The organism is Nonomuraea marmarensis (assembly GCF_043197025.1).
GTDB classification, from domain to species: domain Bacteria; phylum Actinomycetota; class Actinomycetes; order Streptosporangiales; family Streptosporangiaceae; genus Nonomuraea; species Nonomuraea marmarensis.
Genome location: NZ_JBICRM010000024.1, coordinates 57358 through 152245, shown reverse-complemented (window position 1 = coordinate 152245; position 94888 = coordinate 57358). Strand labels below are relative to the sequence as shown.

The following is a 94888-nucleotide window of genomic DNA, read 5'->3' as shown; positions in this document are numbered from 1 at the left end:
TCGGACCACCAGCGCCGCGAGCTCGTCATATGACGGGCGGCGATCCGGGGTCTTCGACACACGAAGATCATCCCATTGCAGGGACACCACTCACGCCATCATGATCTTGATCTGCTGAATGCTTACCAATCGCTTGACGTGAGTGGCAGCAAAGCTCATTTGGGTAATTTATGGCATTTTGTCATCTGTGTGCGGTGTGATGACTAGTGAGGCTCACCCCAATCAGAACTACCACCATGCGGCGACCGCGAGACATGCGCGGGATGATCAAGCGGATGCCGTGACCCATACAGGGTCTTTACGCAGGTCAGCCCGGGCAAGCAATCGACTTCGCCCACGCTCTCCTACAGCGGATACCTCACTGGGCTGATAGACACCGTTCCTCGCGTCAGAGTCGGTACGAGAGTCGCCGCCCACCGCCTTCTTCCCTGTACAGACCTCGGCCGTGCGCGTTGAAAGGCTTCCGAAGCACCCGCAGTCTGGTGCGCTCCGAGCCCAGTGTCGATTGACATCCAGTAGCTCGTGACGGCGAGGAGCCGCCAGCGATCATCTCGAGCAATGCTCCACGCCGCCCGAACCTCGCTCTCCAACGAGCTCAAACTAACCGCAATCGCCCTGAGTGTCGCTGGTTGAAGGAGGCGGTCCAGGCCACGATCGTGGAGACTCATATCCTTGGCTGGGCTAGTCGCGAGTCGAGATCCGGGTCATCTTCATTGAGTGAGGCTCCTCTCCATCGCGGTAGTCGTGATCAGCGTGGCGCTGGCTGCGGTAATTGTCTGGATTTTGGGCCCGGGTGCTACGTGGGTGTTGGAACACATCGACGGCGCGACCGGGCTACGGGGCAAAGATCTGGCGGCGGCACTCGATGCGATTCGTGGTCGCGTGCTGGCCGTCGGCACCGGCTTGGCCGCGCTGATCGCGGTTTTCTACACTGCACGAAACGCTGACACTGCCCGGCGCACCTTCCAGCTTGGCGAACGGGGCCAGATCACCGACCGATACGGAGAGGCCGCCGAGCAGCTCGGCCACGCTCAGGCCCCGGTCCGGCTAGCTGGTCTGTACGCGTTGGCCCAGCTCGGCGAGAACACGGTCTCTTTGCGACAGACGATCGTGGACGTGATCTGTGCCTACCTGCGTATGCCCTACTCGCCACCCCGAGAGCAGGACCGGCAGGAGGAGGTTGATCCTGAACAGGACGTACCCTCGACCAGCGCGCTGGTCGGATCCGGCAACCTCGGCGTCGCTAAGGATCCGCAGGAGGAGCGCGAAGTCCGGCTCACAGCCCAGCGCATCCTTGCTGATCACTTGCGCTACCGCGCGCCTGAGAAACGTCGCTGGTGGCAGCACAGCACACCTGACGATCGTCATTGGTGTGAGATTCGGCTCGATCTGACCGGCGCTCTCCTCCTCGACTTCGACTTCCGCCACTGCCATGTCATGAGCGCCACCTTCAACAAAGCCACCTTCTACGGCGACGCGCGGTTCGGCGAGGCGACCTTCGCCGGCGACGCCTGGTTCAACCAGGCCACCTTCTACGGCGACGCGCGGTTCGGCGAGGCCACCTTCGCCCACCACGTCTGGTTTAACCAGGTCACCTTCACTCGCATTGCCCAGTTCGACCAGGTCACCATCACCGGCGACGCTTGGTTCGAAGAAGCCGTCTTCGCCGCCAACGCCTGGTTCAAGGAGGCAACATTCAGCAGCCACGCCTGGTTCGCCAACACCACCTTTACTGGAGATGCCCAATTCGACAAGGCCGCCTTCACTAAGGACGTCCAGTTCGACGGAGCGACCTTCACTGGCAACGCCTCGTTCAACCAGGCCGCCTTCACCCGCAACGCCTGGTTCGAGGCAACCTTCACCGGCAACGCCCATTTCGAGCTGGCTCGCGGAGCGGAGCATATTGACTTGGAGGAGGCGCATGTCGCTCGGCCGTCTGCGCTGCATGTGTGGCCGCCGGGATGGCGAGGGGCAGAAGATCAGGACGGGGCGGCAGTCCTGCGCCGGGAGCCTTCCACACAGAAAATGAAAGATGCAGGCGAGACAAATGAGTGACAAAGAGGGGGACTTGCGCTGCCGCTAGGAGGCTATCCGATTGGAATCGGGACACCGACTACGTGAGCACGGCCCGCTCCCGAGGTGATCGACCTCGCCGCGGAGGCCGGGCTGGTGCTCGACCCGTGGCAGAAGTTCATGCTCACGCACGGGCTCGGGGGATAGGCGGACGGGCCGCTGGTCGTCGTCGGAAGTCAGCGTCTGGGCGGGTGGCGTCGGAGGCATGGCCTGATCACTCTCTGTGGGCTGTACAGCACCACAGCCGCCAGCCTGGGGTGAACATCTCTACGAAGCTCCTGGTTGGCCAGGGCCTTGGCATCTGCCCACTATGGCCGGCGGCCGAAGGGAGGGTAGTCGGGCCAGTAAAGCGCCACAGGGCCGACAGCTCAGGTAAGGCGGCTTTGCCGGCCCCGCGCGCAGGCGCGCGGGTTGGAGCGAACCGTGAGACGTACAGCATGATCTTGCTAACGCCCATGTTAACAACACGCATGGACGATTTCGGGTACTCGCGGAAGTGGAAGCTTCCCGGAGCGAGAGACGAGCCAGCATGACGAAGGTCGTGGGCGGATGTGGACGGTCCTGATCTCACTACGTATCACAAGGTTGAGGTATGGACATCAAGCTCGCGCGGCAGCTACCGGGGAATCAGCTCGACGGTGCCGTCGGCCGCCTGCACGGTGAACCACCAGCGGGCTCCGTTAGCGACGAGCAGCAGTTCGATGGGGTGATGCGCGGTCAGCCGCACCAGTTCGCGCCATTTGGGGAGATGGCCCTTATGCAAGGGCAGGTGGGTTGGATCAACGGCCAGCGATTGCAGAGAACGTAGCAAGGCGGTCAGTCCGTCGCCGCCATCCTGGCGGGCCTTTGCCTCGGCGGCGAATACGACATCCCCAGCCTGCGGATCACGAGCGCCCGGTGGCCCGTCATACCCCCAAAGGTCCAGAGCGGCGCCGCTGAAGAACGGGTCGAAAATGAGTCTCTCGGGCGCCCAGCCGTGGTCCAGAACGAGTTCAGCATAGGCGCCAACGTGGATCAGAACCTCAGTGTGTAACTTGACATGATCGCCGTTGCGGCCGACCAGGTGCAAGTTCGGCGAGCAGGCGCGCGCACCGGTGACGAAGAACCGTCCATCCGGTCCCACCTCGACCAGGCCGGCTTGCATGGTGCGCAGGAAGGCGCGGGATTCGTCCTCCCCCAGGCCCACGCCGTAAAGCAACGCAGGCCGACGCACAGGGTCGCTATGGCGATACTTGCGATCCGGCTCGGCACGGCAACCAGCGGCGAATGCCTCCGCACAACCCATCAGCAGGGCATGTAACCGACGCTGCTCATCGGTCTGCCACACAGGGTCGGCGCCATTGGGCTCGGCCATGACCCTTGTCATCCGAGGGGGAACCATGGCGCGAGGATACTGGAGGTCACCGACACATCCCCCGCCCCGGTTCAAGGCGTACGGTTCCGGTTGTCAGGGCGTGGCCCATCGGCCCTGCCTACCATCGTCACCTTTTGCAAGCAGACGTCTGCCTGCGTTCCGTGTAGTTCGTGGCGCATAGAGGCACGAATGTGTCGCTGACCTGGCGATACATCTCCAGACGGGCGTCCTTGGCGTGTCTCTAGGCGTCGGCATTCGGCCAGGTCAACGGGTACTTGGGCATCCCGACAGGACGGTGAATCCCAGCCGAAGAAACCAGACAGTCGATGACGATCGGGCAGGTAGCTCAACCTTTTCACTCCCAAAGATCTACTTTTGGAGCCGTAGGCCGAGTCGCTACGATCATGAGAGTGCGGATGCGCCACGGGCGCAAGTCAACAGCATCAAGCCTCTGACCAGCGAAAACACCGAAGCCTAGAGACACGCTCGATCTCTAGCCAGGCAGCCGTTTGCCCAGGTCAACCTCATGGTTGTGACTCTATGTCACCGGATATCTGCGGAACCCAGGGTCTGCCCTCGCTCTCCTACTGCGGAGATTGGCTAGCTGAATCAGTGACGATCACTCACTTCGGGACTCACGTCATCGCGATCCCTGGGCCGCGGCCAACACCGCCAGGCACAGGGCCATCGCCGCGGCGAACGCGCCGCCGCTCACCAGCACCGATTCGGCAAGCCCCGCTCCAGTCTGACTCTTCAGTATGCCCGCGACCAGCGCGATCATCAGGGAGAACAGCCCAGCGACTGCCAACCACAGGGACCGGTCAGCGCTAGGGCCAGCGGGAGGTGGAGTGTCCATGCGAAGTTTCCTTCCTTAGAGATGGGCTCAGGCCGTGTCGAAGGTGAGCGCCCCGGTCATGAGCCCCTTGGTCAGCAGGGCGCGGGCCTCCGTGGCAGCTGTGACCAGCCTCCGATGGAGTGAAATCTGCAGGTCGAGGTCATGCAGCAGTGCGGCGACGCGCCGCTGTACAGATATCGGGGGCAGCACCACTGGTAGTTCTCCGAACGAGCGTGCGCTGATGAACGGCACTCCCGTCGAGACGGACCGGTTGCGCACCCAGTCGAGTGCGTACGGCTGTGATAGAAAGCCCAGCAGGTAGAGCGGATCCAAGATGTCCGCTCGGCGGGCACGCAGGCGGAACAGATTATGGTGTGGCAGCCAGCCGTCCTGCCCGTCGCGTACGAGTGCAGGAGGGACCAGCGCGCCGGACCGGATGCAGAGGATGTCGCCCGGTGCGAGCAGGTACCGCTTGTGCGACGCGGCGAATTCGACAGAGACCTTCTCCTCGTCGGAGCCGGCTATGTGGCCGTCCCTGAGGTGTCTGGGCCGCACCACGGGGACGGCGCCGTCCGGTGAGCGCCGTTCGTCACGCAGATGCGAGTACGAGGGACCCGCCTGGATGTCGCACACCTCTGCCAGCATCGTGCGCGTCCAGCCGCCCGGGAGCGGCGGGGACGAGCCGCCGGTCCCCGGAGCCAACACCGCCACGTACGCGTCGACCGCCCGGGCCACTTCGTTCGCCCGCGCCTGGGTCTCGGCGAGCCGCTCGAATGCTTCGGTGATGGGGCTTAGCCCTTCGGCCGCCCCGTCCGGCAGGTCGTCCGCCAGATAATCGGCGGGGTTGAGTGAGAAGTCGTGGGCGCGGATGTCGGCGAACGAAGCCTGTACCCCCAGGCCTGCGCCCGGCTCATGCCCGCCGCCTGGTACGTCGCCGTCATGCCATCGCCTATACACAGTCACGATGGCGTCCAGGTCGTCGGACGTTAGGAGCCGCTGTCCGCGGACCTTCGTTCCCTGCTCTCGCGCGTCGACGAAGAGCACCGGCGCGTCAGGAAGGATCTGCTTGCGCAGCAACCATACGGACACGGGCACGTCCGTGGCGGCGAACAGCCCGCCAGGCAAGGCGATCACGCACTCGACCACACCATCGGACACCAGCTTTCGGCGGATATCCCGCTCTGCCGGGTTGTCGGATTTCCCAGCGCTCTGCGGCATAACCATCGCGGCCCGGCCACCGTCCTCCAACTTCTGTAGGACGTGCTGCAGCCAGGCGAAGTTGTCGTTGCCCGCCGGCGGCTCGCCGTACGGCCAGGTCGCTGGAGGCCTCTCGCCAACAGTGGATCCCATGTTGAACGGCGGGTTCGTGACGATCAGATCCGCCCGGACTACCGGACGGTTCGGACTTGTCTGCCACGGCTTGACCGTGCGGACTTCCAGGCTCGCGTTAGCGCCGTGCACGGCCAGGTTCATCGTGGCGTACCTGAGCGTCTCCATGCTCGGACTCTCGCCGCGCACCTCCGCCTCTGGGCCAGCGGCACCGGCGGCGGCGACCAGCAGTTCGCCCCCGCGAGCGTAAGGGTCATAGATGCGCCTGATCCCGGCGGCGCCAGAAACGACAAGGTCGGATATGAGCCTGGTCAGCGCAGAAGGTGTGAAGAACTCGCCGCTGCGCAGCGCGACCTGCTCCTCGTACCGCCCGAGGAGTTGCTTGTATGTCTCGCGTCCGAGGCCGGCGGAGAGGCGGACGACCTGCCTGAGGTCTTCAACGGCGCTTGGGGTCAACCGCACCAGGGAGTTCTGCAACCCTGGCGGCACGCCACGTCGACGTAGTGCCTCGTCCCCCGCATGCCCGATGTGCCGGAGCAGATCCTTGGCCTGCTTCGCTACGCCGATGCGCATAGCCAGTTCGTGCAGGCTCACCCACCGGTCCCGCTCGGCCACGCACAGGAAGTTCAGTGTGAGCAGCAGAGCCAGGTAGTCTGCCATGGCGGCGGAGCCCCTGACAGCGTCCGCGAGTGCCAGCAGTTCGTGCAGGTGCCGTCTGTGCCCTCCGCTGGGCAAATCCCCAACCGCAATAGGTGGCTCGTTGTCGGGCATCCGGCGCCGAACCCGGTCGCCGTAAGTGGTACCGGAGGGCTCGTTGTCAATCAATCTGTTGGTTGGGATGCGGCGCGCATCCAGCCAGGTGAGCACGCTCTGGAGCTGAAAGTATTCCGCTTCTCCTGCCGACACGGGCTGGGGGAAGTCTACGTGCCGCCTCTCCCAGTTCGTGACAGCCGGACGAGCCACCTTGGCCCACTCCGCGATTTCTGTTCGGGTGATCAGCCGTCGGGCGCTCCTCGGCTCCGCTCCAACCTTTCTCCTCTGTGCCATGAGCGCAACAGTAGGGGAGAGGACGGAACCTTCGCGCCGTGAGCACTCGCAGTGCTCAACCCACATCAGCTAGGTCTCGTGGCCGACGCATCTCGCTAAGCTCATCGTTATGCCCGTAACCTGCAGGGAGATGGCCAGGCGCAACCTACATCGGGTCCCCACCGAAACAGTAAGCGTGCCAAAAGAGGGTTAACAGATTGCCGCGGCGCTTGCCACTGCTCGGCACCGCCGGCAATGGCCTCTACACCCTACTTTGCGAAGGGATCATGCCTCTTGATGACACAGTGGCCGCGGTTCGCCGTCCCGGGGACATGCAGGGGATGATCAAGCGAGCCGCACGTGTCCGTCACAGCATTTCAGCAGGTCATTCCATGCAGATAGGCGTCTCCACCCACGCTCTCCTAATGCGAGTGCCTCAGGGAGGAAGTGGCAGGCGCGTACGGCATTCAGCAGCGGCTTCGCACTCTCAGCATCCGCCGCCAACCTACGCCTCTGCTCTGGTCTCGCATTCAGGATTCGGACAGCTCCCGGGCGAGCTGGGCCAGCCCCCCGAGGTAGTCCAGCACCTCTTGTCGCTCGGGCACACTGTTAGGGAGCGTGGCCGCCGCCACCGGGACGAGGTCGTCGCGTAGCTTGCGAAGAACCGTCTCCCGCAGGCCCGCAGGCAGTCGATCGAGGTCCAGCAGGCCGAGATTCTCCCGGAGGATCTCCTCCACAGTCGCCGTCAACTGCGGATCGCCCACCTCGCGCGCGATGAAGCGTATGGTCCAGTCGAAGAGCCAGCCGGCTGATGTCCAGATCTTGTCCGGGGACAAACCGATCGCTCCGGCCATCATTCACCTACCAAGAAGACCCGTGGGCCGAGATTTTGGATGAACTGTCGCACCTTCACCACCTGCTCAGGCGTGAACTTACTCACGTCCACCGGAACATAGTCCGCCTTATAGAGATGGTCCCTGATCGCTTGTTGCAGACGCGGCCACTGCTGGTCGAAGTACTGGCTGGGGAAGTTGCCCACCGCGTCGTAGGTGGTGCCCTTACTGTCCACCCAATCGGCCCCGACGTGCTTGGATCGCGTGAGCCTGGTGCCGAGCTGCTGCTCGAGCCGTTGCGCGGTCTCCATCTCGGCTTGCCGGAACTGTCCGGTCGCCGAGTCCTGGCCGAGCTCGCGCAGGCGCGCCTCCTCGGCGCTGGGCGAGCCACCAGAGTCGCCGCTGTCACCGCCGTTCTCAGGAGTGGCCTGGGAGAGCAGGATGCCGGTGAGGCCGAGTGCCTCCAGGGCGACGAAGCCGGCGGTGATGGTGGGTACCACGGCCAGCCCGCCGCCCGCCAGGGCCAGCACGCCCGCCGGTGGAAAGAGGACGAACCCGGCCAGTAACAGCGCGAGCCCGCCGTACAGCAGGAGGTTGTCCAGGGCGTTGAGCACATGTGCGTTGGAGATGACGTGCTGGTCGGGGCGAGTGCCCGTGGCCCAGGCGGTGAGGGTGACGGCGCCGAGCAGCAGCGTTCCCGTTCCGGTGAGCAGGCGTAACTGCACCCTGGTGGCGCGCTCGGTCAGTGGTTCGCGCCAGGCCGGGGCAAGGGAGCGCGCGGCGATCAGAAGGTGCCAGGCCGCCAGTGCCAGCCCGATCCCGGACAGGGCCAGCAGCAGCGGGAACGCCACCGGCCCCGCCAACGCCTTCTGTGCGCCGCCCAGTCCTGGCGTGGTGCCCAGCAGGAAATACGCCAGCACGGGGAGGGTGAGGACCGCCCAGATCAGCAGCATCCAGGGCCGTCGGCCGGAGAGGCGCTGTGCCAGGCCGGCGCGCAGACTGACGCCGCGCCACGACATGAAGGCAGGGCTCGCCTCCATCTTGGTACGCGCCGCCCACGCCATGTCGCCCTCCGCCGTGCCGCCTGCGTACCAGGCGATACGGCGCAGGAGCGCGTACCGGTGGGCGACCATCGTGGTGTACGGCGGGCGGATCGTGGCGTACCGCCCGAGCGCCGCCAGGCCCGACAGCACGGTGGGACGCTCCCCCGCCAGCAGCAGTCCAGGGGCGGCCGCCTTGCCCCGCCGCAACGCCCTGCCGTCGGACCAGACCGCGACGGCGAGCGCGAGCAGCGGCCAGAGGCCCAGCAGCGGCTCCATCGTGACGAACGGCTGCGCGAGCACGGCGCCCACGGTGTCACGCTCGGTGAGCAGCACGTCGTAGTTGTGCGCCGCGTGGGCGGCCGAGACCAGCACCAGTGGGAGCAGTCCGAGAAGCCGTACGGGGCCGCGCCAGCGCAGCAGGATCCCCACACCGAGGCCCGCGACCGCTGACCAGGCGAGGTGGAAACCGGTGTCGGGGCCGACGGGCGTGAGCTCGGACATGGAGTACGGCGCGGGCAGCCATGAGGTCAGAGTCTGTTCGATTCCCGGAATGTAGGGAGGCTTGAGGCTGGTCGGGATCACCCAGCCATCGGGGAAGCGGAGCGCCTTCCCGGCTCTGCTGCTGTTGTAGAGCAGCGCCTCCATCAGCCCGAACCCGGCGCCGAGCGCGGCACCGGCAAGCAGGTGGTCAGTGAGGCGCCACTGCGCTCTGGCGCGGCGTCGGCAGCCGATGATCAGCAGCGGTGCGATCTTGAAGATTTCCTCGAGTATCGGATCGACCGTGTGTCCGGCGATCGTCACGACGTCGCGGAGGTTGTCGCCGGTGAGCGCAGACAGGGTGCGGGTGTAGACCAGCTGCAGGAGCACGGTGATCATGGCGCAGCCGTACATCCCTGCCCCGATCGCCAGCGCGAGCGTGCCAAGCCGTACGGTGCGCGTTCCCCAGCCCAGGACGGCGAGTTGGAGCACGCCGTAGCACGTGGCGAACGCCATGAGGATGGCCGGCATCGCACCCCGCAAGGGTGAGGTGGATCAGGGCGGATCTGACCCTACTTCGGGCCGGCCAGGAGGAGGGCGCAGGTGTGCGCAGCCGGTATGGGAGGTGACGCCATCTCGCCGGTGACCGTCTCGTGGTCGCATCGGCCAGGGCTGGACCTGGGTGTGCACTCGGGGGTGGCCAAGATGCGCGTGCTGGCATTCACAGATGTGTCAGGCCAGGTAGAGACGGTCGCGAAAGGCGCCGTGTTCCTGGCGCTTGGCTTCTGCCGTCTTCTCGATCGCCTGCCAGTCGTACCCGTTGACCTCCGCCAACGCTTGAACGGCTTGAGCCAGACGGGGGTGCCCAGGAACACCCGATGGTCGAACACGAGTTCACCGTCACTTTACGTGCCCGTCGTGTAACAATGAGCGGCATGCCATCCCCCCGACATGACGCCCTCGTCAAACTGTTCACCGGCCGCCCCCAGCTGACGGTGGAGATCCTGCGTGACCTCATGGGAGTGGACCTGCCCGCCACCCCGCTGGCCCAGATGGAGAAAAGCACCTTCAACACCCGCCCCTCCGACGACATCGAGGCCGACCTGGTCATCACCCTGGGACCACCGCAAACCCCCGCACACGCCATCATCGTGGAGATCCAGCAGGACACATCCAAGGCACCCCGGCAACTCGCCCGCTACGCCGCCGCACTGTGGCTATTGCTGGGCTGCGACGTCACGGTCCTGGTCATCTGCCCCGACCGCAGGGTCGCCGCCCACTACGCACGGCCGATCGATTCAGGGCTGACCGGCTACCGTCTGCAGGCTCGGGTGCTGGGACCGGACGGCATTATGTCCGCGCCCGACATACGGCACCTCATGGAGGAGATCATGACGTCCACCGACTGGCCGGTCTACAGCCCCTTCGCCCGCGAACACTACGGCCGCGGCCTCGAAGAAGGCCAAACCAAAGGCGAGGCCAAAGGCGAGGCCAGGTCGGTGCTGCTGGTGCTGGCCGCCCGCGGCCTTGACGTCCCAGACGACACCCGTGTCCGGATCACCGCCTGCACCGACCTTGACCAGCTCGAAACCTGGGTCACCCGCGCGGCCACCGCCCAGACCCTCGACGACCTGTTCGACGAAACGGACGGACAGCGCCGTTAGTGCGAGGCCGACGGCCTCGGCTCCACGACCATCTTCCGCAGGATGATCCGGTGTGCCGCCGCGGGCTGCGCGGTCGAGAACGGCAGGCACGTCACCCCCGGCACCTTCTCGATCACCTGCCGCTGCGACTCCCTGACGACCACGTAGCTGTGCCTCGGGCGTCGAGCAGGGTCTGGGGACGTGCCGTCGGGGTTCATCACGACCTCATACGGGGGCGTCGTCATCGACCAGTGGCGCACGTCCTTGCCCGGGGCCGGCCGCTCCGACGTCGCTGACCAGGACTTGACGACTTCCTTGCCGACACAGCCCCCTCCCCGGATCTAGCCTTGAAGGGAGGGGACAAACCATGATCACCAATTTCGTGCTCGTGCTGATCATCGTGGTAATGGTCTGCCTGGCGGTCGGCGGCATCAGGGTCGTCAATCAGATCGAGCGCGGCGTGGTCTTCCGCTTCGGCAGGGCCCAGCGGGAGGTCCGCCAGCCTGGGCTCACCTTGCTCATCCCGGTCGTGGACCGGATGAAGAAGGTGAACGTACAGATCGCCACGATGCCGGTGCCCACGCAGGAGTGCATCACCCGCGACAACGTCTCCGTCGAGGTCGACGCCGTCGCCTACTTCCGGGTCGAGGAGCCGCTGCGGGCGGCCATCGCGGTGCAGAACTACCTGTTCGCGATCGAGCAGGTGGCGCAGACGTCGCTGCGCTCGATTATCGGCAAGAGCGATCTGGACGACCTGCTCTCCAACCGCGAGGAGCTGAACAAGGGCCTGGCGCTGATGATCGACAGCCCTGCACTCGGCTGGGGCATCCACATCGACCGCGTGGAGATCAAGGATGTCCATCTTCCCGAGAGCATGAAGCGATCCATCGCCCGCCAGGCCGAGGCCGAGCGGGAACGCAGGGCCCGGGTGATCACCGCGGACGGAGAGTTCCAGGCCGCGCGAAAGCTCGCCGACGCCTCGGCCGTCATGACCGAGACCCCTGGCGCGCTTCAGCTGCGCCTGCTGCAGACCGTGGTGGAGGTGGCGGCCGAGAAGACCTCCACGCTGGTCATGCCGCTGCCCGTGGAGCTGCTGCGCTTCTTCGAGCGGGGCAGCTCCACGAGGAGTGCCCCGGCCGCGGAGCAGGCCGCCAGACCCTCGGAGGAGCGGCAGCCCGAAGAGCAGCCGGCCGTGACGGACCCCGCCACACCCGAGCTGGCCCCGCCGGCGCCTTCCTTCGAACGGTCCGCCGCGGAACCGGCCGCGAAGAACGGCGCCTCGCGCACCGCATAGACCCTCGCGCAGGGCACCTGCATGAGACCGGCGCAGGCGGGAAGGGCCGGTGTAGTGCCAGCGCAGGAGTGGCGTCATGGTCTCTTCGCGGAGCGTCTTCCGCCGTAAGCCGGTGGAGCGGATCGCCGTCGAGCACGAGGGCGAGCTGTCCCGGTCGCTCGGTCTGTGGCAGCTCACCGCGATCGGCGTCGGTGGCATCATCGGCGCGGGGATCTTCGCCCTCGCGGGCGCGGTCGCCAACCAGACGGCGGGTCCCGCCGTACTCGTGTCGTTCCTGATCGCCGGGGTCGCCAGCGCGGCGGCGGCCTTGTCGTATGCCGAGTTCGCCGGAATGATCCCGAAGGCCGGGTCGGCCTACACATACGGCTACGCGGTCCTGGGCGAGATCGTGGGCTGGTTCATCGGCTGGGACCTCCTGCTGGAATACACCGCCATCGTCGCGGTCGTGGCCATCGGCATCTCCGGCTACTTCGGCTTCCTCATCCAGGAGCTGGGCCTCGAGCTGCCCGCCTGGATGCTGGGCGCGCCGGGCACCGGCAAGGGGCGCGTGGTCGACCTGTTCGCGGTGGCGCTGTGCCTGCTGATCGCCTTCCTGCTGAACCTCGGCATCCGGACCGCGGTCAGGTTCGAGACGTTCGTGGTCGCCCTCAAGGTCATCGTGGTGCTGCTGGTGATCGTGGTCGGCTTCTTCTCCGTGAACACCGCCAACTACACGCCGTTCTTCCCGTTCGGCGTCGGCGGGGCGATCACGGGCGCGGCCACGGTGTTCTTCGCCGTCTTCGGCTACGACGCGATGAGCACCGCCGCCGAGGAGTCCAGGGACGCCCAGCGGCACATGCCCAAGGCGATCATCTACTCGCTGGCCATCTCCATGATGCTGTATGTGCTGGCCACGCTCGTGCTCACCGGCATGCAGAACTACCGGGACATCGACCCGGAAAGCGGGTTCTCCTCGGCGTTCGCCTCGGTGGGGTTGCCGGGTCTGGCCAGCGTGATCGCCGTGGGGGCCATCGTCGGCATCCTGACCGTCATGTTCACGTTCATGCTGGGTGTCACCCGGGTCTGGTTCTCCATGAGCCGGGACGGGCTGTTGCCGCACTGGTTCGCCAAGCTGCATCCCGTACGGCGAGTGCCCACGCGCATCACCTGCATCGTGGGCGTCGCCTCAGCGCTGATCGCCGGGTTCCTGCCCATCAGGCAGGCGGCCGAGCTGACGAACATCGGGATCCTGCTGGCCTTCGTGGTGGTCTGCGTCGCGGTGATCGTACTGCGCTACCGGCATCCCGAGCTGCCCAGGGCGTTCCGGACACCGGGGATGCCCGTGGTACCGGCGATCGGGGTGGTCTTCTCCCTCTGGCTGATCACCTTCCTGGCACCGCTGACCTGGCTCCGGTTCGCCGTCTGGCTCGCGCTCGGGCTGATCATCTACTTCGCGTACAGCCGCCGGCACTCCGAGCTCCAGCCATGACGACGAGCTGAATTCAGGTACGCCGGCGCCGCTTGCCGCTGAGGCACCCTTGGTCAGTTCGGCATGAGCCCGGCGTGGTCGAACCGCTGGATGAGGCTCGGCTTGCGGAGATGCCGGGTGCGCAGGCTCGTGAGCCGTTCCGAGAACGCGACGATCCCGTCGTACTCGCTCACTCCTCACGCGCCCCAACTGACGGAAGGCGAGCTGCTCGTGCTCGTCATAGGCGTCAACGGTGGCCTGTTCGATGAGCGCGTCGAGGTCGGCACGCGCCGGGATGGTTCGGCCGTCACCGCGGTGAAGAGCTCACATTTCCTCGCCGGCGGAGCTCATGATGGGACGCACTTCCACCGGCCCGAAACGGGCGTCAGGGAAGCGGGCCGCGATCTCCATCGCCCGTTCGGCGCTCTCGCAGTCGAGGACGAAGTAGCCCGCGAGGTGCTCCTTCGCCTCGACGTACGGGCCGTCCGTGGCCACCGGGGCGCCGCCGCGTACCCGGACGGTCTTGACGTTCACCGGGTCGGCCAGTGCTTCCCCGCCGATCAGCTCGCCGGACTCGGCGATCTCCCGCATCAGCGCGCCGAACTGCGCGCTCATCTCGTCGCGCGCTTCTTCCGGCATGGCCAGCGCTTCGGGCGTGCGCAGGAAGGTGGGGTGCCCCCAGCTCTGTGCGTTGGTGTAGATCATCAGCAGGTACCTCATGGCAGCTCCTCACATTCGTGGCACCCGGGGTGGGTGCCTTCGGTCAGTGGTCGGAGCCGGGGGCGGAGTCTCGACGTCTCCCGGCGAGAAGAAATGCGGGATCAGCCGGCGGCGATGGCCAGTGCGCGGGACGCGGCCTCGCGCAGGGCCGCGGCGCTCTCGTCGAGGGCGGTCCGTTCGGCCTCGGTCATAGTGGGTTCGCGCATCCGCTGCACGCCGCCGGCGCCGAGCACGCTGATCAATGACAATGTGACGTCGTAAGGGGCATGGTAGGCGGCGACCGGCAAGACGGCGCGCTCGTCGCGCAACACTATTTCGACGAGCCTCGCGCAGACGGCGCCGATGCCGTACTGGCTGGCGCCGGTTCCCTCGATGATGGTGATGTTGGCGTACCGGATGTCGTTCTCGATCTCCTGCCGCACCTTGTCGGCGGGCTCGCCGTCGCGGGCGAGCAGTTCCAGGACGGGCAGGCCGGCCACCGACGCCGACGACCACAGCGGCACCTCGGACGTGCCGTGTTCGCCGACCACCATGGCGTGTACGTCTCGGGGACGCACGCGGAGGCGGTCGGCCAGGTGCACGCGGAAGCGCAGGCTGTCGATCAGGGTTCCGGTGGAGAACACGCGGTCGTGGTGGGCCAGGTGGCGGGTGAGGTCCGCGAGCGGGTCCGGCGGGTCGGTGACCACCATCAGCACCGCGTGCGGCGCGACGGCCACGATTTGCGGCACGATGTCGGCGTAGACCCTGGCGTTGGTGTCGAGCAGCCGCAGACGGCCATGCGGATCGGACCGGTCGGTGGCGCCGCCCTTCTTCTCGTTCGTGCCGGCCGTGATCACGACGATGGCGGCGCCGGACAGCGCGTCGTAGCCGCCCGCGCGTACCTCCACCGCCGGAAACAGCGGGGTTGCGGAGCGTACGTCGTCCGCGACCGCGGTCGCACGCGCGGAGTCGATGTCCACCAGCACGATCTCGCGGCACATCCCGCCGCGTTCGATCAATGACAGCACGGTGGCGGCCCCGACCGCGCCGACACCGATCACGCCTACCTTCACGGCTCCATCACCTTGCTCCATAGAGTTGGGCGGAAGGCGGCGGGAGTGCCGCCGCCTTGAACGCCCGTCAACTACTTGCCTGGAGCGACTGGGTTACCCGGAGCGCGCTCGAACTCGTTCACGCCCTCCCCGTCGGGCACGACTGGGGTCCCCGGAGCATTCTCGAGCTCCTTCACGCCCTCCCCGTCGGGCACGACTGGGATCCCCGGAGCATGCTCGAACTCCTTCACGCCCTCCCCACCGGGCACGACTGGGATCCCCGGAGCATGCTCGAACTCGTTCACGCCCTCCTCACCCAGGTAGGCCCTGCTCGTGTCGTTGGTGTCGGCGCAGGTGGCCGTCCTCTCCTGGGCCATCATGGGAACGAACATTTCCAGGAAGCTCGGGCCCTGCGCGCATACGGCGTCCAACGGGCCGCTGAGGTCGTCGTCGGCCAGCGCGGGTCCGGCTGCCAGGAGCAGGGCGGCGGTGGTGGTGGTTACGGCGGTGATGGTGCGTCTGTACATGGGTGATCCCCCCGATGTGGTGTGAAGTGCTCGTTCGCCAGCCTTCGTACCCGGGGGAGTGGATCAAGTTCCTAAGGGTTTGATCCGGAGATCTTTACCCCGTCGAGCGGGCGCGCTGGACCCGGTCGAGGATCACCGGCAGCACCAGGTCGGGCTGATGCCGGTGGATGTGGTGCCCGGAATCGGATCCGTCCCGCCATGACGCCGAGCGGCCACATACGGCTACCTGAGGAGCGGCGAGGTTCAGGCCGGGGCGACCGGGGGTTTGATCGGGGTGCGGCCGCGGCCGAGGAGCCAGAGCATCGCGCCCAGGGCGGCCACCTGGAGCGGCCAGCCCATCGCAATCTTGGCGACCCCGAGCGCGGCGACAGCCTGATCCCCGCCCCCGAACAGGTAGACGGGCCCCTGGACGGCCACCCGCACCGCGCACGGCAGCATGAGCAGCCAGGTCAGCCGCGTGCACAGCTTCACGATGCCCGGGTCCTTGTGCCAGGCGGTCGGGTCGCCGGTGACCGAGCCGATCAGGAAGCCGACGACCGGCCACCGGGTGACGATGGACAGCAACATCGCCACCATGTATCCGGCGTTCCACAGGATGCCGGGCAGGAAGTAGTCCTTCGCATCACCGCTGCGGCTGGCGAAGAACGCGCCGATCGCGATGCCGATCAAGCTGTTGATCACGAACTGCGGCGTGGACCGCTGCACGATCCTGACCACCAGCAGCAGGACCGCCAGCGTGATGCTGACGATCAGCGACGTCTTCAGATCTTCGGTGAAGATCCAGGACAGCGTGAACGCGATCGTCGGCACCGCCGCCTCGATGATGCCGCGCACACCGCCGAAGGCCTTGGTGAGCTGGGCTCGCACCGCCGCCTCAACGGTGTCGTGGGCGACCTCTTCCGCCTCAGCACTCACTGTCAGCTCCCTGGGCGCAGCTCGTAGCGTGGATTGAACATCACCTTGCGCCCGTCCTGCATGCTGACCAGGCCCTCGGCCTTGACCGTGCGGCCGGGCTCGATGCCCGCGATCTTGCGGCGGCCGAGCCAGACCAGGTCGATCACGTCGGACCCGTCGTAGAGCTCGGCCTCAAGAGCGGGGGCACCGCCCCTTGGACGCAGTGTCACCGTACGTAGCGTACCTGCTACGCAGAAGCGCCGTCGGCCGCCACACGACGCGATCGGCGTCGCGCCGACCTCATCGGCGTCTTCTCGTAGCTCCTGGGCCTCGATTTCGGACTGGGGTGATGCCAGCCGACTGAAGAACCCGCGCAATCCTCCGCGTTTCGGAGGCTCTGCCGTACTCATGATGAATCAGCCTATGTGATATCAGCTCTCAGCGAATCTCACTGATTTCAGGTCCTCGTTTGAACGGGCTGAAACCCGGCCCCTCGTCCGTCGTCTCGCCTGTTTGCTCGTTGGGGCGCCGCAGCGGGATCGGCTCCTCACGGGCCATCGGCTCGTCGCCGCGTACGACCACGACGTCCTTCACGAAGTCGATGAACGCCTCTGAGACCGTCTCGTCGTTCGCGCCCTGGCCGGAGATCACCGCGAGCAGGAACCAGCGTGGGCCGTCGATTCCAATGTACCTGGCCGGTCTGGGGTTGCCGTCGGACTTGACCTCGCCGCTCAGCTCGCTGCCGAACGGGCCTTCCCGCTCCGCCAGGTCCTTCGCCTGCGCCCGGATCTTGGTCTTGACCTCGTCCCAGAGGCCCGAGCTGCGCGGCGCGGCCAGCGCCTGGAGCTGCAGCGAGCTCTCCTCGTAGATGACAACGACGCCGACGTGCTGGTCTCCTACCGAGGCCAGCCGTACGTCGAAGTCAGGGTTGTGCGGCAACCGCAGGCCGCCGAGGTCGATCCTGTCGGTCTCGGGGTGGGGCTCGTCGGCGTCCCACGGGCCGGACTCTCGCGTGGGGGCGGCAGGCTCCTGCTCGACCACCTGCTCCGGCTGCTCACGACGACGACGTCGGAACACGTTCCTCACTCTCCCTGCTCATAGGACCGCCCGTGGTGGCCCTGCTCGATTGCTCACTCGATCACCGGACCGCCGGTCAGCGGCCCGTCGATCCGAACCCGTTGTCGCCCCGCACCGAACCCGGCAGGCGTTCGACCTCGTAGAAGGCCGCGCGCTCGACCCGCTGGACCACGAGCTGCGCCACCCGGTCGCCCCGCTGGAGGCGGAACGGCTCCTTGGCATCGGTGTTGATCAGCGTCACCCTGATCTCACCCCGGTATCCGGCGTCGACCGTGCCAGGGGCGTTGACCAGCGTGACGCCGTGCCGGGCCGCCAGCCCCGATCGCGGGTGCACGAACGCGGCGTAACCATCGGGCAGGGCGATCGCCACTCCCGTGCCGATGACGGCCCGCTCTCCCGGCAGCAACTCGACGTCCTCGGCCGCGTAGAGGTCGGCGCCCGCGTCCCCCGGGTGGGCGTAGGACGGCATCGGCAGCTCGGCATCGAGCCGCTGGATGAGGACCTCTACTTTGCTCAAGGTGTCACCTCGTAGTCTGCGGCGGTGGCGGCCGGGCCGCCGTGCTTGGCGAAGTGTCCCATGTTCACCTCGATGAACAGCACTGCCGCGCGGACGGCGACCGGTCCGTAGGGGGCGCCGATGCGTCCCTCAGCCTCAAGGTACGCCTTCCTGCGCGCGATGCCGTTGCACCAGGCGCACAGGTGGTGTGTCGTGCCCACGGGAACGGGGAGAGGCCGCCCCCGGCGGCGGCGTGCCAGGACGCGCCGCGAGCAACGGGGTCGTGAGGGAGGAACGGTCACAGGTCACGAGGCTACTGTGTGTCCGCCCGCCGACTGTCCTCAGTCCTCGCTCTCCCCGCCAGGGAAAGCTGGTCGTCGTCACCGGCACCAATGTGCCCAGGGTTCTCACCGGGCACATGCGGCCCGGCGTCCTTCCCGTGTCCCCCGGTGTCGTCGACACCAGGCCCGGCGCCCTCTCCAGGCGGTCCACCGTCGTCGCCGGGTGGTGGGCCGTCGGTGGACATCTCTTCCTGGGTCGGTGGCGGCAGGGCAGGTGGTTTGTGTCTCAGCTCCGGCAAGGCCCGATAGATCACCGCAGCCACCGGTACGGCCACCGCGGCCCCCGCGATCCCCGCCAGTATGCCCCCGATGGCCAGCACCAGGATGATCGCCAGTGGATGGAAGTTGAGCGCCCGCCCCACGATCAGCGGCTGGAGCACGTGGTTTTCCAGCTGCTGCTCCACGATCAGGATCCCCAGGAAGATCAGCGCGTAGACGAGCCCCTTGGCGCCCAGCGTGACGAGGGTGGCGACGGTGCCGGCGAAGAAGATGCCGACGATGGGGATGAAGCTGGCGAAGAAGATCAGCACGGCCAGCGGCGCCCACAGCGGCACCCCCATCCCGGCCAGCACGATGCCCATGACCAGCCCGTGCACCGCGGCCACGGCGACGGTGCCCTGGACGTAGTGGGAGAGCGTGGCCCACGCGGCCCGCCCGGCCCGGTCCACGCGCGGCGCGATCGTGCCGAACCCTCTCAGGAACCACGCCCAGATCCGGTCGCCGTCTTTGAGCAGGAAGAACGTCACGAACAGCAGGAGCACGATGGACGCCAGCACCTCGAAGGCGACCGCGCCCGCGGACAGGACGGTGCCGGTGATGGCCGTGCGTTGCGCGTTGACCATGGCGGCGATCTCGTCGACGTAGCCCGTGATCTGCGCTTCCTTGAGGTGCAGCGGGCCGATGATCAGCCAGTTTTGCACGGATCTGGCGGTCGCCTGCACCTGCTGGACCAGGTTGGGGAACTCCTCGCTGGCCCGCGCCCCCACCAGCCACCCCGTGCCGGCCAGCACGGTCAGGGCCACCAGCATGGTGATCCAGGTGGCGTAGATGGGCCGCATGCCCGCGTTGCGCAGGCTCTTGGTCAGCGGGAACAGCAGCGCGGTCAGCAGCAACGCGATCGCCACGGGCAGCGCCACGAACGTGAGTCTGGCGATGATCTGGACGAAGAAGTAGACGACCACGCCGACGAGGATCAGGCACACGCACCATGCGGCCATCTTGGCCAGCACGGGCGGCACGAGCTTGGTTGGGCGGTCGGGTAGCACGTCTTCAAGACTGGCACGTCCGGCCCGCGGATGCGCGCCGTTAATCGATCGTGCCTGGTGACAGGCCACTTCGCGGTCCGAGAACACTACCCCGAGGCCGCCTCACCACCCGAAGATCGGGCCTGTGCAACGGGTGGATCGCGTGTCACCGTCATGGTCATGAAGGCTGTGGTGGTCCTGATCGTGCTCGCGTCCCTCATCGGCTCCCCCGCCCCCGCGTACGCCTCCCGCGCCGACCTCGCCCTGGACGTGCTCTCCAGCCGCCCCGACCAGGTCACCGGCGGCGACGCCCTCGTCATGGTCCGCCATCGCAAAGGCGCCGACCCCAAGATCCTGCGCAACGGCCAGGACATCACGAACGACTTCGAACGAACCGAGGACGGGCTGACGGGCCTGGTCACCGGCCTGGCCGAAGGGGACAACACGCTCACCGCCGTGGCCTGGCCGCACAGACAGACCCTGAAGCTCCGCAACCACCCGATCGGGGGCCCGGTCTTCTCGGGCCCGCATCAGTACCCGTTCCTGTGCAAGACCGAGCGCAGCGGCCTCGGCCCGCCCGCCGTGGACAACCAGGACGGCCAGGGCATGCGCGTCACCGGCGGCTGGAGCAGAGACTGCTTCGCCCCGACGGTCAAGGACCGGCTGTACAGATCGACGGACGGCACGTACAAGCCCATGCCCGCCGAACGCCCCGCCGACATGGCCACGACCACGCTGCTGGACGGCCGTACGGTCGACTTCGTGATCCAGAGGGAACGCGGGGTGATCAACCGCTTCCTCTACTCCATCGCCATGATCGAGAACGGCTGGAACGGCCGGGCGATCTACCGGTTCGACGGCGGCGTGGCGATCGGCCACGACCAGGGCACGCTCGGCGGCGCCGCCCTGGACCCGTACGGCCTGGGCAAGGGCTACGCCATCCTGCACTCGTCGGGCACCCGCACCTCCACCCACTACAACCTGATCCTGGGCGGCGAGACGGCCCTCATGGTCAAGGAGCGCTTCATCGAGCAGTACGGAGTCCCGCTCTACACGGTGGGCGTGGGCGGCTCGGGCGGCGCCATCCAGCAGTACATCTACGGCCAGAACTACGGGGATCGGGTGATCGACGCCGCGATCCCGCAATATTCCTATCCGGACATGGTCACCCAGACCATCCACGTGGGCGACTGCGAGCTGCTCGAACGCTACATGGACCACAACCCCCGCTGGGCCCGATGGGACGACAGGACGGCCCTGATCGGCATGAACGCCAGCGACACCGTGGCCAACCCGTACACCGGCAAACCGGGCTCCGACGAGTGCGTCAACGGCTGGCGCGGCCTGACCCCGCTGACCATGAACCCGTTATGGACCTCCAACAACGACCCCGAATGGCAGCGCATGGACCCGCCGGGCGTCAAGGACACCGTGCAGTGGACCCATTGGGACGACCTCCGCAACATCTACGGCACGGACCAGAACGGGTACGCCCGCTCGACCTGGGACAACGTAGGCGTCCAGTACGGCCTCAAGGCGCTCACCGGCGGCGTGCTCACACCGGCCGAGTTCCTCGACGTCAACGCCAAGGCGGGCTCGTGGAAGGAGTCGGCCGACATGGTCCAGGAGGGCTGCCCGTTCGTGCAGTCCGCGTGTCCCGCCGACTTCGACCCGTGGAGCGCCCGCAACGCCGACCTGGGCGACCCGGCCCCCAGGCGCGCCGGAGACCCGATCGCGATCAGGAACGTGCAGCGCAGCGGCCTGGTGTTCAGGGGCGACATCGACATCCCGGTGATCGACTGGCGCCACTACCTGGAGGACCAGCTCGACATGCACAACTCGCACCAGTCGTTCGCCTCCAGGCAGCGCATGCTCGACTACGACGGCCAGGCGGGCAACCAGGTCATCTGGTTCACGGACGCCCGGCCCGGCGGGCCGAGGTTCGACCAGACGCCCGAGGCGCTGCAGGTGATCGACGCCTGGATGGCCAATATCCGGAAATATCCGACGCGCGGCGTCACAGCCAACAAGCCGCCCCAAGCCGTGGACCGCTGCTTCACCACCGACGGCACGCAGATCGCCGCGGGCCCGCACGTCTGGGACGGCATCCTCGACCGCCGCGCCCCCGGCACCTGCACGCAACGCTTCCCGCTGTACTCCACCACCCGCATCGTGGCGGGCGGCCCGCTGGAGGGAGGCGTGTACAAGTGCCCGCTGCAGCCGGTCGACAGGGCCATCGCGAAGGGCCTGTACGGGGCCTGGAAGCCGACTCAGGAGGAGCGGGCGAGGCTGAAGCAGATCTACCCCACGGGAGTCTGCGACTACTGACGCGGAAGGAGCCTCCGAAGGCGGCTACCGGCTGTCCTCCAGCACCGGCAGCTCCCGCATCGTACGCATGGGCGAGGTGAACACCCACAGGAACGCCAGGCAAGCGCCACCCGCCGCGACCAGCAGCGTGTTCCGAACCCCGATCACCTCGCCCAGCACGCCCCCGAGCAGCCCGCCCAGCGGCAGGGTCCCCCAGACGAGGAAGCGCATGGTGGCGTTCATCCGGCCGAGCAGCGGCTCGGGCGTGATCGACTGCCGGAAGCTGAGCTGGGTGACGTTGTAGACGACCACCCCAGCCCCGCCGACGAACTCGAACAACGCGAACAACCCCAGCCGCCAGTCGGCCTCCACCCACGGCAACATGAACATCAGCGGCGCGGGCACCGCGATGGCCAGCCACATCGTCGGCCCCTGCCCTACAAGGCGGGACAGCCGCGCGTTGAGCAGCGCGCCGATGACCCCGCCGAGCCCGCCCGCGGCCATGAGCAGCCCGATCGCGCCCGCGCCCAGTCCCAGCTCCCTGGCCAGCAGCAGCACGATCATCGGCTGGGCCATGGCCCCGAAGAGGTTCGAGGTGGCGGTGCAGCCCGCGATCCGGCGCAGCAGCCGCTGCCCGAACACGAACCTGACGCCTTCGGCGATCTCCTTGCCCAGGTGCGCCCGGCGCTCCCGGGACAGCGTCTCCCGCTTGCGTATCGTCCCCAGGCACAGCGCCGACCAGGCGAACCCGGCCACCGTGGCGACCAGCGCGAAGGGCGCGCTGAGGAACTGGATCAGGTAGCCGCCGGCGCTCGGGCCGCCGAGCTGCGCCACCGTGCGGACGACCTCCAGCGCCGAGTTGCCTTCGACGAGCCGCTCGCGCTCGACCAGGTGCGGCAGGTAACTCTGGTACGCGACGTCGAAGAACACGGTGAACACGCCGAGCACGAGCGCCACCGCGTACAGCTGGTAGATCGACAACACGTCCAGCCACCACGCCAGCGGCACGGACACGAGCGCCGCAGCCCGCGCCCAGTCACTGACGATCATCACGGCGCGCTTGCGTAACCGGTCCACGATCGCGCCCGCAGGCAGCCCGATCATCACGAACGCCAGCGTCTGGCACGCGGCCAGCAGGCCTACCTCGAACTCCGAGGCTCGCAACGCCGTCACCGCGACCAGGGGCAGCGCCAGCATGAGGATCTGGGTGCCCGCCTGGCTGGCGGTGTCGGCGAGGAACAGTCCGCGGAAGTCGTGCTCGCGCAGCAGTCCGAATCGGCTCACCCCAAGAGAGTCCTATAACCGATTGGGAAAAGTCAATCGGCTATAGGGTGGCGTTCCATGGGCACCAAACGCCGCCCCGCCACCGAGGCCGAGGCCCGCGCCCTGGCCTCCGCCGTACGGCTGCGCATCCTGCGACTCTGCCTGGACCAGGCGCTCACCAACAAGGAGATCGCCGGCCGCCTCGGCGCGAACCCGGCGACCACGCTGCACCACGTGCGCAAGCTGGTCGACACCGGCTTCCTGGCCGCCGAGCCCAGCCGTCCCGGCCCGCGCGGCTCCACCGAGATCCCCTACCGGGCCACCGGCAAGTCGTGGGAGATGGACGTCCGCGAGAGCGGCGTGAGCGGGGGCCGCACGGCGATGCTCGACGCCTTCCTGGAGGAGGTCAGGCTCGTCGACCTCGAGGAGGCCGACTTCACCAGGCTCGGCCTCAGGCTCACCGCCGAGGGGCGAGACGAGCTGCGCCGGCGGTTGCAGGAGGTGTTCGACGACTTCCGCGACAGGCGGCCGCCACCGGACGGGGAGGCATATTCGCTGTTCATGGCCCTGCACCGCGACGTCACCCGCGACAAGTGAAAAACGCCGGGCACCCCGCGAAGGGGGTGCCCGGCGTCCGGACGTCAGCCCGGGAAGACCAGTCAGTCGAGGAAGACCTCGACCTTCAGTGCCTCACCGTACTGCAGAACGAACTCCTCCACATGCCCGGCCGCGCAAATGTCGTCCTGCGCCTGCCGGACGAGCTCGATCTCCGGCCCCGAGACGATCAGCCTGGACACCTCGGCCCGCATCGACAGCTTGGACTCCGACTTGGCCTTGCGCACCTGCCCGAGCAGCTCGGACGCCACCGCCAGCACCGCCGGATCCCCCGCCCCGCGCTGCACCGAGGGCCACGACGCGCGGTGGACCGACCCCTCGCGCCACCATGACCACACCTCTTCGGTCACGAAGGGCAGGAACGGCGCGAACAGCCGCAACAGCACGTCGAGCGCCTGCCGCAGGGCGGCGTGGGCGGAGGCGGCCAGCGGACCGGACTCGTACGCACGAGCCTTGACCAGCTCCAGGTAGTCGTCGCAGAACGCCCAGAAGAAGCGCTCCACGGCCTCCAGCGCCCTGGTGTGGTCGTAGGCGCCGAACGCCTCCCCCGCCTCGCGCACGACGTCCGACAGGGCCGCGAGCATCGCGAGGTCGAGCGGCTCGGTGACCTCCCCGTCGCTCTCGGCCAGCCCCAGCACGAACTTCGACGCGTTGAGGATCTTGATCGCGAGCCGCCGCCCGATCTTGAGCTGCCCGGCGTCGAACGCGGTGTCCACGCCGTAGCGCCCGTTGGCCGCCCAGTAGCGCACGGCGTCGGAGCCGTGTTGTTCGAGCAGGTCGAGCGGGGTGACCACGTTGCCCTTGGACTTGGACATCTTCTTGCGGTCGGGGTCGAGGATCCACCCGGAGATCGCCACGTCGCTCCACGGCGACCCGCCGAACTCGTAGTGTGCCCTGACCACGGTCGAGAACAACCAGGTGCGGATGATCTCGTGCGACTGCGAGCGCAGGTCGGCCGGGTAGACGCGCTGGAACAGGTCGTCGTCGGTCTCCCAGCGGCCCGCGATCTGCGGCGTCAGCGACGAGGTGGCCCAGGTGTCCATGACGTCGGGGTCGGCCATGAACCCGCCGGGCACGCCGCGCTGGTCCTCCGAGTAGCCGGGCGGCACGTCGGAGGACGGGTCGACCGGCAGCAGGTCCTCGGACGGGACGATCGGCGCGTCGTGGACGGGCTGCCCCGACTCGTCGATCGGATACCACACCGGGAACGGCACGCCGAAGAACCGCTGCCGCGAGATCAGCCAGTCGCCGTTGAGCCCCTCGACCCAGTTGTCGTAGCGCACCCGCATGTGCGGCGGGTGCCACGCCAGCTCGCGCCCGCGCGCCAGCAGCCGCTCGCGCAGCCCTTCATCGCGGCCGCCGTTGCGGATGTACCACTGGCGGGTGGTGACGATCTCCAGCGGCTTGTCGCCGCGCTCGTAGAACTTCACCGTGCGCTGGACGGGCCGGGGCTCGCCGTCGAGGTCGCCGGACTCGCGCAGCAGCTCCACGATCCGCTCGCGGGCGCTGTGCACGGTCTTGCCGGCCAGCTCCTTGTACGGCTCCTCCTCCACGCCGTCGGGCGGCTCGGGCAGCAGCCGCCCATCCCAGCCGATGATCGGCCGGGTCGGCAGGTGCAGCTCCCGCCACCAGATGACGTCGGTGATGTCGCCGAACGTGCAGATCATCGCGATGCCCGTGCCCTTGCCGGGCTCGGCCAGGCGGTGCGCCAGCACCGGCACCTCGACCCCGAACAGCGGCGTCAGCACCGACGTGCCGAACAGGTCCTGGTAGCGCTCGTCGTCGGGATGCGCGACCAGCGCCACGCACGCCGGGATCAGCTCGGGCCTGGTCGTCTCGATCCAGACCGGGCCCTTCTCGCCGTAGAACGAGATCTTGTGGAAGGCGCCGGGCCACTCCCGGTCCTCCAGCTCGGCCTGGGCGACGGCGGTGCGGAAGCTGACGTCCCAGAGCGTCGGAGCCTCGGCGAGGTAGGCCTCACCGCGCGCCAGGTTGCGCAGGAACGCCCGCTGCGACACCGCCCGCGACACGTCGCCGATCGTGGTGTAGAGCAGCGACCAGTCCACCGACAGGCCGACCCGCCGCCACACCTCCTCGAACGCCCGCTCGTCGAGGGCGGTCAGCCGGTGGCACAGCTCGACGAAGTTACGCCGCGAGATGGAGATTTCGCGTTTGCCCGGCTTCTCCGGTGGAACGAAGCCGGGGTCGTAGGGCAGCGAGGGATCGCAGCGCACGCCGTAGACGTTCTGCACCCGCCGCTCGGTGGGCAGGCCGTTGTCGTCCCAGCCGATGGGGTAGAACACCGACTTGCCGATCATCCGCTGATAGCGGGCCATGATGTCGGTGTGGGTGTAGGAGAAGACGTGACCGACGTGCAACGAGCCGGACACCGTCGGCGGCGGCGTGTCGATGGAGTAGACCTGCTCGCGCGGCTTGGACCGGTCGAAGCGGTAGGTCCCCTCGTCCTCCCAGCGAGCTACCCATACCTGCTCCAAGCCATCAAGGGTCGGCTTTTCCGGCATGGATGCATGGCGTAGTCGCTGCTGAGTCATGCCTCCTTATGGTACGGCTTCGCCGGCCCGGCACGCGGTAGAGACTAGTGTTCGTTACAAAGGGGAAGGGAGAGCGGCATGGCGGAGGACAAGCCCGATATCGCCTGGCGGGTCATCGGGGGCCTGGTGGGTCTGGTGACCGCCTGGGCGGCGAGGAAGATCCTCGGATTCGTCTGGACGAAGGCGACCGGCAAGGAGCCGCCGGTCGACACCGACTCGCCCGAAGTCAGCATGGGTGAGGCGATCGGCTACGCCGTGGTCATGGGCGTTGGCATGTCCGTGGCGCAGATCGTGGTCAACCGGACCGCCAAGAAGCGCTACGACGCGTGGAAATCGGTGAAGCAGGTGACTCCAGGGCATTGAGAAACTCATTTGCCCAGCGGTCCACGTCGTAGGTGGCCACCCGGCGGCGCATGGTGCGCATCCGCCGGGCCAGCTCGTGCGGCGTGGCCCGCATCGCCGCCAGCATCTGCCGCTTGACGTCCTCCACGTCGTACGGATTGACCAGATAGGCCTGCCGCAGCTCGTCGGCGGCCCCGGCGAACTCGCTGAGCACCAGCCCGCCGTGCAGGTCGTGGTGGCAGGAGACGTACTCCTTGGCCACCAGGTTCATGCCGTCGCGCAGCGGGGTCACGACCATGACGTCGGCGGCGAGATAGAGCGCGGCCAGCTCGTCGTGGTCGTAGGACTGGTGGAAATACTGCACCGGCTGGTAGCCGAGCTGGGCGTGCTCGCCGTTGATCCGGCCGACCTGCAGCTCGATGTCGTCGCGTAGCCGGCGATACTCGTCCACCCGCTCCCTGCTCGGCGTGGCGATCTGCACGAATACGGCCTCGTTCGGCGCCAGCCGCCCGTCCTTGAGCAGCTCGCCGAACGCCTCCAGCCGCTGCCCGATGCCCTTGGTGTAGTCGAGCCTGTCGACGCCGAGCAGCACGTGCTCGGGGTCGCCCAGCTCCACCCTGATCTCCTTGGCCCGCGCCTGGATCTGCGGCTCGCGCACCAGCGAGTCGAGGTGCGCGAAGTCCACGGAGATCGGGAACGCCTGCGTCGTCACGACCCGGTCGTCGAGGAAGATCTCGTTCCCCTTGTACGGCAGCCCGAGCAGCCGCCGGCACAACCGCCGGAAGTTCGAGGCGCCGCCGGGCAGCTGGAAGCCCACCAGGTCGGCCCCGAGCAGCCCCTCGACCAGTTCCTTGCGCCACGGCAACCGCCAGAACAGCTCTGTCGGCGGGAACGGGATGTGCAGGAAGAACCCGATCCGCAGGTCGGGCCGGAGCCGGCGCAGCATGGCGGGCACGAGCTGCAGCTGGTAGTCCTGCACCCAGACGACCGCGCCCTTCTCGGCGGCCGCGGCGGCGGCGTTGGCGAAGCGCTCGTTGACGGTCCGGTACGCCTCCCACATCCGCCGGTGGTAGACCGGCGGCGCCACCACGTCGTGGTAGAGCGGCCACAGCGTGGCGTTGGAGAAGCCCTCGTAGTAGAGCTCCACCTCACGGGCCGACAGGGGGACGGGGATGAGGTTCATGCCGTTCTGCTCGAACGGCTCCAGCCGCTCGTCGGGCGCTCCGTGCCAGCCGGCCCAGGCGCCGTGGCGGCGCTGCATCACCGGCGCGATGGCGGTGACGAGCCCCCCAGGACTCCTGCGCCACGAGGCCGCTCCGTCAGGCTCGATCGTGCGGTCCACCGGCAACCGGTTCGCGACGATCAGAAACGAGCTACGGCCAGTCACGCAGTCCTCCTAAGGGCTCAAGTATCAGCAGAACCGCGAAGCGCGCGGCTCACGGCGTCCACCACCAACTCCGGCCCCGCGTGGGGGATGATCGCGGCGATATGGGAATCGGGCCTGATGAGCCATGCCTCACCCGGCTCCGCGCCGAGCCTCTCAGCGAGCGAGCCAGTCCCATCCACCTCCGCGAGCCCGCGGACGGCGAGCGGCACCGTAATGACCTTGCCCAAGACCTGCGCAAACAAACGCGAATCGCACATATCGCCCAGCAGAACGAGGAATCCATCACGGCAGAGCTCGCGCAGCCGGCCCCCGGGAACCCGCATGTCGGGCAGGATCACCCCCGGCGCGGGCACGCACAGCGCCCCCCTGGGCGGCCGACCCCGGAACGGCCGTCCCGGCTCCGGCGTGGTGAGCGGCGAGTCGACATACCAGTACGGCTCCGCGAACCTGCCCGAGTCCACCTCCTCGACCACCCCCCCTTCCAGCACCGCCCGCCGGCGCATCCGCTCCTCCACGGTCCGCGGCGCGAGGAAGCGCATGGTGGCCGCGGTGATCTCCAGGTTCTCCCTGGCCGCCGCGTGCCGCTCGATGTGGTACGTCTCCAGCAGGTCGTCCCCGGCCCAGCCGTTGAGCGCGAAGGCCAGCTTCCAGGCAGCGTTCTCGGCGTCGGGCACGCCGGAGTTGAGCCCCCGCGCGCCGAACGGAGCCACCAGGTGGGCGCAGTCGCCCGCCAGCAGCACCCGGCCGACGCGCATGCGGGAGGCGATGCGCGAATGGAAGCGGTACGTGGTGCGCCAGAGCAGCTCGTACGACCGATCTCCGATGATTTGCCGGATTTTTCGCGAAATATCGGTATCTGTTGGGATGTAGTCGGGTGCGATCTGCCAGTCGATCCTGAACGTGCCTCCCGGGCAGGGATGGATCAGCACCTGCCGGCCGGGGTTCCACACGGGGTCGAAGTAGAAGCGGCGCTCGTTCTCCCAGCCGGGCAGGTCGGCCTTGATGTCGCAGATCAGGAACTGGTCGTCGAACGTCTCCCCGTCGAACGTGACGCCGAGCGCCTGGCGTACCGGCTGGGCTCTGGCGCCGGCGCAGGCCAGCACGTAGGGCGCGCGCAGCAGCCGCTGGCCGCAGTGGACAATCGTTCCCGAGTCGTCCTGGGTGAGGCCGGTGACCTGGTGGTTCCAACGGACCTCGATGAGCGGCTGGGCGGCGATGGCCTCGTCGAGGATCTGCTCGGTGCGGGTCTGGGAGATGTTCACGCAGGCCGGCAGCGGGCCCTCGCGCTCGAACGACCAGGAGAGCAGCTCGCGGTCGCGGAAGTAGGTGCGGGCAGTGGTCCAGGCCAGGCCCTCCTCGGCCACCTTTCCCGCACCGGCGGCGGCCCAGATGTCGAGCACGTCGCGCTGCTGGCAGATGGACTTCGACCCGACGGTCCCCCGCCCCGGACGCTGGTCGAGCACCAGGACCTGGATGCCCCAGCGGGCCAGCAGCAGCGCGGCGGTCTGCCCGACAGGGCCCGCGCCGACCACGATGACCTGCGCCTGGGTGTTCATGATTGGAGTTGGTCCCAGACCTCGCGGTCGCGCTCGGCGGTCCAGATGCGCGGCCGCTCGATGCCGTGCAACTCGTCCCAGAGCCTGGAGACGTTGAACGGCAGGCAGTGCTCGAAGATCGGCCAGGACCCGTATTGCGGTGCCAGGGCCCGGTGCGTGCGGTCGAACGCCTCCTTCAGCGTGCCCGCCGCGCCGACCTCGCGCAGCATCACGGCGAGGAATTCGCGCGTCTGGGCGATCGCCGCGTCCACGCCCCGCTTGCCCCGCGCCACCGCTCCCCTGCCGCCGACCAGCGTCTCCGCGCCGAACGACGCCACCCGGTCGAGCGTCGACGACGACCATTCGCGGTGGAAGGCGTCGCCGGTGTAGAGGGCGGCCTGGGACTCGACCAGGTCTCCGGCGAACATGATCCGCCGCCGCGGCAGCCAGGCCACCAGGTCGCCCTCGGTATGGCCGCGGCCGCAGTGTTCGAGGACCAGGTCACCGCGCTCGCCGCCGAGGTCGATGGTGAACCTGTCGCTGAACGTCGCCGTCGGCCACGTCAGCCCGGGAATCGACGCGGGCTCCTTGAACAGGCGGGGCATCCTGGCGTACTCGCTGGCCCAGTCCTGCTCGCCGCGCTCGGCGATCAGCTCGCGGGTCTTCTCGTGCGTCACGATCACGTCCGCGCCGAACGCCGACGCGCCCAGCACCCTGACCGCGTGGTAGTGCGACAACACCAGGTACCTGATCGGTTTGTCGGTGTGCTCGCGCAGCCGGGCGAGCCACGCGCGGGCGGCCACCGGCGTGGCCAGGGCCTCGAAGCAGACGAGGAAGTCCTCGCCCTCGATCGCGCCCACGTTCGGGTCGCCTTCGGCCGTGAGCGCGTAGACGCCCTCGGCCGGCACCTCCAGCGACTGCTGCTTCTCGCCGAGATCCGCCGACGAGGCGAACGGCTTGGCCATCACCCCTCCTGCTATGCCGGACGTCTGGACTGGACCACGTGGAAGCGGCCCGCCACGTAGCCGGGGTCGGTCAGCGAGGCCGTGGCGGCCGGGTTGGCGCCGGAGCCGTGATAGTCGCTGAACGCGGCCGACTGGTTGACGAAGACGCCGCCGGTGAGGTTGCACGACAGGTTGACGCCCGCGTCGATGGCGGCGTGTTCGGCCTGGTCGAGCACGTCGTCGGAGGTGGAGTAGGCCGAGGCGGTGAGCGCGCCGCGGGCCTTGATCGTGCGCCGCAGCACGTCGAGGCTCTCCTCGGTCGAGCCGGTCGGGATGACGAACGAGATCGGCCCGAAGTGCTCGTGCCCGTAAATATCGGATTTATCCGGATCGACCTTCACGATCACCGGCGTCCGTACCACCGCGTCCGGGAACGACGGGTGCTTGAGCGGCCGCGACTCCAGCACCACGTCGCCGAGCGAGGGCGCGGCCTCCACCCGCGCCAGTACGTCGGGGTTGACGATGGCGCCGGTCAGCTCGACCGCGCGGGCGTCGTCGCCGAGCAGCCTGCCGACCGCGCCGGCCAGCCCCGCGGCGACCTCGTCGAAGCTCTTGTGCCCCTCGTCGGTCTCGATCCCGCTCGCGGGGACCAGGATGTTCTGTGGCGCGGTGCACATCTGGCCGCTGTAGAGCGACAACGAGAACGCCAGGTTGCCCAGCATGCCGCGCCAGGAGCCGGTGGAGTCGACGACGATCGTGTTGACCCCGGCCTTCTCGGTGTTGACCAGGGCCTGGGGAGCGTTCCGCTCCAGCCAGTCGCCGAACTCGGTGGAGCCGGTGAAGTCCACGATGCGGATGTCGGGATGGGTGGCCAGCTCCTTGGCCAGGCCCCTGCCCTCCTCCACGGCCAGCGAGACCAGCGCCGGGTCGAAGCCGGCCTCGGACAGCACCTGGCGGGCGATCTGGACGGTGATCGCGAGCGGCAGGATGGCGCGCGGGTGCGGCTTGACGATCACCGGGTTGCCGGTGACGAGCGAGGCGAACAGCCCCGGGTACGCGTTCCAGGTAGGGAACGTGTTGCAACCGATCACCAGCGCCACGCCCCTGGGCACGACGGTGAAGCGCTTGTCCATGACCAGCGGGTCGCCCTTGGCCGGCTTCTCCCAGCGGGCGGTGGCGGCCGAGGAGGTCATGGCGGCGTAGCCGTACGCGATGGCCTCCAGCGCGCGGTCCTGCGCGTGCGGCCCGCCCGCCTGGAACGCCATCACGAACGCCTGGCCGGTCGTGTGCTGCACCGCGCCGGCCAGCTCGAAGCTGCGCTGGTTGATCCGGTTGACGATCTCGACGCAGGCCAGCGCGCGGGTCTCGGGCCCGGCGTCCCGCCAGGCCGGCAGCGCCGCCTTCGCCGCGCCGACCAGCTCCTCCACGATCGGCTCCGGGTAGGTGACGCCGAGATCGATCCCGTACGGCGACCGCTCGGCGCCGATCCAGGACCCGGTGCCGCCCTGATCGAGGGGGAACGGTTTGCCGAGGTAGGACTCGAACGCCTGCTTGCCCCGCTCGGCCGCTCCCTCGCCATAGACGCGCGGGCTCGGCGACTCGGGATAGGCGCTCCAGTATCCCCGCGACGCGATCGCGGAAAGGGCTTTCTCCAGAGTCACGCGATGTTGTTCGAACATGTTGTTCACCCTCTTGACAGGGATCGGCCAGACGGTGAAGTGTTTACCGAACATTCGGTCAGTTGACAAGGGAGACTTGCGTTGGAGAGCGCGCGTCGCATGATGGACGCCGACACAGCCTCCGCGGCCCTGGGCATCGAGTTGATTGAGCTGGGCGAGGGCCGGGCGGCGTGTCGCATGGCCGTGACCCGCCAGATGGTCAACGGGCACGACCTGTGCCACGGCGGATACGTGTTCCTGCTGGCCGACACGGCGTTCGCGTGCGCGTGCAACAGCCACGGCCCGGTGACGGTGGCGGCGGGCGCGGAAATCACGTTCGTCTCCCCCGCCCGCGAGGGCGACGTGCTGGTGGCCGAGGCCGCCGAGCGGACCCGCTACGGCCGCAGCGGCATCTACGACATCACCGTACGCGGGCCGGGCGGCCGGGTGGTCGCGGAGTTCCGCGGCCGCAGCAGGGAACTGAGATGAGGGTGACAGGCGAATGAGACTCGGCGATCCCCCCGCGCCGGAGGAGCTCGACCCGATCGAACGGGTGTCCCGTGACGAGCTCATGGCACTCCAGCTCGAACGACTGCAATGGACACTCAGCCACGCCTATCAGCATGTCCCGTTTTATCGGGATAAATTCGATAGCGCGGGCGTGCATCCGAGCGACTGCAAGGACCTGCGCGACCTGGCCGGCTTCCCCTTCACCACCAAGCAGGACCTGCGCGACCACTACCCGTTCGGCATGTTCGCCGTCCCCCGCGAGCGGGTGGCCAGGATCCACGCCTCCAGCGGCACCACGGGCAAGCCGACCGTGGTGGGCTACACCAGCAACGACGTGGACGTATGGGCGGACGTCATGGCCCGCTCGATCCGCGCGGGCGGCGGGCGGCCCGGGGACATCGTGCACGTGGCCTACGGCTACGGCCTGTTCACCGGCGGTCTGGGCGCGCACTACGGGGCCGAGCGGCTGGGCTGCACGGTGGTGCCGGTCTCCGGCGGCATGACCGCCCGCCAGGTGGCGCTCATCACGGACTTCCGGCCCGGGATCGTCATGGTGACGCCGTCGTACATGCTGGCCCTGCTGGACGAGTTCGAGTCGCAGGGGCTGGACCCGCGGGCGTCGTCGTTGCGGATCGGGATCTTCGGCGCCGAGCCCTGGACCGAGCGCATGCGCACGGAGATCGAGGAGCGCTTCGACCTGCACGCCGTGGACATCTACGGCCTGTCGGAGGTCATGGGCCCCGGCGTGGCGAACGAGTGCGTGGAGAGCAAGGACGGCCTGCACGTCTGGGAGGACCACTTCTACCCGGAGACGGTCGACCCCCTCACCGGCGAGCCGGCGGACGCGGGCGAGCTGGTCTTCACCAGCCTCACCAAGGAGGCCATGCCGGTCATCCGCTACCGCACGCGCGACCTGACCAGATTGCTGCCCGGCACCGCCAGGCCCGCGTTCCGGCGCATGGAGAAGGTGACCGGCCGCACCGACGACATGATCGTCTTGCGTGGGGTGAACGTGTTCCCGACCCAGATCGAGGAGCTCGTCCTGCGTACGCCGGGCCTGTCGCCGCACTTCCAGCTGCACCTGACCCGCCCGGAACGGCTCGACGTGATGACCGTCAGGGTCGAGGCGCGCCCCGGCTTCGACGGGCGGGCAGAGGCGGGCGCGACGCTGCGCCGGGCGGTCAGGGACACCGTCGGCGTACGCGTGGAGGTCGAGGTCGTGGACCCGGAGACGCTGGAGCGCTCGGTCGGCAAGCTCAAACGAGTCATCGACAAGCGGGATAATTAACGACATGGCCACCCCGACCCCCACCCGGAAACGCGGGCACGACCCGGAGTCCGTGTTGTCGATCGCCGTGGGCGTCTTCAACGAGCGCGGCTACGACGGGACGAGCATGGAGGACCTGGCCAGGGCGCTCGGCGTGACCAAGTCGGCCATCTACTACCACGTGCCGGGCAAGGAGCAGCTGCTCGCGCGGGCGCTCGACCGGGCGCTCGACGGGCTGTTCGCGATGGTGGCCGACGAGCGCGCCGCCTCGGGTCCCGCGATCGACCGCCTGGAGTGGGTCGTACGACAGAGCGTGCGGATCCTCATCGACCGGCTGCCGTACGTGACGCTGTTGCTGCGGGTGCGCGGCAACAGCGTGACCGAGCAGGCGGCGCTGGAGCGGCGGCGGGAGTTCGACGGGTTCATCGGCCACCTGGTCAAGGATGCGGCGGCGGACGGGAGCATCCGGCCGGACGTGGATCCCGCGCTGGTGACGCGGCTGTTGTTCGGGACCGTGAACTCGATCGCCGAGTGGTACCAGCCCGCGCGCGGCGCCTCGCCGGAGGACCTGGCCGACGCGCTGCTCAAGATGACCTTCAACGGCCTGCGCGCCGCGCCGCTGGACTAGGGGTTCAGCTCGTCGCGTGACTGGGGATCGACCTCCGCCTGGCGTGGGCCGGCGGGCAGCGGCCGCTTGCCGCGCAGGTCGTCCCGGATGATCTGGCCGAGCTTCTTCGTCGCCATCCTGTTGAGCGCGCCGCCCGCGATCGCGCCGGTCAGGAACGGGCCGAGGGTGGTCAGGTGGCGCCCGAGCGTGCGCATGAGACGGTTGCGCAGAGCCGTCTTCGTGGCCGCACCGAGCGCGAGCGAGACGGAGGCGGGGGCGAGTGGGTCGATGCCGCGCTGCTTGGCCCAGGCCGCGGTGAAGGCGACGGCACGCTGGGTGCCGGTGCCCTGGACGCGTACGCCGTAGACCTCGTGCAGCTCGGCCAGGAGTTTGACCTCGATGGCGGAGACGACGATGGTCTCGGCCACGAGCTGCGCGGGGGCGGAGAGCAGGAGAGGTGGTGCGGCGAACTCGGCCGCCGCGAGCGCTCCGCCGATGGCGCCGACCGTCATCGTGGCCTTCTGGGCGGTGCGCACCAGGTCGTCGGCGAGCTCCTCGCCGGTCAGGCCATGATGGTGCTCGGAAAGAGTGTGCAGATCTCTGATCGGGATGCGCGGCGCGATGTTGAGGAAGACGTCCGCCAGCCAGCGCCCCCGGCCCGCGCCGTTCGCCCGTGCCCGCTTCGCCCCGGCGGACAGGGCTTGAGCTAGACGGCCGAGCAGCCTGCGCCGCTCGGCCGGCTCGAGCTCACCAGGCGTGGCGAGCCTGCCTACGAGCTCGCCGACCTCACGGTCGGGGTCGGCGATCTCACGGCCTGGTTGACGGTCCTTCTCTGGTACGGCCACGCGATGCCTCCGGGTCCTAGGCGGCGCACTCCCGGCAGACCTGCTGGCCGTTCCTCTCGGAGGCCAGTTGGCTACGGTGATGCACCAGGAAGCAGCGTGAACAGGTGAACTCGTCGGCCTGACGAGGGATCACCCGCAGGGACAGCTCTTCGTTCGACAGGTCGGCACCGGGCAGCTCCAGCGACTCGGCAAGATCGGTCTCGTCGATGTCGATGCTGCCCGACGACTTGTCGGTGCGCCGCGCCTGGAGTTCCTGGAGGCTGTCCTCCCCCAGGTCGTCGTCTGTCTTGCGCGGGCTGTCGTAGTCGGTAGCCATTGTGCTTACTCCATCCCCCTCATCTATATGTCTTCGCGCTCGTCGCGCGTCTTCTAACGTCCGGGAGGCCCATCTTGTGCCCGTTCCGTCGGGGAGATTTCCCATGGGTACCCCGCGGGAACGGACAACGAACCTCCCAACACGTCAGGGCCTGCTGCCGTCGGCATTGGTTAGCCAAATATGGCGAAACCCACAGCCTTGGCGTCATGCACCACCGTGTTCGACGGCACATCCAACCACATGTGCGGCCCCAATGAGATGCCCTCCGTGCCTCGACACGTGCCTCGACACGCGTATCAACACGCCGGACCAACACGCCGGGTCAGCGCCTCGGCAGCCGAATCGTCACGACAAGTCCTCCACCATCACGCGGCACGGCGGCCACATTTCCGCCATGCGCCTGCACCACCGCACGGACGATGGACAGCCCCAGCCCCGCCCCCTTGGCCGATTCCACGCGATCCGCGTGCAGCCTCCTGAACGGCTCGAACAGGCTGTTCACCTCGTACGCCGGGACGTGTTGTCCCGTGTTGGCCACCTGAACAACCAAGGCGCCGTCTACCATTCCCGTCCTGATCCAAACTTTTCCGTTTTCGGGAATGTTGTACTTCACCGCGTTCTCGAGCAGGTTGCTCACGGAGCGCTCCAAGAGCACGGGGTCGCCTATGGTAGGCGCGCTGACCAGTTCGGTCGTTAGGATAACCCCGTGTTCCTGGGCGAACGGCGTGACCTGTTCGACGGCCGTCTGAGCGACTTCCCGAACGTCCAGCGGTTTGCGTACCGCGAGTTCGCGTTCGCTCCTGGCGAGCAACAGCAGTCCCTCGATGAGCTTCTCGTTACGCGCGTTGACTTCGAGGAGGGTGCGGCCAAGTGCTTTGAGATCCTCGGACGCCTCGGGATCCGACAGGGCGATCTCCAGGACCGTCCGGTTAATCGTCAGAGGAGTTCGCAATTCGTGGGAGGCGTTGGCCACGAATCTGCGCTGGGTGTCGAAGGCGACGTTGAGCCGGGTGAGCATGGCGTCGAACGTGTCGGCCAGCTCCTTCAGCTCGTCGTTGGGGCCCTCCAGGGCGATGCGCTGGTGGGCCAGGGTGCTCTCCGACAGCTTGCGCGCCGTCCCGGTCATCTGCGCGACCGGTTTGAGTGCCCGGTCGGCCACGATGTAGCCGATGATGAGCGCCAGGATGCCCACTCCCAGCAGCGCGAGGAAGGCGTTCTGCAGGAGCACGTCCCGCGCCTTGACGATCGTCGCTTCCTTGGCGTCGGCCCACTGGGCCTGCATGATCGCCGCATCGATGGCGTCGACGCCCCGCGTCCTCAGCTCGGGCCAGACGGTGACGATCGAGTTGCCGATGATGTAGTACATGGAGAACAGCAACACGGCCGCCGCCACGAACACCATGGCCCCGTAGGTGAGCGTGAGCCGCCAGCGGATGCTGACCTTTCCCGGAAGCTCCTTCATCCGCTCCATCGTCGTGCGCTGGGCCGGCGTCTGGCCCAGCGGCGGCGGGCCGTCCCAGGCGGGCGGCCCGCTGGGCGGCGGCGCCTCCTGCACGCGCGTCGCTTTCCTGGCCGAGTGCGGGCTGATCATCGGATGCGTCGGCCCCACCTCGCGCTCCGGTCTTTCCGTCACAAGGCCTCCTCCGTCGGCCTTGTGACAATGGTGCTGTGTCTGATGGTTCGCTCGCTACGCTCGTTCACAGCTTGTACCCCACCCCGGGCACAGTCTCGATCACCTGAGGCTCGCCCAGCTTCTTACGCAGCGTCATCATGGTCACCCGGACCACGTTCGTGAACGGGTCGATGTTCTCGTCCCAGGCCTTGTCCAGCAGGTCCTCCTGGCTGACCACGGCGCCTTCGGCCCGCATCAGCTCCTCCAGGACCGCGAACTCCTTCTTGGTCAGCACGATCTCCCTGCCGTCGCGCTCCACCAGCCGCTTGCCCGGGTCGAGCCGGATCCCGCCCCGTTCCAGCACGGGCGGCAGGGCGGGGGCCGAGCGGCGGCCCAGCGCGCGGACCCTGGCCACCAGCTCGATGAACACGAACGGCTTGGCCAGGTAGTCGTCGGCTCCCAGGCCGAGCCCCTCCACCTTGTCGTCCACGTCGCCGGAGGCGGTCAGCATCAGGATCCGCGAGGCGGTCCGCTGTTCCACCAGCCGGCGGCACACCTCGTCGCCGTGCACGACGGGCAGGTCGCGGTCCAGCACGATCACGTCGTAGTCGATGTAGGAGGTCCGTTCGAGGGCGCCGCCGCCGTCGTAGGCGACGTCGACCGCCATGGCCTCGCGGCGCAGGCCGGTCGCGATCGCGTCGGCGAGCACCCGCTCATCCTCTACCACCAGCACTCGCACGCCTGGAACACCTCTCTCCGATTCTGGTCACTCATTCTGCCCACAGCCTCGATAAGCGCACGGTAAGGCATGTTCAGGGGTGCGTGACCCCCTGGTGAGGCGGAGCTCGAGAAATTCATGTTTCGGGTGCCGACCAGGTGGGGTATGCCTGCGGGACACCCATTACCCGGATAACAACTGGCAATGGGGACGCTTCGCCCCAAGCATGAGACGAACCCCCAGAGAGTAGGTGAGATGGGCGAGTTCACGACCACGATCGAACAACGCCTCGACCAGGCTTATAAGGGCTTGCGGGAGGCCCGTAGCGTCGGCGACGACTACCTCGCCGACACACTCACCGCCGAGATCGAGGACCTGCGCAGGCTGGCCGACGATCACGGCATACCGTTGCCCCGCTGACCACGCGAAACGGCCGGAGCCCAGCTCCGGCCGTTTCGTCAATCTCCTCAGGCGTCGCGTTCGGGGTCCAGCCCCACCAGCAGGTCGTGCAGCTCCTCGAACAAGCCCGGCGCCGCGCACAGCGCGAACCCGGGGCTGACCGGCCGGCCGCGCAGCCCGCCGAGCCTGGCGCCCGACTCGGTCGCCACCAGGCCCGCCGCGGCGAAGTCCCAGTAGTTGACGCCCCGCTCGTAGTAGGCGTCCACGCGGCCGGCCGCGAGCGAGCACATGTCGATCGCGCACGAGCCGCCGCGCCTGATGTCGCGCACCCGCGGCAGCACCGCCGCGACCACCTCGCCCTGGACGGCGCGCCTGGCCACCGAATAGCCGAACCCGGTCGCGACCAGCGCCTGCGCGAGCAGCACGCCGGTGTTGCAGCGCAGCCGCTCGCCGCCCAGCCAGGCGCCTTCGCCGAGCGCGGCGGTGAAGAGCTCGCCGCGCGCGGGCACGTTGACGACTCCGGCGACGATCTGGCCCCGCACCTCGACGGCTATCGACACCGCCCAGTCCGGCAGGCCGTACAGGAAGTTGACGGTGCCGTCGATCGGGTCGACGATCCAGCGCACGTCCGAGTCGCCGGGCTCCTCGCCGCCCTCCTCGCCGAGGATCCTGTCGCCGGGCCTGGCGGCCAGGATGCGCTCGCGGATGAGCTCCTCCGACGCCTTGTCCAGGGCGGTGACGACGTCCGTGGGGCTGGACTTGGTCTCGATCTCCTCCGACATCGTGGGCCGCTTGGCGAGCAGCATGTCCCCCGCCTCACGGGCGATGTCCTCGGCCAGCCGCGGGAAGTCCGTCATCACGCCACCGAGTCCGGGCGCTTCCACTCCTGACCGAGGACGTGCTGGTCGAGGAAGGCGAGCACGGTCTCGTACCAGGCGACGGCGTTGCCCGGCTTGAGGATCCAGTGGTTCTCGTCGGGGAAGTACAGGAACTTCGACTCGACCTCGCTGCGCCGCAGGTCCCACCACAGCCTCAGGCCCTCGCCGATCGGCACCCGGTAGTCCTTGTCGCCATGGATGACCAGCAGCGGGGTGGTGATCTTGTCGAGGGAGTGATGCGGGGACAGGAGGTCGTACCGCTCGGAGCCGGGCTCGCCGAACTCGCGCTGCCAGTACATGGAGGCGTCGGTGGTGCCGGCGAACTGGTCGAGGTTCCAGAGGGACGCGTGGGTCACGATGGCCTTGTAGCGGTCGGTGTGGCCGGCGAGCCAGTTGGCCATGTAGCCGCCGTACGAGCCGCCCATCGCGCCGATGCGCTCGGCGTCGATGTCGTCCCTGGCCAGGGCCACGTCCACGATCGCGTCGAGGTCGGCCTGGGTGCGCGGGCCCCAGTTGCCCCAGCCGCGGTCGATCATCTCCTGACCGTAGCCGGTGGACAGGCACGGGTCGGGCAGGAGGACGGCGTACCCGTGCTCGGCCATGATCGAGGGCTGCCAGCGCCACGCCCAGTCGTTCCAGGAGGAGACGGGGCCGCCGTGGATCCACAGCAGGAACGGCGCGGGGTCGTCGGCGGAGGCGCCCTCGGGCAGCACCAGCCAGCCGCGGATCGTGGCGCCGTCGTCGGCGGTAGCGGAGATCTCGGTGAGCGTGCCGGGCACCTCGGGGCGCCGCACGGGTGTGGGCAGGTCGACGATCTCGCCGGTGGCGGCGTCGATCCTGGCCGGGGCGGGCGCGAGGTGGATGCCGCTGCGCAGCGCGTAGACGAAGCCGCCGTCCTCTGACGCGTTGAGCCCGGCGTAGGCGGCGTCGTCCTGGGTGATCCTGGCCACGTCACCGTCGAGCGGGACGCGGAAGATCGGGCGGCGGCCCTGGTGGTCGGCGACGATGTAGACGGCCGAGGAGTCGGGCGCCCACTCGACGTCCGCGGGGAACAGGTCGGGCGCGTACCCGCGGCCCTCCCCCGTGGCCAGGTCGGCGATCCACAACTCGCTGCGCGCCGAGACCTCCAGCCCGGTGAACCGGTCGCGGGAGCAGGCCACCCGCGTGCCGTCGGGGGAGATGGCGAGCGGGCCCGTGAAGTCGTAACGGTCCTCGGTGAGCAGCGTGCGCCGTTCGCCGGTGGCCACGTCGACGGCCACCAGGTCGGTGCGCCACTCGCCCTTCGGCAGGTAGGTACGCCAGGTGGTGAGCACGGTGGCGCCGTCGGGGGTCAGCTCGAACCCGGCCTCGCGCAGCGCCTCGCCCGCGTCGGGGGTCAGGTCGCGGACGTCCTCGAGGCGGTCGTCGCCGAGCCGGGCCGCGAACAGCCGCGTACGGCCCGGGCCGAGGTCGTGGTCCCAGTAGCGGACCGGGTAGCCCTCGTGCAGGACGGCGCTGATCCCGGCGTCCTTGCGGGCCTTGCGCTTCTCCTCCTCGGCCGCCTCCTCGCCGTCGAGCACGTCGGCGGCGAACACGACGACGTCGCCGGCCGTACGCACGCCGCCGATGCCGCCGGGGCGGGCGGCCACCTGGCGGGCCTCGCCGCCCGCGCGGGGCAGCAGCCACAACGCGGGCACCTCGTCGGTGGAGTCCTTGACGGTGGGGTCGGGGCGGGCGGAGGTGAACAACACGTCGCCCGCGTCGGTGAAGACCGCGGCGGATTCGCCCTTGGCGGAACGGGTGAGCCGGTACGGCTCACCGTCGAACGGAATCGCCCAGAGCGCGGTGCCGAACGACTTGCCGTCGGGATTGAGGGACTGGACGACCGAGATCAATCTGGAGCCGTCGGGCGAGAGCCGCAGTGAGAGAACCCGGGGGATGGCCACATAGTCACGTATGTCGTTGAATGCGCTCACTCGACCGAACCTACCTCGCGACGGGCACCAACGACATCTCGGCATAGGGTTGTCACGTGGGAACTTACGACGCCTTGCTGGTGTTGTCGTTCGGCGGTCCCGAGGGTCCCGACGACGTGCTGCCGTTCCTGGAAAACGTCGTGCGCGGCCGCGGCGTGCCGCGCGAGCGGCTGCTCGCGGTGGCCGAGCACTACCAGGGCTTCGGCGGAGTCAGCCCGATCAACCAGCAGAATCGTGCGCTCGTCGAGGCGTTGCGCCCGGTCGCGGGCGTGCCGGTCTACTGGGGCAACCGCAACTGGCACCCGTTCGGCGAGGACACCGTGCGCCAGATGCGGGCCGACGGGATCGGGAAGGCGGCCGTGTTCGCCACCTCGGCGTTCGCGGGTTATTCGAGCTGCCGGCAGTACTACGAGGACATCGAACGGATCTCCGTCGAAGGCGGCCCCGAGCTGGTCAAGATACGGCACTTCGGCGACCACCCCGGGTTCGTGGCCGCCATGGCCGACCACACGCGCGCGGCCCTGGAGCGGCTCGGCCGCGACGACGCCAGGCTCGTGTTCACCGCCCACAGCGTCCCGGTCTCCATGGCCGAGACCGCCGGGCCGTCCGGCGGCCTCTACGAGGCGCAGCTGCGCAGGAGCGCCGAGCTGGTCAACCGGGCGCTCGGCCGCACCGGGCCGTGGGACCTGGTGTGGCAGTCGCGCAGCGGCCCGCCGCAGGTGCCGTGGCTGGAGCCGGACGTCTGCGACTTCCTGCGCAAGACGGACGCCCGCTCGGTCGTGCTGGTGCCGATCGGGTTCGTCTCCGACCACATGGAGGTCGTCTACGACCTCGACACCGAGGCCAGGCAGGTGGCCGAGGACCTGGGACTGCCCATGGAGCGGGCGGCCACGGCGGGCACGCACCCGCGGTTCGTGCGGATGGTACGCGAGCTGATGGACGAGCCCGAGCCCGTCCCGTGCCCGCTCACGTGCTGTCCGTCACCGCGTCGTCACGCATAGGTTCTGGCGTACGCCTCGGCGATGCCCATGACCTTGTTCACGTAGTCCCACGAGTGGTTGTAGAACCAGATCGACTTGCGCAGCTTCTCGCCGCCCTGGCCCGCGCCGTTGGCGCACAGGTAGTTGGCCGCGCCCGGCACCGCGTCGTACGGGCTCCAGATGTCGGACTTGCCGTCGCCGTCGCCGTCCACGCCATAGTGCTTCCAGGTGGCGGGCATGAACTGCATCGGCCCCTGCGCGCCCGCGCTGGACGGGCCGTTGTTGCGCCCGTGCCCGCTCTCCACCTGCCCGATCGCCGCCAGCACCGTCCACGACAACCCCGGGCAGCGGGTGGCCGAGGCCTTGTACAGCTCCAGGTAGCTGCCCGGCCGGCCCACGGTGACCTGTTGCTGCTGTTTCGGCTGCTGTTCGGGGGTACGCTCCGCGGCGTCCAGCACGACGACCTGGGCGCCCTTGCCGAGCGCCTTGCGTACGGCCGACTCGCTGATCTTGCCTGACTGGCCGTGCAGCAGCACCGCGACCCCCGGCGCGAACCCCAGCGCTTTGCCCACGTCCGCGCTCACCAGCCCGTCCACGCCCCTGAGCCCGAGCGTGGCCGAGGCCGCGGCGCGCAGCCTGGGACCGCCGTCCACCTGGTACATGGCGCCCAGGATCATCCCGAACTTGCGCATCGCGCCCGCGTCGGCCACCAGCTCGCCCCTGGCCAGCGCGCTCCAGACGGCGGGCTGGTCGGCGACGGGCTGCGGCGTCCACGAGCGGAAGTCGGCCGGGTCGACGGCCAGCAGGTTCAGGGTGGTGCCCGACACCTTGACCGCGCCCGCGTCCACCACGATCACCTTCTGCACGTGTGCCAGCTCGCCGAGCGCGAACCTGGCCTGCTTGGGCACGGCCGCCGGGGCGATCGCCAGCACGCGCGGCGGGGTGGAGGTGACCCCAGGACCTCCTTCGCCGAAGTCCTTGACCGGCTCCTTTATCGGCGCGGCCGTGGGCACGAGCTGGTCGAGGCGGGCCTCGGGTTGTTGCTGCGGGCGGGGCTGCCTGCGTACGGGCTCCTGCGCGGTGGTGACCAGGTCGTCGCCCAGCAACACGACGACTCCGCCGGCCGCGGCGGTGACCGCGAGCACGGCGATCACCATGAGCATGACCGCGCGGAACGAGGGAAGACCGGACACTCGGGACACGTTAACCCACGCGGCGGATAACCACTTGCCGTCCGGATTGTCGGTACGCGATGGTTAGCTGGCTCAAGTAAGGGGGAAACAGCGTGGTCGGGCCTTACCGGGGGTTGTTCAACAGGCCCGGCGTGAAGGGGTTCGTGCTGGCGGGGTTCGTCGGGCGGATGCCGATGTCGATGCTGGGCATCGGGGTCGTGCTGCTGATCTCCGCGCTCACCGAGTCCTACGCCACCGCCGGTGCCGTCGCCGCCACCACCAACGTCGCCTTCGCCATCGCGGCTCCCCTTTCCGGGCGGCTCGTGGACAGATTCGGGCAGGGCCGGATCATCGCCCCCTTCGCCGTCGTCAACGGCCTCGCGCTGGTCTCCCTCATGTTGTGCGCCGGGTTCGGGCTGCCCGACTGGACGCTTTACGCCTCCGGCCTGATCGTCGGGGCCACGTCGATGTCCATCGGCTCGCTGGTGCGGGCCCGCTGGTCGGTCATCCACGGCGGCTCGGGCAAGCTGCACACCGCGTTCGCGTTCGAGTCGGTGGTCGACGAGGTGGTCTTCGTCACCGGACCCGCCCTGGTCACGGTGCTGGCCACGGCCGTGAACCCGTACGCGGGTCTGGTCGTGGCCCTGGTCTGCATGCTCTTCGGCTGCCTGGCGCTGGCGGCGCAGCGGCGCACCCAGCCGCCCGTCCAGGGCGTCAAGTCGGCGTCCGGCACGCCCATCCTGATCCCCGGGATCGCCCTGCTGTCGTGCGTCTACCTCGCGCTGGGCGCGGTGTTCGGGTCCGTCGACCTGATCACGGTGGCGTTCGCGGAGGAGCACGGGGTGAAGGGAGCCTCCGGGTTCCTGCTGGCCGCGTTCGCGGGCGGGTCGATGGTGTCGGGGCTCTGGTTCGGGTCCAGGCACTGGAGGATCTCGCTGCGCGGCCGGTTCGTGCGGGCGCTGGGCGTCTTCGTGGTGGGGCTGCTGCCGATCATGTTCATCGGCGACGCGCGGATCATGGCGGGGGCGCTGTTCCTGGCCGGTTTCGCCATCTCGCCGACGCTCATCACGGGCTTCTCGCTCACCGAGCGGCTGGTGCCTCCGTCCCTGCTCACCGAGGGCATGGCGTGGATCTCGACCTCGATCGGGTTCGGCGTGGCGATCGGCGCGTGGGCGGGCGGCCGGCTCACCGAGACGTTCGGCGCGTCCAACGCCTACGCCTTCTCCCTGGGCTCGGCGATCCTCGCCGTGGTGGTGGGAATCGGAGGTTCGGGTTTGCTGAGACTTCCCGAAGCTCCTTCACCCGCGAAGAGCTGATCCGCTACCGTCGGGACATCCCTCGCAACACCCATCACACCGGAAGCTCTATTTATGTCCCGACAAATCAGTTCACTTCTAGCGATCGCGGCTGTTTGCGTAACCCTCGCCCCGGCACCCGCGTTCGCCCAGGCGCCCAAGAAGACGCCCGTCGACTGCGAGCAGGTCAAGTGCATCGCGCTGACCTTCGACGACGGGCCGGGCCAGTACGCGGGAACCCTCCTCGACACGCTCAAGAAGTACCACGCGAAGGCGACGTTCTTCCTTGAGGGCCAATACGTGAAGAGCCGCCCCGCCTACGTCAAGCGCATGGCCGCCGAGGGCCATGAGCTCGGCAACCACAGCTACAGCCACCCCGACTTCACCAAGAGCGAGGCCGGGACCATCAGGAACGAGATCAAGAAGACCCAGGACGCGGTGAAGAAGGCGGCCGGCGTCGAGCCCAAGCTGCTGCGCCCGCCGTACGGGCTGGCCGACCTGCAGGTCTCCGACATTGCCGCCGAGTTCGGCATGCCGATGATCCTTTGGACCGCCGGTTCGGAGGACTGGAGCTCCAAGAACGTCCAGGCCATCCAGAAGAAGACGCTGGAGGTGGCCAAGCCGAACGGCATCATCCTCATGCACGACTGGGTGAAGCAGACGGTCGACGGCATGCCCGCCCTCATCAAGACGCTGCAGAACAAGGGCTACCACCTGGTGACGGTGTCCGACATCATCAAGGACGAGAACCTGGAGCCCGGCGACGTCTTCCCCCGTCCCGCGGGATGGGAGAACTGAGTATCGTTCACGGCTAACCGAACGACGCTCTGGAGGGGTGCTCATGGCGTTCACGAACTGGGCGCGCAACCAGTCGAGCACCCCCGCCGAGATGCGTACCCCCGCCTCCGTGGCGGACGTCGTACGCGCCGTGCTGGACGCCGCCGCCTCGGGGCGGCGGGTCCGCATGGTCGGCACGGGCCACTCCTTCACGGGGGTGGCCCTCACCGACGGCATCATGCTGGGCCCTTCCGCTCTCACCGGGATCAGGTCGTGGGCGGACGACCGCGTCACCGTGCTGGCGGGCACGCCGCTGCGGGCGCTGAACGAGCTGCTCGACGAGCGCGGCCTGGCCCTGGCGAACATGGGCGACATCACCGAGCAGACGGTCGCGGGCGCGATCCAGACCGGCACGCACGGCACCGGACGTGACAGCGGCGGGCTCGCGGACCAGGTCGCCGAGCTGGAGCTGGTGCTCGCCGACGGCTCGGTGGCGACCGCCGTGCCGGGCGAGGACCTGTTCGACGCCGCCAGGGTGGGGCTGGGGGCGCTCGGGGTGCTGACGGCCGTGACGTTGCGGGTGGAACCCGCGTTCCTGCTGCGCAACCGGCGTCGCAAGCTGCCGCTCAGCGAGATACTCGGCTCCCTCGACGCGCTGACCTCCTCGAACGAGCATCTCGACTTCTTCTGGCTGCCGCACACCGACGCCTGCCTGGTCAAGACCAACAACAGGGCCCCAGGGCCGGCCAGGCCGCCGAGCGCGGTCAAGCGCTGGACGGACAACGTCTTCCTGGAGAACACGCTCTTCGGCGCGGCCTGCGCCCTGGGCGCCCGCTTCCCCGGCCTGATCCCGCGGATCAACGCGCTCAGCGGGGCGGCGCTCGGGGACTCGGAGTCGGTGGACACCTCGTACAAGATCTTCACGGCGCGGCGGGACGTGCGCTTTCTCGAGATGGAGTACGCCGTGCCGCGCGAATGCCTGGCCCAGGCCCTGCGCGAGACCAGGGACCTGATCGAGCGGATGGACTGGAAGATCACCTTTCCGGTGGAGGTGCGGGTCACGCCGCCCAGCGACGCCTGGCTCTCCACCGCGTACGGGCGGCGCTCGGCGTACCTCGCCTGCCACATCTACCGCCCGACCCCCAACCCCGCCTACTTCGAGGGCGTGGAGGAGATCATGACCCGGCTGGAGGGCCGGCCGCACTGGGGCAAGCTGCACACCAGGGACGCCGGATACCTGAGCAAGGTCTATCCTCGCTTCGCCGACTTCGTGGGCCTGCGGGACCGGCTCGACCCGCGGCGGCTGTTCACCAACGACTATCTGGACACCGTGCTCGGCTAGCGGTTCGGTAAAGATCTTCCTCGCGAATGGGTGCGACGGCGTGTCCCGTTACCCCTGTGAGCCGCCTGGCGGGCACCCTCGTAACTCGTGCCCCGACGACTCGGCCTGCCCTCCGTGTACCTCGCCGCGGCCGTGGCCACCGCCGCCACGACCGCCGTCCCGCTCGCCATGACGCCCGCCTCAGGACTCGCCCTGCGCCCCGCCGTGTCAGAACCCACCCGCCCCTACGTCGTCACCGCCCGTAGCCGCGTGGCCGCCCAGGATCTCGTCGGCGAGGTGCGATGGCGGGTACGCCGCTACTACACCGCCGCGCTCCCCGGATTCGCCACCTTCCTCACCGCCGCCGAACTGGCCGAGCTCCGCACCGATCCGCGGGTGCGCGCGATCGAGCCCGACCGCCAGATCCACCCCATGACGGCCGGACGATCCACCCGCCCGCCGTCCGTTCCCGGCACCGGCGCGGGCACCACCGTGTACGTCGTGGACAGCGGCGTCGACGCCGGACGGGCCGAGTTCGGGGACCGGGCCTGGCGCGCCTTCGACGCCACCGGCGGCACCGGGCGCGACTGCGGCTGGGGCCACGGCACCCAGGTTGCCGCTCGTGTGCACGCCGTGTCACCCAGGGCCAGGATCGCCTCGGTACGCGTGCTCGGCTGCGGCGGCTCGGGCACGCTGGCCGACACGCTGGCGGGGCTCGACTGGATCCACCGGCACGCGCGCGGGCCGTCCGTCGCGAACCTGTCCGTCGACGGTGCCGACTCCCCCGCGCTCGACGCGGCCGTACAGGCTCTCGTGCGTTCTGGCGTGTTCGTGGCCGGAACGGCCGATTCCAGCACCTGCCGGGTCATGCCGGGCGGCGCGGCGTACTCGTCGATCGCCCCTCACCTGGCCGGAACCGCCGCCCGCCACCTGGAGCGCCATCCCGCCGTCCACCCATCCGTTCTCGCGTCTTGGCTCAAGTGCACTGCGGCACGCGGCGCGATTCGCCAGAATCCGTCTGGGGCCCCCGACCTCCCCATGCGCGACGGCGGGCTCTAGACGGATGGATTCCACAAATGTGACCGGCGTCACATCGCCCCGGGGCTATCCCAGGAAGGCGATGTTCGGACATGCCGGGTACGGTGCTGGCAGGCAACCGGCACACGCGAGAGACTCAAGGGTCCGGGGGAAGAATGGCGACGCTGACGAAGGGACTCGCATGCAGGAGCTCCGACTCGTCGCGGTGAGTGAGGACGGCACCTATCTCGTGCTGGCTACTGCCGGACGAGGTACGCGCTTCACGCTTCCCGTGGACGACCGGCTCCGTGCTGCCGTCCGCGGCAACTTCTCCCGTCTCGGCCAGTACGAGATCGAAGTGGAGAGTCCGTTGCGCCCCAAGGAGATCCAGGCCCGCATCCGCGCCGGAGAGACAGCGGAGGAGATCGCCGCGACCGCCGGGATCCCGGTCGAGCGTGTCCGCTGGTTCGAGGGGCCAGTGTTGCAGGAGCGGGAATATGTCGCCCAGCAGGCGCAACGTGTCGCCGTACGCATGCCTGGGGAGTCGGCGCCCGGGCCCACCCTGGGCGATCTCGTCGCCGAGCGGCTGACCAGGCGAGGTGTGCCCACCGACGAGATCGACTGGGACTCCGCCAAGCGCGACGACGGGCTGTGGCGGGTCAAGCTCGGCTACGTCTGGAACGGTCACACGCGCCACGCCGAGTGGCTGTTCGACCCGCGCAAGCGCCATGTGACGCCCCACGACGACGAGGCACTGCGGTTGTCCTCGGCCGACTTCGCCCCGGAGCCGGCCGTGGCGGAGGACACGACGGTGACGCCGTTCACGCCTCGGGTGGCCAAGCTGCAGCCGGTGCCGCCGCTGCCCTCCGACGCGCTGCCGTTCCCTTCCGTGGCGCGCCGTGAGCCGGCGGAGCCCGCTGTGGGGTACAACCCGCCGCCGCGGGCGGAGACGGCGTACACGCGCACCCCGGAGCCCCCTGCCCGCGAGCCGCTCCGTCCTGAACCTCCCGCCCGTGAGGCTTTCCGCCCTGAGCCCCCTGCCCGCGAGCCTTTCCGGCCTGAGCCGCCTGCCCACGAGACCGGCTATGCCCGCCCGGGTGACACGTCGTCGCGTCGCGGCGGGCCTTCGACGTGGCTGCCCGACTCCGGGGCCGGCCGGCCTGGCGAGCGCGACAGCGACTCCATCTACGCCCCCGCCGCCCCGGCGCCCACACCTGCGGACTCCCACCCGGCACCGCAGCCCGCCGCCACGGTCCAGCCGGCCGCCACGGTCCGGCCGCCCGCCGCCGAGGCACCGCGCCCCGCTGCCGAGGCACCGCAGCCGGTCGTCGAGGAATCGCAGCGGGTCATCGACGAGCCACCCGCCCAGGCGCACCTGTCCGCACAGGAGCAGAGCGTTGTCCGGGAGCAGGAGCCCGCGCCTGCGCACCCCTCTGCCCAGGCACAGCCGGCCGCCCAGGCACAGCCGATGGCCGCCACCCAGCCGACCTCAACGGTGGAGCCGCCCGCCCACCCCGAGGCCGCCACACCAGCGCCCGCTCAGCCCGAGGCCGCCACACCAGCACCGGCTCAGCCCGACGCCTTCGCACCGGCGGCCGCCCAGCCTGAGGTCGTCGCACCAGCGTCCGCTCAGCTCGCAGCCGCCACACCGGCGCCTGTCCAGTCCGAGGCCGTCGCACCGGCGGCCGCCGCAGTCGAGTCGCGCCCCGAGCCGGAGGTGACCACCGAGGCGACGCCCGCAGCGCAATCCCCGGCCCATGTCGAGGTGGCCGTTCAGCCGAGCGGCAGCGCCGAGCCGGTCGTGGCGTCGTCGCCCGCCGCCACGCCCCCTGTCGCGGAGGACAGCGCCGACGCATCGCCCGCCGCGGACGTAGCGACTCCATCGGACGCTCCAGCCACACCCCCGGCAGCGGACGTCACGACCGAGGCTCCCAGCCGACCCGCAGCCGTCGCAGAGCCCGAGAAGGCCGAGACACCTGCCGTCGCGGCGGGCAAGACCTCCGGCGACGCGGCCACCGAAACGGCCAACGCCGCAGAGGCCGGACGCCCCGACGCCGTCGCCACCGACGTAGTCGCCGCGACCCCTGACGCCGCCACCGCAGAGACCACCGACGCGGCCGCCGCCGAGACCACTGCCCCCGTCGCCGCCAAGACCTCTGACGCCGTCACCGCAGAGATCCCTGACCCCGTGGCCGCCGAGGCGCCCAAGGATGCAGCCGAGGACTCGGGTGGCGCGGGCATCGAGACGCCCGCGGACGCCAAGACGGCCAAGGCGGCGCGGGTCGTGCCTGATGCCAAGTCGAAGCGGGCGGGCCACGCCCAGCCTGCCGCACCAGAGGCCACACCCGAGGCCGCGCCGGAGAAGCCCGTTCAGGAGGCCAAGCCGCCCGCGCCCAAGCCCAAGCCCGCCCCTGCAGAGCCCAAGGCCACGCCCAAGGTGCCGGCGGCGCGGGGAGGCAAGGACGACGCCAAGGAGGACCCGGCCGTGCCGGTGCCGTCCCCGCCACCCGCCCCGGCCGCCCGTCAGGCGCGGAAGGGTTCGAGGGGCCGCCGGGCCTCGGTGCCGACGTGGGACGAGATCATGTTCGGCGCCCGCCGCCAGGACTGACCTCAGAGGCCTCGGCGGCAGGACAGTCCGCGCCCGTCGTCAGGACACTTCGCCGAGCGACAAACGCGCGCCCGTCCTTCGGCCCTCCGCGTCAGAGCACACGCCATCGCCGTCGTCAGCGCACGCCATCGCCGTCATCGACAGCACATCATCGTCGACGTCGGCACTCATTACCCGGCGGGTGGCGCCAAGAAGGGCGCGAGCCACTCCGGTGTCACCTCGGCGGGAAAGCCCGCCCCCTGCGCCTCCGACACGTCGATGGCCGAGTAGCCACCCTTGCCCGCCCCGACCCCGGCGATCAGCGTGAGCACGCCGGCCCGCCGCTGGAACCACGTCTGCCGCAGCCGCCATCCCACCACGGCCCGGCGTTCGACCACGGCCTGGGAACGCCGCAGCGACCCCGACCGCACCGCCAGCCGTACCCCGTCGTAGCCGTGCCCCAGCGAGGCGTACCTGTCGAGCCCCAGGGGAACCCCCACACCGGCCAGGAGCAGCGCCAGCACCAGCAGGATCCACCACAACACCGACCCCGTCGCCCAGGCGAGCACGACGCTGGCCACCGCCACCACGAGCCACGGGAAGACGGCCCTGAACAGGCGGCGGTTGCGCGCCACGGGCGGGTGAGGACGCAGGGCGGCCCGGTAAGGGCCGATCGCGTCCCCGGTCACCTGGAACGCCACGGCGCGCGGCACGTCGGGCAGGAGTTGCCCCCGCGTCTGCGAGTCGCCCAGCCCCGTCACGATGGCCCACGCGCGGACGACCCCGGCCCACCGTTCGGCCAGGCCGTCCACGATCTCGTAACCGCGTACCCGGCCCGACTCCAGCGACACGCTGCGCCGGTTGATCAGCCCCCGCTCCGCCACCAGGTAGCCGTCGCGGTGCTTGAGCTTGAAGTCCCAGTTGAAGACCGCGTACATCAGCCCGCCCACGAAGGGCATCGCCACCACGAGCAGCAGCACCACGACCAGCAGCAGGTAGGGATGGGCCCAGAGCCACTCCCCGACGCTCCAGGCGGCGTCCCGGCCGAACCCCAGCTCGTCCCCCCACTGGAACGCCAGCCCCACGGCGCCCCCGGCGAGCGCGAACGGGGTGAGCAGATAGGCGCCCGACAACGGCCCGTACAGCAGCCACCTGCGCGGCACGCCGATGATCACTCGCTCGTGCGGCCCGGCCGCCGCCGCATCGGGGAGGTGCGCCTCCGGCCTGGCCGCGCGCCGCAGGAGCACGGACTTGAGCCGTTCGGCCTCCGCCAGCGTGACCCCGTTGAGCTCGGCCTCCTCGTCGCCGCCGCTCGCCCCTGTGTCGATCTTGAGTACGGACAGGCCCAGCAGCCGGTGCATGGGCGGCGAGGACACGTCCACGCCGCGGATCCGCTCCAACGGAATGGTACGGACGGAACGGCTGATCATTGACCGTTTGGTCTCCAGCCGGTCACCGACGATCTCGTAGGTGAAGGTGGCCCACCTGATGATGGCGAACACGATGGTGCCGCCGACGCCGAGGGCCGCCCAGCCGTACGACCTGGCCGAGAAGCCGCCCACGAACAGCACGCCGACGAGGGGGAGGAGGAGCGAGGGCAGCATGCGTACCGGATCGATGAGCAGCACTTTCGGGCTCAACCGCAACGGCACCCGCACAGGAGCCGGAGGCCCGTCTCCAAGCGGCTGCCCGCTCCCGGGAGGCTGCCCCTGCGGTGGCCGCGGTTCGGTCATGTCGCGTCGTCCCTGAGCGCTTCCGCCCGGTGCGCGAGCTGCTCGGCGAGGCCCGCCGCGACCAGGTAGTCGAGGCCCTTGATCGTGGACGAGCCGGCATGGGACGCGGTGCGGATCTCGAGCGTGGCCAGCCCGAGCATCCGTTCCATCCACCCTTGCCCCTTGTCGACCGTCTGGATGCGGCTCACAGGCACGAACACCCACTCCCTGGTCAGGAACCCCGACCGGGCGTAGACGACGTCACCTGAGAGCTCCCAGCGGTGCACGGCGTACCGTACGAACGGCTCGGCCACCAGGAACGGCAGGACCAGCACCACGACCGCGGCAGGCAGCAGCCACGAGTTGGCGGCGAACCAGGCAGGCACCCACGACCAGCCGCTCCCGCCGACCCACCGCGACACCAGGAGCGAGCCGCCCAGGAAGAACACGAACGCGACCAGCGCCTCGAGCAGCCACAGGCGGACGGCCTTGGGCGAGACGCGGTTCGCCGGATCGCGCAGCGGGCCAATTGACGTCACAAGGCCAGCTTAGGGCGCGAAACCGGCAGACGATCTGCGTGCGGGGGCGGTAAAGATCCGCCGCACGTCTCGGCGTGTCTGCCGACGCCCGGTTCGGCCTCGGTGCCATGCTCGGTGGCGGCCGGCCGCAGGCTGTCGAGCTTGGCCACGTCGGCGGCGCCACGTTCGTGCCAGCCAGGCCCGGCCAGCGCGGGACCGCACCACAGCGCCAGCGCCTCACGCAACGTGGCAGCCGCCGTCCGGCCTCCCCGCGGCGATCTGGCGCACCTGGTTTCCGCGGCTGGGGTACGACCGAAACCGATGTCCGTTTTGTCGCTCACGGTACGAGATCCCGCCCCGCGTCCCGCCACAGTGAACCAGCAGGCCAGAAAGGCTCCCTCGGTACGGCACGATTCGACTCGGCCGGGGATGACAGTGGTCATGCTTGTGTCCAAGCTCACTACCCGGATGCCGCGATTCTGGCCCGTTTCGGATCCTTTACCGGCCACCGACCATCGGGAAACGGTCTACGCATCGCCGTGAGCCGCGTAGCATCGTCCGGCATGGGGCTGTGTAACACGACAAGGCGCGTGCGACCCATCGCTGTCAGTGTGACAGGGGTGGCGGTCGTGCTCGCGTTGGCCGGTTGCGGCAGTCTCATCGGAAGATCTCAGGCAATGGACATCGCGGAGATCAACGTTTCGAGCCCGGAGTTGCGCGAGGGCAAGCCGCTGCCGCGCGAATACTCCTGCAAGGGCGACCAGGGCAGTCCGCCGCTGCGCTGGTCGAGTCAACCGCTGTCCGACGCGAAGTCGATCGCGATCGTGGTCGATTCCCATACCTCGTCCGAAGCGGCCGTGCACTGGGTGCTCTACAACATCCCGGCGACCACGACCGAGCTGGGGCCCAACGCCGCCGCCGACCCGCCGGCCGGGTCCGGTCAGGCCAGGGTGACCAGCGGGAAGGTGGGCTACGAGCCCCCCTGCCAAGACACGGGCAGCTACCGTTTCACCGTCTACACGTTGAACGGCAAGGTCGACCCCGAGGAGGGCGACTCCCTCCCCGAGATCCTGAAGAAGATCGCGGACCAGACCATCGCCCGCGGCCGCCTCACTGCGGTTGACATCCAGTGAGGGGCCGAACACGGCAGGCGAGGTGTATACCAATCATTCTTCACGTAGGGTGTGACAACTCTCATAGTGGTCCGACACAATCAGATCCAATTGTTAGGCACTGGTGATCAAAGGGGGCAGATCGCGTCGATGGCCGCGCGATCTCACCGGCGCCAAAGGGAGGCCATGGCTTTGAGGGTGGTGCAATGATCGCGGTCGTAGTGAGCTTGGTCGCTGTCGTGCTCCTCGTGCTCGTCGTCGTGGCACTGGGCATGCGTTCGATGAACCGCCGGGAGAGCTCTCTCCCTCCGGAACGGCTGAAGGAGATGGCCGAGAAGGAGGAGATGACCTATGCTCGTTCCACTGACGAGTTCGCGGCGCACGAACCGCGGATGAACAATTTCAGCCCCGACTTCAGCCCCATTGACGAGCCCAAGCCGAAACCGGTGCGCACGGGCCAGCGTGGCAGGCGTGGCGTCGATGAGTGGGGCAACCCGACGTCCGACGATGAGGACGAGGAGTTTTGGGCCAACATCCGCAGTGACGCCGAAGAGGGCGGCTTCGGTGCGGGTGGCACCGTAGCGGCCAGGAAGGGCGCCTCTCGCCCGGTCGAGCGCGAGCGCCCGGCAGAGCAGCGTCCCGCGGAGCAGCGCCCTGCCCAGCAACGTCCGGCAGAGCAGCGCCCAGCAGAGCAGCGCCCGGCGGCGGAGCGTCCCAAGCGCCGCGGTGACCGTTCCGCGAAGCCGCAGCCCGCTGCCGCGTCGGCCGACCCCAACGCGGCCACCGTGCAGGCTCCCCTGCCGCAGCGCCCGGTTCCCGCCGCGGCGGCCAACCTCGCCGACCTGGTCGAGCCGGCCAAGCGCGCCACTCCGTCCCAGTCCGAACTGGCGGACCAGCGCACCATGACGTTCGCGGCGCCGACGGGCGACGTGATGAGCATTCTCGGCGCGGGCGCCCAGCCGGTGCCCGCCCCCACGCGCCCCGCCGACCAGGCCCCCGCCACGCGCCCCGACCCGGTCTCGTCCAACGCCGTGTCGTCGAACGCTCTGTCGTCCAACGCGGTGCCGTCCAACGGCTCATTCCCGGCCACCGGATCCTTCGCCGCGGCCAACGGCAGCGGATCCTTCCCCGCCGCGAACGGCAGTGGCTCGTTCCCGGCCGTGAGCTCCAGCGGCTCGTTCCCCGCGCAGCCCGCGCCCATCCACGGTGCGCCGACGAGCGACCCGTTCCCCGCCTACAACGGCGCGGCCGACCCGCTCGACACCACCTGGACCAACCCGCCCGCGGCCACCACGTCCGGCTCCTGGCCCGCCACGCCTGACATCCTGGACGACCCCGCCACCTCCGCCTACGGCGGTCCCGCGAGTTCCTGGCCGGCGTTCGTCGAGCAGCAACCCACCGCCGGCTCCTCCTATCCCCCCTCGTACGAGGTGCGTTCGGGCTGGGCCGTGGCCGACGACTCCGATCCGCTCACCGGCCCCTCCCCCGCCACCGGCACCCCCACGGTGCCCGGCAGGGCGGTCCCGGCCTACGACGACGTGTTGTCGGCCCCGGCGCCGCAGTCCTCGATCGCGTACGAGACCGGCGACTACACCAGCCCCCCCGCCTCCAACACCGCCTGGCCGGAGCCGCCCACGGGCACTCCTGGCTGGCCGACGTACGGCAACCAGTCCCAGAACGGCAACGGCGGCGGTCACCGGCGCGCGCCCGAGCAGGACTACCCGCACGACTATTACCGCTGATCCAGGCCCCCATTAATGCGTAAAACCCGTGTGACGCGCCCTTAAAGCGGGGTCGACGGAGCAATAGGGTTTGCTCCATGTTTCGCGACACGCAGAGTAGCTGGCTGAGCACCCTCCGGCATGATGTGCCAGCCTCCCTCGTGGTTTTCCTCGTCGCGGTGCCCCTTTCGCTGGGCATCGCGATGGCATCAGGGGCACCGCTGGCCGCCGGGCTGATCGCCGCCGTGGCGGGCGGGATCGTGGCGGGCGCGCTGGGCGGCTCGGCCGTGCAGGTGAGCGGCCCCGCCGCCGGGTTGTCGCTGGTGGTGGTGGATCTCGTGCAGACGTACGGATGGCGGGCCACCTGCATGATCACCCTGATGGCGGGGGCCGTACAGCTCCTGCTGGGGGTGTTCAAGGCGGCCAGGGCGGCGCTGGCGGTGTCGCCGGCCGTCATCCACGGCATGCTGGCGGCCGTCGGCGTGATCATCGCCCTCGCCCAGCTGCACGTCGTGCTGGGCGGCAGCTCGCAGCGCTCGGCCGTGGCGAACCTGATCGAACTACCCGGGCAGATCGCCGACCTGCACGGGCACAAGGTCGCGGTCGGCCTGCTCACGATCACGGTGCTGGCGGTGTGGACACGGCTGCCCAAGCAGGTCAGGGCGGTGCCCGCGCCGCTGGTCGCGCTGATGGCGGCGGCGGTGACGGCGTGGCTGTTCAACTGGGACGTCACCCGCGTGGACCTGTCCGACAGCGTCACCGAATGGGCCTTCCCCGTGCTGCCCAGGGGCGACTGGCACCTGATCGTGGCGGCGGTGATGCTGGTGGCGCTGCTGGCGGGGGTCGAGTCCCTGCTGTGCTCGGTGGCGATCGACGGGAGCCACGGTGGCCGCCGCGCCGACCTCGACCAGGAGCTGACGGGTCAGGGCGTGGCGAACATGGTCACCGGCGCGCTCGGCGGCCTGCCGGTGGCCGGGGTGATCGTGCGGAGCACCGCGAATGTCCAGGCGGGCGGGCGTACTCGCTGGTCGGCGATCCTGCACGGGGTGTGGGTGCTGGTGTTCGCGCTCGGGTTCGGCTGGTCGATCAAGTTGATCCCGCTGGAGGCGCTGGCGGCGTTGCTGGTGTTCATCGGCGTGCAGATGGTGAACCTGGGTCACGTCAGGAAGGTGCACGGTCACGGCGAGGTGCCCGTCTACGTGGTGACGATGGTCGCGGTGATCCTGCTCGGGCTGGCCGAGGGGGTGGTGGCGGGGCTGGCGCTGGCCGCGTTGCTCGCGTTGCGCCGCCTGACCTGGGTCACGGTGCACAAGCGGGAGGACCGTGAGGGCCGGCTGCACGTGACGATCTCGGGCTCGCTGACGTTCCTGGGGGTGCCCAGGCTGACGCACGAACTGCGGACTATCCCCGCGAGCAGGGCCGTGGACCTCGACCTGAACATCGACTTCATGGACAACGCCGCCTTCGAGGCCATCCACTCCTGGCGGCTGGACCACGAGCGGATGGGCGGCACGGTCGACATCGACGAGCTACACGACGAGTGGTACGCGCTGGCGGCCAGCGGGGCGCGCATGTTCCCGGTCAAGTCGCCGCCCAAGGCGCCGGACCGCTGGTGGTTGCCGTGGGCGCACAGGAGCCGCCGTCCCGTCCGCCCCACCGTCGCGTCGAACGGCGAACCCGCGGCGGCGGAGTGCCGGCTCACGGCGGGGGCGCGCGAGTACCACCGGCGTACGGCGCCGCTGGTGCGGCCCATCTTCACCGAGCTGGCGCGCAAGCAGCAGCCGTCGCACCTGTTCATCACGTGCGCGGACTCCAGGATCGTGCCCAGCCTGATCACGGCGAGCGGTCCCGGCGACCTGTTCACGGTGCGCAACATCGGCAACCTGGTGCCGCGCAGGGGGTCCGAGCCGCACGACGACTCGGTGGTGGCGGCGATCGAGTACGCGACGCAGGTGCTGGGGGTGCACACGATCACGGTGTGCGGCCATTCCGGGTGCGGCGCGATGGCAGGGGTGCTGAGCGGCGGGGTGCAGGCGGGCAGCCTGCCGGGGCTGAGGAGGTGGCTGCGGCACGGGGACCACAGCCTGGCCACGTTCATCGAGACCGAGGGCGACCGGCTGCACGGCGGGGCTCTGGACGTGTTGTGCCGGGTCAACGTGCAGCAGCAGCTGGAGAACCTGCGTACGTACCGGAAGGTCGACGAGCAGGTCAGGGCGGGGAAGCTGGAGCTGGTGGGGTTGTTCTTCGACATCGGCTCGGCCAGGGTGCACATGGTGCCGCCGTTGCGCCCTACGCTCTCCGTGAAGTCCGGCGATCTCAGGGTGGCCGCGGGCGAAGAATGAACCCATGAAGGTTCTGGTCATGGGTGGTTCCGGGTTCCTGGGGCGCGCGGTCGTGGTGGCGGCGCTGGCGCGGGGGCATGAGGTCACGACGTTCAACAGGGGGCGCAGCGGGGGCGACGTGCCCGGGGCCGAGGCCGTGCGCGGCGACCGGGAGGTGCCTGCCGACCTCGAGCGGCTGATCGGCGGGCGGTCGTGGGACATCGTGGTGGACACGTCCGGTTATGTGCCGCGGGTGGTGGGCGAGTCGGTGCGGGTGTTGTCGAGTCGGGCGTCGACGTACGCGTTCGTGTCCAGCATCTCGGCCGTCGACGGCTTTCCCGGCACGCCGGCCGCGGCGGATTCGGCGGGGTGGGCGTGCGAGCCGGACGCCGGGCCCGACGACGGCGGCTACGGCGTGCTGAAGGCGGGCTGCGAGCGGGCGGTCGAGCAGGGGTTCGACGGCGACGTGCTGATCGTCCAGCCGGGCCTGATCCTGGGGCCGCACGAGGACGTCGCCAGGCTGCCATGGTGGCTGACCAGGATCTCGCGCGGCGGGCCGGTCCTCGCTCCCGGCGATCCCGGCGCGCCGATGCAGCTCGTGGACGCGCGCGACGTGGCGATCTTCACCCTTGACCAGGCGGAGCGCGGCACGTCGGACCGGTTCATGGTGACCGGGCCCGCGGGCAACGCCACCTATGGCGAGTGGCTCGGCCTGTGCAAGGAGGTGACGGGGTCCGACGCGGAGTTCGTGTGGGTGGACGACCAGTTCCTGGTGGATCAGGGGGCGGGGACGTTCGTCGAGCTGCCGCTGTGGGGCGGGCCGCCGTCGGCGGTGACCGGTAACTTCTGGAGCGTCCCGACGGCCAAAGCCGAGGCGGCGGGGCTGCGCACTCGTGCCGTGGCGGAGACCGTGCGCGACACGTGGGCCTGGTTGCGCGAGATCCCCGAAGACCGGCGCAACTACGGCGCCAAGACCCCGCACGGGATGGCGCCGGAGAAGGAGGCGGCCATCCTCGCCGCGTGGGCGGCCCGTTCTGCGTAATCCTGCGCAGACCCGGGCCGTTCGCGGGGTTAGTGTCGCCAGCGTCGCGGGGTTCTCCAAGAGCCCACGGCGCTCCTCGCGACACTGGTCCTGACTCCCAGGGGCCGGAGGGGCGGAGGTGCCGGTGCCTCCGTCCCTCACTTGTTCCGCACCGCTAACACGGTGGAAACACCTGTGCAGGAATGCTGCCTTTCATGAGCATTTGGGCTTCGCATTCGTCCGTTTCTGTGTAGGCCGACCGTGCGGATCATGTTCCTGGGATCCTTGGTGGCCGCGATCGCGCCGCTGGTCGTACCCTCGGCCCCGGCTGCCGTCGCGGAGCCTTCGTTCAAGAAGGCGTCGCTGACCCGCTCCCTCGACCGTTACCTGGACGACCTCCCGGGCCAGCTCGCGGTGTCGGTACGCGATCTAACCACGGGCCTGTCCTTCTCCTACAACCGCGGGCTCAGAACGGCCACCGCCAGCATCGTCAAGGTCGACATCGTCGTCGCGCTGCTGCTCAGGGCCCAGCGCCAGCGCCGCGGCCTCACGGCCTGGGAGAAACGTACGGCGGCGCGGGCCGTCAAGGTCAGCGACAACGCCGCCGCGTCCGCGTTGTGGGCGGCGATCGGCGGCGGCTCGGGCCTGGCCGCCGCCAACAGGAAGCTCGGCCTGCGCGACACGACCCCCGGCCCCGGAGGGGCGTGGGGCTCGACCACGACGAGCGCCACCGACCAGCTCCGCCTGCTGTCCGCGCTGACCTCCCCCGGCAGCCCCCTGTCCGCCAAGAACCGCCGGTACGTCCTGGGTCTGATGTCCGACGTGACCCCGTCGCAGTCATGGGGCGTCAGCGCGGCCGGGCACAAGGGGGCGGACGTGGCGCTCAAGAACGGCTGGCTGCCCCGGGAGCGGGACGGGGGCCGGTGGACGGTCAACAGCATCGGCCGGGTGCGCGACCGCGGCCACACGTACCTGATCGCGGTCATCTCCCGGCGTCACCCCTCGATGGGGGCAGGGGTCAAGGCGATCGAGCACGTCACGGAACTCGTCACCGAGGCCCTTGACGATTACTGAGGGATACAAGGGGAAGAGGACGACTTACGGGGACTTCGGGGGGAGGACTCCACAATGACCTACCAAACTCGGCAGGTGACGGGCTGGGTCGGCTGGGTGTGGTTCGCCGCGATGCTGATGATCATAGCCGGCGTCTTCAACTTCATCAGCGGCCTGTACGCGATCGTCAACAGTGGACTGTTCGTGGGCATGCCGGCCCGGCTGCTGCTCTTCGACGTGGCGGTATGGGGGTGGGTCCACCTCATCTTCGGGATCGTGCTCTTCCTCACCGGCCTCGCCCTGACCGTCGGCCAGACCTGGGCCAGGGTGGTGGCGGCGGTGCTGGTCATGCTCAACGCGATGACGCAGCTCATCTGGATCACGGTGAACCCCTGGTGGTCGCTGGCGGTCATCGCGGTGGACCTCCTGGTGCTGTACGCGCTGACCGTGCACGGCCGGGAGGCCAAGCCCCTGGGCGCCTGACCGGCCCCTACGTCGGATCGCCCCGCCAGGTGGCGCGCATGGTGTGCGTCCACCACAGGAGGGCGGCCGAGACGACGCAGGCTGCGGTGAACCACAGCGGGGAGATGGCCGGGCCCCGTATGTACCCTGACTCCGCGTACCGGAGGCCGGGCTCAAGGGGCAAGCCGTGATCGGAGGCGAGGGTCACGACCGTGAACCCCGCCACGGCTGCGAGGAGCAGGGCGCCCATAGCCACCCGTAAGGTGAGCCGGGTCCCCCGGTGGATCGCGACCAGCACCACGACGGCCAGGCCGCCGACCCCCGCGAAGAGCTCGAAGCCCGACCAGAGCGTCGCCGGGACGTCGCCGAGCAGGAGGGTCAGCCAGTCGTTCGGCACGTGCGGCGAGATCCACAGCGGGTGGCCGTTGGCCAGGTTGACCAGGGGCGGGAGGATCGGGACCACGCAGGCGGCGAGCGGGACCGCCACGGCGAACGCGGGCGGCCGGACAAGGACCGGCCGGAACGGGACGGGCCGGCTGTACGGGGTGGCGAGCTCGTGGGCGGATCGGGCCAGCCAGATCATCATCAGAGCGTCGGAGGCGCCGTAGTAGGCGCCCTGGACATCGCCGGCGAACCTGAACAGGGCATTTACCAGCATGAGCGCGATCGGCGCCACCAGGGAGGCGACGCCGTACCGGACGGTCGCCCGCTCCCAGCGGCCGTCCCGCCCCTGGGCCACGAGCGCCAGCACCATCCAGAACAGCCCCATCAGGCCATCGAGACCGCCGAGTTCGGCCACCAGCTCCGCGGCGCGCCAGTCGAGCACGTCGAACACCGCGGCGGCGGCCGTGGCCACGTAGCACAACACGCCCGCGTCCAAAGCGAGCCTGGCCGGGCCCACATTGCGCCGCAACACCGGATGGAACAGCACCACGACCGCGAGCATCAGAAGCGAGTCGAGCACCACCGCCCACCAGGGCCAGACCGGCACGAGCAGGTAGATCAGGTAGGACGCCACCGCCGCATACAGTGCCACCCGCAGCCGCCGCACGCCCCGATCCATCACGGGCGGCTCGCCCGCCACCGGGCCCCGAAGGCTCTGCCAGAGCCCCCACGCCCACAGCCCGCCCGCCAGGACCAGCACGAACACGTTCGGCCAATTGCCCGCGAGGTTCTCGTCCACTTCGTAGAAGAGCGTCAGCCGCCACAGGAACCCGATGTCGCCACTGCCCAGCGCGACCGCGACGGCGACGGCGAGCGCCACCACGTATGCGCCTGCGACGAGCATGGCGGGAATGCCTAATCGGTAACGACGCACGCAGCACTTCCAGGGATGGAGCGGGGGGGATCGGCCGGCTCACCCTAGCAGCCTTGACCACGAATTCGATCAACGATGCTGAACGGGCGACCGAGCTGGGCTGGCAGTAGGTAGGTGCCCGGCTGCCGGCGTACGCTGGGTGAGGCGCGCTCAGGGCGCCACCGGTCCGCGGGAAGGGCCAAGCCCACCTGATGCTCATCGAACGACTCGGCCCGACCTCTTTTCCAGCCTGATCATGCGGACACCAGGCCAGACGGAAAGGAGGCTCTGATGCCTATCCATCGCCTGCCCGACAACCCCAGCATCGAACGGCTCCGCAAGCAGGCCAAGACGCTCCTTCAGTATGTGAAGGCGGGAGTTCCTGAGGCGCTCGGGCTCGTCACCGAGTTCCATCCCCGACCGCCGGAGACGCTCAAGCTGTCCGACGCGCAGCTCGTCACCGCCCGCATGTACGGCTTTGCGAGCTGGCCCAGGCTGAGAGAACACATCGGCACCGTCGAGCGGTACTCCCGGTCGCCGCACCGGATCGCGCCGAGCCAAGAGTTGCCGCAGGAGTTCCTGCGGCTCGCCTGCCTCACCTACGGCACCGACTACCCGGGCCGGACCGGGGAGGCCGACCTGCTGCTGGCCCGGCATCCGCGCCTGTCCACCGCGAACGTCTTCACGATGGCGGCCACCGGCGCGGCCGACGCGCTGGCCGACGCGCTGGCCGAAAATCCGGGGCTCGCCCGGGTACAGGGCGGCCCCTTCGGGTGGGAGCCGCTGCTGTACCTCGCCTACGCGCGTCTTGACGCTCCCGGCCGGTATGTGGCGGCGGCCCGGCTCCTGCTCGAGCACGGCGCCGATCCCAACGCCGGATTCCTGTGGGACGGGCTGAGCTCGCCGTTCACCGCGCTCACGGGCGCATTCGGCGGAGGAGAGGGCGACCAGCCACCGCATCCACAGAGCCTGGCACTGGCCAGGCTGCTGCTGGAGGCCGGAGCGGACCCCAACGACAGCCAGACCCTGTACAACCTCGGGCTCGGCGGCTCCTTCTCCGACGACACCGCCCATCTTCAGCTGCTGCTGGAGTTCGGCCTGGGCCGCGGACAGGGCGGGCCGTGGCATGCCCGGCTGGGTCCGACGCTGCAGTCCCCGCAGCAGATGCTGCGCGACGAACTGGCCACCGCCGCGCTGCGGGGCGGCCCACAGCGGGCCCGGCTGCTCCTCGCACATGGCGCGGAGGTGAACGGCCTGGGCGGGCATCCGGCATACGGCGGACGCACACCCTATGAGCTTGCCCTGCTGAACGGGCACACCGACGTCGCGGAGATCCTCGCCGCGGCAGGCGCCTCGGCGGTACTGGAGGAGATGGACGCGTTCACCGCCGCCTGCATGCGCGCCGACGCCGACGCGGTGGCCGGATTCGGCCCAGAACTGCTGACGCGAGCGCTCGCCCGATCCCCGGAGCTGATCAACACCGCGGCCGAGCAGCGCAAGCCCGCGGCGGTGCGGCTACTCGCCAGTCTCGGCTTCGACGTGAACCACCTGCGTCGAACCACCCCACTGCACCAGGCGGCCTGGAACGACGACGTTGACACGGCCAGGACACTGATCGAACTCGGCGCCGACCCAACGATCAAGGACACCGAGCACGACTCGACCCCGCTCGGCTGGGCCGAGTACGGCGGCAAACACCGCGTGGCCGTCTACCTGCGAAGTCCGCCTGACCTTCAGGAGACTGTTTCGCCGGTAGAAACCAGGGATGGGTGACGAGTCGGCCTGTAGGCCGGGTTCTGTCCTTCGTGTGAAGGGGCGACCATCCATCTAGGGCCGTCGTTGCCGGCGGCCTCGAGCGGTCTACCCGCGCGGCTCGGGCGGGCAGCCCTCGAACGTCGCGCGCGGAACGCTCCGGAGAGCGTCCCTTCTTGGCCTTGCTCCGGGTGGGGTTTACCTAGCCGCCCACGTCACCGTGGGCGCTGGTGGTCTCTTACACCACCCTTTCACCCTTACCTCCCGTCAACCGGGAGGCGGTCTGCTTTCTGTGGCACTGTCCCGCGGGTCACCCCGGGTCGGTGTTACCGACCACCCTGCCCTGTGGAGCCCGGACCTTCCTCGGCGGGCCCGTGGGCCCGACGCGGTCGCCCGGCCGACTCGTCTGAAGGAGGTTATCAAATCTCAAGCTGTTCCCAATCCAATGACAAGATCGATTCGCTGGAATGGGCGGGTCATCGCCTGAGGGGGGCGGTGGCCACAGCGGCCGTGCCGGGCGTTCTGGCGGCATCCGGCACGGCCCTGGGCGGGCGGCCACTGCTCAGCGGAGGTGCGAGATGTCGTTGAACGACTTCACCACGGCCGGCCCGTCCGCGTAGTACTCGATCAGCGACAGGCACGCCAGGTCGAGGTGCATCCGGTAGAGGGACTCCAGCGGCGCCATCAGGGCGAATCGCAGGAGCATCTTGATGGGGGTCACGTGCGAGACCGCGAGCACGGTCTTGCCCTCGTGCCGTTCGACCAGCCCTTCGCCCGCCGCCTGGACGCGCCGGGCCGTCGTGGCGAAGCTCTCGCCGCCTGGCGGGGCGGTTTCCGGGTCGGCCAGCCAGGCGGCGAGCTCGGCGGGCCAGCGGCGCTGCACTTCGGTGAACGTGTGGCCCTCCCAGGCGCCGAAATCGAGCTCCCTGAGGTCTTCGTCCACTTCCACGGCGAGGCCGGTCCGCTGGGCGACCGCCGCCGCGGTCTGCCGGGCGCGCTTGAGCGGCGAGGTGACGATCACATCCAGCCGGTACGGCTCGCGCGACAACCTCTCCGCCGCCGCCGATGCCTGGGCCAGGCCGTTGGGCGTGAGCTCGGGGTCGCCGCGACCCGAGAACCTGCGTTCCAAGGACAGCTCGGTCTCGCCGTGCCTGAGCAGCAGCAACGACGTCGCGACCCGGGTGGGCGGGGCCCAGCCGGTGCCCTTGGCGCGCTGCTGGGCGGTGACCAGGGATGCGGTTGGGGCGGACAATTCGGAAATGTCGCCCGCGTCCAGGAGGTCCGTCTGCTGGGCCGACCGGGACGCCGTCCGCGCCCCGCGAGACGGCCCGCCCGGCCCGCCCGCCGCGCCCGGCGGGGCCGGGTACGTCGTGCCGCCCGCCTTCCAGGCAAGGCCCTTGGCGGCGGCATCCATGGCCTCGTTGGCCAGGCGGTCGGCATGCTTGTTGCGTTCGCGCGGGATCCAGGTCCACTCCGTCACCCGCAGCCGCCTGGCCAGCGCGCCCGCCTCCAGCGCGAGCGGCCGGAGCCCCTCGTTCTTGATCTTCCAGCGCCCGGCCATCTGCTCGATGACCAGCTTGGAGTCCATCCGGACGGCCACCGACGCCCCGTCGCCGGCCAGCCCGAGCACGGCCGTGAGACCGGCGATCAGGCCGCGGTATTCGGCGACGTTGTTGGTCGTGACCCCGATCGCCTCGGCCGCCTCCGCCAGCACCTGGCCGTCGGAGGCGTCCATGACCACCGCGCCGTAGCCGGCGGGTCCGGGATTGCCCCGCGAGCCGCCGTCCGCCTCGATGACGTAGGACGTCAAAGGCCCGACTCCGCCGTGCGTACGAGGATGCGACGGCACTCGTCGCAACGGATCACCTCGTCGTGGGGGGCGGCCTTGATGCGGTTCATCTCGGCGATGGACAGGGCCACCTTGCAACCCTGGCACCGGCCGCCGTGCAGCATGGCGGCGCCCACGCCGTACTGGTCCCTGAGTTTCTCGTAGAGCGCAAGGAGGTCGGCGGGGATCTCGCCGGAGACGGCGGCGCGGCGGCCCTGGACCTCGCCCGACTCCTTGTCGATCTCGTTGAGCCCGGTGTCGCGGCGGTCCTCGGCGGTGGCGAGGGCGGTGGCGATCTCGTCGCGCTGCGCCACCAGGTCGGTGACCTTGGTGTCGGCGGCCTCGCGGCGCTCCATGATCTCCAGGACGATCTCCTCCAGGTCGCCCTGCCGCTTGTCCAGCGAGGCGATCTCGGACTGGAGGGAGGCCAGGTCGCGCGGCGAGGTCACGGCACCGGAGTCGAGGCGCTTCTGGTCACGGTCGGCGCGCGTGCGCACGGCGTCGACGTCGCTCTCCGCCTTGGTCTGCTCGCGCGCCAGGTCACTCGCCTCGGTGTCGGCCTCGATGGCCTGCGTGGCGAGCTTGGCGAACGCCTTCGACCGCTCGTCGATCTCGGCCAGCTCGGGCAGGGTGCGGCGGCGGTGCGCCAGCCGGTCAATCACGGAGTCGAGCTCTGCCAGGTCGAGCAGTCGCTTCTGTGCCTCAGGGGCTGCTTTCATGATCAATATCCTCTTGTCCAAGCATCGGTGACCGTGGCGGAGACACGCGTTTCAACGGTAACGCCACTCTCGCGCAGGATGGACGCGGCGCTGTCGAGCCAGGGCCACTCGGTCGCCCAGTGCGCGGCGTCGATCAGCGCGGGCCCGCCCGACTCCACGAACTCGCTGGCCGGATGATGCCGTAGATCCGCCGTGAGGAACACGTCGACTCCGGCGGCCTTGGCCGTCTCCAGGAGCGAGTCGCCCGCACCCCCGCTGACCGCCACACGGGTGACGGGACGGGACAGGTCGCCCGCGACGCGGAGGCCCGAGGGCGTGTGCGGCAGCCCCTTGGCCGCCTGCGCCGCGAACTCCCCCAGCGTCGTCTCCCCCGCAGTCTCCCCGATGCGGCCGAGCCCGCGCCACGGGTCGTCGGGGAAGGGCTGGAGCGGCACCAGGTCGCCGACCAGGCCCACGGCTCTGGCCAGGGCGTCGGATACGCCGGGGTTGGCGACGTCGGCATTGGTGTGAGCGGTGTAGAGGGCTATGTCGTTCTTTATCAGCGTACGGAGCAGGCGTCCCTTCGGCGTGGTCGCGGCCACGCTGGTGGTGCCGCGCAGGTAGAGGGGATGGTGGGTGACGATCAGGTCGGCCTCCCACTCCAGGGCCTCCTCGGCCACGGCCGCGACGGGATCGACCGCGTACAACACCCGCCGCACCCCCTGGCCCGGATCCCCGCTGACCAGCCCCACCGCGTCCCACGACTCAGCCCGGGCGGGCGGGTAGGCCGCCTCGAGCACCCCGATCACATCCGTCAACGTCACAGCAGCCACCTGCGCAGACTACCGGCCTGAGGGTCGGCCTCGGGGGGCATGGGAAGGGGTGTCGGTAGAACGGGGTTCGGCGTACTGTAAGTGGATTCTGACACGCGGAGGGCGGCATGGCACCCAGCGTCGCGATCATCGGAGCGGGCTTCGGCGGACTGTGCATGGCGATCCAGCTCGAACGGGCCGGGATCCGCTCCTACACGGTGTTCGAGAAGGCGGACGACCTCGGCGGCACGTGGCGCGACAACAGCTATCCGGGGGCGGGGTGCGACATTCCCTCGCATCTGTACTCGTACTCCTTCGAGAAATACGCGAGCTGGACCCGCCGCTACCCCGAACAACCCGAAATCCTCGGCTATCTCGAACATTGCGCCGATAAATACGACGTCAGGCGAAAAATCCGCCTCCGCACCGAAGTCCGGCGAGCCGTCTTCGACGGCTCGAAGTGGCAGCTCACCGTGACACCAGCCGCTGGATCCAGTACGTCCCGAGCCCCTCAATCCGGTACGGCCGAAGGGCGGGAACCTGGCGTCACGGGCGGACCGGAGTTCTCTGACGGCGGAGCCCAGCCGACCACCGGCGACACCGAGGTGTTCGATGTGGTGGTCATGGGTGTGGGGCAGCTCAACCGACCGCGATTGCCCGACATTTCGGGAATGTCGGAGTTTGAGGGCGTTTCCTTCCACTCCTCGCGGTGGAACCACGACCACGACCTCACCGGCAGGCGCGTCGCGGTGATCGGGAACGGGTCGTCGGCGGCCCAGCTCATTCCGCGGATCGCGGAGCAGGTCGAGCACCTGCACGTCTTCCAGCGCACCCCGAACTGGGTCATCCCCAAGGCGGACGCCACGTTCGGGCCGCTGGCCAAGCTCGCGTTCCACTTCGTCCCCGGCCTCCAGCGGGCCTACCGCGAGTGGATCTACCGGTACGCCGAGGGCACCCTCTATCCCGCGCTCGCCCAGGGCTGGAGCACGGGGCTGCTCAAGAAGCGGGCGCTGCAACACCTGCACGACCAGGTCCCCGATCCGGCGCTGCGGGCCAAGCTCACGCCCGACTACCCGCCCGGCTGCAAGCGGGTCGTCATCGACAGCACCTTCTACCCGGCGCTGACCAGGCCGAATGTGGACGTGGTCACCGACAAGATCGTACGGATCACGCCGAAGGGCATCGAGACCACCGAGGGGCTGCGCGAGGTCGACACGATCGTGTACGCCACCGGCTTCAGGAGCACCGAGTTCCTGGCGCCGATGGAGGTGCGGGGACGCGGCGGCCGTTCGCTGGAGGAGCAGTGGCAGGGCGGGGCGGAGGCGTACCTGGGGATCTCCGTGCCGAACTTCCCGAACATGTTCCTGCTCTACGGCCCGAACACGAACCTCGGCCACAACTCCATCATCTTCATGATCGAATGCCAGGTGAACCACATCATGTCCTGCCTGCCCTACCTCTCCGCGGCGGGGCCTATAGAGGTGCGGCCCGAGGTGATGGCGGCGTGGCGCAGGCAACTGGACGCGGCGATGGAGCGGATGGTGTGGGGCGGAGGGTGCCAGAGCTGGTACAAGACGGCCGAGGGCCGCGTCACGAACAACTGGCCGGGACCCACGACCCTGTATCGCCGGCTCACGACCAAACCGCCACTGCCCGCCTACCGACCGGCCGGCTCGGGGTAGGGGTCCGACTCGGAACCACCCGGTCGGCCCACAGTGCGCACGTAGCGGCGCCCGGCCCGGTGGCGGTCAGCGGGCGTTTTCCTGGAGGCCATCAGCCACGTGCGGCGAGTGGCGGCCTGCCGTGCGAAGCCGTACAGGATGGACTGGGGGTTTGGAGGTGTAGTGGGGCGCGGTAGCGTCCACTACATGACGATTGCCCTGCATCAGCGCGCTGTAGTGGCCGATACTCACAACGACTTGCTCATGGCCGTCTCGGCGCGCCCGCCGGGGCAGTGGGCCTCGTTCTTCCGGGAGAGATGGCTGCCGCAGCTCGTCGAGGGCGGGGTGAACCTCCAGGTGCTGCCGGTGTTCATCGATGACCAGTACCGGCCGGAGGGCGCGCTGCGGCAGACGTTGCGCATGATCGAGTGCGCGCACGTGCTCGCCGAGGGCAACGCCGGCCAGGTCCGGATCTGTCTCGACGCGGCCGAGATCGACCGGGCGCTCGACGAGGACAAGATCGCTCTGGTGATCGCGCTGGAGAGCATGCCGGGCCTCGACGCGGACGTCGAGCTGATCTCGACCGTGCACCGTCTGGGCGTCAGGGTGGCGTCCATCGCGCACTTCGGTCGCACGGCACTGGCCGACGGCAGCGGCGAGGACGCCACGGGCAGCGGCCTGACCTCCCACGGCGTCGAGGCCCTGCGGGAGATGGAGCGGCTGGGTATGGCGTTCGACGTCTCCCACCTGGGCGCCTCCGGCGTCGTGCACGTGCTGGAGCTGGCCACCAAGCCGGTCATGGCCACCCATTCCGCCGCTCGCGCGCTGCGCGACCACCACCGCAACCTCACCGACGACCAGCTCCGGGGCGTGGCCGGCACCGGCGGCGTGATCTGCGTCAACTTCTTCGCCCCCTTCCTCGCCGACCGCGAGGAGGACATGACGATCGACCGGCTGCTCGACCACATCGAGCACATCGTGGCGGTCGCCGGCGTCGACCACGTCGGCCTCGGCCCCGACTTCATCCGCGAGGTCATGGACGACCTGACCCCGCCGTGCTGCGAGGGCGTCAACCCGAGAGGTGTGAACCCGAAATCGGCGATCCCGGGCCTGGCGGGGCCGTCGGGGTTGCCCATGGTCACCGAGGGCCTGCTCGCCCGCGGCCTGCCGGAGAAGGACGTCGCGAAGATCATCGGCGGCAACGTGCACCGGTTCCTCGGGGAGTTGCTGGCGTGATCGAAGATCTCGAAGAGCTGGTCCTGTGCGAGTCCTTCTCCAGCGATCTGGAGGCCGTGGCCCGCAGCGCCAAGGTGGTGGCCGCGATGGGGGCTCGGCACCTGGGCGCCCAGCCGGAGTTCCTCGTGATCGACGGTGTCGCGCACCTGCGGTGGGTGTTCGGCACGCCCAGGGTTCTGCTGCTGGGCCACCACGACACCGTCTGGCCGAGCGGCAGCCTCGCCACTCACCCGTGGTCGGTGGTGGATGGGGTGGCGCGGGGGCCGGGGGTGTTCGACATGAAGGCGGGGCTGGTGCAGACGTTCCACGCGCTGGCGGGGCTCGACTCGCTCGACGGCGTCACCCTGCTGATCACCGGTGACGAGGAGCTCGGCTCGCGCACTTCGGCGAAGCTGATCGAGGACACCGCGCGCGGGCTTGCCGCCGCCTTCGTCATGGAGGCCAGCGCGGACGGCGGCGCGCTGAAGACGTCCCGCAAAGGCACCTCGCTCTACACCGTCAACGTCCGCGGCAAGGCCGCGCACGCCGGGCTCGAGCCCGAGAAGGGGGCGAACGCGGGGATCGAGCTGGCTCACCAGATCCTGGCCATCGCCGCCCTGGGCTCCGGCGCCACGACCGTCACGCCGACGGTCCTGTCGGGCGGCACGGCGCTCAACACGGTCCCGGCCGCGGCTTCGGTCGGCGTGGACGTGCGCGTGGCCGAGGTGTCGGAGCAGGCCCGGGTGGACGCGGCGATGCGCTCGCTCGTGCCGGTCGTCCCCGGCACCCACCTGGAGATCCTCGGCGGCCCCAACCGGCCACCCCTGGAAAGCGCAATGTCGGCCTCCCTCTACGCCCTCGCTCAGGACGTGGCGGCGGGCCTCGGGATGGAGCCGTTGACCTCGGCCTCGGTGGGCGGGGCATCGGACGGCAACTTCACGGCGGGGGTGGGTTGTCCGACACTCGACGGCCTGGGGGCGGTGGGGGGCGGGGCGCATGCGGACCATGAGCACGTCCTGGTCGCCGAGATGCCCCGGCGCACCGCCCTCCTCCGCGCCCTGATCTCAGCGGTCCGGTAGCACAATGCCTGCCCGCGATACCGCGGGCAGGCATTGTCAGCACCCGGCTAGACGACCGGGCCGAGCTTCCTTTCCATGACGCAACGGTTGGGGAACTCCTCGAAGTACGGGTTCGGCCGGCCGTACCAGTGCCCGTTCACCTCGACCTCGACCGGGTCGTAGATCAACGGGCAGGGTCCGGGGTTGACGTCGAGACTCTCGAAGTACCCGTCGACGCCGCGCAGCGCGTCGCACGCCTCCACCGGCCGGGGATGGAGCCCGCCGTCCGGGTCGCAGGTGAGGTGCATCGAGTACGCGCCGCCGGCGATGGGGGTGACGGTGATGTAGAGATCCGCCCCCGCTGCCGCCGCGGCGGCTCTGGCGGGGAGCGCCGCGAACGGCGCTGCGAGGGTCGCGGCCGCGCACAGTCCGAGCGCGGCCATCCTGCGGGCGGCGGTCAGCACGAGCGTCATGGGAACCTCCCTGGTCAACGGCCGTCCCGGCCTGGGACGACGCACCTCACATGACTACAGGCGGTAACTACGAGACAACCATTAGTAAGTGAGTGACCTCAGAGTGATCACATGGATACAGAGTGCTATCCCTATCGGTGAAGCCGGAGCGCATCGAGGTGGTTAACCAGGTATTCCACGTTTGTTACAAAGCTCTGTAATGTGCTGGTAGGCACGCCGAGCAAGGAGATCCGCATGGCGGAGTTCACCCCCACCGTTCCTGCGCGAGTCCTACCGTCCGTCACCGTCCGCGACCTCCCCGAACCGCCCCGATCGACCTGGCGCACCATCGGCCCCGGCCTGGTCGGCGCCGGCGTGGGGCTGGCGTCGGGCGAATTCATTCTCTGGCCGTACATCGCCTCCCAAGTCGGCCTCATCTTCATCTGGGGCGCCGCGATCGGGATCATCACCCAGTGGTTCCTGAACATGGAGATCGAGCGCTACACCCTGGCCACCGGCGAGACCGCGCTGACCGGCTTCAGCAGGATGTGGAAGCACTGGGGCCTGGTCTTCGTGCTGATGACGCTCTGCTCGAACCTCTGGCCCGGCTGGGTGACCACGTCCGCGACCATGGTGACCTATCTGACCGGGTCCGGCGCGGGCAGCGTGCGGTGGATCGCGATCGGGATGCTCATCGTGATCGCGCTCGGCCTGACGCTGGCGCCGGTGATCTACACGGCGCTGGAACGGGTGATCTTCGTGAAGATCGCTCTGGTGGCGACGCTGGCCGTGGTCGCCATCCTGTTCGCGATCAACGCCGAGAGCTGGGTCGAGCTGGGCAAGGGCCTGAGCGTCGGCGCCGGGTTCCCGGTGCCGCCGCTGGAGTTCGCGGTGCTCATGGGCGCCATCGCGTACGCCGGAGCGGGCGGCGGCCAGAACCTGTGCCAGAGCAACTGGATCCGCGACAAGGGATTCGGCATGGGCCTGTACGTCCCCCGCCTGGTCAGCCCGGTGACCGGGCACGAGGAGGCGGCGGCGTCGACCGGTTTCCAGTTCGCCCCGACGAAGGAGAACCTGGCACGGTGGCGGCAGTGGTGGCGGTTCGCGAACGTGGAGCAGGCGTCGACGTTCGCGCTGGTGTCGTTCGTGACGATCGCGCTCATGTCGATGCTGGCGTACTCGACCGTGTTCGGTAAGTCGGGGCTGGCGAACAGCATCGGCTTCCTCCAGGTCGAGGGCCAGGTGTTGCAGGACGTCGTCGGCACCTGGTTCGGGGTGCTGTTCTGGGTGATCGGGGCGCTGGCCCTGTTCGCCTCGGCCATGGGCATCGTCGACTACACCTCGCGACTGGCCTCCGACACGATCAAGACGGTCTACCTGCGTGACAAGAACGTCTCCGTGAATCGCGTCTACTTCTACACCGTCTGGGCCATGGCGCTGGTCGGGATCGTGATCCTGCTGCTTGGGTTCGACCAGCCGCTCATCCTGCTGGTGTTCTCGGCGTGCTTCGCGGCCGTGATGATGTTCGTGTACTCGATCCTGCTGATCATCCTCAACCGGCGGTCGCTGCCGGAAGCCATCAAGGTGCGCTCGTACCGGCTGGGGGCGCTGGTGTGGTCGGTGGCGTTCTTCGGCACGCTGACCGTGATTGTCGTTGTTCAGCAGGCACAGAACCTGTTCGGCGTATCGTGAGCGAGTGATCAATGGTGCGCATCTGATCGTCTACAGCCGGGACGCGGACGCCGACCGGGCGTTCATCCGTGACGTGCTCGGCTTTCCGAACGTCGACGCGGGAGGTGGCTGGCTCATCTTCAAGCTGCCTCCCGCCGAGGTCGCCCTCCATCCCACGGACGGGGCCGAGACCCACGAGATCTACCTGATGTGCGACGACCTGGAACGCACGATGGCCGAGCTCAAAGCCAAGGGCGTGGAGTTCGCCTCCCCCGTCAGCGACCAGGGGTGGGGGCTGCTCACCGCGATCAGCGTGCCCGGCGGCGGGAAACTCGGTCTGTACCAACCACGCCACGAGACGGCGTACGACCTCGGCTGACTTGACCTCAACCCAACTTGAGGTACCAGACTCGGCGGCATGAATGTTGTCGAGGTAACGAAGTTCGGCGGCCCCGAGGTGCTCGTGGCCGGTCGGGCGCCGGATCCCGTGGCCGGTCCCGGGCAGGTGGTGATCGGGGTGTCGGTGATCGACGTCATGTCGATCGACGCGCAGTTGCGAGCCGGGTGGGGGCGCGGATGGTTCCCCGGCGAGCCGCCGTTCGTGCCCGGCACCGGGGTGGCCGGGCGGGTGTTGTCCGTGGGTGACGGGGTCGACGCCGGGTGGGTGGGCCGCCGGGTGGCCGCGCTCGTCTCCGGTGGCGGGTACGCCGAGCGCGTGGCGGCCGATCTGGAGACCGTGGTCGAGGTGCCTGACGGGGTTCCTTCGTGGCGGGCGGCGGCGCTGGTGCAGGTGGGTCCGGCGGCGTTGAGCCTGGTGGGGGCGGCTTCGCTGGGGCCTGGGACCCGGGTGCTGGTCACGGGGGCCGGCGGAGCGCTGGGGCTGGCGATCGTGGGGCTCGCGAAGGCGGCCGGGGCCCACGTCACGGCCGCGGCCCACGGGCCCGCCAAGCGGGAGGCGGCCCTGGGGCTGGGCGCGGCGGCGGCGATCGACTACGCGGAGCTCCAGGGGCAGGAGTTCGACGTGGTGTTCGACGGGGTCGGCGGGGAGGTCGGCGGCGCCGCGTTCGAGCTGGTCAGGCCTGGTGGGACGTTCTTCGCCTACGGCGTGCCCAGTGGCTCCACCGCCCAGATCGGGGACGGGCGGCCTGACGTGCGGGTCGTCGGCATGGAGCAGGTCCAGTTCGCCCCGGACCGCTTCAAGAGCCTGGCCGAGCAGACCTTGCGGGAGGGGGCGCTGACGACCGTCGTCGGGTTGGCCGTGCCGCTGGAACGGGCTCAGGAGGCGCATGCCGCACTGGAGGCACGCGAACTCGTCGGCAAGGCGCTGCTGCTCGTCACCGCCCAGGCCGTGCGCTACCGGGCCCACGGCGGCCCGGAGGTTCTGACGCTGGACGAGATCCCGCTCCCCCAGCCCGGCCCTGGCCAGGTGCGGGTGGCGGTCAGGGCGGCCGGGGTGAACGGCATCGACTGGAAGATCCGCCAGGGTTTCATGGGCGCTGCGATCGACGGCCCCCAGGGCACGGGGATCGAGGTGGCGGGCACGATCGACGCGCTCGGCCAGGGAGTCGAGGGATGGCGGCTCGGCCAGCCGGTGTTCGGGCAGGTCGCATCGGGGGCGGCCGCCACGCACGCGATCGCCGACGCGAGCGCGTTGACGGCCAAGCCGGACGACCTCTCCTACGAGGAGGCCGCGGCGCTCCCCGTCGCCGTCGAGACGGCCCGGCGCACGCTCCTCGAGCTCGGGCTCGAACAGGGGCAGACACTGCTCATCCACGCGGTAGCGGGCGGCGTCGGCCTGGCCGCCGCCCAGCTCGCCCTCGCCAGGGGAGCCAAGGTCATCGGTACGGCGAGCGAACGCCACCACGCCTACCTCCGCGGCCTCGGCATCCACCCGGTCACCTACGGCGAAGGGCTGGCGGAACGCCTCCCCAAGCCCATCGACCTGGTGCTCGACGCCTCGGGCAGGGGCGAGCTGGAGCTGTCGGTCGAGCTCACCGGCGACCCGGACAAAGTGATCACCATTGCCTCGCGGGACGCGGGTGAGTTCGGGGTTCGGTTCTCATCAGGAGGCACGAAGGGAGCCGTACCGATCGAGAACGTACGGTTGCCGATCGCGGAGGTGTTCCCCCTGGAGCGCACCGCCGATGCGCAGCGGCGCAGCGCGGACGGCCACTTCCTGGGCAAGATCGTGATAAACACGGAAGGCTCCTTGCCGCGCTAGCTCCACCCGCCGGAGCTGGCCGAGCACGTGCTGAAACTGTCCGAGCGCTACCGGCGGGCGGTCAGCGGGCGGTAAGGGGCCGGTCAGCGGGCCTCGGCAGGCTCAGGGCATGAAGAACATGACGCAGGTCGCGGGCGGCAAGGACGACTTCCAGCTCGTACACCATCTGACGCTCACCGGCAGCCAGTTCGAGATCGGCAGGGCGCTCACCGAGGAGGCCCGCAGGATGGGCTGGGCGCCCACGCCCGTCGCCCCGGTCGTGAACCGGGCCCGCAGGACCTGGTTCGAACGGCACTGGCCGCAACACCACGCCCGCATGGACGGCGCCGCGGCGGCCCTCGGCCTCGACCCCGGCCAGGACGCGCTCGCCCTCGACGGCCTGAACTACATCCCCGAGGGCTCCGGCTGCTCGGCCCTGTGGATCCCGCCGTCGGCGGCCACGGACGGCCACGGCCGGGTGGGCCGCAACTACGACTTCTTCCCCTCGACGACCAGCGAGGTCATGGGCTCCGCGCCGAAGCCGAACGAGCTGCCCATGGCCGCACGCCCCTACGTGATCACGACAGTGCCCGACGAGGGGCTCTCCTCGACCGTGATCACCATGTCGGACCTCGACGGCTGCATGGACGGCATCAACTCGGCCGGCCTGGCGGTCATGCTGCTGATCGGCGACTTCGAGAACGCCGCGCCGCCGGAGCACGTCTCGCCGCAGGTCGGGGTGGGCAGCGTGCAGTTGCCCAGGTTCCTGGTGGACACCTGCGCGAACGTGGACCAGGCCAAGCAGGCGCTGCTGGGCGCCAAGCAGTACGATCACGGCACGCTCCTGCACTACCTGGTGGCCGACGCGCACGGGCAGGCGTTCGTGTGGGAGCGGGGCAGGGACGGCAGCGAGAACATCGTCGAGTTCGGCGACGGGCCGCTCTGCGTCACCAACCACCTGCTGCACCGCAACCCCGATCCGATGAACCTGCCCGCGGACAACGAGAGCAGCTTCAGGACGTTCGAACGACTCCAGACGCTGCACGAGCGCAGCAAGGGCGCCACCATGTCACCGCAGGACCTGCGCGACAGCCTCGAAGCGGTCCGGCCGTACGAGGACCCCGCCGTGCCGTTCCGCACGTTGTGGACCACCGTCTTCGACACCGCGGACCGTACCCTGTCGACCAGCTTCTACCTGGGCGACGGCCGGCGTTACACCGAGGAGCTGGTGTTTCACAGCTCCGACAGGTAGGCCTCGCGCACCTTGGAGCGGGACAACTTCCCGGTGGGGGTGCGCGGGAGCTCGGAGCGGTATTCGATCACCTTCGGATGCTTGAACCTGGCGATGCGCGGCCCGCAGTGCTCCAGCAGCTCGGCCGTCAGCCCGGGACCCGGCGACACGCCCTTGGCGGGCTGCACGAGGGCGACCACGTTGTGCCCCCACTCATCGTCGGGCACCCCGATGACGGCCACGTCCGCCACCGCGGGATGCTCCAGCAGGGCGGCCTCGATCTCGGCGGGGTAGATGTTCACCCCGCCCGAGACGATCAGGTCGGTACGCCTGTCGCACAGGAACAGGTAGCCGTCCTTGTCCAGGAACCCGATGTCACCCGGCGAATACCACTCCCCCAGCATGCTCGCGGCCGTCTTCGCCGGGTCCTTGCGGTATTCGAACGTGCCGAGGCCGGACTTGACGTAGATCAGGCCCGGCTCGCCCGGCGGCAGCTCCATGCCCGCCTCGTCGACGATCTTGGCCTCGAACGTCGGCGCCGGGCGGCCCACGGTGCCCGGCCTGGCCAGCCAGTCGTGCGGCTTGACGGAGAACGCGATCGTCGACTCGGTCGAGCCGTAGTACTCGTACAGGACCGGCCCCCACCAGTCCATGATCTGCCGCTTGACCGCGACCGGGCAGGCGGCGGCGGTGTGGATGACCTGCCGCAGGCTCGACACGTCGTATCTGCCCCTGACCTCCTCGGGCAGCCGCAACATGCGGTGGAACATGGTCGGCACCATCATCGCGTTCGACACCCGGTGCCGCTCGATCAGCTCCAGGATGTTCTCCGGGTCGAACCTGGGCGTGATCACCACCGTGTGCCCGAGGTGCAGCGCGAACTGCGCGTGCGCGCAAGGCGCCGAGTGGTACATCGGCGAGGTCACCAGATGCACCTCGGCACCCGGCCTGAGGTCCACGACCTCGCCGACGAACCACGTGTACAGCGGCACGATCGCCTCGGGCTCCGCACCCGGCAACCGCCGCTGCACACCCTTGGGGAAGCCCGTGGTGCCGGAGGTGTACCACATGACCGCCCCTGCCGTACGCTCACCGGGCGCGTCCGTGGGCTGCCCTGCGGCCAGCCCCTCCGTCCCGATCTCCCCTCCTGGTACGGCCTGCTCCGGCCCGGTGACGACGACCTTGGCGTCGCAGTCGGCCAGGATGTACGCCACTTCGGACGCCGTCAGATGCCAGTTGATCGGCACGTAGTAGAGCCCGATCTGACCGGTCGCCATGATCATGACGATGGCGTCGATCCCGTTGGGCAATACACCCGCCACCACATCGCCGGTGCGCAGCCCGCGGGCCCGGAGCCCGTGCGAGACCTGGTTGACCCGGGCGAGCAACTCGCCATAGGACGTCTCCGTGCCGTCGGTGTCGATCACGGCGAGACGGCCGGGGTCGGCGGCGGCGATGGCGTAGAAACCGGGCAGCTGACTGACGTCCATTGCCGCGTCCGATTGCCGAGCTGCGCTCGGAGTGCTGCGCTGGATGTCCTCGCTACGCTGCGGATCCATCACAGCTCCAGCAAGTCGGCAAGCCGGGCGCGGTGGATCCGCGGCGGCCCGAGCAGCACCTCGTCCGCCTTGGCCCGCTTGTAGAACAGGTGCGCGTCGTGCTCCCAGGTGAACCCGATGCCGCCGTACAGCAGCAGATGGTCGCGGGCCACCTCGAAGCAGGCGCGGCCGACGTACGCCTGGGCGAGCGCGGCGGCGCCGGGCAGTTCGTCGGGCGACTCGTCGGCGGCCCAGGCCGCGTACCTGACGATGGACTCGGCCTGTTCGAGCTTGCAGTGCATGTCGGCGAGCTTGTGCTTGACCCCCTGATAAGAGCCGATATATCGGCCGAAAGCGACTCGGATCTTGGCGTACGCGACGATGGCGTCCAGCGCCGCCCGCATCACGCCGAGCTGCTCGGCCGCCAGCGCCACGCACAACCGGTCGCCGATGCCCGAGGGCGACGCTCCCAGCACGCGAGCGGGCGCGTCGTCCAAGACCACGCGCGCCTGACCGCGCGTGAGGTCGAGCGTGTCCAGCGCGGTCCTGGTGACGCCCGGCCCGGCCAGCTCGACGGCGACCATGACCAGGCCGTCGCCGGTCACCGCGGGCGCCACCAGCACGTCGGCCTCCATGCCGCTGAGCACCTGCGCCAGCGTGCCGCGCACGGCCCCACCGTCGTAGGAGACCTCGGACTTGTCGAGCGTGGCCGCGATCCGGCCTTCGGCGATGCCGGTCATCAGCTCCTTGTTCGCGCCCTGCACCTTCGTCAACGCGATGGCCGCGAACGCGGTGGCCAGGAACGGCCCCGGCAGCAGGGCCGCGCCCGTCTCCTCCAGCGCGACCGCCAGCTCGGCCAGGCCCGCGCCCGCACCGCCGTGCTCCTCGGGGATGATCAGCCCCGACAGGCCGAGCTCGCCGTTCAGCCTGGCGTACACCTGCGGGTCGTAGCCCTGGCGAACCTTGGGCAGCGGCGAGGACGTACGCAGGAAGTCGCGTACGGCGTCGCGCAGCTGCCGCTGTTCCGGGCTGAGTACGAGCTTCACCCCTGCGTCCCCACCTTCAGATCCTTGAACGGCACGGTCTTGTCCACCCGGGGCTCGGGCGGCAGGCCGAGCACGCGGTCGCCGACGATGTTGCGCATGATCTCGTTGGTGCCGCCGCCCAGCGACATGGCCGGGGCCAGCGAGATCGCGTGCGCGAGCGGGTTGCCGCCCAGCACGGACTCGGGACCGACGAGCCGGGTCGCCAGGTCGGCCTGGAACATCGTCAGCTCGGCCAGCAGCAGCTTGGCGGCGCTGCCCCGGGCGCCGGGGAAGATCCCGGCCCTGGTCTCCTGGGCCAGCCGCTGGTTGAACAGCGCCAGGGCACGGCTGCGGATGTGCAGCTCGACGAGCTGGTCGCGGACCAGCGGGTCGGCGGTGTCGACCACCTGGCGCAGCGCGTCGAGCGAGGCGGGGTTGTCGCGCTGCCCGCCCATGCCGACGCCCGCCGAGATCGACAGCCGCTCGTGCAGCAGCGTCGTGACGGCCACGCTCCACCCGTCGTTGACCTCGCCCACGCGGTGCTCGTCGGGGACGGCGACGTTGTCGAAGAAGACCTCGTTGAAGCTGGACCTGCCGGTCATGTCCTTCAGCGGCCGGACCGTCACCCCGGGGTGGTGCATGTCCACCACGAACATGGTCAGCCCCTTGTGCTTGGGCACCTCCACGTCGGTGCGGGCCAGCAGCAGCCCCCAGTCGGCGTGGTGGGCGACCGAGGTCCACACCTTCTGGCCGTTGACGATCCAGCCGCCGTCGTCACGCTCGGCCCTGGTCTGCAGGCTGGCCACGTCGCTGCCGGCGCCCGGCTCGGAGAACAGCTGGCACCAGATCTCCTCGCCGCGCAGCAGCGGCCTGACGAATCGCTCGCGCTGCTCGTCGGTGCCCCGGTCGACCAGCGTCGGCCCGGTCATGCCGAGGCCGATCGAGAAGACGTACGTGGGGAGGGTGTAGTCGCGGGCCTCGGCGGCGAACGCGCGCTCCTCCGCCTGCGTCAGCCCCTGACCGCCCCACTGCTTCGGCCAGGTGATGCCGGAGTAGCCGGCGTCGTGGAGCCTGGCCATGAACTCCCTGGCCCGGGTGACCGCGTCCGCCTCGGGGTAGTCCTCAGAGGGGGCGTTCTCCTGTAGCCAGGCCCTGGCGGTGCGCCGATACTCTGCAAGGTTCACATCGTCTCCTTGGCATCAGTGCTCACTTACTCTAGTCAGGTCGCCGCAGGACGCATAGAGCAGTGTTCTGCAGGACTTTTAACCCGATTTGTCGGGGAATCTCCGTTAATTCGAGGCGCCACCACCTAGTGTGATCATTTGATTACCAAGGAGATGGCGTGTGATCTCACGGCTGGGCCGGTCCATACGCGCGCGGCTGACGTTCTTCGCCAGCGCGGCGATGGCCCTGCTCTGCCTGGTGACCAGCTGCGTCCTGCTGGTGACCGCGCACAGCGCGGTGAGTGACATCCGGATGAACCAGATGCTCGGCGTCGCACTACGGGTGGTCCACCTGGTCAAGCGGCACGAGCTGCCCCGCGTGATCACCCTCGACCTGCGTGGCCTCCAGGTCGTCGACGCGAAGGGCCGCGTGGTGTCCTCGACACCGAACCTGGTGGGCGCGCCCCGCCTGACCACCGTGGCCCCCGATCCCTACAGCGCCAGCCGCATCGGCGAGGTGTGCGGGCTGCCGCAGTTCTCCGGCGAGTGCCAGATCGTGGTGACCTTCCGTGTGTACGCGGAAGCGGGCCAGGGCGACTGGTACGTCTACGCCTACGACCCCCCGGCCCCCTGGTACGTCAGCCCCGGCGTGGTCGCCTTCCTCGCCGGGGTCTCCGCGGCGCTGGTGATGCTGACCTGGTTCGGCGTCTCCCGCGTGGTGGCCGGGACGCTCGCGCCCGTGAACAGCATCACCCGCAAGCTGGCCGAGATCACCACTGGGGACGGGACGATGCGGGTGCCCGTACCCGACAACGCCGACGAGATCAAGGCACTCGCGGAAACCGCGAACCAGACGCTCGCGCAGCTGGAGCGGGCGATGGAGCAGCAGCGCGGCTTCGCCTCCGACGCCTCGCACGACCTGCGCAGTCCGATCACCGCGATGCGCACGGAGCTGGAGGAGGCCATGATCGCCCCGGACGAGACCGACTGGCGTCAGACCGGCGGCAGGCTGCTCATCTGCCTGGACCGGCTGCAGAACATCGTCACCGACCTGCTGACGCTGGCCAGGCTCGACGCGGGCGCACCCGGGCGGCTCGAACCCGTGGACCTGGCCGAGCTGGTCGCCTCCGAGACCGCCAGGCCGCGCTGCAAGCGGATCGTCACCAGGGCGCAGCCCGGCGTGATCGTCACGGGCGACCGGCTCCGGCTGGGCCGCCTGCTGACGAACCTGCTGGACAACGCCGAGCGGCACGCCGAGAACACGATCGCGGTGACCGTGCGGCGCAATCGAGAGGCCGTGCTGGAGGTCCTCGACGACGGGGCGGGCATCGCGCCCGAGCAACGCGAGGTCGTCTTCAGGCGCTTCGCTCGGCTGGACGCCTCGCGCGACCGCGACGCCGCCGGCACCGGGCTCGGCCTGCCCATCGCCCGCGAGATCGCGCAGAGCCTCGGTGGCACGCTCAAGATCGAGGACTCCGACCTCGGCGCCCGGTTCGTCCTGCGAATGCCGGTACGGGAGCACTGATGGTGGGTAGTGAAAGGTTTTGACCCTGATCGATAACGCGTGGTTACCATGATCATGCCCGCTTTGTCGTACCAGTACCTATGAGCAGAAGTTAAGAGCTACCCGCTGTGACACCAGGTTTCAGCCGATTACGGCGTGAGGATTTACTGAAGACCGCCTGCGAAGTGATCGCGGAACAGGGATTCGGCCACACCAGGACCATCGACATCGCCAGAGCCGCCGGCGTCAGCCAGGCGCTGCTCTTCTACCACTTCGAGACCAAGGAGCGGCTGTTCGCGCAGGCCTTCACCTACATGGCCCGGCTCCATCTCAACGCCCTCGGCGACATCGAGCGGTCCACCGGCACACCGTTCGAGCGGTTGCGCACGCTGCTCAGGCTCTGCTCGCCGGCGATCCCCACCGAAGGGTGGCGATTGTGGATCGACGCGTGGTCCGAGGCCATGCGCAGCCCCGAGCTGGAGCAGATCTCGCGGCGGATCGACTTCCAGGGCCGCCTGCTGATGCGCGGGATCATCGAGGCCGGGGTGGCGTGCGGCGAGTTCGAGTGCGACGAGCCCGACGACGCGACGTGGCGCATCTTCGCGCTCATCGACGGGCTCGCGATCCAGACGCACGTGCATCCCAAGGTGCTGTCCAGGCGGCGGGTCAACATGCTCATCCGTACGGCCGCCGCCAACGAGCTGGGGTTGCCCGTCGAAAAGCTGTGATACTCCCTCTTCCGGTCTTATTGGATGCTCCGTACAATTACTGGCGAGGAGAGGAGTGCACGCGATGACATCCGCACCGAGCTCCACCACCGCCAGGGAACACGACGACCAGGTCGCGAGCAGGAGCGCCTACCAAGCGGTCATCGAACGCCTCTCGAAGGCGTCGGTGGACAAGCACTGGGAGCCGTACCGGGACATTCCGTGGGACGACCCGGAGTTCCGCGTGGACCGGGCCGATCCCCGCTGGGAGATGCCCGAGGTGGACCGGCTCGGCGGCCACCCCTGGTACCGGAGCCGCTCTCCCGAGGTGCGCGCGACGATCGGGTTGTGGCGAGTGGCCACCGCCATGAAGATCGGCCTGCAGTTCGAGAACCTGCTCAAGCGCGGGCTGCTCAACTACGCCTACCGGCTGCCGAACGGGTCGCCCGAGTTCCGGTACGTCTACCACGAGACCATCGAAGAGGGACATCACGGGATGATGTTCCAGGAGTTCGTGAACCGTACTGGCTTGCCGATTCGTGGCATGCCCGGGCCGCTGTCGGTGCTCGCCCAGGTGGCGCCGTGGATCCCGTTGATCTCGACCGAGCTGTTCTTCGTGTTCGTGCTGGGCGGCGAGGATCCGATCGACCACGTGCAGCGCAAGGTCCTGAAGGACGGGCGGGCGCACCACCCGCTGGAAGAGACGATCATGCGCATCCACATCGCGGAGGAGGCCAGGCACATCTCCTTCGCCCGGCACTACCTGCGCAACCGGGTGCCGCGGATGCCCGCGTACCGGCGGCTGATGCTGGGGATCGTCTCGCCGATCATCCTGGGCGTGATGGCCCGCATCATGCTGGCGCCTCCCGGGCCGATGATCAGGCGCTTCAGGATCCCCGCCCACGTGGTCTCCGAGGTCTACCTGCGCAACCCGGGCGCCAAGCGGGAGATCAGGGAGTCGGTGGGCAAGACGCGCGAGTTGTGCGCCGAGATCGGGCTGATCAACGCGTTCACGCGGCGGATCTGGCAGGTCATGGGCATCTGGGCCTGACTGATCAGCTCTTGGGCCGCCTGGCGATCAGGACCTCGGTCACCTCCACGTACTCCCACCGGCCCGAGGGGTTGAGCGCCAGCAGCGCCCTCCTGGTCGCCTCGGTGAACGACTCCAGCCTGTCGCCGAGGCGAGCGGGGGCGGTGTAGGAGTAGGACAGCTGCAGGCCGATCACGGCGGCCAGGTCATATTTCAGGCGCTGCTCGTACATGGCCGAGTCCAGGTCGCTGAACGGCGAGGTGGCGAGCACGTCGTGAGGGTGCTCTCCGGTGGCCTGGTAGGAGTTGGTGGCGGTGAACGTGTTCACCCCGAACTCGTCGCGCACCCGTCGCATGGCCGGCTCCCAGGGCGGGTCTTCCGGGTCTTGGCCCGGGCCGACGAGCGCCACGACGCCGCCGGGCGGCAGCAACTCGTTCAGCTCGGCCAGCACCGCGCGGCGGTCCATCCAGTGGAACGACCTGCCCATGACGATGTGGTCGAACGCCGGGAGTTCGCGCAGCCGCGTGGAGTCGCCGTGCAGCCAGCGGATGTTCCCCGCCTCCCGCGCCAGACGCCTGCCCTCTTCGAGCATCTCCTCGTCGGGGTCGACGGCCAGGACCTCGCGGACGCGCCGCGCCAGCGGGATCGCGACCGTGCCGGGGCCGCAGCCGAGGTCCAGCACGGTACTGTCCCGGCCGAACGTCATGGCCAGGTGCTCGATCGCCGGATCGCCGTGAGTGGAGCGGTATTTGGCGTAGTAGGGTGCCGCGCCGCCGAACAGGTCTCTCATGGATGGGACCATATACAGGTTCTGCTTGTTAGACGGAAGGCTTTGATCTGTGCGGCGGCTACTCACGGTCCTGCTACTCGCGCTCGCCGGGGTGGGGATCGTCCCCGTCGCCGCTCAGGCGCACAACGTGCTGGTCGGCAGCGACCCGAAGGACGGGGCCACGCTGACGGCCTCGCCCGAGCGGGTGACGCTGGTGTTCGACCAGGTGGTACGCCAGGGGTACGCGCAGGTGGGCGTCACGGGGGCGGACGGGTCCGGGTGGGCCGACGGGGGCGTGGTGGTGTCCGCCGAGCGGGTCTCGGTGAAGGTCAAGCCGTTGCGGGCCGGGAGCTCGTACGTGGTGGGTTACCGCATCCTGTCGGCCGACGGTCACCCGGTCACCGGCAAGATCACCTTCACCCTGGCCGCGGACGCCTCCGGGGTCGCCGCCGGTCCGCCGGCGCGGGGCTCCAGCGCGGACGCCGCGGAGGCGGCGGCGAACGGCGGGGCGGGGATGGCCGTGGTGTGGATCGTGGGGGCGTTGCTGGTGCTCGCGGCGGGCACAGCGGTGGCCCTCCGCCGCTCAAGCGGGGCGCGGGCGTGACAGTCACCGCTCCTCCTCTCCCCCGGCAGCGCGTCGGCGGGCGGCTCGTGGTCGGGGCGTTCGGCGTTTGCGCGGTCGTGTCGGCCGTGGCCGCGAGTTCGTTCACCGCGCAGGAGTCCGTGCCCGGCATCCCCATGCCGGGCACGCTGGTCGCCGTCGGGCTGCCGATCGTGCGGGTGCTGCTCGACCTGGCCGCCGTCGCCGTGGTCGGGCTGAGCCTGGTGGCCAAGTTGCTCGGGTTCGACGACCCCGGCCGGACCGAGCCGGTGATGCTCAGGGTGCGGCCGCCGGCCGTGATCGCCGCCTGGGCGTGGGCGATCTGCGCGTTGCTGACGATCGTGTTCCAGACGGCCGAGCTGAACCCCGGCAGCGTGCCGACGTTCGGCATGATCGCCGAATATGTCGGAAATGTCGGCACAGGTCAGGGGCTGCTGTTCAGCGCGGCGTGCGCGCTGGCGGCGGCGGGCATCGGGCTGATGGCGGTGCGGTTCGGCGAGAAGGTGCCGGCCGAGTTGCGGGTGATCGTGGCGTTGTTCGGGCTGCTGCCCATCCCGGTCACCGGGCACGCGGTGAACTCGATCTGGCACGACCCCATCATGATCGCGATGGAGATCCACGTGATGGGCGCGGCGGCCTGGGCCGGAGGGTTGGCGGCGACGGCGGTGTTCGTGGCGCCGGACAAGGAGCTGCTGGCCGTGGCGCTGCCCAGGTTCTCCAGGATCGCCACCGTGTGCCTGCTCATGGTGGCCCTGTCCGGCCTGATCACCGGGCTCGGCACGATGGCCCTCACCCCCGGCGTCACGCTCCCCGACGCGATCGTGACCAGCCACTACGGGCTGCTGATCGTGGTCAAGACGGTGCTGGTGGCGGCGCTGGTGCCGCTGGCCGCGCACATCCGCTTCCGCCTGCTGCCCGCCGTACGAAGGGGCCGGGCCACCGCCCTGGTGGGATGGGCGGCGGCCGAGGTGGGCGTGATGGGACTGGCGTACGGAGTGGCGGTGGCGATCACCCGAGCCTCGATCGCTTGACGCCACCTCACCGGGCACGATCAACGCGCCCGATCGTCTGACGCCACCCGCCCTCGATTCCCTGGCGCCACCCGCCTGAGGCCGCTGCCTACGTGGTGGCGGTCGCGATCGCGGCCGGAGCCTGGATCGGCTGGGGTTTGCGCTTCGCGGCGATCCACTCGACGGCCAGCCAGGCGGCGAGCAGGCCGAACCCGGCCCAGACGGCCGACGACGTGGCCAGTGGCGGCGCGCCGAGCAGCCCCTCCTGGCCCTTCAGCGCGCCGTACACCTGGCCCATGATCGCGCTCTGCGCCACCAGCGCGCCGTAGGCGGCGGCCGTCGCGCCGATCGAGCCCAGCACGGCGCGGGCCGCGGGCATCCGCACCAGGAACGCGACGTCCACCAGCAGCCCGCCGACGATCAGGAAGAACGGCACCGCCGACGGCGGGAACCCGGTGAACGTCAGCAGCGGCCAGGCCACCATGCGGACCCCCACGTAGGCGGCGGCCACGAGGGTGGCGGCGCCGAACCTGCCGATCAGCAGCCGCGCCACCACCAGCACCGACAGCCCGGCGACCACCGCGTAGACCGGATAGAGGACGTCCGGCACGGGCAGCGCGAACCCCGTCATCGTCGTCCGGTCCACCGGCCGCCCCAGCTGGTCGGCCGCGAACTGGAGCAGGATCGGCTCGGCGTAGGTGGCGTGGTTGTCCCAGGCGCCGATCGACAGGATGCCGTATTCCTGGTGCTGTTCGGGGAAGTGCACGTTCTCCAGGAAGAAGGCGAGGAACGCGCCCAGCACGACCGTGCGCTCCCTGCCCGGCGGCGCGCCCATGAACCAGCCGCGGATCACGCCCGCGATCATGAAGAACGTTCCAACGTAGAGCATGATGTGCGACGGGCTCCACGAGGTGATGTCGAGCCCGTTCACGCGGTGGTTGATCAGGTCGAGCGGGACCGCGACGAGGAAGATCCCGGTGCCCCACTGGATGAGCCTGAGCGCGGCCTTGTCCACGCCGTAGCCCGTGTAGCCGTGGATCACGGTCAGGGCGAGGGCGAGCGCCGTACCGGCGGAGTTGAGCAGGTGGGGCGGGGCGAGGTCGTCACGCAGCCACTTGAAGTGCCACGAAACGTCCCACGCCGAGCCGAGGACCTTGAGCGTGAACGCCAGCAGCCAGCCCGAGTAGAGCACCCTGAACAGATCTTGCGGCGTCTCGCGCCCCGCCTGGCCCCTGGTCCAGTGCGGCAAGGCCCATTCGGCGGCCTTCTTGAACGATGCTGGAGACTTCACGGGAGGAAATCTTACGGTCCGCCGCGACACCGGTACGCGACAGGTGGCCGGTCCGCGAAGACTCGTCCCTGGCACAATGCCGGGCTATGTCGTTCGAAATCCGAGCCGCCCTCCCCGAGGACTCCGCCACGATCGAGGCGGTGCGGATCGCCACGTGGCGCGTCGCCTATCGCGAGGTCATGCCGGCCGCCTTCCTCACCGGGCTGCAGGTGCGGCCGGAAGTGGTGCGGGGCCGTTCCGAGTCGCTGGCGAGGGGCCGCGCGTCGGGCATGGTAGCGGTGCGCGCGACGGGCTCGTACGCGGCTTCAGCCGATCCGCAGTTCAACGCGCCAAGCACCATGCACGCGATCCCACCGTGCGCGCCGTCTCAGGGATCTCTCAGGTGCGGAAAGTAGGCTCACCGCATGAAGCGTGTGGCCGCGCTGGTCGTGGCACTCGCCCTCATCGGGGTGGCGACATGGCTGATATGGCCGTCGGCTTCCCAGGTGCGGGGCCAGGACCAGAAGATAACCGTCGTCGATGGACCTTCCGGCGACCAACGGGTGGAGCTCGACACGACGTTCTTCCCACCGCCGGATGGCGGGAAGGCGCCTGCCGTATTGATCGCCCACGGTTTCGGCGGCAGCAAGCAGAGCGTGCGGGATCAAGCGATCCGCCTCGCCCAGGACGGCTACGCCGTACTGACCTGGTCGGCGCGCGGTTTCGGCCGTTCGACCGGCGAGATCGCGCTCAACTCGCCCGACTACGAGGTCAAGGACGTCAAGCAGCTGATCGACTGGCTGGCCAAGCGTCCGGAGGTCCAGCTCGACGCCTCGGGCGACCCGCGCGTAGGCATAGCGGGCGGCTCGTACGGCGGCGCCATCGCACTCATGACTGCGGCCTACGACCAGCGGGTGGACGCGATCGTCCCCCAGATCACCTGGTCCGACCTGGCCGACGCCCTCTTCCCCAACGCCGCCGCCCAGACCGCGGCCACCCCCGGCGCCGCATCCGAGAGCGGTGTCTTCAAGCGCATGTGGGCCGGCATCTTCTTCGGGCAGGGCGTCTCGCTGGACAACTTCGCGGCGCTCGGCGGTCAACGCGCGGCCGCCGGACCCCTGACCCCCGAGCAGGCCAGGTGCGGCAGGTTCCTGCCCGCGGTCTGCGACATCTACCAGCAGGTCGCCAAGGACGGCAAGGCCACGCCGGAGGCCATAGCCCTGCTGCGCAAGTCGAGCCCGATCACCGTGGCCGGCCAGATCAAGGCGCCGACCCTGCTCATCCAGGGCCAGCGCGACTCGCTGTTCCCGCTCAGCCATGCCGACGCCAACGCCAAGGCGATCGCCGCCGCGGGCACCCCGGTCAGCCTGGCCTGGTTCGACGGCGGGCACGACGGCGGCAACGGTGAGGCGGACTGGCTGTTCGACCAGTCGTCGGCCTGGTTCGCCCGCTACCTGAAGGGTGACGGCTCGGCCCAGACGGGGACGCCGGTCAGCACGTTCACGGTGACGCGTGACGGCGGCCGCGATCCCGGCACCCGCCAGCGCATTCGCCTGCACCCGGAAGCGGCCTCGTACCCCGGTCTCACGGGCACCGACACCACCACCGTCGAGCTGAGCGGCCCCGAGCAGAACATCGTCAACCCGCCTGGCGGCGCGCCCGCCTCGATCTCGACGGTGCCCGGCATCGGCGGCCTGCTGAGCGGCGGCCAGAGCAACGGTGGCGTCTCGATCGACATGCCGGGGCAGAGCGCCACCTTCGAGTCCCGGCCGCTCACCGCCCCGCTGCAGCTCACCGGCACCCCCACCACCAAGATCAAGGTGTCGGGCAAGGGCGAGGCGACGCTGTTCGCGAAGCTGTACGACGTCACCGACAACACCCAGCCGCCCATCCTGCCCGCCGGGCTGGTGGCGCCGATCCGGGTGACGATTCCCGAGGGCGCGGGCAGCGCGGAAGCCACGATCACCCTGCCCGCAGTCGATCATCGCTTCGCCGTGGGACACCGGCTCCGCCTGGTCGTGACCACGACCGACATGGGGTTCGCAACGCCCGCCGAGCCCGCCGCGTACCAGGTCTCCCTGGCCTCCCCCACGCTTGCGGTGCCCACCGTCCGGACGCTGGCCGCTCCGCCGACCGGGGTGGCGTGGTGGGTGTGGGCGATGCCGCTGGCCGCCGTGGTGATCGCCGCCGGCCTGCTGGCGACGGGCCGCACCCCGGCCCGCGCCCTGGCAGGCACCAGGCTCCGCCGCCGGCCCGTACCCACCGCCGCTGGAAACGGGCAGTCGCCCGCCTCCGACGGCCAGCCACACGATGCGCCCACCACGACCCTGAATGGCCAGGTGCACAACACACCCGCCATCGCTCTCGATGACACCCCCAAGGGCACGGCCGGTGTGCCGCTGGAGATCAGCGGGCTGACGAAGGCGTACCGGAACGGGGAGCTGGCCGTCGACGGGCTGTCGTTCCGCGTCGAGCAGGGTCAGGTCCTGGGCCTGCTCGGACCGAACGGCGCCGGCAAGACGACCACGATGCGGATGATGATGGGCCTCATCCAGCCGGATGATGGTGAGATCCGGATCTTCGGCGACCGCGTGACGCCGGGTGCGCCCGTACTGTCCAGGCTCGGGTCGTTCGTCGAAGGACCGGGCTTCCTGCCGCACCTGTCCGGCAGGGACAACATCCAGCTCTACTGGGCCGCCACCGGACGGCCCGCCGCCGACGCCCACTTCGACGAGGCGCTGGAGATCGCGAACCTGGGCAAGGCCCTGGAGCGGGCCGTACGCACCTACTCCCAGGGCATGCGCCAGCGACTGGCCATCGCCCAGGCCATGCTCGGTCTCCCGGACCTGCTCGTGCTCGACGAGCCCACGAACGGTCTCGACCCGCCCCAGATCCGGGAGATGCGCGAGGTGCTCAAGCGATACGCGCGCGACGGCCGTACCGTGATCGTCTCCAGCCACATGCTGGCGGAGGTGGAGCAGACCTGCAGCCACGTCGTGGTCATGCACCGGGGCCGCCTGGTTTCGGCCGGTCCGGTGTCGCAACTGCTCAGTTCGGCCGCTGCCACGAACGGCCACGGGCCGCGCCTGGAAGACGTGTTCCTCGACCTCATCGGAGACAAATCATGACCGCCGCGACGGGCTACGCGCCCCGCCGAACGCTGCCGCTGCGCGTGGAGATCGTCAGGCAGTTCAAGCGGCGGCGGACGCTGGTCATGTTCGGGCTGCTGCTGGCGTTGCCGTGGATTCTGGTGATCGCGTTCCAGTTCGGCCCGCAGTCCAGCGGGCAGACGCAGTCGCAGCTGCGCATCTCGGACCTCGCGACGGCGAGCGGCCTGAACTTCGCCGCCTTCGCCCTGTCGGTCTCGGCCAGCTTCCTGCTGGTCGTGGCGGTGGCCCTGTTCTGCGGCGACACCGTGGCCAGCGAGGCCAACTGGTCATCGCTGCGCTACCTGCTGGCCGCCCCGGTCCCCCGCGACCGCCTGCTGCGGCAGAAGCTGATCGTGGCGCTCGGCTACTCGGCGGCGGCCGTGATCTGCCTGCCGCTGATGGCGCTGCTGGCGGGCACGCTGGCGTTCGGGTGGAACGACATCCAGGTGCCCGGCACGGGCGAGACGATCCCGGCGCTCGACGTGCTGCCGAGGTTCGGGATCATGATCGGGTACGCCCTGGTCAGCCAGCTGGTGGTCGCCGCCCTGGCCTTCCTCGTCTCCACCATGACCGACTCCCCGCTCGGGGCGGTCGGCGGGGCGGTCGGGCTGTGGATCGTCAGCAACATCCTGCAGGCGGTCGAGGCTCTGGGGACGCTGCGCGAGTTCCTGCCCACGTTCTGGAACAACGCCTGGCTCGACGCCCTGGCACCGGAGCTGGACTGGAGCGGCATGGCCAAGGGCGCCTCGGTGTCGATCACGTACGCGGCCATCCTCATCGCCATCGCGTTCCGCCGCTTCCGCGTCAAGGACGTGGTCAGCTAGCCAGCCTGGTGATCTGCGCTCGTAGTGGGGCCGCCGCTTCAGACGTTCACCGGCGTATTTTCAGGATGAAGTCCGCCACCCGGATGGTCGCTCCCAGGATCTCCGGTGCTTTCGGTGGCCAGCGGTTTCGGCGCTCAGATGGTTCGCGTGAAGGTGACCAGCTTCGTGCCTGGACCGTTGTAGTCCGGGATGGGGTCGCTGACCGTGAAGCCCATGCGGTGGTGGAAGGCTTTGGAAGTCTCGTTGACCGGTGAGGTGATGGCGTTCACGATGCGCCGGTCGTGGTGGCGGGCCATGTCGAAGAAGCGCTCGTACATGCTGCGGGCGATGCCGCTCGCTCTCGCACCGCGAGAGACGCCGACGAAGTGGATGTACGCCTGGTCGGGTTCGGACGGTGACATGAAGCCGATCAGGAAGCCTGACATTCCGGCCGGACTCTCAGCGATCAGGCTCGTCTGGTGGAAGTGGTCGAGGAAGAGTCTGGGCAGGGAGGGCAGGACCGGACGGCCCCACCACTCATCCACTACGGCGGCTATGGCGTCGTAGTCGGCGGGCGTGGCGGTGCGTAGCGTGTGTCCTGTTGCTCGTGTCATTAGGCCCAGTGCGGGGGCTTGTTTTCCAGGTAGAAGGTGTCCGGGTCCTCGTCCGGGTGGTCGCCCCAGCCCTCGTCCGTGTCGTCCGTCGTCTGCTCCGGTAGAAAATCTTTCACGGTCAACATGCTACCTAGACGTACAAACCCACACCCAGCGTGTCCACAGGTCCAGGGACAGTCAGGATGCGCGGCGGTACGATGCCAGAGCAGGTGTCGCCTACCCCCCCGTGAGGCTGCTCATGGCCACCCCGAAAGGCTGGCGGCGAGAAGGCAATCTACCGGCGGAGCTCACCAGCTTCGTAGGCCGGACTCGCCTGCTCGCCAACCTCAAGCGGCACCTGAGCGAGTCGCGCCTGGTGACCGTCACCGGCATCGGAGGTGTGGGCAAGTCTCGTACGGTGTTGCGGCTGGCGCATCAGGTGCGGTCGCAGTATCCCGATGGCGTCTGGTTCGCCGATCTCGCCCGGTTGCAGGACGCGGGCATGGTCAAGCACACCATCTCCTCCGCGCTCGGCATCGCCGACCAGTCCCAGCGTACGGAGTCCGAGTCCTTGTCGGAGTGGGTGGGCGAGCGCGACATGCTGCTCATCATCGACACGTGCGAGCACCTGGTGCAGGGGTGTGCCGAGCTGGTGCAGGAGTTGCTGGAGGCGGCGCCCAATCTGAAGGTGCTGGCCACCAGCAGGCAGTCGTTGCACCTGCCGTACGAGCACGTGATGCCCGTCCCGCCCCTCCAGGTGCCCGACGACGATCCGGCCGAGAGCCTGTTCACCAACGAGTCCGTTCAGTTGTTCGCGGCCCGGGCCGGGGCCAGTGTGCCTGACTTCGTGCTCGACGAGGACAACATCGGCGCCGTCGCCGAGTTGTGCCGGCGGCTCGACGGCATCCCGCTCGCGATCGAGCTGGCCGCCGTGCGGTTGCGAGCCCTGTCCGTGGAGCAGATCCTGGGGCTGCTGGCCGATCGGTTCAGCCTGCTGGCGGGCGCGAGCCGGACGGCGCTGCCCAGGCACCAGACGCTGCGCGCGGCCATCGGCTGGAGTCACGAGCTGTGCGAGCCGGCCGAGCGGCTGCTGTGGGCACGGTTGTCGGTGTTCGCGGGGGACTTCGAGCTCGACGCGGCCCGGTTCATCTGCTCCGACGGGCGTCTGCCCGCCGAGCCCATTACCGACCTCATCGGGAACCTGGTCGAGAAGTCCATCCTGCTGATCATGAGCAACCACGCCGGCGTGCGTTACAAGCTGATCGACACCCTGGCCGAGTACGGCGCGGAGTGGCTCGACAAGCTGGGCCAGACCGAGCAGTTGCGCCAGCGGCACCTGGAGTACTACCTGAGCCTGGCCCAGCGCGGCGAGGACGCCTGGTCGGGGCCGCGGCAGATCTACTGGTTCGTCCGCATGCGCCAGGAGCACGACAACGTCCGGGTCGCGCTCGAGTACGCGCTGAAGACGCCGGGCAAGCAGCCGCTGGCGCTGACGCTGCTGTCGTCACTCTGGTTCATGTGGGTCTGTTGCGGGTTCGCCCGCGAGGGGCGCCTGTACCTGGAGCGGGCGCTGGAAGCCAACCCCAGCCCTAGCAAGGAGCGGTGCAAGGCGCTCTGGGTGCTCGCCTACATACGCAACTCCCAGGGCGACAGCTTCGGAGGGCAGGCGGCGGCGGAGACGTGCAGCTCCGAGGCCGTCCAGGTGGGCGACTCCCGGGCGGTGATCCTGGCCTCCAAGATGCAGGGCACGGCGGCGATGCTCCAGGGCGACATGCAGAAGGCCAGCGCGCTGCTGGGTGTGGCGATCGAGTTCAACACCGACAACAAGGAACTCAACCCCGGCCTGCTGCCCGCCATCGTCGAACTGTCCATCGTGCTGACCGCTCAGGGGGAGTTCTACGAGGCCGAATCCCTGCTGCACGACTGCCTGCAGGTGTGCAGGGAGCGCGGCGAACTCTGGCTGAGCTCACACGCTCAGTGGGCGATGGCGGGCACCAGGCTCGCGACGAACCGGCCCAAGGAGGCGCTGCAGAACGTCAGGGAGGGGCTGCGGATCAAGCTGCACTTCCACGACACCCTCGGCACTCTGCTGGCGCTGGAGTCCTCGGCACGGATCTTCGTGGCCCTGGACCGGCTGCCGGTGGCCGCCCGGCTGCTGGGGGCGCTGCAGCAAAACTGGAAATCGGCCGGCCTGCCGCAGTTGGGCGCGCCGTTCCTGTCCGACGACCACAACGCGTGCGTCAGGGAGTGTGTGCGGCGGATGGGTGAGCTCGCCTACAAGGACGCCCTCGAGGACGGCGCCCGGCTCGACCTCGAGGAGGCGTCCACGCTCGCGCTGGGCGAGCTGGACGTCCTCGAGGACAGCTGATACCGGGACCTCAGACGGCCTGCGGCCAGCGGGTGTCGTCCGGCCAGGCGTGCACGAAGCGTGCGCTGCCGAACGAGAATTCGATGTGGCCGCGGACCCAGTGTTCGAGACCGCGCACGTAGTTGAGCACCGGCGGCGGAGCCCACGTCTCCACCGCCGCGCGCCGGTCGACGAACGCGGCGATCGCCTCGCCGTGCATCCGGGCGACCTCGAGCAGCGCGTCCTGCAGCGAGAGCGACTTGTGGTTGGCCAGCACGGTCACGAGGTTGTGCCGGGCCTTGTCGGTGCGGCGCTCCTTGGCGTACGAGAGCAGATCGTTGTCCCAGCCGACGAGGTCGCATGCCAGGTCGGAGAGCGTGCGCACGTCGGGGTGGTACCAGTCCTCGGTCTCGATCCGGTAGCCGCCGCCGATGTCGATGAGCGCGAAGCAGGTGTACGTGGCGCCGGTGGTGCGGCGCATCAGGAGATAATCCTCGGGGGTCGGGATCAGATCGGCCTCGCGGTTCGCCGCCTCCCAGATCTGGGCGAACAGGTACTCCTTCACCGCGCTCCGCCACCGGTCCACCTGTTCAGGGGTGGCTATCGCCGAGATGCGGTCCAGGAGCTCCTTGAGGGCCAGGCCGAACGCGTCGCCAGGCTCCGGGTCCCTGTCCTCTTCGAGGCTCTCTAAGAACGACGGCAGTGCGCGGGCGACCGCGGCCGCCCGATGCCCCGTGAGCTCGCTTTCGCAGAACCCGTCGTCGAAGGCCCAGAGCCAGAAGTACCAGTCGGTGATGAGCCGGAGACTGTCGCACGGCACGGTGGGGTTGGTCCGTGCGGGGAGGAGGCCGAGCTCCGAGCGGCTGAAGTGCTCGATGGAGTCGGCGCTGGGAAGCATGTTCGAGGCGGCCACCCATGCCTGACTTTCCGCAGTGACCTCCGCAGCATGGACGTTGATCTCACTGGGGAACGGACATGGCAGCGGAGGGATGTGGAGCGGTCGCCTGTCGAAGGGGTGCGCAGAATTAGCCACGTCCCCCA

84 protein-coding genes, 1 other RNA gene and 1 pseudogene are annotated in these 94888 nt (G+C 69.4%); 41 read left to right on the top strand and 45 right to left on the bottom strand.

Annotated elements, in window-relative coordinates; translation table 11 throughout:
- Positions 1–717: 717 nt before the first annotated feature.
- Positions 718–2055 carry a pentapeptide repeat-containing protein gene (locus ACFLIM_RS32775; RefSeq protein WP_393172122.1) on the top strand — a complete coding sequence of 446 codons (1338 nt, stop codon included), beginning with the start codon at positions 718–720 and terminating at the stop codon, positions 2053–2055.
- Between the two features lie 634 nt (positions 2056–2689).
- On the opposite strand, the gene ACFLIM_RS32770 is transcribed toward ACFLIM_RS32775, so the two are convergent.
- From ACFLIM_RS32770 to ACFLIM_RS32750, 5 genes are all read right to left on the bottom strand, one after another.
- Positions 2690–3427 (bottom strand): hypothetical protein, encoded by a 738-nt coding sequence (locus ACFLIM_RS32770; RefSeq protein ID WP_393172120.1) that lies wholly within the window; start codon positions 3425–3427, stop codon positions 2690–2692.
- Between the two features lie 640 nt (positions 3428–4067).
- Positions 4068–4208, bottom strand: a complete 141-nt coding sequence (locus ACFLIM_RS32765) for a hypothetical protein (protein ID WP_393172118.1) — start codon at positions 4206–4208, stop codon at positions 4068–4070.
- A 102-nt stretch (positions 4209–4310) separates the two neighbouring features.
- Positions 4311–6458 (bottom strand): type I restriction-modification system subunit M/S, encoded by a 2148-nt coding sequence (locus tag ACFLIM_RS32760; protein ID WP_393172116.1) that lies wholly within the window; start codon positions 6456–6458, stop codon positions 4311–4313.
- 689 nt (positions 6459–7147) lie between these two features.
- Positions 7148–7474, bottom strand: a complete 327-nt coding sequence (locus ACFLIM_RS32755; RefSeq protein ID WP_393172114.1) for a hypothetical protein — start codon at positions 7472–7474, stop codon at positions 7148–7150.
- Positions 7471–9501, bottom strand: a complete 2031-nt coding sequence (locus tag ACFLIM_RS32750) for a PrsW family glutamic-type intramembrane protease (protein ID WP_393172112.1) — start codon at positions 9499–9501, stop codon at positions 7471–7473. Before ACFLIM_RS32750 ends, ACFLIM_RS32755 begins: the two co-directional genes overlap by 4 nt.
- A 404-nt stretch (positions 9502–9905) precedes the next feature.
- Here ACFLIM_RS32750 and ACFLIM_RS32745 point away from each other — a divergent pair, with 404 nt between their 5' ends.
- Positions 9906–10634 (top strand): hypothetical protein, encoded by a 729-nt coding sequence (locus tag ACFLIM_RS32745; protein WP_393172110.1) that lies wholly within the window; start codon positions 9906–9908, stop codon positions 10632–10634.
- On the opposite strand, the gene ACFLIM_RS32740 is transcribed toward ACFLIM_RS32745, so the two are convergent.
- Positions 10631–10858 (bottom strand): hypothetical protein, encoded by a 228-nt coding sequence (locus tag ACFLIM_RS32740; protein WP_393172108.1) that lies wholly within the window; start codon positions 10856–10858, stop codon positions 10631–10633. The genes ACFLIM_RS32745 and ACFLIM_RS32740 overlap by 4 nt on opposite strands.
- Positions 10859–10980: 122 nt before the next feature.
- On the opposite strand from ACFLIM_RS32740, the gene ACFLIM_RS32735 reads away from it, so the two are divergent.
- Both ACFLIM_RS32735 and ACFLIM_RS32730 read left to right on the top strand, forming a co-directional pair.
- A complete protein-coding gene (locus ACFLIM_RS32735) occupies positions 10981–11907 on the top strand; it encodes an SPFH domain-containing protein (RefSeq protein ID WP_393172106.1) in 927 nt (308 codons plus the stop codon).
- Between the two features lie 76 nt (positions 11908–11983).
- Positions 11984–13375: an amino acid permease gene (locus tag ACFLIM_RS32730; protein WP_393172104.1), complete on the top strand. Its 1392-nt coding sequence runs from the start codon at positions 11984–11986 to the stop codon at positions 13373–13375.
- A 303-nt stretch (positions 13376–13678) separates the two neighbouring features.
- Here ACFLIM_RS32730 and ACFLIM_RS32725 read toward each other — a convergent pair whose 3' ends face one another.
- The 9 genes from ACFLIM_RS32725 to ACFLIM_RS32685 form a co-directional block, all read right to left on the bottom strand.
- Entirely contained in the window at positions 13679–14074 is a 396-nt protein-coding gene (locus ACFLIM_RS32725) for a YciI family protein (RefSeq protein ID WP_393172102.1), read from the bottom strand.
- Between the two features lie 101 nt (positions 14075–14175).
- Positions 14176–15126, bottom strand: coding sequence for a lactate/malate family dehydrogenase (locus tag ACFLIM_RS32720; protein WP_393172101.1), 951 nt, complete (start codon positions 15124–15126; stop codon positions 14176–14178).
- 71 nt (positions 15127–15197) lie between these two features.
- Positions 15198–15632 (bottom strand): hypothetical protein, encoded by a 435-nt coding sequence (locus ACFLIM_RS32715; RefSeq protein WP_393172099.1) that lies wholly within the window; start codon positions 15630–15632, stop codon positions 15198–15200.
- Between the two features lie 243 nt (positions 15633–15875).
- Positions 15876–16547, bottom strand: coding sequence for a DUF3159 domain-containing protein (locus ACFLIM_RS32710; RefSeq protein ID WP_393172097.1), 672 nt, complete (start codon positions 16545–16547; stop codon positions 15876–15878).
- Between the two features lie 2 nt (positions 16548–16549).
- Entirely contained in the window at positions 16550–16756 is a 207-nt protein-coding gene (locus ACFLIM_RS50380) for an OB-fold nucleic acid binding domain-containing protein (RefSeq protein WP_225289212.1), read from the bottom strand.
- A 208-nt stretch (positions 16757–16964) separates the two neighbouring features.
- Complete coding sequence (locus tag ACFLIM_RS32700) at positions 16965–17603, bottom strand: DUF3710 domain-containing protein (RefSeq protein WP_393172095.1); 639 nt, start codon at positions 17601–17603, stop codon at positions 16965–16967.
- Positions 17604–17679: 76 nt separating this feature from the next.
- Complete coding sequence (gene dut / locus ACFLIM_RS32695) at positions 17680–18120, bottom strand: dUTP diphosphatase (protein ID WP_393172093.1); 441 nt, start codon at positions 18118–18120, stop codon at positions 17680–17682.
- On the bottom strand, positions 18117–18320 hold the full coding sequence (locus tag ACFLIM_RS32690; RefSeq protein ID WP_393172092.1) for a hypothetical protein: 204 nt from the start codon (positions 18318–18320) through the stop codon (positions 18117–18119). The genes dut and ACFLIM_RS32690 overlap by 4 nt, the downstream gene beginning before the upstream one ends.
- A 92-nt stretch (positions 18321–18412) precedes the next feature.
- Positions 18413–19705: an AI-2E family transporter gene (locus ACFLIM_RS32685; RefSeq protein WP_393172091.1), complete on the bottom strand. Its 1293-nt coding sequence runs from the start codon at positions 19703–19705 to the stop codon at positions 18413–18415.
- Positions 19706–19864: 159 nt separating this feature from the next.
- Between ACFLIM_RS32685 and ACFLIM_RS32680 the strand changes: the two genes are divergently transcribed.
- Positions 19865–22012, top strand: a complete 2148-nt coding sequence (locus tag ACFLIM_RS32680) for a DUF6351 family protein (RefSeq protein WP_393172090.1) — start codon at positions 19865–19867, stop codon at positions 22010–22012.
- A 24-nt stretch (positions 22013–22036) separates the two neighbouring features.
- Here the strand turns inward: ACFLIM_RS32680 and ACFLIM_RS32675 are convergent, their stop codons facing one another.
- On the bottom strand, positions 22037–23275 hold the full coding sequence (locus ACFLIM_RS32675; protein WP_393172088.1) for an MFS transporter: 1239 nt from the start codon (positions 23273–23275) through the stop codon (positions 22037–22039).
- A gap of 57 nt (positions 23276–23332) precedes the next feature.
- Between ACFLIM_RS32675 and ACFLIM_RS32670 the strand changes: the two genes are divergently transcribed.
- Positions 23333–23851 (top strand): ArsR/SmtB family transcription factor, encoded by a 519-nt coding sequence (locus ACFLIM_RS32670; protein ID WP_393172086.1) that lies wholly within the window; start codon positions 23333–23335, stop codon positions 23849–23851.
- 62 nt (positions 23852–23913) lie between these two features.
- On the opposite strand, the gene valS is transcribed toward ACFLIM_RS32670, so the two are convergent.
- Positions 23914–26391: a valine--tRNA ligase gene (valS, locus tag ACFLIM_RS32665; protein WP_393172085.1), complete on the bottom strand. Its 2478-nt coding sequence runs from the start codon at positions 26389–26391 to the stop codon at positions 23914–23916.
- A gap of 108 nt (positions 26392–26499) precedes the next feature.
- Here valS and ACFLIM_RS32660 point away from each other — a divergent pair, with 108 nt between their 5' ends.
- Positions 26500–26784 carry a DUF4235 domain-containing protein gene (locus ACFLIM_RS32660; protein ID WP_393172083.1) on the top strand — a complete coding sequence of 95 codons (285 nt, stop codon included), beginning with the start codon at positions 26500–26502 and terminating at the stop codon, positions 26782–26784.
- Here ACFLIM_RS32660 and ACFLIM_RS32655 read toward each other — a convergent pair.
- From ACFLIM_RS32655 to paaN, 4 genes are read right to left on the bottom strand one after another with little or no spacing between them, the layout of a single operon-like run.
- On the bottom strand, positions 26717–28150 hold the full coding sequence (locus ACFLIM_RS32655) for an alpha,alpha-trehalose-phosphate synthase (UDP-forming) (protein ID WP_393172081.1): 1434 nt from the start codon (positions 28148–28150) through the stop codon (positions 26717–26719). The two genes, ACFLIM_RS32660 and ACFLIM_RS32655, sit on opposite strands and share 68 nt — an antisense overlap.
- Positions 28151–28167: 17 nt before the next feature.
- Complete coding sequence (locus tag ACFLIM_RS32650; protein WP_393172080.1) at positions 28168–29706, bottom strand: FAD-dependent monooxygenase; 1539 nt, start codon at positions 29704–29706, stop codon at positions 28168–28170.
- Complete coding sequence (locus ACFLIM_RS32645) at positions 29703–30650, bottom strand: MBL fold metallo-hydrolase (protein WP_393172078.1); 948 nt, start codon at positions 30648–30650, stop codon at positions 29703–29705. The genes ACFLIM_RS32650 and ACFLIM_RS32645 overlap by 4 nt, the downstream gene beginning before the upstream one ends.
- A gap of 11 nt (positions 30651–30661) precedes the next feature.
- Complete coding sequence (gene paaN / locus ACFLIM_RS32640; protein ID WP_393172076.1) at positions 30662–32308, bottom strand: phenylacetic acid degradation protein PaaN; 1647 nt, start codon at positions 32306–32308, stop codon at positions 30662–30664.
- 99 nt (positions 32309–32407) lie between these two features.
- Between paaN and paaI the strand changes: the two genes are divergently transcribed.
- Genes paaI through ACFLIM_RS32625 form a run of 3 tightly spaced genes read left to right on the top strand, consistent with a single transcriptional unit; the run spans position 32408 to position 34692 of the window.
- Positions 32408–32776, top strand: a complete 369-nt coding sequence (gene paaI, locus ACFLIM_RS32635) for a hydroxyphenylacetyl-CoA thioesterase PaaI (protein ID WP_393172126.1) — start codon at positions 32408–32410, stop codon at positions 32774–32776.
- A gap of 13 nt (positions 32777–32789) precedes the next feature.
- The gene (gene paaK / locus ACFLIM_RS32630) at positions 32790–34085 is read left to right on the top strand and encodes a phenylacetate--CoA ligase PaaK (RefSeq protein WP_393172074.1); all 1296 of its coding nucleotides are present in this window, start codon (positions 32790–32792) and stop codon (positions 34083–34085) included.
- 4 nt (positions 34086–34089) lie between these two features.
- Positions 34090–34692, top strand: coding sequence for a TetR/AcrR family transcriptional regulator (locus ACFLIM_RS32625; RefSeq protein ID WP_393172072.1), 603 nt, complete (start codon positions 34090–34092; stop codon positions 34690–34692).
- Here the strand turns inward: ACFLIM_RS32625 and ACFLIM_RS32620 are convergent.
- The 4 genes from ACFLIM_RS32620 to ACFLIM_RS32605 form a co-directional block, all read right to left on the bottom strand.
- On the bottom strand, positions 34689–35516 hold the full coding sequence (locus ACFLIM_RS32620; protein WP_393172070.1) for a hypothetical protein: 828 nt from the start codon (positions 35514–35516) through the stop codon (positions 34689–34691). The genes ACFLIM_RS32625 and ACFLIM_RS32620 overlap by 4 nt on opposite strands.
- Positions 35517–35532: 16 nt before the next feature.
- Positions 35533–35832, bottom strand: a complete 300-nt coding sequence (locus tag ACFLIM_RS32615; RefSeq protein ID WP_090929286.1) for a DUF4193 domain-containing protein — start codon at positions 35830–35832, stop codon at positions 35533–35535.
- 322 nt (positions 35833–36154) lie between these two features.
- Positions 36155–37423, bottom strand: a complete 1269-nt coding sequence (locus tag ACFLIM_RS32610) for a sensor histidine kinase (RefSeq protein ID WP_393172124.1) — start codon at positions 37421–37423, stop codon at positions 36155–36157.
- Between the two features lie 106 nt (positions 37424–37529).
- Positions 37530–38183 (bottom strand): response regulator transcription factor, encoded by a 654-nt coding sequence (locus tag ACFLIM_RS32605; protein ID WP_393172067.1) that lies wholly within the window; start codon positions 38181–38183, stop codon positions 37530–37532.
- A 234-nt stretch (positions 38184–38417) separates the two neighbouring features.
- Between ACFLIM_RS32605 and ACFLIM_RS32600 the strand changes: the two genes are divergently transcribed.
- Positions 38418–38582: a hypothetical protein gene (locus ACFLIM_RS32600; RefSeq protein WP_393172065.1), complete on the top strand. Its 165-nt coding sequence runs from the start codon at positions 38418–38420 to the stop codon at positions 38580–38582.
- A 47-nt stretch (positions 38583–38629) separates the two neighbouring features.
- On the opposite strand, the gene ACFLIM_RS32595 is transcribed toward ACFLIM_RS32600, so the two are convergent.
- Both ACFLIM_RS32595 and ACFLIM_RS32590 read right to left on the bottom strand, forming a co-directional pair.
- Positions 38630–39418, bottom strand: a complete 789-nt coding sequence (locus ACFLIM_RS32595) for an inositol monophosphatase family protein (RefSeq protein ID WP_393172063.1) — start codon at positions 39416–39418, stop codon at positions 38630–38632.
- The gene (locus ACFLIM_RS32590; protein WP_393172062.1) at positions 39418–41439 is read right to left on the bottom strand and encodes a S9 family peptidase; all 2022 of its coding nucleotides are present in this window, start codon (positions 41437–41439) and stop codon (positions 39418–39420) included. Before ACFLIM_RS32590 ends, ACFLIM_RS32595 begins: the two co-directional genes overlap by 1 nt.
- 11 nt (positions 41440–41450) lie before the next feature.
- Between ACFLIM_RS32590 and ACFLIM_RS32585 the strand changes: the two genes are divergently transcribed.
- Positions 41451–42395, top strand: coding sequence for a ferrochelatase (locus ACFLIM_RS32585; RefSeq protein WP_393172060.1), 945 nt, complete (start codon positions 41451–41453; stop codon positions 42393–42395).
- On the opposite strand, the gene ACFLIM_RS32580 is transcribed toward ACFLIM_RS32585, so the two are convergent.
- Positions 42386–43567, bottom strand: a complete 1182-nt coding sequence (locus ACFLIM_RS32580) for a lytic transglycosylase domain-containing protein (protein WP_393172058.1) — start codon at positions 43565–43567, stop codon at positions 42386–42388. The genes ACFLIM_RS32585 and ACFLIM_RS32580 overlap by 10 nt on opposite strands.
- Before the next feature lie 92 nt (positions 43568–43659).
- Here ACFLIM_RS32580 and ACFLIM_RS32575 point away from each other — a divergent pair, with 92 nt between their 5' ends.
- The 5 genes from ACFLIM_RS32575 (at position 43660) to sepH (ending at position 50564) form a co-directional block, all read left to right on the top strand.
- Positions 43660–44862, top strand: a complete 1203-nt coding sequence (locus ACFLIM_RS32575; RefSeq protein WP_393172056.1) for an MFS transporter — start codon at positions 43660–43662, stop codon at positions 44860–44862.
- A 54-nt stretch (positions 44863–44916) separates the two neighbouring features.
- Complete coding sequence (locus tag ACFLIM_RS32570; protein ID WP_393172054.1) at positions 44917–45639, top strand: polysaccharide deacetylase family protein; 723 nt, start codon at positions 44917–44919, stop codon at positions 45637–45639.
- Positions 45640–45682: 43 nt separating this feature from the next.
- Positions 45683–46960, top strand: a complete 1278-nt coding sequence (locus ACFLIM_RS32565; protein WP_393172053.1) for a D-arabinono-1,4-lactone oxidase — start codon at positions 45683–45685, stop codon at positions 46958–46960.
- Between the two features lie 87 nt (positions 46961–47047).
- Complete coding sequence (locus tag ACFLIM_RS32560; RefSeq protein WP_393172051.1) at positions 47048–47998, top strand: protease inhibitor I9 family protein; 951 nt, start codon at positions 47048–47050, stop codon at positions 47996–47998.
- A 160-nt stretch (positions 47999–48158) separates the two neighbouring features.
- The gene (gene sepH / locus ACFLIM_RS32555; RefSeq protein ID WP_393172049.1) at positions 48159–50564 is read left to right on the top strand and encodes a septation protein SepH; all 2406 of its coding nucleotides are present in this window, start codon (positions 48159–48161) and stop codon (positions 50562–50564) included.
- Between the two features lie 39 nt (positions 50565–50603).
- Here the strand turns inward: sepH and ACFLIM_RS32550 are convergent, their stop codons facing one another.
- The 4 genes from ACFLIM_RS32550 to ACFLIM_RS32535 form a co-directional block, all read right to left on the bottom strand.
- Complete coding sequence (locus tag ACFLIM_RS32550) at positions 50604–50735, bottom strand: hypothetical protein (RefSeq protein ID WP_393172047.1); 132 nt, start codon at positions 50733–50735, stop codon at positions 50604–50606.
- A complete protein-coding gene (locus ACFLIM_RS32545) occupies positions 50735–52183 on the bottom strand; it encodes a PH domain-containing protein (RefSeq protein ID WP_393172045.1) in 1449 nt (482 codons plus the stop codon). Before ACFLIM_RS32545 ends, ACFLIM_RS32550 begins: the two co-directional genes overlap by 1 nt.
- 89 nt (positions 52184–52272) lie before the next feature.
- Positions 52273–52794: a PH domain-containing protein gene (locus ACFLIM_RS32540; RefSeq protein WP_393172043.1), complete on the bottom strand. Its 522-nt coding sequence runs from the start codon at positions 52792–52794 to the stop codon at positions 52273–52275.
- Positions 52791–53216, bottom strand: coding sequence for a BTAD domain-containing putative transcriptional regulator (locus ACFLIM_RS32535; protein ID WP_393172041.1), 426 nt, complete (start codon positions 53214–53216; stop codon positions 52791–52793). Before ACFLIM_RS32535 ends, ACFLIM_RS32540 begins: the two co-directional genes overlap by 4 nt.
- Positions 53217–53450: 234 nt before the next feature.
- Here ACFLIM_RS32535 and ACFLIM_RS32530 point away from each other — a divergent pair, with 234 nt between their 5' ends.
- The 6 genes from ACFLIM_RS32530 to ACFLIM_RS32505 all read left to right on the top strand — a co-directional run bounded on the left by ACFLIM_RS32530 (position 53451) and on the right by ACFLIM_RS32505 (position 60484).
- Entirely contained in the window at positions 53451–53906 is a 456-nt protein-coding gene (locus tag ACFLIM_RS32530) for a YbhB/YbcL family Raf kinase inhibitor-like protein (protein ID WP_393172039.1), read from the top strand.
- A gap of 185 nt (positions 53907–54091) precedes the next feature.
- Positions 54092–55627 (top strand): hypothetical protein, encoded by a 1536-nt coding sequence (locus tag ACFLIM_RS32525; protein ID WP_393172037.1) that lies wholly within the window; start codon positions 54092–54094, stop codon positions 55625–55627.
- A 77-nt stretch (positions 55628–55704) separates the two neighbouring features.
- Positions 55705–57948 (top strand): SulP family inorganic anion transporter, encoded by a 2244-nt coding sequence (locus ACFLIM_RS32520; RefSeq protein WP_393172035.1) that lies wholly within the window; start codon positions 55705–55707, stop codon positions 57946–57948.
- A 4-nt stretch (positions 57949–57952) separates the two neighbouring features.
- Positions 57953–58969 carry an NAD-dependent epimerase/dehydratase family protein gene (locus ACFLIM_RS32515; protein WP_393172033.1) on the top strand — a complete coding sequence of 339 codons (1017 nt, stop codon included), beginning with the start codon at positions 57953–57955 and terminating at the stop codon, positions 58967–58969.
- Positions 58970–59218: 249 nt separating this feature from the next.
- A complete protein-coding gene (locus ACFLIM_RS32510) occupies positions 59219–60022 on the top strand; it encodes a serine hydrolase (protein WP_393172031.1) in 804 nt (267 codons plus the stop codon).
- Positions 60023–60076: 54 nt separating this feature from the next.
- Positions 60077–60484 carry a DUF7144 family membrane protein gene (locus tag ACFLIM_RS32505; protein ID WP_393172029.1) on the top strand — a complete coding sequence of 136 codons (408 nt, stop codon included), beginning with the start codon at positions 60077–60079 and terminating at the stop codon, positions 60482–60484.
- 7 nt (positions 60485–60491) lie between these two features.
- Here the strand turns inward: ACFLIM_RS32505 and ACFLIM_RS32500 are convergent, their stop codons facing one another.
- On the bottom strand, positions 60492–61751 hold the full coding sequence (locus ACFLIM_RS32500) for a hypothetical protein (RefSeq protein ID WP_393172027.1): 1260 nt from the start codon (positions 61749–61751) through the stop codon (positions 60492–60494).
- Between the two features lie 300 nt (positions 61752–62051).
- On the opposite strand from ACFLIM_RS32500, the gene ACFLIM_RS32495 reads away from it, so the two are divergent.
- Positions 62052–63533 (top strand): ankyrin repeat domain-containing protein, encoded by a 1482-nt coding sequence (locus tag ACFLIM_RS32495; protein ID WP_393172025.1) that lies wholly within the window; start codon positions 62052–62054, stop codon positions 63531–63533.
- Here the strand turns inward: ACFLIM_RS32495 and rnpB are convergent.
- The 4 genes from rnpB to ACFLIM_RS32475 all read right to left on the bottom strand — a co-directional run bounded on the left by rnpB (position 63530) and on the right by ACFLIM_RS32475 (position 66862).
- An RNA gene (rnpB, locus tag ACFLIM_RS32490) (RNase P RNA component class A) lies at positions 63530–63917 on the bottom strand. The genes ACFLIM_RS32495 and rnpB overlap by 4 nt on opposite strands.
- A gap of 157 nt (positions 63918–64074) precedes the next feature.
- Entirely contained in the window at positions 64075–65322 is a 1248-nt protein-coding gene (locus ACFLIM_RS32485) for a bifunctional RNase H/acid phosphatase (RefSeq protein WP_393172023.1), read from the bottom strand.
- A complete protein-coding gene (locus tag ACFLIM_RS32480; RefSeq protein ID WP_393172021.1) occupies positions 65319–66059 on the bottom strand; it encodes a zinc ribbon domain-containing protein in 741 nt (246 codons plus the stop codon). The genes ACFLIM_RS32485 and ACFLIM_RS32480 overlap by 4 nt, the downstream gene beginning before the upstream one ends.
- A gap of 2 nt (positions 66060–66061) precedes the next feature.
- Positions 66062–66862, bottom strand: a complete 801-nt coding sequence (locus tag ACFLIM_RS32475) for a Nif3-like dinuclear metal center hexameric protein (RefSeq protein WP_393172020.1) — start codon at positions 66860–66862, stop codon at positions 66062–66064.
- Between the two features lie 116 nt (positions 66863–66978).
- Here ACFLIM_RS32475 and ACFLIM_RS32470 point away from each other — a divergent pair, with 116 nt between their 5' ends.
- From ACFLIM_RS32470 to ACFLIM_RS32460, 3 genes are all read left to right on the top strand, one after another.
- A complete protein-coding gene (locus tag ACFLIM_RS32470) occupies positions 66979–68532 on the top strand; it encodes a flavin-containing monooxygenase (RefSeq protein WP_393172018.1) in 1554 nt (517 codons plus the stop codon).
- 186 nt (positions 68533–68718) lie between these two features.
- Positions 68719–69747 carry a dipeptidase gene (locus tag ACFLIM_RS32465; protein WP_393172016.1) on the top strand — a complete coding sequence of 343 codons (1029 nt, stop codon included), beginning with the start codon at positions 68719–68721 and terminating at the stop codon, positions 69745–69747.
- Positions 69744–70805 carry a M20 family metallopeptidase gene (locus ACFLIM_RS32460; RefSeq protein WP_393172014.1) on the top strand — a complete coding sequence of 354 codons (1062 nt, stop codon included), beginning with the start codon at positions 69744–69746 and terminating at the stop codon, positions 70803–70805. Before ACFLIM_RS32465 ends, ACFLIM_RS32460 begins: the two co-directional genes overlap by 4 nt.
- Positions 70806–70852: 47 nt before the next feature.
- Here ACFLIM_RS32460 and ACFLIM_RS32455 read toward each other — a convergent pair whose 3' ends face one another.
- Entirely contained in the window at positions 70853–71257 is a 405-nt protein-coding gene (locus tag ACFLIM_RS32455) for an SSI family serine proteinase inhibitor (protein ID WP_393172012.1), read from the bottom strand.
- A 234-nt stretch (positions 71258–71491) separates the two neighbouring features.
- Between ACFLIM_RS32455 and ACFLIM_RS32450 the strand changes: the two genes are divergently transcribed.
- The 5 genes and pseudogenes from ACFLIM_RS32450 (at position 71492) to ACFLIM_RS32435 (ending at position 76359) form a co-directional block, all read left to right on the top strand.
- Positions 71492–72928 carry an Nramp family divalent metal transporter gene (locus ACFLIM_RS32450; protein WP_393172010.1) on the top strand — a complete coding sequence of 479 codons (1437 nt, stop codon included), beginning with the start codon at positions 71492–71494 and terminating at the stop codon, positions 72926–72928.
- A 4-nt stretch (positions 72929–72932) separates the two neighbouring features.
- On the top strand, positions 72933–73286 hold the full coding sequence (locus ACFLIM_RS32445) for a VOC family protein (RefSeq protein WP_393172008.1): 354 nt from the start codon (positions 72933–72935) through the stop codon (positions 73284–73286).
- Positions 73287–73325: 39 nt separating this feature from the next.
- Positions 73326–74222: pseudogene (locus ACFLIM_RS50375) on the top strand (zinc-binding dehydrogenase); the annotation flags it as partial.
- A gap of 12 nt (positions 74223–74234) precedes the next feature.
- Positions 74235–75128, top strand: coding sequence for an NADP-dependent oxidoreductase (locus tag ACFLIM_RS50370; RefSeq protein WP_449291488.1), 894 nt, complete (start codon positions 74235–74237; stop codon positions 75126–75128).
- 109 nt (positions 75129–75237) lie between these two features.
- Positions 75238–76359 (top strand): C45 family autoproteolytic acyltransferase/hydolase, encoded by a 1122-nt coding sequence (locus ACFLIM_RS32435; protein WP_393172004.1) that lies wholly within the window; start codon positions 75238–75240, stop codon positions 76357–76359.
- Here ACFLIM_RS32435 and ACFLIM_RS32430 read toward each other — a convergent pair.
- The 3 genes from ACFLIM_RS32430 to ACFLIM_RS32420 all read right to left on the bottom strand — a co-directional run bounded on the left by ACFLIM_RS32430 (position 76341) and on the right by ACFLIM_RS32420 (position 80085).
- A complete protein-coding gene (locus ACFLIM_RS32430) occupies positions 76341–77828 on the bottom strand; it encodes an AMP-binding protein (RefSeq protein ID WP_393172003.1) in 1488 nt (495 codons plus the stop codon). The two genes, ACFLIM_RS32435 and ACFLIM_RS32430, sit on opposite strands and share 19 nt — an antisense overlap.
- A gap of 68 nt (positions 77829–77896) precedes the next feature.
- Positions 77897–78922 (bottom strand): acyl-CoA dehydrogenase family protein, encoded by a 1026-nt coding sequence (locus ACFLIM_RS32425; protein ID WP_393172001.1) that lies wholly within the window; start codon positions 78920–78922, stop codon positions 77897–77899.
- Positions 78919–80085, bottom strand: coding sequence for an acyl-CoA dehydrogenase family protein (locus ACFLIM_RS32420; RefSeq protein ID WP_393171999.1), 1167 nt, complete (start codon positions 80083–80085; stop codon positions 78919–78921). Before ACFLIM_RS32420 ends, ACFLIM_RS32425 begins: the two co-directional genes overlap by 4 nt.
- 160 nt (positions 80086–80245) lie before the next feature.
- Here ACFLIM_RS32420 and ACFLIM_RS32415 point away from each other — a divergent pair, with 160 nt between their 5' ends.
- From ACFLIM_RS32415 to ACFLIM_RS32405, 3 genes are all read left to right on the top strand, one after another.
- On the top strand, positions 80246–81589 hold the full coding sequence (locus tag ACFLIM_RS32415; protein ID WP_393171998.1) for a sensor histidine kinase: 1344 nt from the start codon (positions 80246–80248) through the stop codon (positions 81587–81589).
- A gap of 107 nt (positions 81590–81696) precedes the next feature.
- Positions 81697–82296: a TetR/AcrR family transcriptional regulator gene (locus tag ACFLIM_RS32410; protein ID WP_393171996.1), complete on the top strand. Its 600-nt coding sequence runs from the start codon at positions 81697–81699 to the stop codon at positions 82294–82296.
- 64 nt (positions 82297–82360) lie between these two features.
- Positions 82361–83326 (top strand): AurF N-oxygenase family protein, encoded by a 966-nt coding sequence (locus ACFLIM_RS32405; protein WP_393171994.1) that lies wholly within the window; start codon positions 82361–82363, stop codon positions 83324–83326.
- Positions 83327–83330: 4 nt separating this feature from the next.
- On the opposite strand, the gene ACFLIM_RS32400 is transcribed toward ACFLIM_RS32405, so the two are convergent.
- Complete coding sequence (locus tag ACFLIM_RS32400; RefSeq protein ID WP_393171992.1) at positions 83331–84095, bottom strand: class I SAM-dependent methyltransferase; 765 nt, start codon at positions 84093–84095, stop codon at positions 83331–83333.
- A 49-nt stretch (positions 84096–84144) separates the two neighbouring features.
- Between ACFLIM_RS32400 and ACFLIM_RS32395 the strand changes: the two genes are divergently transcribed.
- Together ACFLIM_RS32395 and ACFLIM_RS32390 are read left to right on the top strand one after the other, a co-directional pair.
- Entirely contained in the window at positions 84145–84678 is a 534-nt protein-coding gene (locus ACFLIM_RS32395) for a copper resistance CopC family protein (RefSeq protein WP_393171990.1), read from the top strand.
- Positions 84675–85706, top strand: coding sequence for a copper resistance D family protein (locus ACFLIM_RS32390; RefSeq protein WP_393171989.1), 1032 nt, complete (start codon positions 84675–84677; stop codon positions 85704–85706). Before ACFLIM_RS32395 ends, ACFLIM_RS32390 begins: the two co-directional genes overlap by 4 nt.
- 88 nt (positions 85707–85794) lie before the next feature.
- Here ACFLIM_RS32390 and ACFLIM_RS32385 read toward each other — a convergent pair whose 3' ends face one another.
- Positions 85795–86976, bottom strand: coding sequence for a hypothetical protein (locus ACFLIM_RS32385; protein ID WP_393171987.1), 1182 nt, complete (start codon positions 86974–86976; stop codon positions 85795–85797).
- Between the two features lie 86 nt (positions 86977–87062).
- On the opposite strand from ACFLIM_RS32385, the gene ACFLIM_RS32380 reads away from it, so the two are divergent.
- The 3 genes from ACFLIM_RS32380 to ACFLIM_RS32370 are packed head-to-tail and all read left to right on the top strand — an operon-like array spanning position 87063 to position 90928.
- A complete protein-coding gene (locus ACFLIM_RS32380) occupies positions 87063–87371 on the top strand; it encodes a hypothetical protein (RefSeq protein WP_393171985.1) in 309 nt (102 codons plus the stop codon).
- A gap of 9 nt (positions 87372–87380) precedes the next feature.
- A complete protein-coding gene (locus ACFLIM_RS32375; protein WP_393171983.1) occupies positions 87381–90083 on the top strand; it encodes a CocE/NonD family hydrolase in 2703 nt (900 codons plus the stop codon).
- Entirely contained in the window at positions 90080–90928 is an 849-nt protein-coding gene (locus tag ACFLIM_RS32370) for an ABC transporter permease (protein WP_393171981.1), read from the top strand. Before ACFLIM_RS32375 ends, ACFLIM_RS32370 begins: the two co-directional genes overlap by 4 nt.
- A 134-nt stretch (positions 90929–91062) precedes the next feature.
- Here the strand turns inward: ACFLIM_RS32370 and ACFLIM_RS32365 are convergent, their stop codons facing one another.
- Positions 91063–91521: a GNAT family N-acetyltransferase gene (locus ACFLIM_RS32365; protein ID WP_393171979.1), complete on the bottom strand. Its 459-nt coding sequence runs from the start codon at positions 91519–91521 to the stop codon at positions 91063–91065.
- A gap of 226 nt (positions 91522–91747) precedes the next feature.
- Here ACFLIM_RS32365 and ACFLIM_RS32360 point away from each other — a divergent pair, with 226 nt between their 5' ends.
- Positions 91748–93868 (top strand): ATP-binding protein, encoded by a 2121-nt coding sequence (locus tag ACFLIM_RS32360; RefSeq protein WP_393171977.1) that lies wholly within the window; start codon positions 91748–91750, stop codon positions 93866–93868.
- A 10-nt stretch (positions 93869–93878) separates the two neighbouring features.
- Here ACFLIM_RS32360 and ACFLIM_RS32355 read toward each other — a convergent pair whose 3' ends face one another.
- Positions 93879–94745, bottom strand: a complete 867-nt coding sequence (locus ACFLIM_RS32355) for a terpene synthase family protein (protein WP_393171975.1) — start codon at positions 94743–94745, stop codon at positions 93879–93881.
- Between the last annotated feature and the right edge of the window lie 143 nt (positions 94746–94888).

Excerpts from the sequence above, each read along its gene's own strand:
- ACFLIM_RS32615 (WP_090929286.1), bottom strand. The coding sequence starts at position 35,832 with ATGGCTACCGACTACGACAGCCCGCGCAAGACAGACGACGACCTGGGG.
- ACFLIM_RS32430 (WP_393172003.1), bottom strand. The coding sequence starts at position 77,828 with ATGGACGTCAGTCAGCTGCCCGGTTTCTACGCCATCGCCGCCGCCGAC.
- ACFLIM_RS32670 (WP_393172086.1), top strand. The coding sequence starts at position 23,333 with ATGGGCACCAAACGCCGCCCCGCCACCGAGGCCGAGGCCCGCGCCCTG.
- ACFLIM_RS32750 (WP_393172112.1), bottom strand. The coding sequence starts at position 9,501 with ATGCCGGCCATCCTCATGGCGTTCGCCACGTGCTACGGCGTGCTCCAA.
- ACFLIM_RS32365 (WP_393171979.1), bottom strand. The coding sequence starts at position 91,521 with ATGACACGAGCAACAGGACACACGCTACGCACCGCCACGCCCGCCGAC.
- ACFLIM_RS32725 (WP_393172102.1), bottom strand. The coding sequence starts at position 14,074 with ATGAGGTACCTGCTGATGATCTACACCAACGCACAGAGCTGGGGGCAC.
- ACFLIM_RS32650 (WP_393172080.1), bottom strand. The coding sequence starts at position 29,706 with ATGAACACCCAGGCGCAGGTCATCGTGGTCGGCGCGGGCCCTGTCGGG.
- ACFLIM_RS32510 (WP_393172031.1), top strand. The coding sequence starts at position 59,219 with ATGTTCCTGGGATCCTTGGTGGCCGCGATCGCGCCGCTGGTCGTACCC.
- ACFLIM_RS32435 (WP_393172004.1), top strand. The coding sequence starts at position 75,238 with ATGAAGAACATGACGCAGGTCGCGGGCGGCAAGGACGACTTCCAGCTC.
- ACFLIM_RS32355 (WP_393171975.1), bottom strand. The coding sequence starts at position 94,745 with ATGCTTCCCAGCGCCGACTCCATCGAGCACTTCAGCCGCTCGGAGCTC.
- ACFLIM_RS32455 (WP_393172012.1), bottom strand. The coding sequence starts at position 71,257 with ATGACGCTCGTGCTGACCGCCGCCCGCAGGATGGCCGCGCTCGGACTG.
- paaN (WP_393172076.1), bottom strand. The coding sequence starts at position 32,308 with ATGTTCGAACAACATCGCGTGACTCTGGAGAAAGCCCTTTCCGCGATC.
- ACFLIM_RS32495 (WP_393172025.1), top strand. The coding sequence starts at position 62,052 with ATGCCTATCCATCGCCTGCCCGACAACCCCAGCATCGAACGGCTCCGC.
- sepH (WP_393172049.1), top strand. The coding sequence starts at position 48,159 with ATGCAGGAGCTCCGACTCGTCGCGGTGAGTGAGGACGGCACCTATCTC.
- ACFLIM_RS32730 (WP_393172104.1), top strand. The coding sequence starts at position 11,984 with ATGGTCTCTTCGCGGAGCGTCTTCCGCCGTAAGCCGGTGGAGCGGATC.
- ACFLIM_RS32765 (WP_393172118.1), bottom strand. The coding sequence starts at position 4,208 with ATGATCGCGCTGGTCGCGGGCATACTGAAGAGTCAGACTGGAGCGGGG.
- ACFLIM_RS32470 (WP_393172018.1), top strand. The coding sequence starts at position 66,979 with ATGGCACCCAGCGTCGCGATCATCGGAGCGGGCTTCGGCGGACTGTGC.
- paaK (WP_393172074.1), top strand. The coding sequence starts at position 32,790 with ATGAGACTCGGCGATCCCCCCGCGCCGGAGGAGCTCGACCCGATCGAA.
- ACFLIM_RS32505 (WP_393172029.1), top strand. The coding sequence starts at position 60,077 with ATGACCTACCAAACTCGGCAGGTGACGGGCTGGGTCGGCTGGGTGTGG.
- ACFLIM_RS32610 (WP_393172124.1), bottom strand. The coding sequence starts at position 37,423 with ATGATCAGCCCGCACTCGGCCAGGAAAGCGACGCGCGTGCAGGAGGCG.
- ACFLIM_RS32520 (WP_393172035.1), top strand. The coding sequence starts at position 55,705 with ATGTTTCGCGACACGCAGAGTAGCTGGCTGAGCACCCTCCGGCATGAT.
- ACFLIM_RS32745 (WP_393172110.1), top strand. The coding sequence starts at position 9,906 with ATGCCATCCCCCCGACATGACGCCCTCGTCAAACTGTTCACCGGCCGC.
- ACFLIM_RS32550 (WP_393172047.1), bottom strand. The coding sequence starts at position 50,735 with ATGAGTGCCGACGTCGACGATGATGTGCTGTCGATGACGGCGATGGCG.
- ACFLIM_RS32715 (WP_393172099.1), bottom strand. The coding sequence starts at position 15,632 with ATGTACAGACGCACCATCACCGCCGTAACCACCACCACCGCCGCCCTG.
- ACFLIM_RS32400 (WP_393171992.1), bottom strand. The coding sequence starts at position 84,095 with ATGAGAGACCTGTTCGGCGGCGCGGCACCCTACTACGCCAAATACCGC.
- ACFLIM_RS32600 (WP_393172065.1), top strand. The coding sequence starts at position 38,418 with ATGGGCGAGTTCACGACCACGATCGAACAACGCCTCGACCAGGCTTAT.
- ACFLIM_RS32375 (WP_393171983.1), top strand. The coding sequence starts at position 87,381 with ATGAAGCGTGTGGCCGCGCTGGTCGTGGCACTCGCCCTCATCGGGGTG.
- ACFLIM_RS32645 (WP_393172078.1), bottom strand. The coding sequence starts at position 30,650 with ATGGCCAAGCCGTTCGCCTCGTCGGCGGATCTCGGCGAGAAGCAGCAG.
- ACFLIM_RS32755 (WP_393172114.1), bottom strand. The coding sequence starts at position 7,474 with ATGATGGCCGGAGCGATCGGTTTGTCCCCGGACAAGATCTGGACATCA.
- ACFLIM_RS32625 (WP_393172072.1), top strand. The coding sequence starts at position 34,090 with ATGGCCACCCCGACCCCCACCCGGAAACGCGGGCACGACCCGGAGTCC.
- ACFLIM_RS32735 (WP_393172106.1), top strand. The coding sequence starts at position 10,981 with ATGATCACCAATTTCGTGCTCGTGCTGATCATCGTGGTAATGGTCTGC.
- ACFLIM_RS32595 (WP_393172063.1), bottom strand. The coding sequence starts at position 39,418 with ATGACGGACTTCCCGCGGCTGGCCGAGGACATCGCCCGTGAGGCGGGG.
- ACFLIM_RS32660 (WP_393172083.1), top strand. The coding sequence starts at position 26,500 with ATGGCGGAGGACAAGCCCGATATCGCCTGGCGGGTCATCGGGGGCCTG.
- paaI (WP_393172126.1), top strand. The coding sequence starts at position 32,408 with ATGATGGACGCCGACACAGCCTCCGCGGCCCTGGGCATCGAGTTGATT.
- ACFLIM_RS32450 (WP_393172010.1), top strand. The coding sequence starts at position 71,492 with ATGGCGGAGTTCACCCCCACCGTTCCTGCGCGAGTCCTACCGTCCGTC.
- ACFLIM_RS32570 (WP_393172054.1), top strand. The coding sequence starts at position 44,917 with ATGTCCCGACAAATCAGTTCACTTCTAGCGATCGCGGCTGTTTGCGTA.
- ACFLIM_RS32740 (WP_393172108.1), bottom strand. The coding sequence starts at position 10,858 with ATGACGACGCCCCCGTATGAGGTCGTGATGAACCCCGACGGCACGTCC.
- ACFLIM_RS32380 (WP_393171985.1), top strand. The coding sequence starts at position 87,063 with ATGTCGTTCGAAATCCGAGCCGCCCTCCCCGAGGACTCCGCCACGATC.
- ACFLIM_RS32565 (WP_393172053.1), top strand. The coding sequence starts at position 45,683 with ATGGCGTTCACGAACTGGGCGCGCAACCAGTCGAGCACCCCCGCCGAG.
- ACFLIM_RS32370 (WP_393171981.1), top strand. The coding sequence starts at position 90,080 with ATGACCGCCGCGACGGGCTACGCGCCCCGCCGAACGCTGCCGCTGCGC.
- ACFLIM_RS32515 (WP_393172033.1), top strand. The coding sequence starts at position 57,953 with ATGAAGGTTCTGGTCATGGGTGGTTCCGGGTTCCTGGGGCGCGCGGTC.
- ACFLIM_RS32535 (WP_393172041.1), bottom strand. The coding sequence starts at position 53,216 with ATGACCACTGTCATCCCCGGCCGAGTCGAATCGTGCCGTACCGAGGGA.
- ACFLIM_RS32590 (WP_393172062.1), bottom strand. The coding sequence starts at position 41,439 with ATGCCGAGATGTCGTTGGTGCCCGTCGCGAGGTAGGTTCGGTCGAGTG.
- ACFLIM_RS32500 (WP_393172027.1), bottom strand. The coding sequence starts at position 61,751 with ATGCTCGTCGCAGGCGCATACGTGGTGGCGCTCGCCGTCGCCGTCGCG.
- ACFLIM_RS32405 (WP_393171994.1), top strand. The coding sequence starts at position 82,361 with ATGACATCCGCACCGAGCTCCACCACCGCCAGGGAACACGACGACCAG.
- ACFLIM_RS32680 (WP_393172090.1), top strand. The coding sequence starts at position 19,865 with ATGAAGGCTGTGGTGGTCCTGATCGTGCTCGCGTCCCTCATCGGCTCC.
- ACFLIM_RS32525 (WP_393172037.1), top strand. The coding sequence starts at position 54,092 with ATGATCGCGGTCGTAGTGAGCTTGGTCGCTGTCGTGCTCCTCGTGCTC.
- ACFLIM_RS32530 (WP_393172039.1), top strand. The coding sequence starts at position 53,451 with ATGGACATCGCGGAGATCAACGTTTCGAGCCCGGAGTTGCGCGAGGGC.
- ACFLIM_RS32770 (WP_393172120.1), bottom strand. The coding sequence starts at position 3,427 with ATGGCCGAGCCCAATGGCGCCGACCCTGTGTGGCAGACCGATGAGCAG.
- ACFLIM_RS32465 (WP_393172016.1), top strand. The coding sequence starts at position 68,719 with ATGACGATTGCCCTGCATCAGCGCGCTGTAGTGGCCGATACTCACAAC.
- valS (WP_393172085.1), bottom strand. The coding sequence starts at position 26,391 with ATGCCGGAAAAGCCGACCCTTGATGGCTTGGAGCAGGTATGGGTAGCT.
- ACFLIM_RS32480 (WP_393172021.1), bottom strand. The coding sequence starts at position 66,059 with ATGAAAGCAGCCCCTGAGGCACAGAAGCGACTGCTCGACCTGGCAGAG.